Raw genomic sequence first — 115,343 nt, forward strand, 5'->3', positions numbered from 1 at the left:
CGCGGAACTCGAAGAAACGATTTTCGAGGTTTCACGCATCGAGATGCGTTTTGGTGTGGAACCAGCCGATGAATTGAATCTTTCAGCGGCCGCTGCCGCGGAGTTTTGGGCTCGCGGAAATACGTGGTCCTCGCTGGTCAATAAGACACAGGCGGAAGAGGGCGATCTGGTGCGGTTACTTTCTCGCACTGGAGAGGCATTAAGACAGGTAGCACAACTAAAGAACTCAAATGCAACCGCTGCGAAGCTTGCAAGCGAATGTTCTGAGATGATCTTAAGGGCACCGATCAAATAACTCGGGTCTTGCATTTTCCGGCGAAATGATATTCAACGTTTTAGGCGCTTCTCATGCTATTACGGACCTGCATTCGATCAGCATTTGACCGAGCAGATCGGCGCGCTAACATTTACGAGAGTTCAGACAGATTTATTTATGTTGAGCGGTAAAAAGATCGTGGTCGTAATGCCGTCGTTCAATGCTGCCGCAACTCTTGAGCGGACAGTTGTTGAGATCCCGCGCGACATTGTTGATGAGATAATTCTGGTCGATGACGCCAGTTCAGACGCAACGGTAGATGTGGCCCGTCGGCTCGGACTCAAAGTATTCCTTCATGACGGAAATTTCGGTTATGGCCGGAATCAAAAGACCTGTTATCGGGAGGCTCTTAGACTTGGAGCAGACATTGTGGTAATGGTTCATCCCGACTATCAATATTCACCGAAGTTGATAGTGCCTATGGCAGGGATGATCGCATATGGCGAATATGATGTGGTGATCGGATCGCGCATACTCGGTAACGGGGCTTTGAAGGGGGGAATGCCGCTTTACAAATATGTTGCTAATCGCTGCCTAACACTTTTCCAGAATATCTTGATGGGGCAGAAACTCTCTGAGTATCACACAGGTTTTAGAGCTTTTGCCTCGGACGTTTTGAGGGCTCTCCCGATCGATTCTAATTCCGACGATTTTGTTTTTGATAATCAGATACTTGCTCAGACGGTATATTTTGGCTTCCGGATAGGAGAGATCTCAACCCCAACACGCTATTTCGAAGAGGCATCGTCAATTAACTTCCCGAGGTCCATACAATATGGCCTAGGGGTGTTGGCAACGTCCTTGTCATACAGGCTGGGCCGGATGCGGATCAAACGTTCTAAGTTATTCCAAAATGTAACATTCTCGGAATTGCCACCTTATTATCACCCTCTTGATATGTCGGATAAATCACAGAACACCAGATCAAAATACGCAGAGACCGTTGAATGAATCGAGACACATCGAAAGCAGAAACAAATAGTAGGTTTGAACACCAATGGGCGGAGATCACCATATTAGCTCTTTTATGCATTGCCGTCCTAGGCATATATTTTCAAACAACTCGTTTCGATTTCATTAGCCTTGATGACGACCTTTATGTATATGAGAATCAGGCGGTATTGAGCGGACTGTCAATCGAGAACATCAAATGGGCATTCACCGCATTTCACTCTGCGAACTGGCATCCGTTGACGTGGATCTCACACATGATCGATATAGAGCTTTTCGGAACCGCTCCAGGGGCGCATCATGCCGTTAATGTACTTTTCCATCTGCTCAATTCCGTTCTGGTCTATACAGTATTCAAAATACTTACCGGCGAAAGCTTGCCGGCCGCTGCGGCCTCAATGCTTTTTGCCGTACACCCGATGCACGTTGAATCGGTTGCTTGGATCTCTGAACGAAAAGACCTTCTCAGCACGATGTTTTTTCTCCTTGCTCTGCTCGCATATCAAAGATTCGTCTGCTTGGGTGGTAAAGGAGAAAAGCAGACGCCTTTTTATTCGGATCGAAGGTATTGGCTGGTGGTATTCCTTTTTGCTTTAGGGCTTATGGCGAAGCCAATGCTCGTAACGTTCCCATTTGTGCTGTTGCTCTTGGATGTATGGCCGTTGGGAAGGTTTAGAGGCAAGCAGGACCTTCTACCGCTCATATACGAGAAGATCCCGATGTTCGTGTTGTCCGCGGCATCGTCGTGGGTAACATTTGTTGCGCAAAGATCCGGCGGTGCCGTTCAATCGCTCGACGGGTTGCCGCTTTCGATCCGGATAGAGAACGCGGTCGTTTCTTATGTTGCTTATATCGGCAAGATGTTTTATCCGGTAAATCTTCAACTCGGTTATCCATATACTGCGGAGATAGGTATCGCGGAAGTTATCGGATCGGCAGCGGTATTGTTGATCATTACGGTCTTGTCGATATTGTTGGCTAAGCGGCATACATATCTGATCATTGGCTGGCTGTTCTTTCTGGGCACCCTGGTGCCAGTTATCGGTTTGGTCCAGGTTGGTTATCAGTCGATGGCAGACCGATATACGTACATTCCATATCTCGGGTTGTTTTTGATGCTTGTTTGGACACTTCGATCCATACTCGCAAGAGTCAAATTCGGAGTAACTGCTTTTGCAATGTTGGTTTTGACTGCCGCGCCCATATTCGCATTCATCAGCTATCGTCAAGTGGGCCATTGGAAGAACAGCGAAACGATTTACCGACACTCCCTTTCGATAAGTAAAAAACACGTGCTTGCAGCCAACAATCTGTGCTTTCTTCTTGTCGACCAGGATCGTATCGATGAGGCCAAAGGAGTATGCAGTGATTCTATGCAGTATGCTGAAATGTTCCCTTTGCTTTATAACACCATGGGAATCGTCTCGCTAAAAGCCGGTGATATCGATGAGGCGAAATCCAATTTTGAAAAATACCTTCGGTGGGTTCCTTACGATGCCTTCGGTCATTTTAATCTGGCAACGGCCCAGCTTATGAAACAGGACCCGATAGCAGCTGAAAACTCACTTGCTAGGGCAGCAGCGTTGAATCGGGGTGATCTGTCGGCCAATGCTTTTGCTGCTGCGTTGACTCAGCTTGCTAATCAATTCACTTTAATGTCGGATCACGGTAAAGCTGCAGACGCCCTTAGGCGGCTTCTGTATTTGGATCCCGAGAATGCTGATGCAAGATACAAACTTGCTAAAGTGCTGTATGTTTCAGGCGATCTGACGTCCGCAAGAGAAGATGTAAGCATCGCTGAAAAGATCAAGCCAGATGATCCAAATATAAAGATACTGGCCGGAAAGATCCTTGAAGGTCTTGGCGAGAAAACTCTAGCACTTGAAAGATTTGAGACAGCAATGAAGGTTGATCCTACAAATGCTGAGGCAAAAGAGAATATTAGGAAGTTGAGAGGTGGAAAATGAAAGAGATCGATCGTCGTGAGTTTCTGTATGGTATTAGTGCGGTTGGGCTAGGATTTGTCGCAGCCGGTAGAGGTTATTCAGCCGCGACTATGTCTCCCATAGATATTGAAGAAAAGAGCATAGTGGAACTTCAATCGATGATGACCAGCGGCGAAGCCTCGGCAAAGGGTATCGTGGAAGCTTATCTTCGGCGCATCGAGTCTTTAGACAAACAGATCAATTCGATCATTGAATTGAATCCGGACGCTCTCAGTATTGCTGAGCAGATGGACCGTGAAAGAAGGGAAGGAAAGGTTCGCGGTCCTCTACACGGGATACCAGTGGTTATAAAGGATAACGTTGACACTGCCGACAAAATGAAGACGACTGCCGGAAGTCTTGCTTTGCTTAATGCACCAACACCAAAAAAAGATGCATTTATCGTCAGGCGCATTCGCGAAGCTGGCGGCGTCATCCTAGCGAAAACAAATTTGAGCGAATGGGCGAATTTCCGTGATAACGATTCAATAAGCGGCTGGTCAGCTCGCGGCGGGCAGACTCGAAATCCGTACATACTTGACCGCAATCCCTGCGGATCTTCTTCGGGAACGGCGGCAGCGATAGCAGCAGACTTTGCGGCGGTCGGCATTGGAACAGAAACCGATGGTTCGATAGTTTGTCCGTCATCGGTCTGCGGCATTGTCGGCCTGAAGCCTACGATCGGCATGGTATCGCGATTCGGTATCATACCTATCGCCCATTCCCAGGATACTGCCGGGCCAATGACACGATCCGTAGCGGATGCAGCTGTTCTGTTAACAGTGCTCAATGCCGCTGACCCAGATGATAAAGTCACAAGTGAAAAACGGCGTGAGCCTATCGACTATACAAAGCATCTTCTTGCGGACGGGTTAAAGGGAGTCAGATTAGGGGCCGTTCGCAACTATTGGGGACGCCGAAAGGAGGTGGATCGCGTGATGGAGGCATCTCTTGATGTCCTGCGAAAGGCGGGTGCCGAGATAATTGACGTCCGGATAGATTCAATTGGTAAGTTCGGCGCTGCGGAATTTGAGGTCTTGCTTTATGAGTTCAAAACGGACCTTGAGACCTATCTTGCTGAGCGAGGGGGCGACCATCGCACGCTCGAGGATCTGATCCGATTCAACGAAGACAATGCAAACCGGCAGATGCCGTATTTTGGGCAAGGTATTTTTGAGGCCGCTGCCAAAAAAGGACCGCTGACATCAAAGGAATACAAAGATGCCCGTGAACTTTGCATACGGCTAACTCGGTCTGAAGGGATAGACGGCGTGATGAATAAAGAGCGGCTTGATGCCCTGGTTGCTCCTTCCAATGCACCGACCTGGATGATCGACACGGTAAATGGGGATTGCGGAAGCGGTTATGTTTCCAGTTCTTCGCTTGCTGCCGTTGCGGGTTACCCTAATATCACTGTTCCGGCAGGTTTCGCACGCGAACTGCCTATAGGCATATCATTTTTCGGAAAGGCTTGGAGTGAGGCGAAGCTTATCGAGATCGCGTATTCATTTGAACAACAAACTAAAGTGCGGCGGCGTCCAAAAATGTTGCCGACATACGAATGAGCAGCAGTTCGCTATTCTGTCTATCTGCGGCTTTGGTCGTGTTCCGCGATCATTTGTAGTCCATCAAGCACAAGGTTTTCGTAAAAATCCGTAAATATATCTGTATTCTCTGCGATCAGAGGAGCAAAGCCACCAGTTGCCACAACCGGGGCGTGGTGTAAACCGGTCTCGTCCTTGATACGGCGCACCAGTCCTTCAAGCATTGCGATATTTCCATAGAAAATACCTGAGGCGATAGCAGTTTCTGTTGAACTGCCGATCAGGAGAGCGGGCTTTTCGATCCGTACAGCAGGTAGTTTTGCGGTTTTTCTGTTCAGCGAATCAGACATAGTGCCCATCCCCGGCAGGATCATTCCACCTCGAAATGTGCCCTTTTCATCGACAACGTCAATCGTTGTAGCGGTTCCGAGGCTACAGATCACGACAGGTTTTCCGTATCGTTGCCGCGCAGCGAAGGCGCTTACGAATCGGTCCGCACCGAGCGATGTCGGATCCTTATAGGCGACCTTCATCCCAAGATCGAAACCGCCATGAACAAATACCGGGCTTAAACGAAAAAGCCGCAGGCAAAGTTCCGCTATTACCCAGTTGAGCGGCGGCACAACAGAGGCGACATATGCTGAATCGAATTTCAAAAGGATGAATTCGTCGTCGAGTACGTGGAACCGGTCAAATGCCAGTTCGTCGGCAGTATAGTTCAGGTTGGTCGTAATGGTGAAACGATTGACTAGGGACGAACCTTCGTAGATGCCGAATTTTATTAGCGAATTGCCGATGTCTATGGCAAGAAGCATTAGCCCTCAAGCGGGAGGCCGTCGTAAACCACATTCCAACCGTTTACTTTACTTGTTCTCAGACTACGTGTGAACCAGTGCAAGGCCGCATGCGGATCATCATAAAGCTGAACAGCAGGGAGCGGCTCACGCGGATCTACCCGACAGATCGCAGCTCCGACCGGTGCGCTCTTTATACATAGCAGCGCCACCATATTCTCCTTCTGCAGAATTGCCGTGCGAAGCCGCACATTATCGTTTTCAGTGTCGAAGTCTTCAAAGGCGGCAAATTCATCTGCCCATTTGTCTTCGTCGAGATCGAGGTCCGGATCATTATCAAATGGTTCGTTCATATAGCTAAATCATTACGCTACACGGTATTTTAGCAAAGTTCAATCGGCGGGTGTAGGGGCATTGATCGACTAAGAGGCTCGACCAATTTTCCCATACTCATTTGATCTGAGCTGCTCAACATCGCCAGCGTGAATTATCGCGATCTTGCCATCAGCTTTCTTTAATCTCAGTGCACCGATATCTTCTAAGCCATCAGTTATTCCCTCAATAACTTCATTTCCCGAAATGATACGGACATTCTTACCTGAGGCGTAAGTTGAACGCCGGCACCATTCAGAGATCAATTTCGCAGAGTTGCCTCCTTCAAGCAATTCGTAATAATGCACGAGGTAATTCGATAAGACCTGCGCAAGCTGTTCTGGCGTAGGTACCGAAGACGCATTGTTGCCCGATTGCGACGTTTCGTCCTCGATCGAGGTTGCGATAGCTGCTATCTCGGGCGGAAAGTTTGACTTGCGAATGTTTATTCCGATACCGACAATAACCGCAAGCCCTTTGTCAGTTTCCGTTGTCTCTGCCAGGATGCCACTTATTTTCCTTTCATTTATAAGGATGTCGTTGACCCATTTTATATCCGGAGAAAGACGGAAGTCTTTTAGTGTATCGTACACTGCAACACCTGACATCAACGTGATAAGAGGAAGCAGTCTTGGTGCGATCCGGGGACGCAGCACAATGCTGAAATAAAGCCCGGCTCCATTTTCTGATATCCATACGCGCCCATGGCGGCCACGTCCCGCCGTCTGTTGCCGGGCAACTATGCACAGACCTTCCCCTACACCACTGCGAGCCTGCCGAAGAGCCTCAGTATTGGTCGAATCGATCGTGTCGAAGAAAACAAGTTGTATATTCATATAAAAACTGCAGAGCCGGGCTGAAACATTATGATCTGCAAATGGATTATCCGGAAAACAAACAGATCGAATAAATATGACTAACGGAAAAACAATCAGTGTGTAATGTATTCAAGAGCCACTACCAAAAACCATGAGCAGTATATATCAGGTAAAGTGCGATATTGATCAGATGTTGGACACAAATGAGAAGTTGAAAATCAAATGTTCACATAAAAATTTTGCACGCAAAATTGCCTGATACTAAAAATCTCTTCTTGAAAATAGATAAATAAATAGGCTCAGTTCTCGTCTTGCCTTTCTAGGTTTTTTTAGCTCAGTCTATGCGGAGCCAATGAAAATAGACTTCTGCCTAAGGTAGCACTAGAGAGATCTTTATAACATATGACATTCTGGTGGAAAAAACTTCTTGTAATTTATTAAGTAATCCTGTATAAACCATAGAGGACGCTACGTTTCAAAGAAATCCACCTAGAATTTAAGGAGGCTTTATGAGGCTAACCCGAATATCATTAGCTGCCGCGCTCAGTTTTTCTCTTACTTTTATGTCGTTTATTTCGCTTGCTGTTACCGATGCGGCGGGCCAAGATTCGCGGATCGCACTCCAGCGAGGATATCGGACGGGGTATTCCGATGGATATATGGCAGGTTACAGAGATTCTATAGACAATCTCGCAAAGAATGCCTCCCGTCACAAAGAGTTCACGGATGCGGACCGAGCTTATAGCCGTGAATTTGGCTCAATGGAAGACTATCGCGACGGCTACAGACAGGGATTCAGCGTCGGATACTCTACCGGTTTTGAGAAGCTTGCCTTCGATTCGACAGTTCCACAAAATCTTGCAAAAAAAGGGCTTGCGGCCACCGAAGCTAGTAAAGACGCTGAGACGGTGATTGCGGCCATGGCATCAACTGAAGCACCGAATAACGCAGAGGTCGTCAAAGTTGCCGAGACATTTGTAAAATCAGATACAGCGGAAACTAAGCCCGAGCCGGTCATAGCGGACGTAGAGGCTACCGATGAACCTGCCCCGGCCGTAAACAATGCGAAACCTGCGCCGATCTTGATGAAGGCCAGCTATATTCCAAGCGATGATCCGATAATAATCATTCCCCGTGACACAGAGTTAATTATTGAACTGGAAGAGGATATGAGCACCGAATCGAGTCGGGATGGTGATCGTTTCACAGCCAAGGTCGTTTCTCCGATCGAGATAGCAGGTGCGACGATCGAGGGCCGCATCGAGCGGATCCAGAAGCCCGGCAGGCTGAAGAGGCGTTCACAGATAGACTTGGCTTTTGACCGTATTGTCCTAAACCGAGACCGTTGGAGCAATTTTGGCGGGATCCTTACCGAAGTGTTGCCGGTCCGTGGAGACAATGTCCGTAGCGTTGATAATGAGGGCACAGCGATAGGGAAAAGCTCCGTTAAGGACGATAGCGTTCGTATAGGAGCCGCGACAGGTGTCGGGCTAGGGATAGGAGCAATCGCGGGCGGCCCGGTTGGCGCGGCTATAGGTGCCGGGGTTGGGGCGGCTTATGGAGTGGGTGCCTCGATGGTTGAAAGAGGTAAGCACATTCGGCTGAATCGAAACCAACAATTAAAGATCCGAGCAACGTACGAAACCAAGATCCGTTAATTCGCGAAATGATTTTTGAGCGGTTGTGGCCTATCGCACCGTTCTCACCATCGGTCCACGGCGGCCATCGGACGCATTCGTCTCCTTTGCGATCCGAACCGCCGTGGATCTTTTGTCTCGCAGATATTGAATTTTGATTGGCGCATATTGAGTGGGTAAAATTGGAGGAACAAAGACATTAAGGTTTCATCTGATCTCTTGTGTATGTATGCTTCCGTGGTAAAGCGAATTTTCGACATAGTTGCGTCGCTCGTGGGCTTGATCATTCTCGGGCCGTTGATGATCGTCGTTGCCATTCTGATAAAGATCGAGGACGGGGGCAACATTTTGTTTCGGCAGACGCGGATCGGGAAGAACAGCAGTGAGTTCACAGTTTACAAGTTCAGGAGTATGCCGATGGACACGCCAAATCTGCCATCAGCATTTGCATCCGATGTCAAGATCACACAGGTTGGCCGTTTCATACGCCGAACCAACATCGATGAATTGCCCCAACTATTCAATGTTTTGAAAGGGGATATGAGCATCGTTGGGCCGCGGCCTCCGATACCATCGCAAACTGAACTGTGTCTGATGAGGAAGAAAAGCGGGGCAGATCGGTGCCTGCCCGGCATTACAGGTCTCGCGCAGATAAACGGCTATGACCATATGCCTGAAACGGAGAAAGCCGAATACGATACCCATTACGCAGAGAATGTTTCTCTACTAATGGATCTAAAGATAATCCTTCGGACGTTTCCGGTGCTTACGCGTCGACCGCCGGTATATTAGATAAATGCAATTTTTTGAGAGCTGAGGATCAGAGCCCTGCCGTTCGCGTCAACGCTCTGATGAAGTACTCCGCGGCCTCACCTCGCAAGCTGAGCGTTTCGCTTCCGACGCATGTGACTAAAACATCCTCGTCTTCGCCGTGCTTAGTTACCTGAGAGACGTTATCCGTATTAATAGTATACGGACCTGCTTTAATGAACATATTCGAGAGTGTCTCCTTAATTTTTGTGAAACTACCCGCCGAGCACATAGCGAATACGCAGATAATATGGTCGGCGGCCAGTCTTGATCGTACGAACAAGATCGCACCTAAGTTTGCAAACGAACGATTGTTTGTAACTTTTCCGGCCCTTTGGTAATCTAAAACGTTAGACCACATAGAGATAATTTAACAAGGATCATATATGAGCACAGGAACTGAATCGACAGCCGCGGCAGGTTTGAGAGGCGTTGTCGCCGCACAAAGCAAGATCGGAGATGTTGATGGTGAAAAGGGAGTTTTGATTTATCAGGGCTATGATATTCACGACCTCGCCGAACACTCAACTTTTGAAGAGGTGGTTTATCTTCTTTGGAATGGACGGCTGCCGACACAGTCGGAGCTAGATGCCCACACAGAGCAACTGCGCTCGAATTACGGTATCCCCGCGCAGGTGATTGAACTGATGAAGCAGTTTCCCAAGGATGCTGATCCGATGGATGTGCTGAGGACTGCGGTCTCCACACTGGATTTCTTTGATAAGGATGGACATAAGACCGACCGCGAAAGCTCAACACGCACAGCTACGCGTATAACCGGCCAGATCGGAACCATCGCCGCTGCCTGGGATCGCATACGTAATGGCAAGGATGTCGTCAAACCGGACAGTTCCCTCAGCATTGCGGAAAACTTTCTTTATATGCTCCGCGGTGAGCGGCCGGATGCTGAAGAAGCAAGAATGTTCGATATTGCACTGATCCTTCATGCCGATCATGAGTTAAACGCATCAACGTTTACTACCCGAGTAGTTGCTGGAACGCTTGCAGGTGTTTACGGAGCGATCACTGCCGGCATTGCTGCACTAGCGGGTCCGCTTCATGGTGGAGCAAACACTGCCGTGATGAAGACGCTTCTTGAGATCGGCGACCTTAGCGCCGTTGATGCTTTTGTCGATAACGCCCTTGCAAACAAGCAGAAGATAATGGGCATCGGTCACGCAGTCTATCGGACGGAAGACCCCCGAGCGACCTGGCTGCGTAAGTTCTCAAAGACAATGGCTGAAAGAAAAGGCGAATCGAAATGGTTCGAAATGTCTCAGCGTATCGAACAACTGATGTATGAGAAGAAAGGAATGTATCCGAATGTGGATTTCTATTCCGCCTCAACTTACTATTTGATGGATATCCCGCTGGATCTTTACACCCCGATCTTTGCGGTAAGCCGTATATCGGGTTGGACGGGACACGTGCTTGAACAATACGAAAACAATAAACTTATTCGTCCGCGCGCCGAATACATCGGCGAAAGAGGCCTGAAATATAAGCCGATATCGGAACGATAGACTCGCACGACAGGTATCTAAAGTTGCGGTCGAACGGTTGGCGTTCGACCGCTTTCTATTTTTCGGGCAGTCGGGAACGCATTCGTTCCTCAACACTTTTGGGAATAAGCCCATCGACCCGCCCACCAAGCAAAAAGACCTGTTTCATCAAGGTCGAGGATACATAGGAGTAAGCCTCATCCGCCATAAAAAAGACCGTTTCGATCGAAGGCTCCAATTTTCTGTTCATCAACGCCATCCTGAGTTCGTACTCGTAATCGCTGACCGCGCGGATGCCGCGGACGATGGCTGTTGCGTTCATTCGTTTCGCAAATTCAGCAGTCAATCCGGAAAAGCTATCGACGATGAAGCGGCAGCCTTTTCCATCAAGAGTTGGAATTATCTCGCCGATCATTTCGATACGTTCATCAACAGAGAACATCGGGGCTTTGTCCGGATTGTTAAGTACTGCAACGATGATCTCATCAAAAAGCGGGGAACTGCGTCGCAGCACATCAAGGTGTCCGTTCGTAAGCGGGTCAAATGAACCCGGAAAGATAGCTCGTCGCATAACTTACGTGATTCTAGTCTGATACAAGAATTACTCAAAACGGATCTCTGAATATTTGCCCGGTCCAGATCGTGTGGAAGGTTGATTAGGGAGCCAAACCTGGTGTTTATCCAACAAAGGTGTCCCTTTAGTTCTATTCTCTGTGCCTAAAGACATTCAGAGCGGGATGAATACTAGTTTCTGAGAATATTAAGCAGGAAGAACGATAGTTATGGCTGATTCTTCAGTAGGCGTTTTGCTCTTTCAACCGCAGCGTCGTGTTCGAATTTGTATTCCGGGTTTGGCGTCATTTTAAGGAGCTCAGCGATCTGGGTGCGGGCATCGGAGTCTCGCTTTACTGCAAAATATACTTCGGCGAGATTTGCTCGGATGTTTGCATTATCCTTGCTTAATTCGAGTCCTTTCTCAAAGTATTCGACCGCTTTTTCAGCTTTTCCCCCTTTAAGACTGCGGGTTTCCATTTCCAACTGTCCGAGTGCGTCGTATGCACTTGCGGATTGATACGTCGGATCTATTTGGATGACCCTATTTAGAGCTTCCCGGATATCATCAACTGACTTGATTCCGACTGTTATCGGATTCATTCTGGAGAGTTCTCCGAGATTAGCAGCATACCAGAAATGCCCCTCCGGGCGGCCGGGTGAGATCTTAGATGCGATCAGGGCCGCCTTCTTTCCGGACTCGAGTATTTCTTCTGCTTCAGAAGACGCATCGAGTCTTTTCCCTAAAAAATAACTGAACTTGGCAAATTTCCATTCAACCTCAAAACTGCGTTCCGCCGGATCGCGAATGCTGGCCAAGGTTTTGACGGCAGCCTTGAGATTGGCGAGGTCTTCCCGATTAGCAAAAAGTCTTTCAGCCTCTTGTAGAGCTGGTCCGATGGTGGTTTTGTCGATCGAACTTACAGGTATATCGGCTTCTGCCCGGAGTGAGCACGCCGAATGTGTCCACAAAGTAATTACAAATGTAATCAAAAAGTAATTTCTATAGGTGCATACGCGACGATTTCTCTTTAGAATGCTAATATTCATTTCGCTATCGGGTTATATCCTGGCTTTGACGCCAAGAAAGTAGCATAAATCCGCTATGAAAAACAATGGCAGTGCAGCAGCATTCTACGATCTTGAAGGTACGCTGGTCAGCACAAATCTGGTACATACGCTTGCTTTTTATGCAACACGTCAACAGGGCTTGTGGCAGACCGCAAAGAAGAGCGCGGGAACGCTTGTAAAATTGCCCTTTTTCGGCATTACTGATTTGTATTCACGAAACGTTTTCAATGAAGTTTTCTTCCGAAGTTATCAAGGATTTTCGCAAGACAGGCTTCGCTATTTTTCCGAAGAGCTTTTCGAAGAAGTGCTCAAGCCGGCAATTTTTCCGGGCACAATGGAACTTATAGAGCAAGGAAAGAAGATCGGACAGCGGCAGGTAGTATTGACCGGTGCTCTTGATTTTACTATCGATCGGTTGATGGACTATCTGGGTATTGACGACTATGTCGCGAATCGTTTGGAGTTTGTTAATGGCTATGCGACCGGCCGCGTTTTGCCGCCGGTAATGGCGTCTGCGACGAAGGCGAAATGGATACGCGAGTATGCCGAGCGGGAGAACATAAATCTGTCAGAAAGCTACGCATATTCTGACAGCATCTCTGATCTGCCGATGCTTTCCATAGTCGGACATCCAGTCGCGGTTTGCCCAGATTTCAGGCTGAGGCAAACGGCAAGGCAGCACGACTGGGCAGTTTTGGATCTGAGGTAGTTTTCTAAGGCATTTAAAGGTTGAATCGTGGTTAGATATTTACGAACAAAGGGATCGTTGGGATTGATTTTGCTGGCTGTGGTTGCAGTAGTGCCGGCTCAGTTAGTTACAGGTAAACGTGTCGAAACAGTTTGGAAGCCGGCATCGAAGTATTTCGACGCGGTCAAACTGTTAGACGACGTAAGGCAGCTATCTTCAGACGATATGGAAGGTCGTTCAGCAGATCGACCATCAATGCAAAAAGCCCGTGATCTTGTTGAAAGAAGATTCAAAGAATCAGGCGTTCAGCCGATCGGCGGAAGCTACAAGCAGGAATTTCAGATAAACAGGCGAAATGCCGCTCCGCTGAAAGGAATCAATTTCGTTGGTAAGATCGAGGGCAAGGACAGGAAAAAGAGAGGCAAATATATTGTAATAACGGCGCATTATGATCATGTCGGTGTGTCTGACGGCGAGATATATAACGGTGCCGACGACAATGCCTCCGGAACCGCCGCCTTATTTGCGATCGCAGCGTATTTCAAGAAAAACCAGCCGCAGCATTCGTTAATATTTGTTGCCTTAGACGCGGAAGAAAAGGGCTTGCAGGGTGCGAGGTACTTTGTATCGAATTTACCGTTCCCGAAAGAAAGCATTCTTTTGAATGTAAATATGGATATGCTCTCGCGGAATGAAAAGGGCGAGCTTTACGCCGCCGGGACGTATCACTATCCGCAGTTCAAACCGGCATTGGAAAAGGTGCAAAGAAACGCAAAAGTAAAGCTGCTTCTCGGCCATGACGACCCGAAACTTGGCCGCGACGATTGGACGAATCAATCCGACCATGCCGCATTCCACGCCGCAAAGATTCCGTTCATCTACTTCGGCGTCGAAGACCATAAAGACTATCATCGTCCGACGGATACGTTTGAGAATATTCAACCGGAGTTTTATGTGAAGGCGGTGGAGACGATCATTTCCACTATACGGGGTTTGGACACGCATAGGGTTAACAAATAAACATGGCTTTGCAATTACGCAGAAAAACGCACGAATCGATAGTGTACATTGACAAGGACTCAGCCCCACGGATCATGCCGATGGGCGAGGATTTTATCCTTGAGGATATCCCGATCGGGACGCGGGTGATCTATCCGAACCCGCCGATCAAGGGCTTGCCGAACCGCGAGGCGGCGATCCGATATGCGGTGAATCATCCGCTTGAGATGGAGCCGCTTTATGCGCTGCTTGAGCCGGGAATGCGGGTTACGATCGCGATGGACGATATCTCGCTCCCGCTGCCACCGATGGCCTTGCCGGACCTAAGGCAGACGATGCTCGAGGTCGTGCTCGATATGTGTGCGGCGAATGGCGTGGACGATATCCATCTGATCATCGCCAATAGCCTGCACCGTAAGATGACGGCGTGGGAAATGAAGCGTATGGTCGGATCGAAGATCTTCAACGAATTCTATCCCGACCGCTACTATAACCACGACGCCGAGGACGATGACAACCTCGTCACTATCGGACATACGCGGCACAATGAGCCACTGCGGGTAAATAAGCGTGCGATCGAGAGCGACCTGCTCATCTATCTCAACATCAACCTCGTCCCGATGGACGGCGGGCACAAGTCGGTTGCAGTAGGCCTTTGCGATTATGAAAGCCTGCGAGCGCACCACGAGCCGCAGACCATTCGCGACTCGCATTCCTACATGGACCCGCCGGCATCTGAGCTGAACCATAAGGTCGTAAGACTTGGGAAGCTTGTTGATGAGCAATGTAAGGTTTTTCACATTGAGACGGCGCTCAACAACCGGATGTTCCCGGAGGGTTATGACATCCTGACGCGGAACGAGGACGAATTTTCGTTCATGGACAGGATGAAGTGGGAGGCAATGGCGAGAACATTCTCTCCGCTGCCGCGATCGGCCCGGCGAAAGATGCTGCACGCTATTCCGGCGGCGTATGATCTCATTGGGTGCTACGCCGGCAAGACCGAGCCGGTCCACGATAAGATACTTGAGCTGAATTACCGGCAGTATGAGATCCCGGTTAAGGGGCAGTGCGACATCATGATTACGGGAATCCCGGACATCTCGCCGTATAACGTGTATTCGGCTTTGAATCCGCTGCTGGTCCAGGTAATGGCTCTCGGCTATCACTTCAATATGTACCGGAACAAGCCGCTATTGAGAAAAGGCGGAGTTATGGTCATTACCCATCCGTGCTTCGACGAGTTTGACCACAACTTCCACCCGTCGTACATAGAATTTTTCCACCGGCTCTTGCCGGAATCTCGGGACGCTTTTTATCTGCGTGAAAAGTATGAACGGGAGTTTGCGTCGAACCCGGCATACGTCGAAATGTATCGCCGAGGCAACGCGTACCACGGAGCACATCCGTTCTTTATGTGGTACTGGGGCGAGAACGGCCGCCAGCACGTCGGCAAGGTGATCGTCGCAGGGGCGGAGAATGCACACGTGCCCGAAATGCTCGGTTGGGAACGCGCCGACAACCTGACCGAAGCGATCGCAATGGGCCGCTCTTACATGGGCCGCAACGCCGAGATAACGATGCTCCACCAGCCGATGATCGGGCTTTGTAACGTAACGGATTAATCAGCGATGAAGCTATCACCAACTGAAATTTTTAAGGGCAAGACGATTTTGTTTATCGGCGGGACGGGGTTTGTCGGGAAGGTGACGTTGTCGATGCTGCTGCATAATTTCCCCGATGTCGGGAAGGGTTATGCAACTGTTCGAGCCCGCGATGAGAACGAATCTACGACGCGTTTTTGGACGAGCATCGTCACATCGCCTACCTTCGACCCGCTGCGAGAGAAATACGGGGATAAGTTCGAGGATTTCATCCGTGAAAAGGTCGTGCCGGTCAATGGCGACGTCGGGAATGAGTTTCTTGGTATGCTCGAAGAGCAGGCGGCCAAGATAATGAAGGACACCGATATCATCATCAACGGTGCCGGAAACGTAACATTCAACCCGCCGCTTGAATCCGCACTTCGAACGAACGTCGTCGGCTCGAACAACATCATCAAACTGGCGCGGATGATGAAAAAACCGCGTGTCGTTCACGTTTCGACCTGCTTCGTGGCGGGCAAACGGAGCGGAGCGATCTGGGAGAATGAGCCGGTCGTCGGCTATTTCCCACGCAAGAATGAGCTTGTCGGGACGACGTTCGACGTGAATCGTGAGGTCGAGGACTGCGCCCGTCTTAGCGAGCAGGCACGACAGGAAGCCGACGATGCCGTGCAGGCTGCGAAGTTTCGCGAGCAAGCACGCAAGCGTTTTATCGAAGAGGGCCGCGACCCGGACGATGAAGCTGAACTAAAGTCTGCCATCTTCCGCGAACGCAAGATGTGGATCCGCGAGCGGACGACGGAACTCGGCGCCGAGCGAGCCGAGTATTGGGGCTGGACGAACATCTACACCTATTCGAAATCGTTGGCCGAACAGATAATCGCCTCGCAGGACGACATAGTTAAAACGCTGGTTCGGCCGTCGATAGTCGAATCGTCGGTCTCCTATCCGTTTCCAGGATGGAATGAAGGATTTACCACCACTGCTCCACTTATACTTATCGCCTTGAAGGGGCAACCCGTAATTCCTGTCAATGAGAAGCTGATCCTTGATATCATTCCCGTCGATATGGTCGCGGGCGTGATACTTGCGGCCGCGATGAACGTACTGGTTGACGATAACCCTCCGCTAGTGTTTCAGGCATCTTCAGGTGATTCGAATCCGAACGATATGAAGCGGATCGTCGGTCTGGTCGGATTGTATAAACGACAGCATTTTGAAGAAAAAGAAACCGGAAACAAGCTTGTTAACAAACTCGCCGGCATGGTCGAGGCGACGCCGGTAAAGCAACGTGCTTACGAGCTTACCTCTGCTCCGATGTTGAACAAACTGGCGAAACGAGCCGACGATCTGATGGACCGTGCAACGCCTCGCTGGGGCGGAGGCCGGATCGGCAACATCATTTCAGATCTGAAGAAATCGACAGAAGAATTCAAGCGGACGACCAGCGAGACGATGCACGCGTTCGCGATGTTCAAACCGTTCATGGTTGACAATGAATACCTCTATCGGTCGGACAACGTCCGGGCCTTGATGTCGATGGTCAAGGAGAAAGAGAAACACCTGTTGCCCTGGTATCCGGAAAAGCTCGATTGGTATGACTACTGGCTGAAGGTCCATTTTCCGGGAATGAAGAAATGGGTGCTGCCGACGCTTGAAGAAGAGCTGAAGATGCAGGAGCGCCGCTCACATACTTACAGGGATCTGCTCGATCTTTTCGATACCGCGACAAAAAGGTTTGCAACCCGTGTTGCGATGCGTATAGAACGTAACGGGAGAAAGGAGCAATATACATTCGAAGACATACGTGAGCTGACTCTTCGGGCCGGCGGATTCTTTGCCGATAGGGGCATCAAGCCCGGAGATCGTGTCATACTTTTCTCACACAATATGCCCGAATGGGGAATTACCTATTTTGGGGTTCTGAAGGCGGGAGCGACGGTGGTGCCGATCGATCCGGCAAGTTCGATCGATGAGATCGTTAATTTTGCGAATGCGGCCGAGGTCACGGCGATAGTGTTGAGTCCGCGCCTCGCGAATGAGAATCAGGATCTTGCCGACAGGTTGTCGGCGGCCGGGCTTGATATCAAGGTCTGGGAATTCGGGGAGGTTTTCGACATGCCGGATGAACTCGAAGAGGCGAAACGGCTCTCACTGCTTCCGCCGAAGGTGCTGGGCAATGCCGTTGCGTCTCTCATTTTCACTTCCGGAACGACGGGCAAGCCAAAGGCGGTGATGCTATCGCATAAGAATTTTACGAACATGGTCTCGATGCTCTCTTCGGTTCTTGATATGGACATCACTGACGGTGTTCTTTCTGTTCTGCCGATGCATCACACGTTCGAGTTCTCGGCTGGTTTTCTAACGCCGTTTTCTAACGGAACTCAGATCACCTATCTTGATGACCTGACCGCGGAAGAGCTTTCGCGGGCGATCGAAAAAGGTCATGTCACTGGAATGGTCGGTGTGCCGGCATTGTGGGAGATGCTTCATCGCCGCATAAAGACACGCCTTCGAGAACGGGGCGATTGGATCGCAGACGCAGCCGATTCGATGATCGAGTTCAATGCATGGCTTCGTGATAACACACCATTCAATTTTGGCCCGATAGTATTTTTCCCTATTCATAAGGGGATGGGAGGTAAGATGCGTTACCTCATCTCGGGCGGTTCAGCGCTCAGCGAAAAGATTCAGAAAGATCTTCATGGCCTCGGCTTTACCGTGCTTGAGGGATACGGACTTACCGAATCGTCCCCGGTGCTTACCGTTGCGCGCCCAGGTAATAAACTGCTGAAGGGAAGCGTCGGTAAACCGCTACCTGGTGTCGAAGTAAAGATCGACGATCCCGATGACAATGGCGTCGGAGAGGTCCTCGCCCGCGGGCAGAATGTAATGCTCGGCTATTACAATAATGAAGAGGCGACCGAGGCAGTGCTCCATGACCGTTGGCTGAGGACCGGGGATCTTGGCCGGATAGATGAAGACGGAAATCTTTACATAGTTGGACGATCAAAAGACGTGATCATTGATTCGAATGGGAAGAACATATACCCGGACGAGATCGAGGAACTGTACGGCAAATCAGGATTCATCAAAGAACTCAGCGTCGTGGGCCTCCCCGATGAAGATGGGGGCGAAAAGATCTCGGCGCTTGTAGTGCCGGATTATGAGCACGACATAGCTCTTTCGCGAGCCGATGTGAACAAAAAGATCGAAGAGCATTTTCGTGAGGTCGCAGCGGGGCTTCCCTTTTTCAAACGTATCAAGGTCATGCACATAACGCCCTTTGAACTGCCACGCACAGCAACGCGGAAGGTAAAGCGTCCGGAGGTTGTTGGGATGCTGCTGGCACTCGAAGAGCGAGACCGTAAGAAGACGAAGGCAGTGGCAGAATCAAAAGGTGACGACAATATGCTCTGGATCCGGAAGATCGTTGCCACGGTTTCAAGCCGTCCACTTTCTGAGGTCGCGGCTGATGACAAACTGGCCGATCTCGGCTTTGATTCACTGATGTTTGTCGAGTTGCAGGCAGCTATCGAGGATGCAGGTGGACGCGTTCTATCACCCGACACGTTAAATGAAGTGCAAAGCGTCAGGGAATTGCTTACTGCCGTTCAGCGCGTTGACAGGTCAAAGAAACTGGCGGATGAGCCGAAGGTCGAAGAAAAGAAGAACGACGAGGACATCTACATCCCATCACTTGTTCGGCGGATCGGGAATGCGGCCGTTGAGCTGGCGCAGGAGACCCTGTATTCGAAGGTTCTTGATACCACGATCGAAGGCCAAGGCAATGTCCCGGCTCACGTTAACTTTATCGTCGCGCCGAATCATGCTTCACATATTGATACCGGACTAGTAAAGCGCGCTCTCGGCAAAGATGTGGCCGAGCAGACTGTTGCAGTTGCAGCTGCGGACTACTGGTTCGACACGAAATACAAGCGGGCGTATATGAACAATTTTACGACGCTGGTCCCAATTGAGCGGACGGGTAGTTTGCGGCAATCGCTTAGGCACGTAACCCGCATCTTAAATGAAGGCTACAATGCCCTTATCTTTCCGGAGGGCACTCGTAGTCTGACTGGTGAGATCGCTGAATTTAAGCCCGTGATCGGCTATCTTGCACTTAACCAAAAGATAGGGATCTTGCCTATCTACTTGTGGGGAACCTTCGACGCGTATCCGAAGGGAATGACCATTCCGAAACGCAAAAGTATCGGTGCAAAGGTCGGGGCAAAGATCGGGCGTTTTCTCTCGTATGAGGAACTACGGGATATGACCACCGGCGTTCCGAATACTGAAGCATATCGCCTGATCGCAGCCCGTGTACAGCACGAGGTAGAGAACCTGCGCGATGGCAAGCGGAATAAATTCGACGTTGCTACGATACGAAAGGGATGGAAGGCTGAACGTAGAAAAGCGAGAAAACAGGAGCCGGTTATTGACGATTAAAATGGGAGGTCAGAAGACCTCTCCCACGTTATGACCTAGCAAACGTTCTGGATTGCAGGAATAAGAAGTCCGATCAAATCCGACGCTGACGCTGAAACAACGAGAATCTCGATGAGCGTGAAGCCATGATGCCTTTGATTCGCCTAGTAGTATTCTTCATTATTAATTCTCCTTAAGTTAATGATCTCGGATGTCATAATTGCCATCCGAAAGAGAATGCGGATCGGTTGTGGAAAAACTATCATTAGAATTCGGCGTGAATCGCTTTCTTGAAAAACTTTATCCGGTGATCGTGCGTAGAATCTCTTTGTTGCTAGGATTTGGTGCCTTTGAACATATGATTAGAAAATTAATTTCGTTAGTTATTATTTCGACTTGTCTCTGCACGATGGTGAGTTCCCAGCAGGGAACTACCTTCAGGGTTGATTATGAGAAATTCACGCTTCCGAATGGACTTGATGTGATCTTTCATATTGATCGATCCGATCCGGTGGTTGCGGTCTCGCTCACGGCTCATGTAGGTTCGGCGCGCGAAAAACTGGGACGCACAGGTTTTGCTCATATGTTCGAACATCTGCTTTTCCTCGAGTCAGAGAATCTAGGAAAGGGCGGGCTAGACAAGCTGAGTGCCCGGATTGGCGGATCCGGTGCCAACGGTTCGACGAATCGAGACCGCACGAACTATCTTCAGACCGTTCCGAATGACGCCCTAGAGAAGATGCTATGGGCCGAGGCCGATAAGCTGGGGTGGTTCATCAATACGGTTACTGAGGCGGTGCTTGAGAAAGAAAAGCAGGTTGTAAAGAACGAAAAACGGCAAGGTGTCGATAATCAGCCATACGGACACACTCAATACGTAATAGATAAGGCTCTTTATCCGTCGGATCATCCATATAATTGGCAGGTGATCGGGTCGCTCGAGGATCTACAGGCAGCCACTCTTGAGGACGTAAAAGAGTTCTTCCGGCGATGGTATGTCCCGAATAATGTTACACTTACGGTCGTTGGCGATTTCGATCCTGTTCAGGCGAAGAAGTGGGTAGAAAAGTATTTTGCCGAGATACCCCGAGGGGAAGACGTATCACCTCTTCAAAAGCGGCCCGGCGTCGTAAAGGAAACAGTAAAGTTTTATCACGAAGATAATTTTGCTCGCCTTCCGGAATTAACGATCGCTTGGCCGACCGTCGAGCAGTATCATCCTGATTCTTACGCTTTAGCTGTTCTTTCACAATACCTTTCTGATGGAAAGAGAGCCCCGCTTTATCAAGTCCTTGTTGAAGAAAAAAAGCTGACCGGAGATATAGGAATGTATCCATACACTTCAGAGCTAGCCGGTCAAATGCAGCTAGAGGTTAGAGCATTTGCCGACAAGGATCTTGATGACGTGATGGTCGGAATAAACGAAGCATTCGCCCGGTTTGAAAAGAATGGTATTTCACAACGCGACCTTGATAGGATCAAGGCTGGCCAGGAAACGGCATTTTACAATTCGCTTTCGAGTGTTCTTGGCAAAGGCGTTCAATTGACACAGTGCAGCATTTTCGCTAACGACCCCGGGTGTATATCAAAGAATATAAGCAGCATTCTTGCCGTGACCACAGACGACGTGAAGCGCGTTTATGAGAAGTACATCAAAAGCAAAAATTTCGTTGCGACCAGTTTTGTTCCTAAAGGAAAAGTAGATCTCGCGCTCACGGGATCGCAGAGGGCCTCAGTGGTTGAAGAGCCTATAGTTCAGGGAGCGGAAGAAGAAGTAGATGCTTCAGCGGAAGCGGAATATGAACGGACACCTTCTTCGTTCGATAGATCCAAAGAGCCGCCTTATGGTCCCGAGCCGCAAATAAAGATCCCCACGATATGGCAGCAGAGACTTTCTAACGGAATGCGGATCTATGGGATCGAGAATAATGAGGTTCCGCTTATAAATTTTGATATTCAGATAGATGGGGGACAACTGCTTGAAGATCTGAATAAGACAGGCGTTGCTAATATGACGGCACGTCTAATGAATCAGGGGACTGCGAAGAGGACACCGGAAGAATTAGAGGACGCAATAAAACAACTCGGAGCAAATATCAGTATTGGTGCAGGAAAAGAGAGTATATCAATTAGCGGAAATACGCTGGCAAGAAACTATGTTGCGACGATGGCTCTCGTTGAAGAAATGATACTTCACCCGCGGTGGGATACGAAGGAATTCGATCTTATCAAACAGAGCACCATATCGCAGATACGCCAGCAGGAGGCTAACCCGAACGCAATAGCACAGAACCAGTACAACAAGCTCATCTTCGGGGCGGACAATATCTATTCTCGCAATCCGCTTGGAACTGTCGAATCGGTCAATTCGATCACTTTGGATGATCTTAAAACATTTTATGCAAAAAGCTTTTCGCCGTCAGTAGCCAGGATGCATGTCGTTGGTGCTCTTGGCCGTCAATCGGTGATGGCCCCGCTTCGCAACTTGAGTCAGCAATGGAAGGCAAAGCGTGTTGAAGTGCCAGTTTACAGGACGCCACAGCCGCCAGAACAGGCCCGGGTCTATTTCTATGACGTGCCCAACGCCTCGCAATCGGTATTGCGGATAGGCTATCCGGCATTGGCTGTTACGGACAAGGATCATTATCCGGCGGTTGTTGCGAATTATATACTTGGCGGCGGCGGTTTTGCCTCACAGCTGACACAGGAGTTACGTGAGGGGAAAGGTTACACCTATGGAATCGGCTCAAGTTTTTCCGGAACCAGAACGCCGGGACCATTCACTATTTCGAGCGGCGTTCGAAGCAACGTTACACTTGAATCTACTCAGTTGATCAAAGAAATACTTCAAAATTATGCAAAGAATTTTTCTGAAGCAGATCTTGAAACTACCAAGAGTTTTTTGATCAAAAGTAATGCCCGAGCTTTCGAGACAGCCGGAGCAAAACTCGGCCTGCTCGACAACGTCAGTAAATATGGGTGGAGGCCAAATTATATCAAGGAAAGGGAAGCGATCGTACGGTCGATGACAGTAGAGCGAATACGTGAGCTTTCGGGCAAATACTTTAATGTGAACAGAATGTACTGGGTAATTGTCGGCGATGCTAAAACACAGCTTCCGCGGATGAAAGAGCTTGGTTTTGGTGAGCCAATAAGATTGAATTGATCGAATATCTGCAATGGCTAAACAAAAACGATCCGAAACTAAAGTAAAAAAGACCCTAATAACTGGTGGGACCGGATTTCTTGGGGCCGAACTTGTACGACAATTACTCGGTGCCGGTGAGAAGGATCTTCGTGTCTTGGCTTCAAGCGTTCCACAGTGGATGACGGATCAAGGGGTAGAGCCCGTTATTGGTTCGCTATCCCATCGTGAGACGATCTCGGCCGCTGTTAAGGACGTAGCTCTCATTTATCACTTGGCCGGCAAGGTTTCTCGTAACAATAACGATGCGACCGCGATGAACAAAGTTCATATAGAGGGAACCCGGCTACTATGCGAAGCAGCTAAAGAATCGGGCGTTCAAACGATGGTGCTTGCCTCCTCAAGCGGAACAATTGCCGTCAGCGAAGATGAACAGGTATTCGATGAAACCTTTCCACAGCCCGTTGAGATCATTTCTCGCTGGGCATACTATGCCTCGAAATATTATCAAGAGCGCACGGCGCTTGCGGAGTTTGATGGTGACGGAAGGAAGCTTGTGATAATGAATCCAACGCTTCTTCTCGGCCCGGGTGATGACCGGATGAGTTCAACAAAGGTTGTTCTGGATTTTCTCGGGCGAAAGATCCCTTATTGTCCGACCGGCGGTCTGAGCTTTGTTGATACGCGCGACGTTGCCGCAACATTCATGAATGCACCGGATAAAGGCCAGCACCAGGAAAAATACCTTCTCGGCTCGGCAAATATGACGTTCAGTGAGTTTTTTGGACGTCTTGAGCGGCTTTCAGGCGTTTCAGCACCAATGTTGAAAATGCCAAAGCGATTTGCCGTTGCAGGCTCGGCGGTCATTGAATCTTTCTTCACTAACTGGGGGAAATCTTCTCCCGTGGCTTCACAAGAGGTCGAACAGGCAGAGCATTTTTGGTATTTCACATCCGCAAAGGCGGAGGAAGAATTAGGTTTCACATCGCGCGACCCACAGGAAACCTTGAATGATACCCTCAGATATATCCGCGAAAACATTCTTGGCGGCGGCGTGTTCAATTAACTTCGTTTGAACGTCTAATTCTTATCAGGTTTAAAAAAGAAGAAAAAGAAAAGAGCTAGGTATCGGCGATCGACACCGCTAGCATGGCCTAGTGTTTTTCGTGAGCGATCTTCGACCTTTCCGTCAGAACTAACATATCCGAGTGTAGAACGGCTTGCATTCTCGACAGTGCCACTCGATGTTATGTAGCCGAGGGTCGTGCGGCTTGCGTTCTCTACTTTACCGTCACTGTTCAAATACCCTAGCGTCGAACGGCTCGCATTCTCTATTTTCCCGTCGGAACTGATATAGCCAAGTGTACGCCGACTTGCATCTTCAACGGTACCGCTTGAGGAGATGTAACCAATGGTCTTACGGCTGGCATCTTCGATCTTTTGTGCAAAAGCAGAGAACGCGAACAGGGCCGTAAGCAGAATCACAATGATGGTCGATCGCATATCTTTCCAGTGTTTACGATGCATTATCTAGACTGCGGTTGCCGAGAAAACGATTGGCGGCGAATATAACCAACCCAACCAATGCTGCAATGAGTATTGGCAGGCCCTCCTTCGTTAGATCTACTCGCGTGAGCAGCCAGCCGATCAATATAAGTGACAATATAGCAGCTAGTACACCAAGCGGCGTGGAAAACTTTGCTTGCGGAGCGTCGTCACGGCGTCGAAAAATAGGCAGAGCAAGGCAGGTCGTGGCATAGACCAACAAGCGAGTGATGGTGGCGATCGCAACTGCCGTAAGAAACGTTGAATAAACCGTCAGCACGAAGATGACCAGCGACGTCAATAGGATCGCGACCCAAGGTGTTTTGAATCTGCTATGGGTTTTGGCGAGAGCATTAGGAAGCTCTCGATTTTCAGACATGGCGTAAAGCAGACGGGTGCTGCCCAAAAAACCGACGTTCAAGTTGCCGAGGATCGATATCAGAGCGCCGATCGTAATGAAAGAGGCGCCGAATACACCCAAGAAAACGATACTCGCATCGGCGAGAGGACGTTCTGAGCTAGCCAGTCCGGGGAGCGTTCCTATGCTTACGACCTGGATCAGAATATAAAGCGTTGCAACTATCCCAAGCGCAACGAGCAGTGCGAACGGTGTATTTCGCTGCGGATCCTTAGTCTCCCCGCCCATCACTACGCCTACCTCAAAACCCACAAAGGCGTATATAAGCAAAAGTACCGCGCTGGCGAATGCACCATATTCAGGCAGCTCTCCAAATGCAAAATTCTCCGGCTGAATGAAGAAGATCCCTACGGCAACGAAAATGAACAGCGGTATTAGTTTTCCCGCTGTGAATAGGTTCGTTGCCAACGCGGATTGCTTAACGCCGATCAGATTTATGGCGAATATCAAGAAAACGATCATTGATATCGCTACGATCCGAAAGATGCCCGATGAAGCCCCGGGGACAAAGAAGCCCAGGTATGTAACGAATAGATTGCAGTTTGCCGCAAACGTCGTTACCCTTACGATCCAATAGAGCCATCCGACCTCGAAACCCACAACCGATCCAAATGCTTCGCGGGCATATAGGTAAGGACCTCCGGTAGATGTAAAACGGCTCGAGACTTCCGCATAACATAAGACTATGAAGCCGATTATGACCGCGCAGGCAAAGAACGCGATCAGACTGTAAGTTCCTATAAGGGCGTGTACCTTTGCCGGAAGTCCAAAGATGCCGGCACCAATTATTGTGTTAATAAGTATCGCGGTCAGATCCCAACGTCCGATCCCGCGAACAAGTTTTTCATCAGCCATGGTGTGCTAGATCTAGACAGCTTTATGGAGAGTCGCTTTTTGTTTATACTGAAAAAATAAACTCCGGTAAAGAATCAAAGTGAAAAATATGAATTCTAGGCGGATAAGCTTTCTGCTGTGGGTGTGCCTTCTGCTCGTTGCTTCGATCATCGTTCGCCCACAAAACTTGCAAGAAACCGAGATCGTCAAACCAAAAGGTTATCAGCCTCCGGTCATGGTTCGTTCTTCAGAACTCGACATTATTGTAGCTGCGGCTGTGGACAAAACCATATCTGTCTATTCGGCGAAAGGGCTAAAACGTGAAGAGATAGCTGTAACGCTGATCGATCTTCGTGATACTACGGAATGGAAATGGGCAGAAAGTAGGGGTGATTCAGCCGTTTATCCAGCGAGCGTCCCTAAAATGTTCTATATGGTCGCTCTTTATCAGCAGATAGCAGACGGAAAGATCGTGCCGACACCGGAATTGGAAAGAGGACTGCGGGATATGGTCGTTGATTCATCAAATGAGGCAACGCAGTACATCGTGGATGTTCTGACAAACACTTCCAGCGGGGGTGAGTTGCCACAGAAAGAATTCGAGACTTGGTCTTATCGTCGAAATCGAATGAACCGATATTTTTCATCATTAGGTTATAACGGCATAAATATCAATCAAAAAACACACTGTGAAGATGCATATGGGGTCGAGCAGCAATTCCGAAATTATCGTGGCGAGAATCGCAATATGCTTACGACAAATGCAGCTGCTCGGCTGGTCGCAGAGATCGGCATTGGACGCATCGGTGATCCTGAAACTAATCGCAAGATGATGGATCTTCTCAGACGCGACCCTTTTGCGACCGGAAAAAACGCTAATTCACAGGCCACGGATTTCATTGGAAAGGCCCTGATAGATCTGCAAGCACGTGGGGTAAAGCTATATTCGAAAGCCGGCTGGACCAGCCGGGCTCGACACGATGCGGCATACATCGAAATGCCGGACGGCAACCGATTCGCTATAGCTGTTTTCACTGAGAATCATGCGAATGAGAAACAGCTGATACCTGACATTGCAGGTTTGATAATTCAAAAGTTGGGAGAGAAAAATAAATGAGAATAAGAAGTCTGGTCTTTTTTGTAATTGTCCTATTACTACCTATAGCAGCTCTTTCGCAAGGTGGATATAAACAGCCGCCTAAGGCGGTGATGGATGTGCTTAATGCTCCGGCTAATCCCACTACGTCTGTCTCGCCCGCAAGAGACAAGATCGCGCTTTTCGAGCCTTTACGATATCCGCCTATCTCTGAACTCGCAAGACCGATGTTGCGCCTTGCCGGGTCACGCATCGATCCGACCAGAAACTCCCAGCATCGTCAGCCGTATTCGCTTTCGTTGACCCTAAGATCTATTGCTGACGGCACAGAGAAAAGAGTCCCTCTTCCAGCAGGCGCAAAACTTGTGTCACCTCAATGGTCGCCTGATGGAAAATTTATCGCCGTTGGGAATCTGACCGATGACGGCGTAGAACTGTGGCTTATCGACACCGTATTAGCGACTGCCCGTAAGGTTAATGGAGTAAAGATCAACACGGCTTTTGGTGGATTCGATTGGGAAAGCAATACATTGATCTCCGCTCTTATCGTTCCTGCGGGACGCGGTCCAGCACCCGAATATAGGGATGTGGTGCCGACGGAGCCGAACATTCAGGAGACGGCCGGACGTACCGGCGCTGTCGCGACATTCCAGGATCTGCTTCGCAGCCCAAACGACGAACGGCTTTTTGAATATTTCGCAACCTCTCAACTCGTTACGATCAATGTGAATGGCAATGTTGATCGTATCGGACAGCCGGCGATATATGATAATGCCGATCTTTCGCCTGACGGACGATATGTTCTGGTTTCGCGGATCAACCGACCGTATTCATATCAGTTTCCTGCATCTCGGTTTCCCAGAAAGGTCGAGGTCTGGGATGTTTCGGGTCGAAGTATAAAAACAATAGTCGAAATGCCCTTGCAGGACAATCTTCCTGTACAAGGCGTGCCGGTGGGGCCTCGCGGTGTTTCATGGGTCCCGACGGAGCCAGCGATGTTGATGTGGACAGAAGCTCTTGACGGCGGAGATCCGAGGAAGAAAGTGAGTCCGCGGGACAAGGTAATGAAACTTTCGGCTCCGTTTGGCGGCGATGCAGTAGAGGTTGTAAAAACGGAACATCGGTACCAGGGACGTTCGTTCGGTGAGCGCGACGGGATGATGTGGTTTTTCGATTTTGATCGAGATACGCGCAAGCGTCGGGTTTTTATGACGGACTACCGAGATCCCAAGAATGTGAAATTGATCGATGATCGAAATGTAAGTGATAGATATAACGATATCGGCAACCCGGTGATGCGTACCTTGCCATCAGGTGGGAGCGTTATCCGCCAGCATGGCGACGAGATATTTCTCTCCGGCATGGGGGCTTCTCCGCAAGGGGACCGGCCGTTCTTCAGAGCAATGAATCTAAAAACGCTAGAAACGCGTGAGATATTTCGCGCCGGGACTGAGGAATTTGAAACATTTGTTGCGATGCTCGACAACGACGGGATGTCGTTCATTACCAGGAAAGAATCACCTACAGAACCGCCGAATCTTTATCTGAGGCAGGTTTGTCCGCCAGGGAGGGTGTGTACTGCGTTGGCCTATCGAGCCATAACCGAATTCAAAGATCCTACACCGCAGCTCCGCGAGATCAAACGTCAGATAGTTCGTTATAAGCGGTCAGATGGTGTGGACCTTTCCTTCACGCTTTACTTGCCTCCGGGTTACAAAGAAGGAACACGCTTGCCAACGGTTGTTTGGGCATATCCGCTTGAATTTACGGATGCCGCAGTTGCCGGTCAGGTATCTGGTTCTGAGAACCGCTTCACTCAAATGGGTGGAAGTTCACATCTGTTTTTCCTGCTTCAGGGCTATGCTGTGCTTGATGACGCGACCATGCCGATCGTCGGCGATCCCGAAACGGTTAACGACACATTTGTGAAACAGATAGTTGATTCAGCAAAAGCAGCGATCGATAAAGGCGTTGAAATGGGTGTGGTCGATCCCGAACGGGTCGGAGTTGGCGGGCACAGTTATGGGGCCTTTATGACTGCTAATCTCTTAGCCCATTCAGATTTGTTTCGCGCCGGTATAGCCAGAAGTGGGGCTTACAATCGAACGCTCACTCCTTTTGGATTTCAATCCGAGCGAAGAACCTTTTGGGAGGCCCCTGATCTTTATGCAAAGGTCTCCCCGTTCTTCTTCGCCAACAAGATCAACGAACCGATATTACTGATCCATGGTGAGGTTGATAACAATCAGGGCACATTCCCGATGCAGTCTGAGCGGCTTTATGCGGCAATATCCGGAAACGGCGGAATCGCACGCCTTGTTATGCTTCCGCTCGAATCACACGGTTACGCGGCTAAGGAATCTATTGAACACACTCTTTATGAGATGATCGAATGGTTCGATCGTCATGTAAAAAATGTGCGTCCACGTGGTGAAACACGTGTATCAGGCAACTAACCCTGTCAATTTATTACCTATTGGCCGCACGGTGGATCATCACGCGGCCTTTTTTATTGGACCTCTGTTAACTCAAAAATGTGTGAAGATGCCGAGAAAGGTGGCTGCTGTCCAAAGTTGAGTTTCTTGTGAATGGAGTTAGCAAATCGCTTTGCCTGGGAACCCGGAACGGGTTTCGAGAAAAGGTGGCCTTGTCCGAGTTTGCAGCCGAGCTTGCGGAGCATAGTTAGTTGCTTGGTATTCTCAATGCCTTCTGCTACGACCTCTATGCCCAGATTCTCACCGAATAGCATTATAGTTTTTACGATCGCTTCGCTTCGCTCGTTTTCGATCATTTTACCTATGAACGACTGATCGATCTTTAGCCGATCAAATGGAAAAGTCTGTAAGTAGCCGAGGCTTGAATATCCTGTTCCAAAGTCATCTGACGAAAGAGAGATCCCCAATGAACGCAGCTCGTTCATGACTATCAGCGAACGTTCATGGTGTTCCATAACGGTACTCTCGGTCACTTCGATCTTAAGCTGCCCAGCGTCAAGTTTAGTTTTTGTTAGAGTTGATCTGATCCATGAGATCAAAGTTGGATGCAAAAGCTGTTTTGCAGACAGATTTACGCTAACTGAAATTTGTGTCGAGTTTCGATGTGGCCAGCTTTTTATCTGCCTGCACGCCTCCTCTAGAACCCAATTACCCATCTGTACTATTAAGCCGGTTTCCTCTGCGATGTTGATGAATTCGGATGGACAGATGAGGCCAAGCCTCGGATGTCGCCACCTTACAAGAGCTTCGAATTCATTTATTTCTCCAGTCTCCAAGTCGACAATAGGCTGGTACCAAAGTTCAAACTGCTTGTCTTCTACCGCATGTCTGAGATCAGTTTCTAATTGAAGCAGATTCATATTGCGGACGTGCATTTCGCGGTCAAATATCTCGTACCTTGCTTTACCCGACTCCTTTGCACGATACATTGCAGCATCCGCATCGCGAAGAAAATCTTCTGGCTCGCGCATTATTTCGTCCGAAAGGATGATCCCAATACTCGCAGTGGTAAAGACCTCAAATCCGTCGATATTGAACGGCCTTGAAAGATGTTGCTGAAGTCGTTCAGCAACTTGCTTGACCTCTTCGATCCCGCCAGTTCGGTTTAGAAGTATCGTGAACTCATCTCCACCGAGTCTGGCGACGACATCCCCGGGGCGAACGTGGGTTATCAGTCGTTCCGCGATCTCCTTCAAGAGTTTGTCACCAACTACGTGTCCCAAACTGTCATTTACTACTTTAAAGCGGTCCAAGTCTAAGAAAAGCACTGCGAATCTTGCTTCGGGGAAATCTGTCGCCCGGTCGATCGCTGCCTGGAGATGTTCCATGAACTCGACCCGGTTAGGCAGTTCTGTAAGAGTGTCGTGCTTAGCGTAGTAGTTCAACATTGCCTCGCTCTTACGCTGCTCGTCTATATCGGTATTGGTGCCATACCATTTGGATATCTTGCCAAGATCATCACGCCCGGCATTGGCTCGGGCCTGAAACCATCGATATACCCCATCGTGTCTTCTTAGTCGAAACTCTGACTCAAAAAAATCACCAGATGCGATCGAATTCTGCCAACGTCGAATGCATTCCTCAAGATCGTCAGGATGGATGAATCGCTGCCACCCGGTCCCGACCAGCTGATCGCTTGGCTTCTTGAAATACTCAAGCATTTTTGCATTCACATAGTCCAGATTTCCTGATCGATCAGCCGTCCATACCTGATGAGAGATACCTTCACCGAGCTGACGATAGCGTTGTTCACTATCCTTCAAAGCCTCGCTGGCACGTCTTCTCTCGGTAATGTCTCGGCCAATACCTTGAACACCTACCGGAACACCCTTTTCAAAGATAAGCCGAGTACTTAACTCAAGAAGTACTTCGCGGCCGTCACGAGCGATTATCGAAATTTCATACGTTGTCGGGTTATTATCACGCAGCTTTTGGAGGGTCATTTGCCGGGCAGCGTTTATTGAATCCGGTGCAACGACCTGAAAAATATTCATTCTCAGGGCTTCTTCGCGGGTGTAGCCGGTTATCCTCTCGCCGGCTCGATTGAGTGAAGTGAAGTTGCCTTTCAGATCGTGGGTGTAGATAAGATCATTGGCATTTTCAAACAGATCACGGTAGCGATTCTCGCTTTCGCGGATGATCTCCTCGGCATGTTTCCTTTCAGTAATATCACGAGCGATCCCTTGCACCGCGACTGGCTGACCGTCCTTGTAAATCACGGTGCTGTTGATCTCAAGTGTGATCCGGCTTCCGTCCTTTTTAATGCAATCTAACTCGTACGCGGTTTGGGCAGCCTCTCCTTTAAGTTTTGCCGTCATCTTCTCCCTAGCCAATTCAAGGTGTTCAGGAACCACGACCTTAGATATGTCAAGGTTTAGAGCTTCCTCACGCGAATAGCCAAAAACTGTTTCGGCGGCCTTGTTCAAAGAAATGTATTTGCCGGTGAAATCGTGAACATAGATCACATCACTCGCATTCTCGAAAAGGTTTCTAAATCTTTCCTCGCTTTGTTTGACGGCCTCGACTGCATTCTTGCGTTCAGTGATGTCGAGCATTATCCCTTCGCGATAAAGTACCTCACCCATCTCGTCGCGAATGAGACAGCCCCTGTCTCGGACCCAATGAACCTTGCCGTGCGCATCGATCAATCGCCATTCATAATCGACCTCTTCGCCCGAATTGGTAGATGCATCTGTCTGCTCGAAAACCCACTTCTTGTCGTCCGGGTGTATTACACGAAGCCATATCTCCGGATCATTAAGCCAGTCTTCCATTGGGAAACCGAATCGCTTGAACGCTGGACTTACATAAAGCGGGGTGAAGGGCGGCCTTGGCTGAAGCACATAGAAAAGCACCGGGAGATTTTCTATCATGCTCCTAAAATGGCGCTCTTTTAATCCTTCCGGCATCTTTCCGAAGCGATCGGCAAGATTATTATCGCGATGGCTCGTGATTGCTTTATTAGGAGTGTTGGAATTCTTGGAAGGGCGGGATTTTTTGCTCATTATTTTGTTTAGAGAGGATTAGGTGTGACAAAAACTGTCACATTGCAAATAACGGCATTTGACACACGGACAGATAAGAGATCAGCCTCTAGCTCTGTAACTCATTGAAAAATACTCTATTTAGTTGACAAGAAGCGAAAGAGGTTCTGTCAAGTGTAAGCTCAGGGCAATCAACATACCATAAATTACATACCGCTCAAAGATATAAAGATATTATGCATACGCCGATTGAATTTCTGCAACTAATGATCTGTTTCCGCCTAAGGTCAACGTGAAACAATGAGCAAGCAGTAAAATTCTTACTCGTTGACCCAAAACTGGGCGTATGTTAATTTTGGACTTGGGTTTTTGTTAAGCTGGAGGAGATTTTGCAACCTCCAAGGGATTTTTAACGTTCAGTATTCAGTATGTTGTTGACTTTCTCGGATACGGTTAACTGAACTTACGAATTACAAATTTGATGAATAGTTTTTTTGAGAGATGGGCAGCGGTTTTTTTGCTCGCCGTGAGTTTTGGTGTTCACGTAGCAATCGCCCAGACCCCGGAAGTTCTGCAAGCTCGTGTACAGGAGAATAGAATTCTTGAAGAGGCATCAAAGCATTTTCGCGATGGGATGATGGCTCTGACCCAGGACCGGCGAGCCGATTCAGGTAATAAATTCGATCAGGCTGTAGAGGTTTTTCTTTCCTCCGGAATTAACATACAAAGTAATGAAGCACTCCATACCTGTTATACGCAACTAATAGAGACGGTTTATCGGATCGAATTCCCGTCTGATCTGCAAACGCCTCAGATACGTGGACTGTCAGCTGCCTGCCGGTGGAATTTCACAGATGTTGATTTTGTCCTCGCAGATAAGGTCCTTGCTTTAGCTAAGCCTGCACTTAAGACTGCAGACAGGACCCCAAGCTCGCCTTCATCAAGCGGGCAGCCCGGTGAGCCGCCGGCTGACATCATTGCGGGTTTTGATTCACAGGTTTATGAACCATCGCCCCTTGATGAGCTTTCGCGTTTGGAACTGACCAGTGAAGAAATGGACATCGAGAATGATCCGGTGGCACAGCAGCAGTACCAATACATCCAATATGCTGTTGCTAATCGTTCGCTCGGATTTACGTTCCAAGTTCATCCGATGATCCAGCAGTTCATCAATTACTATCGTGGGCGCGGGCGGAAAACTATGGAGGTAGGTCTATATCGGTCGGGTATGTTCATGTCAATGGCTCGGCGGATATTTCGTGAGGAGGGTGTCCCAGAGAATGTTGCTTGGCTTGGGCAGGTGGAAAGCGCGTGGAAGCCAACTGCAATGTCTTGGGCCTCCGCGTCCGGCCTTTGGCAATTCATTCCCGGAACGGGGGCCCGTTACGGACTCAGGAGGACGGCGTTCGTTGATGAGAGAAATAGTTTTGAAGAAGCAACCCGAGCCTCGGCACGTTATCTGAAGTTTCTGTTCAACCGGTACAATAATTGGGAACTGGCGATGGCCGGTTACAATTGCGGTGAAGGGAATGTTGACAGAGCCATACGGCGTGCAGGTGTTGCGAATTTCTGGGCGGCTTATCCGTACCTTCCAAGAGAAACGCGAAATTATGTTCCGAATATATTGGCAACTATACTGATCGCTAACAACCCGGCGCAATATGGTTTTGGACATGTTCGCCCGGCACCTCCCTTGCGGTATGACAGGATACGTGTTCCTGCATCTACGAATCTGAACTTGATAGCTCAAGCTGCGGACACCACAGTTCAATATATTCGTTATCTGAATCCCCATCTGCGCACAAACACGACCCCTCCCGAGCCGTACATAATCAATGTGCCGGCAGGTAAATCAGATGACGTTGTTGCGGTCTTCCGTAGGATCCCGGCAACGAAGGTAGGAAATACCAACTTAGCTAACTCAGTGCAGGGGGAAACTTGGCAAACGCTTTCGAATCGAACGGGTGTAAGCGTGGCAGAGCTGATGGCTGCAAACCCCGGTATGAAACAACCTACCGGAAAGGTTTTTGTTCCTGTGAATCAGGTTCCTGGTAATCGGGTAACTGCAACTTCATATTCGCGTCCTGTTGGAAACTCAGCACCCGTACAGTCTAATGTTAAGGTGGTAAAGGCTCAGGCGGGTGATACAGTAGCAAAAGTGGCATCGCGGCACGGTGCGGATCCGACAGAGGTGGCCAAGTTCAATGGTTTGCTTGTTAACTCTGTTCTTGGTGCCGGACGTGAGATAAAGATCCCGACCAGATAAGAAGTAGAAAACGAAGCTGAAAAGAGGCCGGACTTGATGTTCAAGTTCGGTTTTTTCTTGTTGAAGCTGATGCGTCTTTGCATATCAAACAATTCTGAGATCTCTGTTCGATAGCAGATCATCACTCAGATGAATCTGACCATTTTATGCGAATTTTTAGAGCCATCTCTGAGAGATCTATGCAGCAGCTTGTTGCCGCGCTTGGCAAAACGGTGTCTGCCTGAACCGCTTTAATTTAGATTGCCAGCGATCTTTGCTAGATTAAATATTATGATAGCCTATTCTTTCCTCGCGACAGCGATCTTTTTTCTTGCATCAACCGCAATGGCTCAGTTGAACCAAGAACATTTTCGGGTGTTTACGGGTGCCGGTGATGCCAGCAGCCTTAGTGCGATCATTGATCGATTTGACAATATCGATGTTATCTTCCTGGGCGAGTTTCACGATGATTCAATAGCTCATCAGTTGCAGGCTGAGCTGTTTAGGGCCGCGGTCGAACGATATGACTCAAAACGTAGGGTTACGCTTTCTTTAGAAATGTTTGAGCGTGATGTACAGATAGTCGTCAACGAATATCTTGCCGGACTTATAACTGAAAACCACTTTATGCTCAGCTCAAGGCCTTGGGGGAATTACAAGACCGATTATCGGCCGCTTGTAGAATTGGCTAAGGAGAAGAAGCTCGAAGTCGTTGCGGCAAATGCCCCTAGAAGATACGTCAATATGGTTTCGCGCGGGGGCAGGGAAGCCTTAAGTTCTGACGCGCTCCACACCAGTTTTCGATCTGCCGAATGAACGCATAATCAAAGCCGAAGGCGACCGGCCGCTTGAGATCCCAGCCGGTGCGGTGGTCGTTCAGGGGGCTCGTGCAGTAAGAAAGGGTTTCGGAGCAGAAAACGGACTTTCGATCTATTGTCCAATGATCGTTAAGTATCGTGACGATAAAACCGATGCCTCAACAAAACTGGAAGATTTCCTCCGCTGACTAACGCGGGACGCCTTCCTGGATGTAAACTTTAGACTTATGAATAACAAAAAGATAGAGTCAGGATCCGAGCAGACTGAATATCCGATAGCGGACAAGATCTCAGGTCTGGGCCAAAAGATCATTGGCGAGGTAGAGATGATCGGAGGGATCCTCACGGCAGACCCTAATACGGCAGCCGAAGGAGAATTCAATATCGAAGTCGGCGAACTCCGCGAAGAGGTAGAGGAAGATCTGGAGGCGATCGAAAAAATTCACCACAAGGAAACCGAAGTTCCAAAAGACGAAGTTTAAAGATGATAGCGACAAAAGAGAACCGAGATGTTGTATTGCCGCGGCGAATGCGCGGGCTTCAGCCTACGTTGATCCGTCAATTCTTCGAACGTGCATTGCCTGATTCGATCAATTTCGGTTTGGGAGAACCGGATCTGCCGACTCCGCAGTTTGTGCGCGATGAAGCAGCCCGCATTGCCCGTGATGAGCAAAATGGCTATACCTCGCATCCTGGACTGCCTGCACTTCGCGATAAGATCGCCGAGCAATATCCGCATTTGAATTTACCGCGAACCGGGGTTGTCGTTACTTGTGGCTCTCAGGAGGCGATGACCGATGCGTTTCTGTGCGCCGTGGATGAAGGCGACGAGGTCCTTTTGCCCGATCCAAGTTTTCCGGCGTACGACGCGTGTACGCGTATTGCCGAAGGGATTCCGGTCTATTATAAGATGCCGGCAAATAAGGAATTCGGATTTGACATTGAAGAGTTCCGTTCCAAGATTACCGATAAAACCAAAGCGGCGGTCGTCATCTCACCATCGAATCCGACCGGTAAGATCCTGACGCCTGAAGACCTAAAGCAGATCGCCAAGGCACTTGACGGAACGGGAATATGGCTAATTTCGGACGAGATCTACAGAGATCTCTATTTTGGCGAACGTCCTCGTTCTGCGAGCGAATTTTATGAGCGAACGATCATAGTTAGCGGCCTGTCAAAATCGCTTTCGATGACAGGTTGGCGAATGGGCTGGGCGGCTTGTAAGGATCCGGAAATGATAAACGCGATCCAGGTCTTGCATGGATTTACTACCGTTTGCACTTCTACGATCACCCAGAAAGCATCACTTATAGCTTGGTCGCCCGAGGCCGAGGACGCGAAAGAGGAATTCCGCGACGTTTATCGCAAACGCGGTAAGTTCTTGGTTGACCTGTTCGACAAGGAACTTGGCCTTAAAGCTACTTCTCCCGAAGGTGCGTTCTACACGATGCTCGACGTTCAATCGCTCGGCGATGATCTTGCGATCGCTGAGAAATGTTTACAAAATCGTGTCGTAACCGTTCCGGGAGTCGCGTTCGGTCCAGAGGCAAAAGGCTTTCTGCGAATTTCGTTCTGCAACACAGAAGAAAAAATGGCTGAAGGCGTTCGGCGGATGAAAGAAGCACTTCAATTATAATCAAGTAACAGTGAAGAAATATCGAGTAGGAATATTAGGAGCGACCGGCACGGTCGGACAAAGGTTTGTTCAGCTGCTCCAGGGGCATCCGCAGTTTGAGATAACAGCTCTTGCTGCGTCGGATCGGTCTGCTGGAAAGACGTATGCGGAGGCTTGTGCCTGGAAATTAAATGGTTCGATACCTGAGAATGTTCGCGAGATCGTTGTAACGCCGATCGAACCGCCGCTCGATTGCGATATTGTATTTTCAAGCCTCCCTTCCGGCGTTGCTCGGGAGACTGAAGAGGCATTTGCCCGCGCCGGTTTCCCGGTCATCAGTAATTCCTCTGTTTATCGGATGGATGAAGATGTGCCGCTGCTGATACCTGAAATAAATGCAGATCATTTGGGATTGATCGAGATACAGCAGCAGAAGCGCGGTTTTGGAACCGGATTTATCGTCACGAATCCTAATTGCGCGGTCGCAAGCTTTGCTCCGCCGCTTGCCGCATTGCACCGAAGATATGGGGTCGAATCCGTTGTCGTAACAACGCTTCAGGCTATATCAGGTGCAGGTTATCCAGGTGTTTCTTCAATGGACATTGTAGATAACGTGTTGCCGTACATTGCTGGCGAGGAGCCGAAGGTAGAGACAGAAGCTCAGAAAATACTAGGAACGTTTCGGGACAATTCGATCGATAAAGCCGACTTTACGGTCTCTGCTCAATGTTTCCGGGTGGATGTTATCGATGGACATACCGCTTCTGTACGCGTCGATCTAAAGGAAAAGGCAACACTGGAAGACATTGTTGCTGCGATGAAGGAATTTCCCACCTTGGACCTTTATTCATCACCAGCTAGATTTATCGAGGTATTGGAAGAACCTACGAGACCCCAGCCGCGTCTTGACCGTGATAGCGGCAATGGGATGACCATTACAGTAGGCAGGGTCTTCCCGGATAATGTTTTTGATTATCGTTTCGTTGCTCTCAGTCATAACACTGTGCGTGGCGCGGCAGGATCGACGATACTAAACGCAGAATTGCTGGCGAGCAAGAACCTAATATAGATCAGGTTCTGATGATTTTGCCGCTATTTCGGATCACCTGAAAACCAGGTCAGAAACCTGAGAACTATTGGAATGCGTCTGATCCAGCCGCGACAGATCAGCTTCTGAGAGAGAATATCCTATGCAGAGAGAAGGCCTAACCGAGCTTTCATTTATTCAGAAGACTTTCCTGGCGGTTGGCATTGTTGTTTTTGCGCTCCTTTTGATAGCTTTAGTTTATTACACATTCGATATCTTCTTACTTATATTTTCGGCAGTTCTTATCTCCATATTTCTGCGGGGACTAGCCGTTCCAGTTGCTCAGTGGCTCAGGGTCGGTGAAGGTTGGGCGGTTCTTGGGGTTTCGATTATGCTCATCCTGGTGCTTGCCGGAGCGATCGCACTTTTGGCGCCAAGCGTTGCAGAACAGGTTCAACTTCTTCGTGTAAAGCTGCCGCAATCAGCGCGTCAGGCCGCAGATTTCATCGGCCAGTTTCCATGGGGTCAGGCGATGATACGCCAAATGCCAAGTGCCGATACTGTAATGGAGAAGATCGATACTGGGCAAGTACTGACAGGTGTTGGCGGTGTGTTTTCGTCAACTGTGGGGGCAATCGGTAATTTTTTTATCGTCATTCTTCTCTCTATCTATCTTGCTGCGGAACCGCGACTTTATTCTGAAGGTTTTCTGCGACTTTTTCCTCCCTTAAGCCGCAAGCGAGCCGGTGAGGTGTTAGAGACGGCAGGTGAAACGCTTCGCTGGTGGCTTATCGGAAAGATAGGTTCAATGATATTCATCGGTGTCCTTACGTGGGTCGGGCTATCGATAATTGGTGTGCCACTGGCGCTTACCCTTGGGCTTTTAGCCGGTTTGCTCTCATTTATACCGAATTTTGGCCCCATCATCTCTGCCGTGCCGGCTTTGTTGCTTGCGTTCATTAACAGTCCAATGACTGCTCTTTACGTACTTGGCCTTTATATAGGTGTACAGGTGATAGAAAGCAATCTTGTCACGCCATATATAGAACGCCAGACGGTGGAACTGCCTCCGGCTCTGACGGTAATTTTCCAATTGGCTCTCGCGGTCACGGTGGGTGGACTTGGGCTGGTGCTGGCTACCCCGCTGTTGGCTCTATTGGTGGTGATAGTGCAGATGGTTTACATTTCAGATGTGCTCGGCGATAAGACTCAGCCGGAGATCAGCCCGGCTGCGAGCGGCCCCGAAATCCAACATTCTTGATCTATGATCGAACGATACACTTTGCCGGAGATGGCGGCCATTTGGTCGCTGGAGAATAAATTTCAGAAATGGCTTGATGTGGAGATAGCCGTTTGCGAGGTTCACGCAGAGGACGGCACGATACCTGCCGACGCGGTTGCGGAGATAAAGAGCAATGCGACATTTACCGTCGAACGCATTAATGAGATAGAGAAAACTACCGATCACGACGTAATCGCGTTTACCACTAATCTTGCTGAGAATATCGGCCCGGCATCGAGATTTGTACATTACGGTCTGACCTCAAGCGATGTGGTAGATACTGCGAATGCAATTTTGCTTAAGGAATCATGCGACGTTCTGCTAGCAAAAATAGATGAAATGCTGCCGGTATTGAAACGCCGGGCTTATGAGTTTAAGGACACCCCGCAGATCGGGCGAACTCACGGCATTCACGCTGAGCCTACGTCATTCGGGCTTACATGGGCTTTGTGGTATTCCGAGATGCAGAGGAACCGTGAGCGGCTCGAACGTGCAAAATTTGCAGTTTCGGTGGGAAAGATCAGTGGAGCGGTCGGTGCTTTCGCTCATCTGGCACCTGACGTCGAGGAACGTGTCTGTGCCAGATTAGGGCTTCGCCCGGCTGCGGTGTCAACGCAGGTTATCCAGCGGGATCGTTATGCTGAATATCTATGCACACTGGCGATAATTGCTTCTACCCTTGAAAAGATCGCATTGCAGGTAAGGCATTGGCAGCGAACCGAGGTCCGCGAAGCACAGGAAGCATTCAAGAAGGGACAGAAAGGTTCATCTGCGATGCCTCATAAACGGAATCCGATCCTTTCGGAGCGCATCTGTGGCATGGCGAGAACCGTTCGTGCAAATTCGATCGTCGGCCTTGAGAATGTCGCACTTTGGCATGAGCGTGATATTTCTCATTCGTCAGCTGAGCGCATCGTATTGCCAGATTCGTCCGCAACTCTCGATTATCTTTTGGCGAAAACAACCTCGCTGCTCGATACGCTCGTAGTTTATCCGGAGAATATGTTGAAAAATCTTGAGATAACTCGCGGGCTTGTGTTCAGCGGTCAGCTAATGCTTGCTCTAACGCAGAAGGGCGTTTCACGCGAGGACGCATATCTGTTTACGCAGCGTAACGCAATGAAAGTTTGGGATGAGGGCGGCGAATATAAGGACCTTATAACCAAAGACGCAGACATCTCTTCGCATCTTTCGCCGGAAGAGATAGCCTGCGTCTTTGATCTGAAACATTATCTTCGTAACGTGGATAAGGTGTATTCGAGAGTATTTGACAAGGAAATCGAAAGCTATAGGGGATGATTTTAATACAAGCTGGACAAGTAGAGTGGATAGAAAAAGCCCGGCGCGCTCTCCCCTTCACACCGGGCTTTTTCAAAATGGCCGTAATGAGCTAACCCATTGGCCACACCTGATCTTATTTTCAAACCCCGCAAAACTGCAGAGAATCTTCTCAAACTTCACGGAACGGAAGCGTTACATCACGTTCCAAAATGATCTCAAACTCCTGGCCTGATGCGATGCCGACGTTGTCGCCTTTTATTGCGACTGCCACTCCTGTACCCGCGGCGGCTCCAATACCGGCACCAATCGCCGCACCACGCTCATTTCCGCTTGCAACCCCTAGTATCGTACCTGCCAGCGTACCGCCAATGACCGAAGCTAATTGCCAGCCCGTCTTAGACGCGGACTTCAGCGGCCTCGCAAGTCTAGCATCGATCACACGCGTCTCGCCGTTGGCGAATCTTAAGGTCCCGAAGTCGAGCTCAAGCCGGCCCGCGCGTCCGACTGCCGAATTTTGCTGGACGAAAACGACTCGCCCCTCGAGCTCAACCCCTTCCTGTAGTACCACTCGGTCATCGCGCTCTACCGGCCTCGCAACATGGGCCTTGAAAGTGTCGCCACGCGACGAGAATGCCGAATTTACCGGCGTATCAAGCCTCAGTTTTATCCGCGTTCCTGCTTTTAGGACGTAATACGGATCATCGAGACTACCACTCGCACTCAGAGAAACTAAAAAGATCAAAGAAAGAACAGCGAAGACCTTGGCGATGCCAACGCGAATATTCATCAGCTACCTCCGTCTTCGCGGATCTTCAGACATCCGCGAAGAAACTTAGCAATGACCGTGCCAATTGCCTTTGAACTCGTTATGTAAAAAAAGCACGCCAAATTTCGCCTATTCCGGCGTAGATAAGGCTTACCGCAATTTCGCGTGTCCTACAATATCGGTTATTCGATGCACGAAATCGGACAAAGGTAGCCCAAGGTTGGTCGAATGCAGGGTAAATGAGTCGATAAATATTGGCTTAATTAAGGATCGGATGGCCGCCACCCTTGCTGTGGTCGGCGGTTTCGGCATAACGCCGGCGGTCATTATGGTAAAGGACCAGATGCTCGCCCTCATAACGGACGAGATCGGCAACACGCGATGTGTTGGTGTTGTGGTCGGCTATCACGAAAGCCATCGGATCGAAGGCGATGACCATCCCGGCAGCGTAGATAAAACCGCCCTGATCGTAATCCGTCCCCGCGTATTGGGCCGCTCCGACGGCTATATCAGGTGAATAATTGCCTTCGCTGTCTTTGGTGCGATCGGCCTTTGCGATGAAGATCGAATAATCAGAATAACGCAAACGTCTTGTGTAGCCGTTCTTTCGGGCAACCGAGAAAAGATCGGTAAGGCCTTTGTCTATTGCGTTTAACATAGCAGCGGACGGCCTGTTAAGCGCGTAGATATTTGCTCCTCGCGGGCTCTTGGTCGCGTATGAGAAACGATCGCCAGTTACACGTTCAGCCTCCGCCAAAACAAGTCGGTTTTGCGAACGGACTTCCACAACCGAAAACATAACCACAGTTGCTAGGATGAAAAGCTTGATATGTTTCACGATCGTCATTAACTTTCTGTATGACCACTGACAGGGCCGTGAGACTACTCTCACAATTTTGACGTAAAGCCGGAGCTTCACGATGCACGTAATCGAAATAACTTGTATAGTTACGAGCGATAAGGAGTTGCGATGCTAAATGAAATGGTGCTGAGGGCGGGAGTCGAACCCGCACGCCCCTAAGGACACAGGATTTTAAGTCCTGGGCGTCTACCAATTCCGCCACCCCAGCACGAGTTTGAGATTAGCATACTTGTCATTCCTGATAAAAAGAGCCAGCGAGGCTATTGCGTCGTTATATTACGCGGCAAGCTCGTCGCAGCTGTGATATGATTTCCCCGAGAAAGCGTTTATGGAACAATTTTCGTGGCTCTTCTGGTTGATTATTGGCGTCGGATTGCTGGTCGCGGAGATATTTACGCTTAGCTTTTTCCTGTTCTGGTTCGGGATCGGGGCGCTGGCTGCGTCGCTGGTCGGTTTACTTGGTTTCGGGTATATATGGCAATTTGCAGCATTCGCCGTGGTCTCGATGACTTTGACGGTCCTCTCACGCACTATTTTCTCTAATTACCTTTGGTACCGGGAAGATGTCGCTCCGAAACTTGGGGTCGACTCTTTGCCGGGGCAGATCGGTACGGTTACCGCCGAAAGCAAAGGTGCATTAAACGAAGCCGCAGTTAAGGTTTATGGTTCGGAGTGGACGGCATTTCCGGTTGATGGGGAAAGCCAACTGGTCAAAGGAGAAAAGGTCGAGGTCGTAAGCGTTAAAGGGGCTACTATCTATGTGAGAAAGGTGCAAAGAGAATTGCCGGGCTGGAAACAGGATTAAACTATCTCCGCAGTGTCCTGGTCGGCCGTGTCGTGAATGTTCCCCATATCGATCATCTCCAGTTGTACGTCTTCCCCGTTGGGCTCGGGCAGCGTTTCGCCCGAGAGCTTTGTCAGTACCACCGTTATATTGTCTTCACCGCCGTTCTCATTTGCTTGCTTTACCAATTCGGCACAGGCTTGTTGAAGAGAATCCCTATTTTCAAGGACAGTTTGCTGCATCGCAGCGGCAGATACTTTATTTGAAAGTCCATCGCTGCATATTAATAATACATCGTCGCGGCACGGTGCAAGTCTCGCGGCAACCGGATATATCTCGTTTTGAGCCCCTAAAGCCTGAAGAATTACATTCTTAAGAGTGTGTGTTTCTGCCTCTTCCGGAGATATTTGCTGTGCATCGATCAGTTGCTGGACGAGCGACTGGTCCTTTGTTAGCTGGTAGATCTTATCGTGCCGAATAAGGTACGCGCGACTATCACCTACCTGAATTACGTCAACTCCACGCGGTGTAATGCCGATCCCGGTGAAAGTTGCCCCCATTCCTTGGAATTGGGCATCACTCCTCCCTTGATTATGAACAAGGTAGTTTGCGTAAAGCGTTGCATTGTATAGTTTCGCAATGAGGTGATAGTCGTAAGCCTCAGGAGTAAGGGTCTCTTCAATGTCGTCGCTAAGTAGTTTTTCACAGACGCTCTCTACAGCCATTTTACTCGCAACTTCACCTGCGAGTGCCCCCCCCATTCCATCTGAAACAGCAACGACCACGCCATTATCGTCTATTTCAAAAGTTTGCGATTCTATAACGAACTCGCCAGCGTCCTGATTGCTGGTCCATGCACGAGAGCCCGAAATATTTAGGACAAGATAGTTGTCCTCGTTACCTTTGCGAACGCGGCCAACATGGGAGGTAGCATGTATTTCGACAGAAACCATAAAACGAGATCAGGCATAGGAGCGGTCGTCTACAGGGGACATACCACATTTCATCCTAGCGCCGTTTCAAGATCTTCAATTATATCCTCAATATCCTCAATACCAACAGATACCCTGACTAAACCATCAGTAATGCCAAGCGCTTGCCGTTTCTCGCTCGGTACGGAGGCATGTGTCATAGTTGCAGGGTGCGAGATCAGACTTTCAACACCGCCAAGACTTTCTCCAAGGGTACAAAGTCTGACGGATTCAAGAACCTTTTTTGCATTGTCAAGCGAACCGGTTTCGAATGAGACCATTCCACCAAAACCTTTTTGTTGACGTTTTGCTAATTCATGCTGAGGGTGTGAAACAAGGCCCGGATAATAGACTGCTGAGACCTTTGGATGCTCTGCGAGAAAATTTGCGACCATTCGACCATTGCGATCATGGGCTTCCATCCTGACAGCGAGCGTCTTAGTTCCTCGCAAAACCAAAAACGAATCAAATGGCGAAAGGATCGCACCAACACTATTTTGAATAAAGCCAATTCGTTCTGCTTGAACCGTGTCGTTAAGAGCAACAAATCCGCCGACGCTGTCAGAGTGTCCATTCAAATATTTGGTCGTCGAATGTACAACAATATCCACACCAAAAGTCATTGGCTGCTGTAAGTAAGGCGACATAAATGTATTGTCGCAAACGACTATTGCCCCGTGGGCGTGAGATATTTCTGCAACTGCGGCTAGGTCGGTCACGGTCATAACCGGGTTGGTCGGTGTTTCGACAAAGACCATTTTTGTGTTTGGCCTAAAGGCCGTTTCAAGCGCGGCAATGTCTGCTGTATCAGCGAGGTCAAATTCGATACCATAATCAACCAAGACCTTACTAAAGAGACGATATGTTCCGCCGTAAGTGTTATCGCCGAGAACAACGTGGTCACCCGCACGAACCAATTTAAGTACAGCGTCAATAGCGGCCATTCCTGAGGCAAAGGCAAAGCCAAATTTAGCTCCTTCAAGTGCTGCAATGTTCCTTTCCAGTGCCGCTCGCGTGGGATTCTGCGTGCGTGCGTATTCGTAACCTTTATGTTTTCCAAGTCCTTCTTGTGCGTAAGTCGAGGTTTGATAGATAGGAACGCTGACCGCGCCGGTGGCAATGTCTGGTTCGTTGCCGGCGTGTATTGCGATTGTGGAGAAACCCATAATGAATGAGATTTGTTGCTCTGGTATAAAAAGCGATGCTCGAGAAACGCGGGCTAAACCACTAAATTGCCGCAATTTAACGTTTAATTATGGTAGCTTGCGGTGCCTAAAAATGCAAACAGATGAAACTGCGCCGATATGTATCTCAGATCTGGTGCTTATTGAATTGATCCACACCGCAGCCTTATGCAGAGATCGGAGCATATTTATAGCCAGACAGACGTCGCAAATCTGCGTTTAGAATTTTGAAAAACCTACATACTTATGGGGCTATCATAATCTGGAATTATATAATTTGTAGTGCGATAATTTTTACGATTACTACGATATGGACCTTAATCAACTGGAAGTATTTTTATCGGTTGCCGAAGAGAAGAGCTTTTCAAAAGCGGCAGAGGTTTTGAACAGAACACAACCCGCTGTCAGTCAAGCAATTCGCCGACTTGAGGAAGAAATAGGCGAAACACTTTTTGACCGTTCATCAAAGGATGGCACGCTCACCGTCGCCGGAGAAATACTCATAGACTATGCTCGGCAAATGCTGAATCTGCGGCGCAATGCGCAGTCTGCATTAGGTGAGATGCGTGACCTGCATTCCGGAAAAGTTACTATAAGCGCAAATGAACACACAGTATTTTACTTATTACCAGTCATCGAAAGATTTCGCAGGCTCTATCCTAAGATCAAGATAGAAGTGCGTCGCGGGGTTGCCAGCCGTATCCCGAAAGAGGTCACCGCCCGTGAGGTGGAACTTGGGGTTGTGTCTTTCAAACCTAATGATGAGAGCATCAGATCAATCTCAGTGATGGACGATCAGCTTCTTTTGATCACGGAGCCGGGACACCCATTCAAAGGACGCAGATCTATTTCTGTAAAAGATCTTAAAGATGAGATCTTTATCGCCCATAATGCTCCATCACCCTATAGACGCAGGGTCATCGAGACCTTTGAAAAATATGCAACACCATTGAGAATATCTATTGAACTTCCATCATTGGAGGCGATAAAGAGGCTTGTTGCAACGGGAGTCGGTATTGCTCTGGTCCCAAGGCTTACAGCCCTTGAAGAGGTGGCAAGTGGAAAACTATTGGGATTTTCGGTAAAGGAAATGAAACTTGAGCGGAAACTTAATATCATTTATCGCCGAGGCTCTGTGCTTTCCCACGCCGCCCACGAATTCATCAAAGTAGCCGAAGCAATGGTCAGACACAAAAAGGACATCCAGCCAATGGTTAATGACAAATAAAGTCTGAAAGCCTTTCAGAATTGGCGAAATATACGCTAGAATTTCGACACAGCTATCCACGGCAACTAGACCGTATTTCTTGCAAGGTCTCCGTTGAATCTGTTTCCGTTTTACCCGACATTTTAGACTGGGCAGGTGTAACCTGAATACATTGTATGTTTGATCAATTTACGCTCGGCATCGAAGAAGAGTTTCAGATCGTCGATCCGGAAACGAGAGAGCTTCGTTCGCATGTTTCGGAGATACTGGAAGAAGGGATGCTTCTTCTAGGTGAAAAGGTCAAACCGGAGATGATCCAGTCGATGATCGAGGTCGGCACCGGAGTCTGTGCAAATATACAAGAAGCCAGGGAGGATATAACAACCTTAAGATGTATCATTTCCGGCCTAGCAAAAAAGAAAGGAATGGCAATCGTTGCAGCCTCCACCCATCCGTTCTCAAAATGGTCTGAACAGCAAATATATGACGGTGATCGTTATCGGTTGCTTGTTGATGAACTACAGATGGTGGCTCGAAGCCTCCTTATATTTGGCGTTCATGTTCATGTTGGAGTTTTGGACCCGGAGCGCAGAATTCAAATAATGAACGCTGCCAGGTACTTCCTCCCTCATGTTCTGGCGATGACGACATCTTCCCCTTTTTGGCTCGGCTTCAATACGGGATTGAAGTCGTATCGCTCAGAGGTATTCAAAAAGTTCCCACGTACGGAAATTCCTGATCATTTTGAGTCATTTCAACAGTTTCAGAGCTACATAGATCTTTTAGTGAAAATGAACTGTATTCAGGATGGGTCCAAAATATGGTGGGATATAAGGCCTCATCACAAATTTCCCACTTTGGAGTTCAGGGTATGTGACATACCAACCCGCGTTGATGACACCATAGCGATCGCTGCACTTTTTCAAGCGATAGTAGCGAAGCTTACGGTTCTGATCGATAAGAATCTTGGCTTCCGTATCTATCATCGAAGACTTATCTTGGAGAACAAATGGCGGGCAATAAGATATGGACTGGATGGAATGCTTCTTGATCTTGGTAAGCAAAAAGAAGTACCCGTCCGCGATCTGATCAGAGAATTGCTTGATTTTGTTGATGAGGTGGTGGATCCTCTAGGATCAAGAAAAGAGATCGAACACATACATACCATTCTCGAACGCGGAACATCTGCTGATGAGCAGTTAGAAGTATTTCAGGAAACTGGTGGGGACTTCAATGCGGTTGTTGACCTTTTGATCCAGAACACACTGGAAAATGTGCCTGAGAGATGTTTCTAAGACCAATAGTCTGAATGACCAAATAACCAAATGACTGTAACCGTCTTTACGATGGATCAGATCACTTTACTATTCCCTGACTTCCTTTCCCCGTGAACCATTTCGCATATTAAGAAATTTGGAAAAGATGGTATTTTACACATCTTCTTTTTACGGGGCAGTTATATTTATTGTGTTAAACAAAAAACAACAAAACATAATGATGCTTGACAGTGATTAGCAATGCATGGTAGAACAAAAAAGGTCGTCGCTATTTCTAGTTTCATGCGGCCTTCTTGTAACCTTCGCCCGGCGCACTAAGTCGGCAATCTCAGACTCAAACTTCGTCCGCACATTAAACAACATGAGCAAACCCACTATTTATAATGAGCTTTATTGTCGAAGCAAACACCGGGAAGAAAGCGGGTTTTCGCTGCTGGAAATATTTATAGTTGTTGCAATAGTTGTGGTTCTGGCTGCCATTTCTTTGCCTAATTTGTATAACACAAGGCGACTGTATCAATCAGAAGATCAATCTTTCATGATAATGGACGCGTTGCGGGAAACTTCACAGCTGGCCATGATGCGGAGAAGAACGTTTCGTCTTGAAATAGATCTGACGGATAACGCCGTATTGATCATTGATGAAAACAACGCAGCCCCCGATACTTTAATAAAACGACTTCCTTTACTAAGCACGAATGATATTCGTGTTGATATTCCTCCGGATGGGGTATCTCGTCCAAATCCCCCTGACTACTATGGCATCTACTTTGCCCCAGATTCCTTGGGACATTATAGAAATGGACAGCAGGTGATCGGAAATACAGTGTGGGCAGCTAGATTTCGTAGAGATGGATCTGTGGTAACACCGGGAGGGAGCCCTCTCAGCTCAACCATTTTTATTTGGCCGCCTCAATCACAGGGAAGTGATCAGGCTCGATCATTGTCGGAGGTCAGGGCTATAACAATGTTTGGGGGGAGCGGAGCTGTTCGATATTGGAAGTACAACGGAGCAGAATTCCTTGAGCATTGAGCAAAAGTTGGGGTGATCCGATGAAAAGGTTCTCAGAGCATGGATTCTCATATATTGAGGTAATGATAGCCATCGTTATGTTATCGGTGGGTATTCTTGCATTGTTAGCCGCGATATCAGGCGCGGTGATGCGATCGCGTGGCCAAGAAGAGCAATTGATGGCCAAGCAGATAGCCGCCTCTACATTGGAATCATTGATGTCTGCAAAGGAAACAGCAGATCCAATACGTAACCTAGGGTGGTTATCGATCGGAAATGTCGGATCGAATCCTGATGAGAATAGCGTTCCACGTGGGATTTTCCTGGTAGGAGAACACGATGTCAGGACAGAGGCCGGTCCTGACCAGGTTCTTGGCACTGCGGATGATACAGGCAATGTTATCGTGGGTTTCCGACGTGAGATCGTTATTACAGATATCTGCGATCCAGACCGCCCCTCGTCTGCATGTCCGACGCCCGGTTCCAACCCTGTCAAGATCCGGTCGGTACGAATAACTGTCAGCTATTTTATAGGAACAGGAAGATTCACTGAGCGGATCAACACAATTTTGACTGATTACTGATTAACGAGCTCGTACGTGGTGGAGGCAAATTTGATGTTTAGCTTTGGTATGAGAAGGGAACCTCAGTCTTCGACCGGAGGTTTTACTATGGTTGAATTGCTTGTTTCGATCACAGTTTTCCTGATCGTTACATCAGCGATTTTTGGCCTGATGCAAGTAGCACAGAGCGGCCGGGCAATTGTGAATCAGCAGGCACCGGTAAGTAAGGCCGTTCGTTTTTCGTTAACTATGCTTGGGCGGGATACTTATAATGCCGGGTACGCATATCCATTGCGAAATGCGGTCGTGCTGCCAGATTCAAGATTATATACATTGCTTGAATTGCCTCCTGACCCCGATTCAACCAGAGACAATGTTCCACCGATAATTGCAGGGAACAATGTAAACATCAATAATCTCAATCCTGATCCCAGTGTTAGGACCGATCAGGTCACATTTCTCTCCAAGGACCCGACTTTTAATCTGAGTGGCCCTCCAGGGTCACAGGTGTCGATGCCACTTCGGATCAACGCTGCTACTACAATTGACGGCATTGATGAGATAGTTCCGATAGCAGGTGGCAATGCAGCTTGTCGCATAAATGATCTTTATCTTGTAACTGGAAACACTGGTTCAACGCTGGCCGTTGCTACTGGACTTAGTGGCACGGACAGGGTGCAGTTCTCAAATGGGGATATTCTTGGTTTTAATCTTACAGGGCCGAGCGGGACTTTGGTGAACATTACAACACCGGCCAGTATGCAGCGTGTATTAATGGTCACTTATTTTGTTTCTCCCGATGGGGTATTAACACGACGGGAATACGCAAATTCTCCGCCACCAGCTCCTTCACAACCATTTATTGATGAACCACTGGTTTATGGTGTGGAAGATTTTCAGGTGGAATACGTGATGGATAATGGGACGATATCGAACAATCCTGAGATACTGCGGCTGGAGGCTGTACGACAGATCCGATTTACCGTTACCGCTCGGGGGCCCGACAACTTAATTCGTAATAGTGCGAATGTTTCTGATACCGATCCACATCGAGTGACGATGACCTCTACATTTAGCACACGGAATCTCGGCTACGAGTCTAATTGATCTACTGAGGCGATAAAGTTATGAAAAACCTGGTGAAAACTGTGTCAATCAATTCAGGTAAGGTTAGGAAGAATGAACAAGGATCAGCGGTAGTTATTGCACTGTTTGTCCTTGTATTGGTCAGTCTTTTTGTGGTTCTTGCAACGAGTAGGACTGCGGCGGAGTCCTTCGCTGTGGGAAATGAGGCTTCCGAAGGACGAACCTTCTATGCAGCTCAAGGGAGCTTAGAAATAATGACCCATAATTTTAACAAGGTTTTTGAGCGACGACTCAGTCCGACACAGGCAGACCTTGATATCGTCCTCGATCCCGCCAGGGTCAACAGTGTAGCTGGGTTTGAAAATTTCACATTTCAACAAGAGCTTGATTCCATCCCTTTGTCGGCTGAAGAGAGAACGGTTGTATTGCCCGGGGGGCCATTCGCCGGACTTTATGCAATTAGAGGTAATTGGAGACTGCGCACAACAGTGACAGACCCGCAGGGAACACAAGTGCAGCTCACCAGAAACATTCTCAATAATCAGATACCGATCTTTCAGTTTGGTATCTTTTATGATGATGACCTCGAGCTTTACCGTCCGCCGCTTTTCAGTTTTGGGGGACGTGTCCATTCGAATAGGCATTTCTTCGTTTCTCCGGGGCCTGATGGTGTTTACTTTGACTCCCGGGTAACAGCGGCAGGACACGTAATTACGCAGACGTGGCGGAACGGATACACCGGCGACAATTACAATAATACATATATCAAGGACGCAGCCGGTATTAATCGTCAACTTCATCGCAATAATGGCAGTGTTTTGAATGGCACACCAAACATCTTTTCATCAGAACCGGATCTTCCCGAAAGCAGAGAGAATCCGGGATGGGCAACATCCAGTGCGGTATTTGATGGCAATTTGCAGGCACAAGCGCCAGAACTAAAACTCCCCCTTAAAGTTGGAGATAATGCAGCTCAGGCGGAATTGATCGATATGATCAAGAGAGGCAAGGAGATGGATAACGGAGCGGGTGGCGACCTTACATCGAACGGCACAAGCGCTGTACCTGTAACCGCTACTACTGTTGACAACGATATTCTCCGTGCAGAAAGATTTGCGAATAAACCAGGGATACGCATAAGTTTGGCCGACAGTAAGGCCAAGCTTCCGGGATGTGCTACAAGTATGGGAGCTGCCGTTACAGGTCGTTGTGGTATCCGTCTCGACGGACATATGACCCCAGGAGATGCTGGGATCGAACCTTCTCCATCACCTGCCCCGACGCCGCAAAGATCGCGAGGGTATGACCCATTACCGATGACTGACGGTTACAAGGCAACGCGGCTGAATGGAAGCCGATTCCATCATGGCAATCAATTATGGATAAAGGTTGAGACAGTTCGCATTAACCCAACCGATAATTCGGTCGTTACTGTCGATATAACCGAAGATTTTCTTAGCCTCGGAGTTACTGAAGTGCCGGCTATGGCTTGGGGCGGGAGTGCCACATGTTCCGGAGTGCCTTCCAACAGCATCTGCATAATGGGCTACACAGGAACCATGGCCAATAATGGTTCACCAACTGCTCCGAGTTCGAATTTGACTGCGACCACTCCGCAGTCCCCATCAACCTATCCTGACAGTCGTTCCATCATTAAACTACAGCGTTTGGTAATGGAAGGCCCACAGGTTCGTACTGACAGCACTTTGGTTCGCCATTCGCCTACTCTCAGGGTAAATGCATCTGATCCCGGATCGAGCGTTGTGGTGCGTTTTACCGGAGTTGATACAGCAACAAAAGTCTTAAATGGATGTGCCTCAGGGTGTACAGGTGCATCGTCGGATCCTAACTCAAGCCAAGAGCATATGGGGCATCTGCTGCGTGCAGTGATCCCGGCTACCGTTTCGCCCACTACTGCGGCTAATCCTGCGATAGTGCCATTCCCGATCAAGCTTTTTGATATGCGCGAGGGGAATTACTATGACCGAGCGCTGACCAATCCCGCAACAGCTCCGGCTCTCACATCATTGTACCCCACGGCCAATTTCGGGACGATAGGTAATATCTCCAGTGATCCGGCACTTGCCCAAAGGATGTCTGCAAACGGGGTAATGAGTCTGGTGGATATCGATGTCGCAAATTTGCGGCGATTCTTCCGCGGGGATTTCAATGGAAGATTTCCGAACGGTCTTACAAATACGGCCATTCCGGAAAATGGCGGATGGGTCATCTATGTTTCTGATCGCCGAGGTGATTTCGATTTCGATGGCGAGTTTGATATGGAGGACGTTTACGGACAAGCTGAAGGCATTACACCGGCTCTCAATCTGGGAGAAGATGCGAATAAGAGCAATTCTCTTGAGAATAAAGTTTGCGCCTCTTCGATCTCAATGAACTGTGAGGCCGAATTGTACCGCACGCGCACGGTTTATGGCGATGCCGCTGCAGTAAACGATCATAAATATTTCCGCCGAGGAGTCAGGCTTGTTAATGCGACGGTTGTACCGGGAGTTTATGATCCTGCCAACCCTTCCAATACTCGCGGTGTAACCTTTGCTTCAGAGAATGGTATTTATGTGAAGGGGAATTTCAATGCAACCCACGTAACTAGTGTTCCAGCCACGGGGAATACTCCCTATAATGACTACCGTCCGCTAAATACGGCGACTCATATTCCCGCTTCAATAGTAGCCGACGGCGTCACCATCCTGTCCAATGCCTGGAACGACGGCAAGAGTTTCAGATTTCCGTATGAGCTTGCAAGCAGAAGGGCCGAAGACACGACTATGAGGTTTGCAATGATCGCTGGTGACACGATCGCAACCAAAGAGGCAACGCCTCATCAAGGAGGGATATCACCAAGACTGAACGGAGGTGTCCACAATTTCAAACGCTTCCTTGAGCGATGGACCGATCCGAATGATGCGACATTTCGCAAACTGCTTAACTATTCCGGTTCCTTGATCAATCTGTATAACTCAAGGAACGCGAATGGGTCATTCAAGTGTTGCAATATGGTGTACAATCCGCCGGTTAGAAACTGGGTGTTTGACAGTACTTTTCTAGACCCATCAAGGCTCCCGCCTGGAACACCATATTTCCAATATGTTCAAACTACTGGATTCCTAAGAACAAATGACTAGGGATACGGAAGCATTAACAAAAGCCCGGAGCTTCAATCTCCGGGCTTTTTTAATTAATGGCCTGCAAAGATCATTGGGAAATATTGTGTTCCAGTGCAAGTTTCAAAAAGTTCTCAAAAAGGATCCTGCCGTCGCGAGATTCGTTCGGGTGTTCCCAGCGTGTCGGGTTTTTTGACCAATCCTCGAAGGATTTTTCCAAGTGAAATTGGACACAATATATCAGCTGCCCATCGGAACGTTTCACCATCATCTGATTCTTACACAGGTAAGAGGTTGCCAACAGCTTGAATCCGAAGGGTACGCCGTCAACCTGAACACCATGGTTCTGCCACACACGTAGGATATCGTCCTCTTTGGTATAATCCTGCCAAATACCTGAGCCGCTGTCTTCGATGCCAGCAAAGATCGGATCTGAGGTATCAACGATCTTAACGAATCGATATTGGTATTCGATCAGTCTGTCGGTGCGTTTCTCATGAAGTTCCAGATCATCCAAGGTTTTTAACTTAGCCCCGAATGAGATGCCGACCAACTGGTGGCTGCCGCATATAGCTAAAACCGGTATCTTTGTCTTTCGAAGGAATTGTCCAACGCTTTCTATGTGTTCGGGAAGGTAATAATCAAAATCCGAATATGTGCCGCTCATTACTATTGCATCGGGGCGGTATTCTTCGGTTGCCTCGGCGATCTCGGAAAGATGAACTGTAAGCGTCTTGGGGTTTTGAACAAGCCGTATGACATTCTGCGCTATATTGTCGCAGGCAAGGCCGGAAACCTTGCGTTCGAATTTCAGCTTCGACTCTATCGTGCCGGCCCATTCTTTTCGAGCTAGGTCTGACATGTCGGACTCGTAACGAAGCAGACTATTAACGATCAGAACTCGTGCAGAGGGTATAGATCTTTCTATCGGCTCATAGCGACAAAAGGCGCGATTTGAATAAGGGAACGGCAGTTCCTCGGTGATCTGTCGTTTTTCGGCCGCGTCGAACATCGTCTTTAATAATAAGCGAAAAATTCAGGAAATCGAAACATCGATATCCATCCGTAGGATGAATTTATTACCTTCATCTTTGTCTTGTAGGTTTATTGAAAAGCGGCATAAGCTCGCCAGCTCCAGCTTTTTCGATCTCTGTGCGAACACGTTTTAGGACGGCCGCCCTTATCTGTCCTTTCTGCTGAGGAGAGAATTCAGCGGTCGATCGTTCGATGATCTCATCTATGTCGTCCCAAGATGTTTCCAGCGAATCTACTAAGCGTGGGATCTCTGTAATATCATAGGGAACCGCGATAGATCGGCAGCCGCATCGGGCAAAAACGCTTAGATATCGGGCCATCGTGATGTCAGGGCAAGCTATCCGTCTTCTTCCGACCTTGAGTTCCCAGCCAAGAAGTGTTTTATGAATACTTGTGCCATTTTCACGCTCCGGGATGTCCATTGTGAACGATCGAGTTCGTAGCGGACGTATTTCCCTGATATATATTTCAGGTATCGAGTTAGTCCGGAGTTGTGAGAATATATGATCCACCAATTTCATTCAGGTATAGATGGACGCGGAGACTTCGAAATAGGAGGTCGAAGTCTCCGCTCTGGATAAAATGGTAGCCTACCTTAATTGGGCACCAACAGGAATGGTGGGCGTCGAGAATCTCTCAATGATCGAATTGCCAAAAATACCAAGATAGAAAACGCCTAAGACTGTAATTAACAATACGGCCGCGAATGCTGCAGGAATCTTCGGTTCGACCCAATCGGTAGTTCGTTCCTTAAAAAACATCACGACTATCAAGCGGAGATAGTAATACGCAGAGATCGCTGTGTTTAGAACGGCTGCGACAACAACTACAGTAAGCAAGGTATTGCCCGCTTCGAGTGCTGGGCGGAAAACAAGAACTTTGCCGATGAAGCCTGCGGTAAGCGGCAAACCGAGCAGGCTGAGCATGAAAAGGGAAAGCGTGAACGAAAGTAATGGCGATCTGAAGCCAATACCATTGTAGTCTTCGAATTCAGTACGACGATCGTTCTTCTGGCCAAGCAGCGTGACTATAGCAAAGGCACCTATATTCGTTACTGCATAGGTCAACAGATAAAATGCTACGGCGGCGATCGCGGCTTCTCTTGCCGAGCCTGCGGCAACGCCGGCACCAACAAAACCGACTAGAGCATAACCTGCGTGAGCGATCGACGAATACGCAAGCATACGCTTGACGTTTTCCTGCATTATGGCGGCGACGTTGCCAACGGTCATGGTCAGGATGGCAATAATTGCCAAGATCGAAACCCAGGCGTTGTTAAGAATTCCGGCAGCTTCCGCACCTGCAACTACTGGGAAGCCGATAACGAATATCCTGATGAAAGAAGCGAACGCGGCCGCCTTGGGCCCGGCGGCCATGAAGCCGGTAACCGGAGACGGAGCTCCTTCGTAAACATCAGGTGTCCAAACGTGGAACGGAGCTGCCGCTATCTTGAAACCAAATCCGACTATCAGCATTGCAGCACCTATCAGCAACAGAGCGGGAAAATAGGGGTTTGAAATATTCTCTGCGATCGCTGAAATGTTCGTGGAGCCGGTTGCACCGTAGATCAAAGCCATCCCGTATAGGAGAAAAGCAGATGCCAGCGAACCGAGAATAAAATACTTCATTGCAGATTCGTTGGACTTTAGATCTGCTTTCCGGAGCCCAGCCATCACATACGTAGCAATTGAGAGGGTTTCCAGACCGAGGAAGATCACGACAAGATCGTTCCCAGCGGCCATCAGTAGCATTCCGAATGTGGCGAATAGCAATAGTGCGTGATACTCACCGACCGGTACCTGTTCACGGTCAACCCAGAGTGAAGATGTAAGCACCGTCAAAGCCGAGACCAGCAGAAAAACAAATGAGAAACTCATTCGTAAACTGTCGTGTACGATCATCCCTCCCCAAGCGGTCGCCGGGATATCGCTATTGGAAGACCACATCATCACCAGCAGTATCGCTGCTATCGCGATGGCGATCAATGATACGGCACCTGTAATATATCGCTGCCGGGGAAAGAAGCTGTCATAAAGCATTACTATGATCCCGGCTACCGCAATTATTAGCTCCGGAAGAATAATCGGGATATTTACGTTTGGATTAACCAGATCCATACAAAGTCTTATATCGGGCCGGGAGTTTCCCAAGCACCTGCGAATCTCATCTTTCTGTTACTGCTTGTCGGTGGCTCTCAGCCTTTTCTACTGTTCCACCGGCCTGTTTGCCCACACGTTCCTGTATCTGGACAACGGCCTCGCGAGAACGCTCCAGGAAAGGACGAGGATACACTCCCATGAACACCATCAGAAAAAGAAGCGGCAACATCAGGCCGATCTCACGAGGGGTTAGGTCAGTCAATCCCCTGTTTTTCTCATTCGAGACCTTGCCAAAGAAAACGCGTTGAATCATCCAAAGCAGATAAACGGCTGCGAAAATGACACCAGTCCCGGCAAGCATCGTCGCTATATAATTCCAATTAGCCTGAGCGGTGATCGCAAGTACCGAACTCTTCCACATTCCGAGCATGATCATGAATTCACCGACGAAGCCGTTGAGGAATGGCAGACCTACCGAGGACATCGCCGTAATAACGAAGAATGTAGCATATAGCGGCATTACGTTAGCGAGTCCGCCGAATTCGCTGATCTCGCGTGTGTGCCGGCGTTCATAAATGAAGCCGACCAGGAGGAACAGTGCACCGGTCGAAATGCCATGGTTCAGCATTTGATAAAGAGCTCCTTGCATTCCCCATTCAGTGAACGAGAACATTCCGAGCACTACAAAGCCCATATGAGCGACCGATGAGTAGGCGACAAGCCGTTTCACATCGGGTTGGACCATCGCGACAAGGGCCCCATAGATTATTCCGATTATAGCGAGCACGATGAAGAGCGGAGCTAATTCACGGCTTGCGTCGGGAAAAAGAGGGAAGTTGAAACGCATAAGGCCGTACGTGCCCATTTTCAGCAATACTGCTGCAAGGATCACCGAGCCTGCCGTAGGGGCCTCAGTGTGAGCATCTGGAAGCCAGGTATGGAATGGGAATAAGGGGACCTTGATCGAAAATGCTATCGCAAATGCGAGGAATAAAAGCAATCCGGTCGAGCCCGCGAAAAGAAGCTTACCTGACCGAACAGAATCAAGAAGCGTAACGAAGTCGAATGTGCCAGTTCCGGTCGCATCTTGGTGCATGAAGTAAAGGCTGATGATCGCGACCAGCATCAAAAGACTTCCGACGGCGGTAAAGATAAAAAATTTCACCGCTGCATATATGCGGTTCGTTCCGCCCCATATACCGATTAGGAAAAACATCGGGACGAGCGATGCCTCAAAGAACAAGTAGAAAACAAGCAGATCAAGCGAAACGAAGACGCCGATCATCGCACTCTGTAATAGCAGCAGAAAGACATAAAATGCCAGCGGCCGTTTTTCAACTGCCTGCCATGTTGAAAGAATAGCGATCGGCATTATGAACGTCGTCAGGAGAACAAGCCAGAGGCTTAAGCCATCCACACCAACGTGGTAATTCGTATTTATCGCTTCGATCCACGGAATGTTCTTTTCAAAAAAGAAACCTGCCGACGATGCCGTTCCACTATTCAACAGCAATAGTGAGAACAAGAACACGACGACAGAAATAGCAAAAGTCACCCATTTCAGGTGCTCATCCCGATCCCAGAACATTTGGTGCGCGATCAAACCGATGGCCCCAAACGCTGGCAAAAGGATGAGAAGTGTCAAAAGATTCTCTGAAATAAAGTCCATCTTAAATCTGGCCTCTAGGGCCGATCTTGGGTTCACTACTTAGGAAGATCGCAACAAAGTTCCAGTCTAACCCACTAGTTTTAGCCCGTAATAAACAAAATATCCAAGAACAACCACTGCGCCGGCAATAATGAATGCTGCATAGCTGCGAACAAAGCCGACCTGGATCCGCCGAACACCAGAACCGAACGTAACAACAAAGCTCCCAATTCCATTGACGATGCCGTCAATAAAGCCGAGGTCAAAGCCTTTCCATAATGTGTTGGTCGAGAGCCGCGTCAGCGGATCAACGATATAGCCGTTGTAAAACTCATCGAGCCGCCATTTTTCTTCAAGTATTTTCGGCATCTTCCGGAGTGGGTTGCTGCGGAAACCAAACCAGCCGATCGCGATGCCGACAGCTGCCAAAACGACGGAAAGCAGTGCAAGCCAGCGCTCAGTACTTACGGCCTCAGGCGAATGAGCCTTGGCATTCTCTCGAGCCTTTTCCGCGGCTGGGGTCTGAACTTCGGCGATGATTGGCTCTAGCGTGTGCTCGAAAACGTTAGCGTCTTTTATGCCGACAAGCGAACTCATAGCATACGGAATTCCTACCAAGCCGCCGGCGGTTGAGAGGAAAGCGAGGACAATAAGCGGAACGGTCATCACCCACGGCGATTCGTGAGGCTTAAAATCCGGCGGGAGAGCGTGGTGGTGGTCGTCATCATCATCGGCGTGAGCGTAGGGATTCTCAGCGCCGTGTGCATCTACGTGCTCGTCATCGTGGTGGCCGTGATGTTCTTCGCCCGGCAAAACTTCATGGAAACGCTCTTCTCCCCAAAAGGTCATTACCATCATCCGCGTCATATAGATGGCGGTCAAGATGGCGGTCACGACCGCGATGACCCAGAGGATCTCGTTGCCGGGGAAATAGCCGTTTTGGAAATATTTATCAGCGGCAAAGGTCTTGTAAAGTATCTCGTCTTTAGAGAAAAAGCCTGCCCATATCGGGATGCCCGCGATGGCAAGCCAGCCCGTCACCATTGTAATAAAGGTGATCGGCATATATTTTTTCAGGTTGCCCATCCGGCGCATGTCCTGCTCGTGATGCATTCCGTGGATGACCGAACCGGAACCGAGAAAGAGGAGCGCCTTGAAGAATGCGTGTGTCATCACATGAAAGATCGCGACAACGAACGCCCCGACACCCGCGGCCAGGAACATAAAGCCAAGCTGCGAAACGGTCGAATATGCCAGGACTTTCTTGATGTCGTTCTGGGCGATCGCTATAGTTGCGGCAAAGATCGCGGTCGCGGCTCCGATAACGGCAATGATCCACATCGCGGTCGGCGAAAGCTGATAGATCGCATTTGAGCGGACGACAAGATACACACCCGCAGTAACCATAGTTGCGGCATGGATGAGTGCTGAAACGGGAGTTGGGCCGGCCATCGCGTCCGGAAGCCAGGTCAGCAACGGTATCTGAGCCGATTTACCCGTAGCACCAATGAAGAGAAGAACACCAATAGAGGTGAGGCCGCCGGCGATTATCGCACCCCAAGTGAACGGTTCGGCCTGCATACTGGCAAGCACGTAAGAGAAAACGCTCTGGACCTCGACGCCATCAACGGTCTTATCAAAGAACGAGATGGAACCAGTAAGCGTAAAGATGAGAAAGATGCCCATCAGCACGCCCCAGTCGCCGATCCGGTTCATTACGAATGCTTTTTTGGCGGCTTCACGGGCTTCGTTCTTTTTAATGTAATAGCCGATGAGCAAGTAAGAACACAGCCCGACGCCTTCCCAGCCGACGAACATCAGCAGATAATTATCAGCGAGCACGAGCGTCAGCATCGCGAACATAAAGAGATTCAGGTAGGCAAAGAAGCGGTAGAACCCCTTGTCGCCGTGCATATAGCCGGTGGCAAAAATGTGGATCAAAAGCCCGACGAATGTTACGAAACAGGCGTAGATACCGCTTAAGCGATCCATGCCTAAAGCGAAGTCAGCTCTAAATCCTGCAACATTGATCCAAGTCCATATATGATCAAGGATCGGCTTTTCGATGAACAACGCCCCGCCGCCCGCTACGAACGCAAGATAGAACGCGACGACGGTCGAAATGGCTATGGAGCCGCAGGCGACCACGCCGCTAAACATCTCGTTCTTGAGACGACCGCCGATGAGCCAGTTGATCAACGCACCGGCAAGCGGAGCGAAGATGATTATGCTAAGAAGGTTATTCTCGATCATTCACGAATTCGAGTAGCGTTGAACGGAACATCTGCCATTGAGGCCTTAAGCTCCGACACAAGCGAATCAAAACTTCAAGATACTGGCATCGTCTACGTCCACCGAAAGCCGGTTACGGAAGAACGCGATGATGATGCCGAGCCCGACGGCGGCTTCGGCCGCGGCGACGCTCATTACCATAAATACGAAGAGCTGCCCTGTAACATCAGCGTAATATCGGGAGAATGCGACGAAAGTAAGATTTACAGCATTGAGCATCAACTCGATACACATAAACATCCCGATCGCGTTGCGCTTATAAATAACTCCTACCGCGCCAATGGCAAACAGTATCCCGGACAGTGCTAAATAACTTGCCAACCCTGGTTCCATTTAATTACCGAAGTAGTTCCACGTTCTGGAACTGGCCAAAATAAATCTATTTATCGCTCTCTTTCGAGTCCTTATTTGCGATCAATTCAATCTGAGGTTGATCCATTTTCCTTACTAGGATCACACCGCCGATTATCGCCATTAGAAGCATTATGCCAACTATCTCAACGGGCAATAGATATTCTGTGTACATTGCGGTCCCTATCGACATAGTGTTGCCGACAGTTCTTTCGGCATCAACAGTATGCTGTGGCGTTTTCGTTACCGCGTAAAAGATATAAAAAGCCTGGGCGAACAAAAGTAGTCCCAACCCGCCACCGACCGCGTAAAGATATTTTAGGCGGTCATGCGGTTTGTCCTCTTCAAGATTCAGAAGCATTATCACGAAGATAACGAGTACCATTATCGCACCGGCGTAGATCAGGATCTGTACGATAGCGATGAATGGTGCTGCCAAAGTCAGATACAGGCACGACAACGCTACGAACACGCCTACGAGCGAAATAGCGCTGTAGATGGGGTTGCGGTGATACACCATTGAAACGGCGCAAGCTATCGCAAACCCAGCGAAGAGGAAAAATAGGACACTTGAAGCCATAATCAGCTATTCAAAAGGTACACGACAACTATTGTCAGGATCACATTTCCTAACGCAACCGGAAGCAGGAATTTCCAGCCGAAACTCATAAGCTGGTCAAAGCGAAAACGTGGCAGCGTTCCGCGGACCCATATATACAAAAACAAAAAGAAGAATATCTTCAATAAGAAACCGGCGTGGCTAGCTATCGCATAAGGGATCGAGCCGACCGGGAAAATATAACTCAGGCCCGGTATATACCAGCCACCCAAGAACAATACGACCACCATTACGGAGACCGTGAACATATTCACATACTCAGCCATGAAAAACAGGGCAAATTTCAAGGCTGAGTACTCTGTGTGGAAACCGGCGACAAGTTCCGTTTCTGCCTCCGGAAGGTCGAACGGTACGCGATTGGTCTCGGCAAAAGCCGCGATCAAGAAAACAACAAATCCTATGAACTGCGGGATTATATACCATTTGAACGGCGAGGCAGACTGGGCCTGAATTATCCCGTTAAGGTCGAGTGTGCCAGCAAGCATTACCACACCGAGGATCGAAGCCCCCATGGCAAGTTCATACGAGATCATTTGTGCCGACGAACGAAGACCTCCCATCAACGAATATTTGCTGTTAGACGACCATCCCGCCAATGCGATGCCGTAAACACCGACCGATGTAACAGCCAAGACAAAAAGCACACCGACATCGATCTGGGCTATCGTCAGCGGCATATTCCGAGCCTGTTCTGCGACCCAGGCAATTGCAGGACCGATATATTCCACTCCGTCAACGTAAGGAACCAGCCATCCAAGCGGATCGGAGATCCGAGGGCCAAAGGGGTAGACGACGATCGGGAGTAAGGCACAGGTCAACGCAACGAAGGGAGCGAGAAAATATAAAAACTTCGTTGACTTATCCGGAACCAGATCTTCCTTTAGGATGAACTTGAACAGGTCAGCAAAGGGTTGCAGAATACCCCATGGCCCGACACGATTAGGCCCGACACGTCCCTGCATCCAACCGAGCACTTTGCGTTCCGCAAGCACGGTGTATGCAACGATCATTAGCACACCTTGGAAGGCGAGCAGTATCGCAACGCTATAAACGATAAATGGAAATGCAGTCTTTAAAGCAGATTCCATATAAAAATTCGATCTTCCCGCATCTTTAGCGGGATGAATGATAGCTGGTAAATCCTTTCAATACTCACCGAGGCGAATCGATCATTAATCTTGGACTTCAGGAATACGGTTCGATCCAATCCAATAAAAGATCATCGACCGCCAAGATTTGAGCGATCCTCTACTCCGACCGTCGCAGCTTCGGCTCGCTCACGCGGCGTTCCATCTAGGTTCATCTGTTCCAGCGGAGCTACCAAAATATTCTCCGGTTTTGGATTGCCGTTCGCCAAAAGGTGGAACTGAGGCGTCTTGCTTGTCATCGTTGTTAATCGATGCAGCCTGTGTCCAACTTGCGGCACGTGATAATGTTTTTCGCTATTGGCTGGCATCTGCTCAACACTTCCACGAAGGGCATTGGCCAATTCCGATAAATGTACATCGACCATTTCATACTTGGCCTGGATCGGATTTGATTCGTCCTTCAATACTGGGTAACGCAAGCCTTGATAAGCTGCCACGGAATCCGCTATAAGTCTAAATAAAGCCGAGGCCGATGGCTCGAACCCAAGATCTATGCCCATTGCCGAAGCAACCTCGCGAATTATCATCCAGTCCGGTTTAGATTGATGTACAGGGTCGATCGCCTTTCTTACGCGTTGGACATTTCCCGCGTTGTTCGTGAACGTGCCGTCAACCTCTGCAAATGAAGCTGCGGGGAATACAACGTCCGCATATTTCGTGGTCTCGGTCTCAAAGAGTTCCTGGACTACTACGAATTCTTTACTCTGAAGTAATTCGGCATCTTGGAGACTCCCGACAACATACACCGATGATGCCGATCCGATGACCTCTGCTTCAGTCCTGGTTTCGCCCAAGATATCTACTGCCCCAACAGAATTATTGTATAGAGGCAAAGGATGAAGCAGAACACGCCGTCCTTCTGAGTGATATTTTGATGCGCTTGCAGCGATCACCGCCTGAGCCTCTGGCGAAAGATCAGAGCCGCACATAATGATCACGTCCCCTTCAGTATCGGCAACGATCTTTCTCACGCTATCTATCTCTGATGAGCTGATGCCCATTTTCTCGGAAATGATGGAATCATCATCAGAGCTTGCTAGAGCGAGGGCAAATGCATTGACTGAACCGGCATTTGCATGAATGAATATCTCAGTATTTGCCGTAAGCCGAATCGGACGTTCGTTTACGACGATCAGTCTTGCACCGCCGTTCCTTACCGCTTGGCGGATCTGCTTCGCAGTAAAGGTTTGCTCTTCTTCTGGTTCACCGCCGATCAGCATTATTGTCTTCGCATACCTTATGTCTTTATGAGTAGCGAGCGGAGCGCTGAGATTTTTAAAGAATGCAGATATGCTTTGTCTATCCGAAACAGCTATGTTATCGGTTTTTAAAACGTCGCGAGCAAAAAGTCCGACGGCTGCGATAGATTCGTTTGTGATACGCGGACTAACCACTACCGCCGTACTTGCGATATGTTCACTAAGTTTGCCTGCAACTAACTTTATCGCCGAATCCCAAGTGGCCGGAATTAGCTTTCCGCCTTTTGTGTATCGGATGAGCGGAGTCTTTATTCGGTCCTTGTGGTTGACGAACTCGTGAGCGAAACGGGCTTTGACGTCAAGAAATTCACCATTCAGGCCATTTACGTAACGGTCCCGCGCTACGATCCGGTGGACTTCTCCGCCACGTGAACCAATGCTTAACTGCATTCCATCAGAACCGTAAACATCAGTAGTAATGGTCTGATCGAGCTCCCATGGCCGGGTAGCATGACGATATACGCCGTCAAGCAAGGTGCCGGTCGGGCAAACTTCGATACAATTGCCGCATTGCGAACAGTTAAGCCAGCCGCCATAAGTGCCAATGACGGTATTCGCTCCGCGGTTTCCAGCCTCGATCGCGTCCTCGCCCATCCATTCGCTGCAAACACGCGTACAGCGTTTGCACAATATGCAACGCTGCGGATCATTCGCTACCACTGGCGAAAGATATTTTTCCGGTGCTTTGTTCTTTTCTTCGGTGAATCGTTCTTCGACGTCACCCCAATCGAAGATAACTTCCTGTAATTCACATTCGCCGCCGCGGTCACACACTGGGCAGTCTAGCGGATGATTTGCGAGCAAGAACTCGCCCATCGAGCGCTGAGCCTTTTCGATCTCCGGACTAACGGTCGTGACTACCATTCCGTCCGTGCATTTTATGGTGCACGATGTTTGCAATTTCGGCATCTTGTCTATTCGGACAAGACACATTCTGCACGAGGCCTGCGGTTCAAGGTCCTTGTAATAGCAGAACGATGGAATGTTCTCGCCGTTTTCTCGACAGACGTCGATCAATACCGCACCCTTTTCGGTTTCGATCTCGGCACCGTTGATAACAACTTTTATCTTTTCTTCAGACATTAAACGTCATTGCCGGCAACTTCCCGGCATCTATAGTCTATTCTTCAGCAGCTTTGTCGATATTCTTCTTTTTTCCACCCTTGGGACGGGATTTGCCGTAGCTGCCGGCAAATATCTTTCCACGTCTGGTCCTCTTATCGCCTTTTCCCATTTCAAAACTCCTCGCCGCTTAATTGTTCAAGTGCTCTCCAGAGGCCTTTTTCACAAGCCACTTCTTGAAATCCCCAGGAAATTGCTTAATTGCTGACTGTATTGGCCATGCAGCGGCATCGCCGAGAGGACAGAAGCTTTTCCCTTCAATGTTGTCACAAATATCCAGCAACAATTGAGCATCGCTGGGTCTGCCTCCGCCTATAGAAATACGATTGAAGATCTTTACAAGCCAATCTGTGCCTTCCCTGCAAGGTGTGCACCACCCGCAGGATTCGTGTTTGTAAAATTCAGTAAGATTTTTGGTCGATTCCATTATATCGACAGTCTCGTCCATCACGATCATCCCGCCAGTGCCGAGCATTGACCCTGCCTCGACAAGTCCCTCGTAGTCGAGTGTGACCCCCTTTTCTAAGATCTGGCCAGCATTCATAATGTAAACGCTGGAGCCGCCGGGTATCACAGCTTTCAGTTTTTTGTCCTCACGGAGCATCCCACCGCAGTCTTCCATGATGAACTTTTCCATATCGGCATAGCCCATCGGAAGTTCATAAACCCCCGGTTTTTTTACGTGACCACTGACGGACCATAGCTTCGTGCCGCCAGTTTGAACTTGGAGAAGGGTCAATTCAATATGATCTTTCGACGGCGGCTCATTTCCCTCTTCAGAAACTGCACTTTCCGCCGACCCCTCGCCAAACCAAATACCGGGTTCATATCGGTCCACAGCTTGTGTCCAGGCGGCATCATCGGTGCGTTGAAAGAGGGTCTGAAGCCTGATATCGATCGGATAAGCCGTATCGGTCAATGCAGCCTTTATCTCTTTTTGTTCGTAAAAGAGCGGAGATATCTCAAACATTAGCGACGCAAAGCCTGAAACGTCCTCCGCCTTTTCAAGTCCGAAAAGGCGCGCCTTTTCAACGGCGATCTTTGCCATTGCACGAAGGCGTGCGGGACGAATGCCATCTACCCGGGCGGGATTCATCCTGATCTGAGCCTGTGCGACGAGCAGGGCGACCTCGTCATCATTGCTGGCAATAAAGCTTTGTATCTGTGCGTCGCGAATAACTAACATTCTTGCTCTTTCCTGCGAACCAATAGTTACGAGATGCTTAAATCAAAAAAGCAGTAACGCTTTATCCCCCGATCATAACGGTCGGGCATCCCTGTACGATCACCCCACCGTGTATTGTCGGATCGCCCATTCGTGCGGCAAGCAATCCACCGATCATCACTGTGGTTGAACCCATTAAGATGACATCGGGCGGCCCGACACATGTTGCCATATCAGAAACCCGCGCGGCTGGCATATATCCTATCAATACCGTCGGACAGCAGGGCGGCAAGATAGGCCCGCCAACGTGAGGGACCGGCCCCGGGCTTACCAAGGGGCAGGTATGCATATCACCTAATCTAGCGGCTGGAGGCATATTATCGGTTCTCCTTTAATAGATCTTTCATTTCAAGCTTTCCGTCTTTGATCGTGTATCTGATGAGGCCTTGCCCATCACTAGATTCTGTAAAAAAGGCGTCCACATCTCCAAAAAGCGTTTTTAGCTCCCCACCATTACACGTGGGAAGGAATTTGCTAAGAACGCGAGGGTCATAAAATCTGAACTTCATCGGATTACCCCGTTCGTCATAAGCCTGAAGCAACGCCTGAAAATGTCGTCGCATCTCGGCCATCGAACGCCGTGTTTGCAGGATGATGCCCCAGTGTTTACCAAAGGATTCGGTAAGAACCCGATCAGCAAACTTACTGTCCGGAGATAAATACGCAAGATACGGCGCGGCATTCGCCAATTCCGGCGAAAGTTCTCCTGATAGCAAACAGTGATGCGGGACCTGCGCTTTGAACAATGTTGTGGGAAGCTCGGGTACCATGACGCCGTCCAACACGCAGAACGTGCGTGTGAAATCGTCAAAAATAACCTTTTTTATCTGTTCAGTATCCATAGAACGCGAGCGAATTACATGAACGGAGTCGAGTTAAGTGCGGACTGGGCCGCTTGTCCCGCTTGTTGTGCCTGCTGAGCAGCTTCCTGTGCTGCCTGCTGAGCTTGTTGGCTTGCTTCCTGCGCCGCCTGTTGCGCTTGTTGGGCAGCCTGTTGAGCAGCTTGCTGGGCTTGTTGAGCAGCCTGTTGCGCCTGTTGGCCAGCTTGCTGAGCCGCCTGCTGTGCTTGTTGAGCAGCCTGTTGAGCAGCTTGCTGGGCTTGACTCATTGCCTGCTGGGCTTGTTGCTGTACTTGATCCGCGGCCTGTTGTGCCTGCTGCATTCCTTGCTGCAGGGCCTGCTGAGCTTGTTGGGCAATGCTCTCTGCAGCTGCACGAGCCTCTTGCGCTCGCTGAGCGATCTCATCGGCGTATGCCTGAGCGTTGGCCGCTAAATCGTTAGCGATATCATTCACATCATTGACTCGATCTTGAAGTTGATCTGCCGCTGATGACGCTTCTGCTATCGCCGACTGGACAGCTGCCTGTACCGGCCCGGCTATGTCACCAACACTGGGAAGCGTAGGAAGCGGCGGAACAACTACAGGCAATTGCGGTATCTGCGGATTTGGGGCGTTTGCTGCCGCAGATTGAACAGCCGCGGTCAACGCGCTGAATTGCGGCGGGCTTGCCGGCGGCGGATTCGAAGGGGCCTTGGGCGTTTGACCGGGCTCCGCGTTGTCTGCTTCTGTAGGATCTTGCGGAGCTGTGGGACTTGCTCCAGACCCGGAACCAGCAGCTCCGCCGCTATTGATCAGCACCATCGTACCTTGAATAGCGACTCCTGCCGGACCAATGTTTATGAATCCGCCTGCTCCCTTCAAAGTAAGCGAAGCTCCGGCTTCGATTACCGCATTGACGCCGGCCTTTAAATGGATCTCCATTCCCGCATCGACCGCGTGCTTCTGGCCTATCTTAGCTTGCTGGGAACCTCCGCACTTAAGTGAAACCGAACCATCGACCTTTTCATTAAGGTTCCCTTTAACCGTAAGATGCTTATCGCCGCCGACCTTTTCAAGCTGATCGGAACCGATGATCATATGATCGCTGTTTCCTACGATGCGCTTAGCCTGGTTCTTGACCCTTATGTCAAGATCTTTTTCTGCATGGATGAAGATCTGCTCTTTTCCCTTTTTGTCCTCGAATCTTAGCTCATTGAACCCACCGCTGCCCGGGCTTGAGTTGGTCTTTAAGGTGGACTTCGTCTTCTCCTCAGGCAGCTGATATGGCGGCATCGTATCGGCGTTATAAACACAGCCCACGATAAGCGGCCTGTCCGGGTCGCCTTCGAGAAAATCTACGACCACCTCCATACCAATACGCGGTATGAACATTGTTCCCCATTTTTTACCAGCCCAGCTTTGTGCGACACGAACCCAGCAGGAGCTATTCGCATCGTTCTTGCCTTCTCTGTCCCAATGGAACTGAACCTTCACGCGGCCATACTTATCGGTGAAGATCTCTTCACCCGCCGGTCCGACGACCGTCGCCGTCTGGGCACCATGAACGATCGGGCGCGGCGTTGTGCGCATCGGCCGGAAAGGCAATGAGTTCGGTCCGAGCGGGATGCACATGAACGTATTTGAATAAGGCTGCGGTACCGTAGTGTTCGTAACATAGTCCGGCGACTGTGACCCTGAGTGAGTCATCGAGGTTATGACGTATTGTTTGTTGAATTCATCGACCGGATGATTCTCAAACTTGAATCTATGACCGGCGGTCATTGAGCTGCAAACCCCTTCTCCCTTAACGACCGCATATTGAACATCTATTTCCTGCATCGCCAGGTCAGCTGCACGAACCCTTTCATCGAAGACCTTTTGCAGCTCTGAATCCTGTGAGCCGCCCCCACGATCGACGCCGTCAAAGCGCTGCCCGTAACTTCCGGGATAATCATAGATCTCAAGCTGATCCTTTCCGGGGATCGAGTAACGCGATGGCTTGCTGGCCTCTAGCTTGTTATGGGGCAGTTGGAAATTGTGGTCCCAAAGCGTCACTTTGCCGGAAAGCAGACGGTAATTGGTGATCCATTCGGTAATGATCGGTATGAAATCTTCAGTATCCGGCAGGTCAAGGCCGAATGAAATGGTACTTTTTGACGGGCAATCAACGTGACCCGCTTGAGAGTTACCAAATATGACCTTGTGTGACCCATTCTTGTGTTCGAAATAATAGTAGATCCCTTCTTCTTCCATCAACCGTGAGGCGAAATCGAAATCGCTCTCACGATATTGCACACAATAGTTTCGTTTTGGGAACTGGCCTTCAAAACGAAAGGTTTTTTCGAACTGTTGAAATACTGTATTCAGAATATCCTGAACGGAGGCGTTCTGGAATATCCGGCTCTGCTTTACTTGGGTCAAGAGCCATATTTGAGGAACTATGCTGAGCTCAAAAACCGTGAAACGCTCCAGCCGATTCCGCTGTTCAAGGCGGTTCACAATGCCGTTAAAAAAACGCGACGTTCCGTCGCGCTGTTCGACCTCGATGGTAACATTCTTTCCTAGCAGCGTCGTCGGGCCGACGATGTGCGGTGTTTCACCTCCGACCTCACCTTCGTGCAGAACCTCCGCCACGATCTGGAACATCTGTGACAGGCCTTCCTGAACGCTGAAGTTCCTAAGTAAAAGAACGTCCTTGCCGAGCGGTGTATGGATCTTTATGACCCTTCCGTCTTGTGTTGCCGCCATGATCTATGCCTCATCGCCAAACTTGAAAGCTTTAGGTTATGTCGTAAACGAACTTTTCGCCATCTCCGACACTTACGTGAACCTTGCTTATGCCTTTTCCGCTTGCCATTCTCGAGAGGACCTCGCCGCTCATTTCCGGAAGCAGAGTGCCAGTCAGAATGTTATAAACATTCCGCGCGCCGCTATCTACGTCCGTGCAGCGGCTGGCTACCGTATCTATGACGGAATCATCGTAAGAAAATTGCGCACCATGATTGTCAAATATGCGGTCGCGGATCTTACCTAGCTGCAGCTTGATGATAAGGCGCAATATCTCATCGGAGATCGGGTAATACGGAACGGTGACCATACGTCCGAGAAGAGCCGGCTTGAAAGCCTTGTTCAATTCTGGCTTGACCGCTTCAACTATACCTTCGGGTTCCGGGCGGGTCTCCGGATCAGCACAGAGCTTCATTATCGTGTCCGTTCCCACATTCGATGTGAGCAGGATGATACAGTTCTTGAAATCGATCTCGCGTCCCTCACCATCTTCGAGAACCCCTTTATCAAAGACCTGGAAGAAAAGCTCCATAACGTCCGGATGGGCTTTTTCAACTTCATCCAAGAGCACCACCGAGTAAGGCTTTCGGCGTACCGCCTCGGTCAATACGCCTCCTTCACCGTATCCGACGTATCCGGGAGGTGAGCCTTTCAAACTTGAGACCGTATGAGCCTCCTGATATTCACTCATATTGATCGAGATCAAATTTCTTTCACCGCCATAAAGGGCCTCGGCAAGCGCAAGCGCAGTTTCGGTCTTACCGACGCCGGATGTACCGACAAGAAGGAAAACGCCGATCGGGCGTTTTGGATCGGTAAGTCCCGCCCGCGAGGTTCTTATTCTCTGAGCGATGGCCTCGAGAGCATGATCCTGTCCGAGCACGCGTTCACGCAGCGTTTCATGCAGATTCAGGACTGCATTTATCTCGTCCGCAACCATTTTCCCTATCGGGATCCCCGTCCAACCGGAAATGATCTCCGCAACGCTCTGGCCATTCACCACGGGCTGCATCAAAGGCGTTTCGCCCTGAACCGCCTTCAGCTCCTCATTCAGGCGCTTCAGTTCGCTTTTCAAAAATTCGGTATCGACAGGTTTGGAAGCCTCAGGCGCCGGAGCGGCCGCCGAAGCTTCATCCCCGACAGCAGATCCTTCGGCCTCGGCAGTGGCGGCTGCTGTCGTACTGCCCGATGGAGCCGTATTGGCGGATACTGCATCAGCGAGCTTTCCATCAAGGCGTGACATCTCAAGCTTAGTGCGGATGTTCTTTATCTGTTCGATCAGGCCCTTTTCCTTTTCCCACTGGACATTGAGTTTCTCAAGCTCAGCCTCCGTTTCCGCACGCGCGGTCTTTAGCTCCTCGATCTTCTTATCGTGTTCAGCGCCGGTAACAAGCTCCCGCTCGAGAGCATCGATCTCAGACGAAAGATTCTGTATCCGTCGCGTCGCATCCTCTACAGCGGCCGGCGTAGCACCTTGTCCGATAGCGACCTTTGCGCATGCCGTGTCGAGCACCGACACCGATTTGTCGGGAAGTTGTCGTCCCGTAATGTAGCGGTGGGAAAGTTTAACGCATTCAACGATCGCTTCATCAAGTATCCGTACATTATGGTGGGCTTCCATCTTGTCGGCGATCCCACGCATCATCGCGATAGCTTTTGCTTCATCCGGTTCTTCGACCTTCACAACCTGGAAACGACGGGCGAGCGCCGCATCCTTTTCAAAATACTTCTTGTATTCGGCCCAGGTTGTCGCCGCGATCGTTCGAAGCTCGCCGCGAGCAAGTGCCGGTTTAAGCAGATTTGCTGCATCGTTCTGCCCTGCCTGCCCGCCGGCACCGATCATTGTATGAGCTTCATCGATGAACATAATTATCGGCTGCGGAGAGGCCTTCACCTCGTCGATCACCGACTTCAAACGATTCTCGAATTCCCCCTTTATTCCGGCTCCCGCCTGCAGAAGTCCCAGGTCAAGCGAGCGGACCGCGACATTCTTTAACGGTTCCGGGACATCCCCTTGTGCGATCCTCAGGGCAAAGCCTTCGACCACAGCCGTCTTACCGACACCTGCTTCTCCGGTCAGGATCGGGTTATTCTGTCGCCGACGCGTTAGGATGTCGACGATTTGGCGTATCTCAAAATCGCGGCCGAGAACCGGATCGATCTTGCCCGCCATTGCCTTCGCGGTTAGGTCCTCGGTGAACTGATCTAGTGCTTTAGTCTTTCCGGGAACCCCGCTTGCTACTGACTCACCGGAGGAAACCCCGCCGGTCTCCCCAAGAGCGACCGCATCGCGCGTCTCGGCTGAATCGTTGGTGATCTCGGGCAATTTGGCTTGAAGATCCTCTACTGAGATATGACTAAATTCTTTGGAGATATCTCGTGCGATCCGCGCCATGCCTTCATTCGAGAGCAAAGCAAGCAGAAGATGCCCTGAGCGAACTCTTGCCGCACCATAATCGACCGAAGCAAGAAGCCATGCATCCTGTATCCATTTTGGGATGCGGTCGCTCAAGCCGGGGGTTCGGGAATTGCCGGTCTTCATCCTATCGAGCGACGTTGAAACATCCTTGGTCAGCCTATCGATGTTCACTTCATAGTGCTTTGCGATCTTATGAAGGTCTGTATCATCCTGTTCCAGAAGCTTAGAAAGGATATGCTCAATCTCAACATCGTAGTTCGTTCTTGAGAGGCACAATCCAGCCGCGCCTTCCAAGGCTCTGCGCGTCACATCATTAAGTCTGCCGACAAGGGACTTCAAATTAACGTTCATATTCTTTCTCCTAAAAACGCCATATCAAAACAAACCAAAGGACACATCGCCATCCCGTTCCGTTCCGGTCCAATTCACCCGAAGGTTCATTACACATCTCCGGCAAGGATCACTTGATCGTCAACTCGCTCAAATGGTCTAGTCTTTAAAAAACTTGTCCAACCAAGCATCGGACGTCGTATCGCACGAGTGGTAAGAATAGTACTTGGAACCTGTTTCGCGTGCAACAATAATTGCAGATCAAAATCAAACTCATCGCCCACCATCAATCGAACGATCGACATAATCGTTTTGTTGGCCGAACCATTCTTCAGAAAGGAGCAGAATTGCGTGAACGAAAGGGGGCCAAGGCGGATCCGAAATTTTGACTGCTGATCCCAGATCGAGCTGCCGGCTATTGCGTTCAGGCCAAGTTCGCTATTCCGCTTGCCAAGAAACGAGGTGTCACTTTTATCCAATCTTATCCATTGGCCGCTGAACTGCTTTATTGAAACCTTGGTTGAGAAATAATCAGACAGCATATTCTCCAGAGCTTTTGCAGAATGCGGCCGCTGCGCTATCAATCCGGTAAAGGGCAGAAGTGTCTCATCATCGAGGCCCATCCGCCCGCGAAGTCCTCCTGTGCCAAGCCCTGCGAAACAAAAGAGATATTCAGTAAATCGATCCTCACCGCGCTCATATGCCACCGGAAAACGATATTTCTCCCAAGCTTTGTAAAAAAGCGAAACGGCGCGGTGGGTGAAAATATCGAGGAAAGACCAAAGTGCGGTATCACGATGCCGGATGCGGTCGAATGCCAGCTCGGTGTAATGCGTCGGAAGCACACCGCTAACGCCAATCATTCCCATGAAGTTCACAAGCAGTTCGAGCCGTTCGCGTTCTGTCAGCTCATCCGTTTGCCGCACGATTTCCTGTATCTCACTAGACGGAAAATCGAATGCAACGCGTGAACGAAATCTAATTACCTCTTCCGAAGGAAGAGCGTCACCGCCAACAGGAAGTCTTTCCGGATAAAGCTTTTCGAATAACCGCACCGCCTGAAAGAATTCAAATCGGTACGGTTCGTCGAATAGGATCTCATTCAAGGGCTTCGATGACATAAATACAGATTCGGCGATGATCAGACGAGTTCTTGTTCACCTGCCCGCGGCGGAAATCGCTTTATCTCTTCTTCACGTTGAACAGACCTCAGCACCATTTGATTGAATGAATTCACTGATGCATAAAGACCCAGAAAGCGTTCAAGCACGCAAGCAAAAAGAAACATTCCGCTCCCAACGAACTGCTCCTCATCAAAGGTTACGGTCGTTTCGATCCCGCGAACAAAACCAGTACCTACCCGGCGCCCGATCTGCCTAACGACCTTCTTTGATCCGATCTCTTCGATCCCTAAGATCTGTTTACGCGACACGGCCGAGTCGCCGAAATTATACAAATGCAGTATTTCTTGTAACGCCTCGGGTGTTCCATCCTCCGAACTGACGATCGAGAGATAGTTCAAATTGAGGTGCGAGATCAATCGCCATTGCGCCGCACGTCTTTGCGGCGGACGAACTGTCTCCGTCGGCTTGGTAAGGCAGCGAACTCTTGATAAAAGCGCCGTGCCCTCAACTTCGAAATCACTTTCCTTGCCACCGAAAAGCAGCCTTGCCGGGAGGTCTCGATTCGTACACGTGGTTTTAACATTCAATACCTCCGCCGCAGGCACGCGAGGGTTAAAGGTTGAATCCACTAAAGAAAGAAAAACCTCCGTTCCTTCATCTTCCGCACGCTGCGACGGACGCCGTGACGCATACCAGAAGGACTTTTCCATCTGCTCACCGTAGGCGTGCCGCAAGGAATAAAATGGCGAAAAGGTTCTTACCTCGCCCGTTGTCGGATCGCTTGTTACAACGTCGTCAATCGAATAGATCTCGGTCGTGGTTTGGCGATGGACGTCAGGTATGACCTGATATTCATACTTTTGTTGTGACAGATAGATAGGATCTGCCATCCGTGAGAAAAGATTTATTATCGGGGAACAGTTCAACTTGAACGAATCAGAGGAGATCGGAGCTTTCGGCGGCGTAACATCCTTCATATGGATGAATATGTCGAAATGGCTTCCAAATTTTCGCTCGGCAGCCTGGTCGATTCCCAACACATCGAAGAATAAGAATTTATATGGGAACGTGAAGTACTCAGTTAACAACCGATAGCCGGAAAATGAACGCTTCGTGTAAGGCAGCATCGTCTCGTCGTCCGCAAATCCGACCTGCCTCAGCCCGCGGGATGGTTCAAGGATCACAGGATCAGGCAGCCGAAGCTGAATGTTCGTAATGGTCTTAAGTGTCTTATTGCTTAGCGGCGCATCTTTCGGCCTTAGCTCAACGGCCGTAGCGTTATTGAATATCAGCTCATAAAGCGGAAAAACCAGTTGCGGGTCTCCGTCCAGGTAAAAGCGAAGATGGTCAAGGCCGCGTCCTGTTTCGCTTACTTTCAGTTCCTGGAGGTTTGCATCACCGTGGCAGCGCAGACTTATCTTTATTCGGCAATCCGCGTACTTGCCACGTCCATCGGTTGGAGCATCAGATTCCAAAGCTGCGGATTCGACGCTGATCGGAACAAGTTCCGTATCAAAGGTGGTCCGGAACTGGCATGGCGTTCCGTCAACTGGGCGTGAATTCAGCTTCGCTCCTCGGGGCAACCTCTGAACCGACGTTATTTTATCGTTAGGCGTACCGTACACCATGTTGACGATAGCCATTGAAGGAATGGGGGCAAGATAATGAGGATAAAGAATGTTAAAAAATGATTCGGTGATCTCCGGGAGATCGTCATCGATCTTCAAAGCGATCCGGCCCGAAAGAAAAGCGAATGCCTCGATCATTCGCTCAACGTGCGGGTCCTCGATCTTCTCTTCGTCAAGTAACAGGCGAGCTGCGATCTTCGGATATTTACGGGCGAATTCGGCGCCCATTCTCCGAAGAAAGATCAGCTCGCGTTCGTAATATCCTAAGAGTTCGTCGCGCATTTAGATGATGAGCCGGATCGATCCGAACGGCAGCAAATATTTACTGCTTAACTTTCTTTTAGCACAAATTCGCCGCTGCCGAGTTCGAGAACAGTATCGAACGCTATCGGCTCGGGTGTAGGTTCAACATCAAGCTGTGCCTCGATATGGAACTTCAGTTGGCGGTCAAGATTGCTTATCGGCTGCAGCGAGACTTTAACGTCAAGGAATCTGGGCTCAAAATGCTTTATAGCCGCTTCAACCGCTCCGGCTATACGCTTTTGCTCGCCTGAATTCTTTGCGGCAAGACCAGTAAAGTCCGGAAGACCATAGAACGCAACCGAACTCGGAGCCTCTTCAAGCTGGTCATCGAGAGCTTCAGTATGGCACCTAGTATTCAGAAGCCATTCCAGGTCCCGGCGAACTGCATCGCGTAGATCACGAAGGGAAGCGGAACGAGACTTCGGAGCCTCCACAGAAGATCTGGGGTCAAGGTCGATCAGCCGGTCAAGCACCGAGGGTGTAAGTCGTATCTCTTGATCGATCCGTGCCATAAAAACAGAACCTACGATATGTCAAAGGTTATGCCGACTCGGATTTACCGAACCGGCATAACCACTCTTCAATCAATATCCCGATATCGGGTAGCCTGACTAGATCTTCTTATTTGCCTTCAGATCATAACCGGCCTTCACCGCACCGCCCATTGAACCATCAACCTTTTGTTCTTTGTACTCAAACTCGATCTTTGCGAAGTTGAGCGAGATCTGATCGGTCGGAATGATGTCAGAATGTCCAGATCCACCGGTCTGATAGGAAGAGACGAGAAGGTCCGTCATCTTCATTACCAAAAACTCGTTCTGCTTTCCACCAGCCTTTCGGCAGGTCAAAATGGCACTCTTGATATGTTCGCCGGTCGCACATGCCAAAAGAAGCTTTGGCGAGGCCTTGTTGATCTTCATTACGAAGTGAAAATCCTGCATCACAACCTTTCCGGCACCGCCGCCGCCGCCGCCCGCATGGGCACCTGAATTCGTTTCACCCCACGACCACGATTCGATGTCGATCTGACCTTTATACTTTGAATCCTGGCTTTCGCCATCGATCCCTTCCAACTTCAAGAAATAATCAACTGCTGCCATTTTTTTGCTCCTTTTCGATTTAGAATTCCTTAAACATCCCAGCCATCTCGGCTACAGTCATTAGACGAGAGGCCGCGAATATTTTGCATTCCCCCATGAAAATAAACTGAGGAAGGTACACGTAAGAATCAGTGGACCTTCCCCACATTCAACCGTTGGCCGGCGGCGGAAGATCCGCGACCAATCTGAGAGATACAGAAAGCTCGTCGAGCTGGAAATGGGGCCGCAAAAAGGCAACAGCCCGGTAGCACCCCGGCTTGCCGGGGATCTCGGCAACATCTACCCGCGCCTCGCGAAGCGGATATTGTGCCTTTGTCGCTGCCGAGGCCGTATCGTCCTCGGTTACGTAATTCATGATCCACTGATTGAGGAACATCTGACACTCTTTCTGAGACATAAAGCTGCCGATCTTGTCCCGCATCATTGCTTTCAGGTAATGTGCGAATCGGGAAACGGCAAAAATATACTGCAGCTGAGTGGAAAGCCGGGCATTCGCATTTGCTTCATCTTTATCGTACTTCTTAGCTTTGTTGGCCGATTGTGCCCCAAAGAATGCCGCATAATCGGTTCCCTTGCAATGCACAAGCGGAATGAAGCCATTGTCTGCAAATTCCTTTTCACGACGATCAGTTATAGCAACTTCGGTCGGACACTTCATTGCTACTTCACCCTCATCGGTCTGGAAAGTATGGGTCGGAAGCCCCTGAACCAGACCGCCACCCTCTACGCCGCGTATAGCAACGCACCATCCGTGCATCGAGAATGCCTCGGTTAACCGCGCCCCAAATGCGTATGCAGCGTTTCCCCAGAGGTATTTCTTGTTGTCTGTCCCGTCAACGTCTTCCTCAAATCGGAAGGTCTCCGTCGGCTTGGTCGCAGCCCCGTATGGCTCACGCATCAGCACGTGCGGCAGCGTCAGCCCGACATAACGTGAGTCTTCAGATTCACGAAAACTGCGCCATTTCATATATTCCGTGCGATCGAAGATCTTAGAGATATCCCGCACCTCAGACATTTCACTATACGTGTCCCAGCCAAAGAGACCCGGCGCGGCCGCACTAATAAAGGGAGCGTGAGCAGCGGCGGCAACCTGAGACATATTCTCCAGCAACGCCATATCCTGCGGGTGATTACCGAATTCGAAATCACCGATCAAAGCCCCAAATGGAGCTCCGCCGAACATTCCATATTCGTCTTCATAGATCTTCTTGAACATTGCTGACTGATCGAACTCAAGCGCCCGTTCGAAATCCTTGAGCAGGTCTTTCTTAGTAACGCTCATAACGCGGATCTTAAGCTGAGGCCCGGTCAGGCTGTTCTTTACCAGATAATGCAGCCCACGCCATGAGCCTTCCAGCTTTTGAAAATCCTCGTGGTGCATAATCTCGTTCATTTGGGCAGAGATGAGCCGGTCGATCTCTGCAATTCGCGAATTGATAGCAACGTCCATATTCTTGGACATTGTCAATTCACCACTCATCACCTGGTTGACGAATTCGCCGATCATATCCTTGGCACGTTCCTTTTGGTAATCGTCCCGAGCGAGCCGGCCTTCAGTCAATATTTGGTCGAGTAAGCTTCCACCTTCCTCAACTTCAACGGTTTGGGTCGAAGCCTCTTGTCCTTTCTGTTTAGCCATGACCTATGCATCCTCCTTTCCTTGAATACCCAGCGCATCGCTAAGTTCCTTTTGCTTGTCGGCATTGCTAATGATGTCTTCAAGCATTGTTTCGAGCTTTTCATTACCGTCCATCTTGGACCGGAGATCAGAAAGTTTCTGTCGTGCTTCGACGAGCTTACGCAGAGGTTCGACCTGCTGGACTATATTGTCTGGCTCGAAATCTTCAATGTTATTGAACTTAAGTTCGATGCCCATCTTGCTGCCGTCATCCTGCAGTTTATTATCTACAGTATAAGCAAGTCGCGGAGCCATTCCGGCTAGGACCTGGTTGAAGTTATCCGGGTCGATCTCAACAAACTTACGGTTCTTTAGCGGCGGTAACGGCTCTTCCGATTTTCCGACGAAATCGCCCATCACACCCACAACAAATGGGAGCTCCTTCAGTTCGATCGCTCCCCCAACCTCAACGTCGTATGTTATCTGAACGCGAGGCGGACGCACCCGATCGATCTTGTGCTGTAAACTTTCTTTAGCTGGCATTATTCTTTCTCCTTATCTATGTACTAAAATTTCCCGCCGATCGAATTCGCCTCGGCATCGTCCCCCCATTTCTACCAGGAATCTCCGGAACTATCAGAAGATTCGCTGGAATATTCATCGTATCCTGAATCCGAGCTTGAGCTGGAATCATAATTGTCCCAGCCGCTACCCGTGCCCAGACCTAACGTTTCCTTTATGTTTGAAAGCACGGCCTCATCCTTTACTACCTCTGAGAGCCAAGAATCGAGCGGCATATTACCCCATTTGACCGCACGTTGGACCAAATATGACACGGGGCTATGCGGTTCCGTACGTTGGAAGAAGGCTGCAACTTCACTTAGCTTCCGTAAAGCATCCTGGCGATCGCTGACGGCTCCGCCCGATCTACCTCGCCCGCCAGAGGATACCCCCTCGCCTGTTTCACCGTATTCAACAGCCTCATCGGCGGTCTCAGGATCCGGCTCTTCGGCCCGTTTCACATCAAGTATCTTTTTAACAAGACCGTGAACGTCCTCGAGCGATTTTTTCAGATTGGCGGTCCCCGGTGTCTGATTCCGATCAAATTTTTCCTCGATCACCCTGTTGAGTTCGGCAAAAGTCTCCCAACATTCTTCGATCGCAAAGTTCAGCTCCTCGCAAAACTGACGGCGCGTCAGATTTCGTGCCTGCCGCCATTGGAGTGCGGTGGTCCGATTCTCTTTTTCCGCTCTTTCCTTTAACTCATTCAGTCGTGCCTGCTCATCGGAATCCAGGGAACTAAAATCCTCCGGAAAATCAAAGATCTTTGCATCTTCCTGGTTATAAAAACTAAGCCCTGCGCCTTGAGTTATCTTAAGGTGCTTTATGGATTCTGCCGCTTGCGTCTCGAACCATTCGATCGCGTTTCCGCGGCCTTCCATATCGCCTTCATCGATCTCCGGATGGATAGTATCCCAGAACTCTTCTTGAAGCCTTGTCAGTAGCCGCATACTGTCCCGCAGGCCGGGAAATCCGTGTTCCCTTATAAGCGATTCAGTAAGCCACGCGGCAACCTGCAGGTCTTTCGTCTTATTAATAAGAGCGTTCGTGGCAATCTCAATAACTTTTCTATAGTCTGCCGTCTTCAGAGTTGTCGCCCAGTCGCCAAGTGCAAGTGGATCATCGGCCCGTCGAGCTTCGATTATCTCATCGTACAAACCTGAATAACGTAGATTCTCACCGGAGGGCGCTTCCTCAGAGATCGGCTGCAAAAATGCGTCGAGATCGATCACTGGTGGCTTCTGTAGGTCTTCGTTCATTGAATGGTTGCTCCCGCCATACAATTGACAAAAAAGCTGTTAAAAATAATTCAACGTGAACGGAGTGTTGAACATTCTAAACTAAAATCAAAAAATAAGCACGCTTCAAGCTATACTTCAGCCGCAGTATCAGACGTATGATTAAAGACGATCGTCTCGAGGTCTAAAATGGACCTATCTCGTCCATCCATCCAGAACATACGCATACCCTCACCCAAGAACAACTCATCTCCGAGGTCTCTCCAATCTGTCATTCTTCCAAGCCGGACGAGGTCGTTCTCACTTCGCCATGATCCCGAATAAAGTGCTGGTATGAACATCTCACCTGCTGTTCCACTAAGCATTTCGATCTCAGCGTGTATCCAAAACAGATCCCGCAGTGTTTTGGGTTTGGATATCTTCACCGACCTGATCTGTTCAAAAGGCAGCCAAACATACGAATCTTTGATAAATACCTCAAAAACGCACATTGTCGCATCATTGTAATCCCTGATGTCGCTATAGCCTACACCGTCTATCTCGCAGGGAAATGCAGGCCGCTCTTCTTCTACTTTGTCCAAAAGAAGTCTGGCCTCGGCGATATTCCCTTCTCTGATGCGATTGATAGCCGCCAACATATCGTCAATGTACGCCGGTTTCGCCGTTACGAACTCCGGGCTGAGACCGTCAGAGAACAGCCGCATCCTATTCTTCTCGTTATGGAAATTCTGGCGATAGATCAGGGCTCCGACCATCGCATTAGCGTCCTGGTGCCCGATTACCTCAAGCTGCTTTTCCGCACGTTCCCAGTCGCCTGAGAAACAAGAGAGCTCGAACAAAAAGGTTCGGGCGGCAACGTTTGTTGGGTTCGTTTTTACAATATTGATCGCCGATTCAACGGCCCCTTTCAGATCACCCGCATCCAATTTTAATTTCGCGTCGTTCATACTTGCTGCCTCATTCAGCTCTGATCCTTTAAGTTCATTTAATGAAACTATCAGGCGCTTTTACCTGCCTAAAGATCGACTTATCAAACAGGTCGCCGCCGCTTGGCCGTATTGTCGAAGTTATGGTTTTGCCGGAAACCGTATGCGTCAGAACATATTCGCCCGAGGCCTGCTTTTGAGGTTTTCCGGCATCAACAAACCGGAAGACGCCCCAAACGCCTGCAAACTTCAACTGTTCCGGACCGGAGGATGTGTTCGAATCGGACGATCCGGTAGTCGCACTTGTTGAAGCTAAGTTCAGAAGAACACCCAGCTCAGCCCCGCTTCCGGGGAATGTCCCCTTGAAGGCACCTGTCCCCTCTGAGGTCGCCTTGGTGCCCTCGATCGTGGCTTCGACAAGAGCCCCGCTGATCGGGCGGAGTCTGAATTCGTATTCGAACTTCGGCGTTTCGCTTGAACCAAACAAAACCCGCCGCAAATTCATAGCATTATTCAGATAGGAAATAAACTCATCGGTAAACTTCACCTCTGCATTCTCTTTTAGCCGCAATTGGCCACCAACTTCCTCGAAATAACTAGATAGTCGTTTATCGTAGAATTCTGAGAATTTGCCTTTGTTAGGTGCGAGAAACTCGGTCAGCTTAGTCAGGTCTGCATCGGCTTGGCCGTCCTCGAATGGATAACCCTTTTCGATCTCGCGAGCAGCCGGAAGGATCTGATCGGTCCATGCCTTGGCAAGCTGGCTCTTCGCATCAGCACCAAGCAGAGCCTTCAATCGATCGATCGGCTTCTGAAGGAATATCGCCATCTCCTGGGCACCGGGTGTCTGAGCATCGTTGAAAGAGCTGAGCATTCCGCTGATGTTCTTTTCCCGTGTTCCTATCTTCAGACGGTCGCGCGGCTCCTCACCGGCCATTTCAGTAGCGATCCGCTTCATCTCATCATCGGACTTGCCAGTGAGTTCACGTGCAAGCAAAGCCAATTCACTTCTATACCGCGTGATCGGGGCATTTTCCGTATCACCGCGTTTACCGACAAAATCGAACAACGGACGAAAATCCTTCTCAGGTTGGGAGCTGCCAACCGTTTGGTCGCCAGCCCCAAAGATCAGCCCCTTTATCCACGAAATCCACCCACCATCATCGATAGGTGCCGATAGATTTGTATTTTTTGCGATCTCAACGGCAAGTATCTCTATAGGCGAATTGGCTTGTGAAAATGCCAAAAGCGCTGATTCGGCTTCCCGAGCATTCGCGAATTTGACAACATCCACCCCTTTGACGAATGCCCGCCATTGATCTGCATAATCCCGTAGGTAAATCTCGTTAAGCACTGAAGTATCGCCTTCCTGTGCGATCTGGGAACGGTTTTGGTCACCGATCACCCAGTCTTCCTCGGTCAGCTTCGAAGGTGCTTCCGAAATCGCCTTCTTCATGAGTTCATATCCGGCACGGGTATAAACTCCTTGTACCGGCACTGTTCCCGTAAGAAGGCTGGAATCTGCATTCCTGCGCGAAAGTAATCCAGAGACGGTTGTTTCGCCCTGATCATCGATCTGTTTCGATATCTCCGTTACCATTCGTCGGTAGTACCGCTGAACCGGTGGGAACGCCTGCAATTTTTTGCGGGCATTCTCGACGAGTTCCTTATCAACATCGGTCCGCCTGAAAGCTCCCCTGTCCGGACCGCGATCTACCTGCCTGGCCCAGAATTCAAGGTGCTGAATTGCTGCAAGATGCAATTCCGGCTGAACTTTTGATTCGCTTAGCCAAAAATCTTTAAGAGTCGTAACTAAATGGGTTGATTCGGCTTTATCCGCATGCTGGCTTGTCAACATCAAGTATGCCTTTAGAAGATTATACTGCTGCCCGAGCAGTTTGACCTCTTCTTCCGAAAGCTTGCCAACATTGAACGTCTGCGGGCTTTCGCTGAACTTTTTAAGCTCAGCCTTTACCTTCTCAATAGTCGGAGCAGCAAACCGCGTTTCGACCAAACGAAAATAGATAGGAAGTACCCGTTCATGCAAGACACGATTCCCCGAATACATTCCGAATCGCATCGAGAGCGGAGCACCTTCTCGTTCATACCGATCAAGCCGTGAGGCTAGGTCGCGAAGATCGTCCATCGTATCGAGTTCCGCTCTTACCGCATTCGGTTGCTTTGTCAGAATGTCTTGGCCCGCGTCTGACTGCCTGAGCGTGATAGCCTTTCCAACAACAGACTCTGTCTCACTAAGCATCTGTTTGTTGCTTATAAGCGAGATAGCGGAAAGCGCTAGCAAAGTAACAACTATCAACGCTCCTAGAATGGTCAAGAACCATCCGAGGATCGGCGGTTTCTGACGCTGAGCGATGAAGGTTTTTACGATATCTTTGTCCCGAAGAAACACGTCCCGCATCAGCCGTTCTGTAAAGAACCCGTTCTTAACGGAAGCTCTTCCGCCATCGCCCGCGTTTGCTGGCGATGCAGTGAAATAAAAACCTCGGAGAAACGGATTCTCACTAAAAGGACTCGGCCTAAAAAGTGTGTTTACAAACGCACCAAATCTGCGTCGTGCTGAGCTGAAATGCAATGGGAAATTAAAGATCCTTAATTGACGGAGCGGCGGAAAAGGTGCGGAAAGACGCAGGGAGCGTCGCTTCATTATGGAATTCTGCAGGATCTCATATTCACCATCGAACAACGCTTGGGCATTCTCACTTTTTTCAAGCGGGATCGTTGCCCCCCAGACCAAGGTCTTATCCTCGTTTTTCGAGCTTGAGAACGAATCACGGAATCCTTCAATAGTATCTGAATGTGTAAAGACCAAATAAACGGGAAATCTTACCTTCAATCGCGAAATGGCGTCATCCAGTCGGGTACGCAGGACCTTTGCAAGCTCTTCAACCTCCCGTTCGTCGCCCTTTAATATGGTCTCCGCATTAACAACAAGAATGAATCCATCGATCGGGCGATTGCCTCGGTATTTCTTGATCGTTTCCAGTAAAGCCGACCATTCTTCGCCATCGACACCTTCGGTCTGGTATCTGCCCGCGGTGTCTATGAACACAGCGTCAGTCGATATGCGCCAATCTATATTAGGCGTTGGACGAACGGTTCTTAGTTCTGACTGTCGTTGACTCGGAAGATTCTTGAAATTGAGGTTCGAAGTTATGATAAGCGAACTCTTCCCTGCTTTCGGTGCTCCGGCAACCAGATACCAGGGCAAAGAATAAATAGCATCGCGGCCGCCTTCACCAAGGTCAGAGCTTTTCAGAAACTGGACAACCTCTTCGGCACCCGCATTAAGGTCACCAAAGTTTCCACTAGGCGTGGCGACTCTATGTTGTGCAGGTGCTTCAGACGCCGTTTCCGCAGCGGACGCCGCCGCTGCTTCCCTTCGTTCGCGCTTCTTGCTCTTTCTAGAGGCAACGAACATTATTATCAATGCAAATGGAAGTGTTAGCAGAACAAGTCCGATCGTTACGATCTTGTAATTCCATCCCATCGTGTCTTCCGGCAGCAGGACCACGATCAATCCGACAACCCCGTAGAACGACATAATGCCACCGAGGCCAAGAGCATATTTCAGTTGATCCATGTGCCAGGAAGCCATAAGGAATCTCAGCCGCAGTGATTAACAGGGCCGCTTTAATGATCGTCTTCGATCCAGTAAAACGCCGATCGGACGCAAACCGAACCGCAGTTCCCGATCAGATCTGAAGCTTTGTCATTGTGTCTGTAAGAAACTTGTACGCGAAGATGAACATCACGAAATACACAATGACACTTAAACCTAGACCGGCCAAAGCTCCGATTTTTGCCCAGACAGGCATACCGCGCTTTTCCGGCGGTTTCGGCTGGTCATTAGAAAGCCAATGAGGAGCCAATTCGACCGGCTTCATCTTGCCGACCTTAACCAGTGCATTTGCAGTGGTTTGCATCGTCTCTAGCAGCTTCTCCTGCTCGTATATCGCATACCGGCCCTTGAAACCAAGGAGCATACAGAAGTAATAGACCTCGACCGCATCCGCGGTTACTTCTATCTGCTTGAGCATTGCATCAAGCTTTTCAAAAAACTTATTTCCCGCTACCTGTTCGCCAAAATACTCAAGCTGAAGGGGATTCTTTTCCCATTCATTTCTAAGAGGGAAATTATTCGTAAGAACGGTCTCATCAATGAAAGCCGCAAGCGCGAATTTCGCAACCTGAATGATCTTGTGATTGAACTTATAGCGTTCAGCACGCCGCTCAAAATCCTCCAGCATCCCGGCAAATTTCGGCCTTAGGTCGTTAGAGGGCGCAACAATGCCCGCCTTCAATCGCAGGATCAGATCGAAGATCGGGCCTGCGAATGTAACAAGATCGTTTTTGGTCGCCACTTCAGCCATATACTTGATGCTCGACAGAGCTTGGCATACAACTCAGTCCATAGCTCGAATGCTTTTCAACTCTAGCAAAATATCAGATAAAACTCGATGTATCAATATTTTGCTTAGACTGCGCAAATTTAGCCTCAGGAATATCTTTACACGACTGTGGTCTATGTTTTGACGTCCCCAAATCTAAGACAGTATAAATCAAATTACTTGCATTGAAGTTAAAGGTTATCTGATCTGTAGGGCAAAACTCTTCATATTACCAATCTTTAAGATATGAGCCTGATCTGTTAAGAAAACGATTATGTCGCAAGTAGATCTTGTGTGTGCTAAAAACAATCAAAATGACAAATCTGTAAAACATTTACAAAAATTGTCAAAAAAGATTGACACAATTTTGTACATTGTGATAGCTTTTACTTTGCAGGTCACGCTTGAATTGCCTGCCTGTGAGGGTGTCTAAAGGCAATGTTGACTTAAGTTTACCTCCGGCCGCCCTACCTGTTAGTTCCTGATCGGCACGATATCACTCAACAATGAGCTTCGATAAAACCAAAGCGATGCGCAACGCGGAAAAGTTTCTCTCGCAGGGAAAGATAAGTTCCGCAATAAGCGAGTTTCGCCAGGTTATCAAACACGATCCACGCGATTACAGCACTATGAATATGCTTGGCGACCTATATGCCAAGAATTCAGAATCCAAACCGGCGGTGGAATGTTACCGTGCGGTCGCTGAGCATTATGCCAATCAGGGATTCGCGCATAAAGCTATAGCCGTTTACAACAAGATCGCAAAATTGACCCCGAATACCATTGAAGTTTCTTTGCGGCTCGGTGAGCTTTACAAAGAAAAGGGCTCGATCGCAGACGCACGAAAGCACTTAGAATGGGTTGCGGCGGAATACAGAAAACGGGGTGAGAACACGGCTGCCTTAGATGTAATGAGGCAAGTAGCGGATCTAACAAAGGATAACGCAGATGAACTGTTAAAGATCGGGGAAGGATATGCCTCAGAAAGTTGCCCCGATGAAGCGTTTGCCACATTGAATGAAGCCGGCGAGAAATTCCGTGATAAAGGCGAATACGAAAAGGCCTTTTGGGCATTTGGTCGAGCATTAGATCTAATGCCGCAAAATATTGAGGTTTTCAAGGCATACCTGGATGCCGGATTTGAATCAGGTAACGCCGCGGAAGCACAGGCCAGAGTTATTGATGCTTATGAGAAGGATCCCCAGAATCGGGGACTTCACAAACTTTACTCGGAATGCGGTCTTCGTACCGGTGATACTGAATCAGCGGAGCGGTCGCTCAAAGAGCTCATGGAAGCCGAGCCGGATAATTATCCCATGCTCATTGAGTTAGGAAACATTTATCTGAAGGATAATGATCCATCCGGAGCGTCCAGAGCCCTATCAATGGCGTCCGAATATATGCTGATGAATGGAAAGGCTGATGAGTTGAGCCTACTTGTCAGCAATGTTCTTGCCATCCAACCGGAGAATCTGGAAGCACTGCGAATGATGGCGCGGACCGCATCGTGGTTAAAGGATGAAGCCGGGATGTTGGCATCTCTAAATTCTATCGCAAAGGTGGCGCAGGCAAATGGATCTCTTGAAGATGAGCGTTACGCGCTGGAGCAACTGGTGCTGCTTTGCCCCGAAGATACATCACTTGCCGAAAGACTTAGATATGTGCATTCAGAACTTGGAATAGAAGAACAGGCATCTGAAAGTATTTTCGACCAGAAATTCGGGAGATTGATATCGGCCAATGAATCTGGCTTGGCAGAGTATGAGTCATCCAACGGGAATGGGTTCGTGATCGAAAGTTCGAACGGCCATCACGAAAGCGAATTGTCTGACCTTAATGGATCAGGAACCTTCGAAGATACCGAATTTGACATACCTGAAGATGATCAGGACGAAAGTGTTCTTGATGCTGCCTTGGTCACAGATCATAGCGAGGGACCGCCCGTTGCTGATGACATAATCGCAAAGGAACTTGAAGGGATTCGCTTTTATGTTGAGAGCGGCTTTGACGAGATCGCCGAAAAAGCTATCGAAGATTTCATAAAAGAATTCGGTGAGGTCGAAGGTCTCTTCGAGCTTAGGGCAATATTGTCTGAACGCGCGTCGTCTGTGGCTGAAGATCCGATGCCGGAAACTTTCGAAGATCCGCAGCCGGAAGGATCTCTTGAGTTTGAGGAAAAAACTGAAGCCAATCCTGTGAAAGAGAAAGAGGCGGAGCCTACATTACAAACTCCGGCTGCTGACGTGGCCGCACCGATGGGTTTTGACCTCAGCGATCTCCGCTCAGAATTAGGCCTTGACGAACCAACCGAGAATAGCCGCGACGATGATTTTGAGACGCACTATCACACGGCGGTCGCATATCAGGAAATGTTCTTGCTTGAGGACGCGATCAAGGAATTTCAACAGGCTATTGCCTTGGTCGGACCTAACGATGGTACGCGGCGATTTTTCCAATGTGCGAATCTTCTCGGCCATTGCTTTATGCAACTAGGCAAGCCGAATCTGGCTGTCAAATGGTTTACAAGAACGTTGGAAACGACGAGCACTTCTGACGATGAGCGACTAGGTATATGGTACGAATTGGCAACTGCCTACGAAGCAGATGGCGACCATAAAAATGCGTCAAAATACTATGAACAGGTATATGCCGAGAATATTGATTTCCGGGATGTTGCCGATAAGGTTGGGGCTCTGGCCGCCGCGAACTAACCCTACGGCGGGCTAATTGTTACTTAAAACCAATAGGCGTATAATTTGACGGAGTGGTTGAAAAACTGACCGTCATTTTTTTTATTCTTCTCTGCGTCCTGCTGGGATTCTATCTGATACTGTCTCCATGGGACACGCTCTTCGGCAATTGGAGCGACAATCATCTGCTGGTATTTCTTTCCGATCGTGCTGGGCTTCCATCCGTCCGGGCAGCGGTAACATCGAATTGGGCCAGAGGGGCGGTAACGGGGCTCGGCGTTTTGAACCTTGTGATCGCTATATGGGAAGCGGTTCATTTCAAACAGAGTGTTGCAATGCTTCAAGGGCGCCATTCGAAAAACGGTAATGAATGAACTGAAGCGGCCGATCATTTCGCTCATCACGCCTGGCGACGTAACTGAACAGAATTACGACCAACGCGAATCAGAACTTCAAGAGATCGCCAAAGCTGCATCAAAAGCCGGGGTTGGGATATTTCAGTTGCGTGAGAAGCGGATCCCGGGCCGATTGCTTTTTATCTTGGCGGAAAAGCTTCGCCGGCAATTTATTGAAACCAGAACAAAGCTGATCGTAAATGACCGTTTTGACGTCGCTCTGGCAGTCGGGGCGGACGGAGTACACCTTCCATCAGCGGGCCTGCCGTCAAATGAAGTAAGAAAGCATTCTCCCAAAGGGTTCCTGATCGGCAGATCGACTCATAGTAAAGAGGAGATAGAACAGGCAGTTGCCGAACAGATAGATTATGTTGTCTTCGGCCCGGTGTTCCCAAGTCCGGGAAAAGAAAATTCGGTCGGGCTCAATGAGCTAAAGAAAATCTGCGAGATGTTTCCAAATATTCCGATACTTGGGCTTGGCGGTATCAGCGAAGATAATTTCGGCAAAGTCCTGAAGACAGGAGCGGCCGGTCTTGCGGCGATACGGTTTCTGAATGAAATAAAAGGACTGGAAACTATTGCTCACTATCTGAACGGGGGGTACGAACAATGACGGAAAGATCAAAGCCGCCAGTATGTATGAGTATTGCTGGGGTCGATCCTTCCGGCGGAGCCGGGATCTATGCAGATATAGCTACGTTTGTCGCGTTCGGATGTTATCCGACCGCAGTAATATCGTCCATCACATTTCAGAATACAACGAATGTGTTTGGTGCTGAGGCGCTTTCCGCAACATCGGTAAGAGACCAAGCCGAGCCCGTCTTCGAGGATCTTCCGGTCGCGGCAGTGAAGACAGGAATGCTCCCGACAAAAGAGGTTATTGAAGAGGTCGCCTCAATATTGGCGGAAAATCAGATAAAACGATTGGTCGTAGATCCGGTGGTCAGATCAACCTCCGGATTTGATCTTATTGACAATGCCGCATTACGCTCACTGGTCGAAAGATTGTTTCCGTGTGCTCTTATCGTTACGCCAAACGTACCCGAAACGGAACGCATAACTGGCGTCGCTATCGAGGACTGCGAAGACGTTATTAGAGCAGCCGAGGTGATGCGGGGTTTTGGTGTTAGTAATGTTCTTATCAAAGGCGGGCATCTCAAATATGCGGGAAAAGAAAATGAGATGGCGACGGATTTTCTTTTCATAGAAGATGAAATGACCAAGATCGAGGCCCCGTTCATTCATACGTCTGCCACACACGGAACAGGCTGCGTACTCGCGGCAGCTATCACCGCCGGTCTTGCGCTTGGTAATGAGCTTGAGAACGCGGTGAAAACAGCAAAATCCTTCGTGAATGAAGGGATCCGAACAGCTCCGATGCTTGGGAAGGGGAATTCGCCGATAAATATCAGGCCTATTTCGCAATAGGAATTATGCTGGGAGATTCGTACGTTACGCCGAACGTAACACCGGTACGCGGACTGTTCTTCGTCAATCCGAAGATCGCCGCGGTATCGAATCGCAAACCTGATGCCCGGACCTGAGTTCCGATCCGGAATTGGCCGAGGCTTTCGGTTCCTAACGGAGCCGGGCCGGATCGCGTGTTTACTCTTCCATTCACCTCAGATGCAACGTTGATCCGGTCATTCACCCGAAAGATGCCAGCGAGGCCGTAGAGCAGAACGTCGTTTTGCGTGAATGGGTTCAGCGGCGCGGTCATTATCCCAAGGCCGATGTTTCCATAAACATTGGCCCGAGCCGATCTGCCCGGAACCGCACCGAATTTTTTCTGTACGATAATCTTTGAAAAAATGTTGATCTGGTTGGTTCCGATCCCACGGGCCTGGTCAGTATTCGGCATTTGATAGCCGAACTTCATTCCAAGTGCCGGAAGATTCTTTGTTTCGCTGAACAGCTTGATCTTGGCAGATACGATAAAGTCGTCAAAATCATTGGTTGAATTGCCCGTGATGTTCAGGGGTATGGGCGAAGGAGTCAGCTGTGTGTCAATGGCCAAGTAGTTCTGGATCGTTCCTTCTATCTGTATCTCAACATTAGACGCAAAACCTTGTCTGATGCGGATATCGCCGACTCGGGTAAGGTCGCCTGTTAGCCCTGAAAGAGGAAACTTGGCCTTCTGGAAAAAATCGACCCCGGCCCCAATCTCGATCGCTCCTTGTGGTGTGATGTCTATATCATCTGTTATAAGCGGCCGCTGCTGGGCCCCGATGACAAGCACCAAGGAGGTTAACAAGAAAGTGATAGTGAACAGCCGGAACATCCCGAGTATTTTTGCACCTGTGAGACGGATTGTAAAACTGAACTGAGGGTAGCACCGTATCCACATAATGGTTTTGGACAAACAATGCAAAACTTGGCAGAATCGAACCTGACCTCAAATTGGCGGCAGTTGCGGAAACGATCTTAGAAGAACGAGCAAGGTAGTGGAAAACTTAGGGAAGAAAAAGGCCGAAAATGAACAGGTCGGGCTCCGGCTGGTCGAGGAGCGAACCGATCCGACAGACCTTTCTAAGATCGAAACGCAATTTGTTAGCTTTATATTTTTTCGGATCGATCCTCAGTGGCGCCGGCTTGATCCTGACACCAAATCGGTCCTGAAGAGCGAGTTCCAGGCTGTATATAATTCTTTTCGTGACGAGCTTATTGCATTGAGCTATTCGCTCGTCGGGTTCGATTCAAAGGCGGATCTGATGATATGGCGCGTTGGATGTTCGCTGGATTCTTTCCAGGAAATGACAGCAAAGCTCTATCGGACACGGCTGGGAAGCTACTTGGAGACGGCGGACAACTATATGGCCGTAACGAAGGGTAAGATGTTCATCACCGAGGGAATGGAAGATCGCGATCACGCCAAGCCCGGGCAATTCGACTATCATTTTCTGTATCCGTGTGCAAAGCATAAGGATTGGTACGAAAAGCCTGCGAGCGAGCGCGACGCACTTATAGAAGAGAATTTTATGGTTGGGAAACGCTTTCCCAATATAAGAATCCATTTGACGCACGCTTTCGGCTTTAGTGACCAGGAATACCTGATCTCCTTCGAGACCGATGAGCCAGGCGATTTTTTGGCCTTGACCGAGGAATTGCGCCAAACCCCGGCGAGCAAATTCACGCTCCGCGGAATGCCGATCTATACTTGTCGTCAAAGGACGCTAATGGAATGTCTGGACGCACTCGGATGAGCGAGATGATTGCGCGGAGATTTTTGATAAGCGGCTTGGTGCAGGGTGTGGGCTTTCGCTATTTTGCCCAGCGTGCTGCGGCCACGCATCGCATTACCGGATTCGTTCGGAATTTAGGAGACGGAAGAGTGGAAGCATTGGTGCAGGGAACGGAAAAAAATGTCTCCGCAATGCGCGAGGACCTTTCGACCGGTCCAAGATACGGAAAGGTCGAGCATATCGAAGAGCTCGTGGTCGAACCGGACCGGAGCTATTCGAATTTTCGAATAGAGCGATAATTTTGCATTCATCATACTAGGATCATCTGAATACATGGAAAACCTAAAGAAACTGATTCGCGAAGTCCCCGATTTTCCGAAACCTGGGATCAATTTTTACGACATTACGACGCTTTTGAAAGACCCTTCGGGGTTGGAAGAGACCATCGATGCGATGACCGAATCCTGCCGAGGTATGGATATAGACACGGTGATCGGCATCGAATCTCGTGGCTTTATTTTCGGAACACCGCTGGCATATCAGCTCGGCGTAGGCTTTGTTCCGGTGAGGAAGCCAAAGAAATTGCCGGCTGAAAAGATCTCTGTTTCCTACGACCTCGAATATGGGCAGGACACTTTGGAAATGCACAGAGATGCTGTTGGAGACGGCCATAGTGTTCTGATAGTTGACGATCTTTTGGCCACGGGCGGCACCGCAAAAGCCGTAGTCGATCTGGTGGAACAAGCCGGTGGAAAGGTTGCCGGGCTTCTCTTCGCTGTGGAACTGAACTTCCTCGGCGGCCGTGAAAAACTAAGCGGATATAACGTCAAGTCTTTGATAAACTACGACAGTTAGATGACCAGACCTTGTGGCCTGGATAAAAGACCATGGATCATTTTGGTCCCGTAGCTCAGTTGGATAGAGCGTCCGCCTCCTAAGTGGAAGGCCGCTGGTTCGAATCCAGCCGGGACCACCATAAAATTATGGAAACAGAGGTCGAATATATGTTTGTATTAAAAGAACGGAAATAAAAGGTGACTGAGCACAGTGGCGAACAAATACACGCCATTTACAACGTCATAGTTCTATTCATAGCTCCATAGTTTTACCAAAGGCTGCATCTTGGACCCAGTGCAGCCTTTTGGGTTTCAACTGGCATCTTCGGGCCCGTCTGCAGCTCTTATCAAGAGGACTTTTCACAGAAAGTTTAACCAAAAGATTTGAACTCTTCGGCGTATAGTGGCAACTTAAGCCTGATGCAGAAAGTGCTAACAGCCGCCCAAATACGTGAGGTCGATCGGCTAACGACCGAACGCTACGGCATTCCGTCCATAATCCTGATGGAAAACGCTGCGCACGCCGTCGCCCGTGTCATCACCGAAAAACTCGGCGGTTCGGTGAAAGGCAAAAGCATTCTGATCCTCTGCGGTAAAGGCAACAACGGCGGCGATGGTTTTGCTCTTTCTCGAATTCTTTGGAATCAGGGGGCCGATGTAACGGTTTGCATGATGTTTCCCGATGACGAGGTTAGCGGTGATGCGGCTGAGAATCTGAGCCTACTTCGGAGGCTTCACGAAAGTCAAACTGAGCCATTTAAGCCGATAATCTGTATTGCAGAGGTCGGAACTCATCGATCGTTCTTTGATAGGCCTGATCCATTTCTCGGCCCGGATATAGTGGTCGATGCGGTATTCGGCACGGGATTAACTCGTCCTTTAGAAAATGAACTTGCACTGCTTGCGAAGCAGTATAACAGTATTTTGGAGGATGAAATCCGCCCGATCTTCCTCTCGATAGATATCCCAGGCGGTTTGGATTCTGATTTGCCTGAACCGATAGGAGAGAGCTTTGCCGCTGATGTTACGGTCTCGTTCACTGCTCCAAAACCGTCCAACATTATTCCGCCGGCGTCTCGGTTAAACGGCGAGCTTTACGTTGCAAATATCGGTTCCCCGCAAGTTTTGATCGACGATCAGCCGTCGCAATTGTATTTGGCCGAAAGAGAAGATGCAGAACGTTGGCTTAAGCAAACGGAATTCTCGGCCGATTCCTACAAGAATAGACGCGGGCACTCGCTGATCGTCGCTGGGTCGGCGGACTATTCAGGGGCGGCGGTTTTGGCGGCGAATGCGGCAATGCGTTCGGGTGTCGGATTGGTTACGCTGGTTACGCCGGGGTCGTCAAAGGCTTCGGTAGAATCGCGCGTGTTGCCTGAGGTGATGGTCCGCGGTATCGCGGAGACAGACGACGGAGCTATAGCTGAAGAAGCGTTAGACGAGATCGGCGATCTGTTCGCAAAAGCAGATGCGTGATGGATTTTGTACTGCCATTGATGGTTACGTCTCAAGTTATTCCCCTGATCGTTTTGGCACCGTTTTTTATCATTCTGTTGGGAATCGGAATGACATCAAAGATCGCGATGGCCGCAGTGATCAGCTTTTTCCCGATCTTTGTTAACTTTGCGCACGGATACAAGTCGATAAGTAGTAATATCCACGAACTGATGCACATTTATGATGCCTCGACACGTTTCAAGATCTGGAACGTGTACTTTCCGCTTTCGGCGGGCAGTATCCTGGCCGGACTTAAAGTAAGTGCGACTCTAGCTGCGATCGGAGCTATAGTTGCTGAATTCACTGGGGCTGAAGTAGGTCTTGGGAAGAATCTTTTTATTAGTGCCATTCGTCTCGAACCTGATTTGATGATGACGTCATTGATTCTTTCGACTTTAATTGGACTTACTTTATTCACGAGTATTTTGCTTATTGAACGATCATTTCTGGGGTGGAACAAAGATGTCTGACATTAGTAATAGCAAAATCGTTCCTAACGTTTGGTCGGCTAACGCTAAGAGTTTCATGAGTGTTAGACATACATCGCAGGAGAACGTTCTCCATCCCGCGCTTGCTGCATTGATAAACGATCTGGCTCCGGCACAACTACTTGACTACGGTTGTGGCGACACCCGAATTCTCGACATTATCGATCGGAATATCCTTATCGATGTTCATGATAAGAACGAAGAAATGCTTCAGCTCGCCCGACATCGAAACGCAGGGCGTATTCACAATTACTTTCTCGATCGTAGCGAGATTTTGTCGGATGAGTATGACGCGGTTCTCGTGAGCATGGTCTTGATGACGTTGGATAACGAGGAGGAACACCAAGATGTCTTGGAAACCGTAAACCGTGTAAAGAAGCCCAGTGGCTACGCCTACATCGCAGTTTCTCATCCCTGTTTCCGAGACCGTCAATTCAGCAATTTTCGTACATCGTTCGGCTCTGAACAAACGTATAGCTATCTAACGAAGGGAGTGCCCTTTAACGTATATCTTGAAGACGATACTCCTCCATCTGTTGCCTTCACCGATTTCCATTGGCCCCTTTCTTTCACACTAAACGGAATAATTGAGACTGGCATGTCGATAGTCAAATTAATTGAGACACCGGATGATGCGTCAAGCGAACGGTGTAATCCCGGAGCTTCCCCGTTTGTTGTCATCATCGCAAAGTAAAGGAGAAAATCATGAGAAAAAGTTACATTGGTGTCGGATTGGTGATTCTAGCGGTACTTGTTGGTTTTGTCGTTTGGAGATATAGCCAGCCGACGCAGATTCCGGATTCTACAAGACTATCGGCTAGCGTAAGATTCGGATGGATTCCTTCGGCCTCGTTCTCAGGTGAGATTGTAGGCATCCGAAAATTCGCACAAGGACGAAATTTGGATCTAAAGGCCGAGCCGGGTGGACCGGGAATGAATTCAATTCAGCTTGTTCAGGCGGGACAGAATACCTTTGGAACTCTGGCTGCCGATGAAGTACTTGCGGCAAATGACAAAGGAGCAGATTTCGTGATCGTCGGTGTGATTAACTACTATTCGCCGGGTGGATTTGTTTCACTTGTAGAAAAGAGCATCAAATCACCGAAGGACTTTGAGAATCACAGGGTCGGGCTGTTACCGTTTGGGTCAACGACCTTATTGTATGAAAGTCTTCTCAAGAAGAACGGGGTTGACAAGAAGAAAGTTCAGGAAATAACGGTTTCACCGGATATGAAACCGTTTCTTAGCGGCTCGTATGATGTTCACCCTGTCTTTGTCTATGACGAAACTGTTACACTTGATCAACTGGGAATTAAATACAACTTGATCGAACCGAAGGAATTTGGCGTGAAGTTTAAGGGGCCAGTTTACTTCTGCAAGCGCGAGACATTAGAGAAGAATCCTGAATTAGTCAAGGCATTTGTCGAAACGATGGCAGAAGGTTGGAACTACGCGATCTCGAATCCCGATGAAGCAATCACCTTGCTAAAAGAGTTTGCGCCAGAGGTCGATACTGTGCGCGAACGATTAGTTCTTGAAAAAGCGATCCCGTATTATTCCGGTTACAACAAGCAGCCGATTAATTCAGATGTGGAAAGCTGGAACGAAATGGTCGCTGAACTTAAGGAACTGAATGTGATCCGCAATGATGTTGATCTATCAAGGGTTCTTTTCTTGACATATATAAATGCCTATTATAAAAGCGAGTAGTGCCATTTACCGAGCAGCTTTTGCGGGATGAGTTTGTCCGGCTACTTGACGATATTCGAGTCGAAATCTCGAATAAAGAAGTAGCCGTTCGCTCTATTCAGTTATTGCTTCCAGACACGCATGCTCTTGCGAATATTCAGAGATTTCTTTTCTGTGCAGCCGATGATCGAGTGCCGTACACAGAAATTGCCGATCGTTTTGTTTTTGAACGTGAGAACCCGCTTCCAGACTCCAGACCTAAACGCTCTCTTTACTTTCAACGATTTCGCCGACCATTCATGTACAAGCCATACGGACGTGGTCGATCTTCTGTCGACGAGAAGATTCTTGTGTTCGATTGCGGCGAATTAGATCAATCTAGGAACCCGATCGTTGAAGTAAGTGAAGAAGATGAGAGAGAGCTTTCTAAGGATAACCGACTAGACGAGTTCTGGGAAGCCTGGTGTGGAGAATTGGCAGAAAGGAGTTTTGGGGATTCAACCTTATGGACTTACATTATGATCCGTGAGGACTCCGGTTTACCTGCAATTTCCTCGGCCTTTGTTGTCTTCGATGGTGTCATAAGGCACGGCTGTTGCTCTGATGATACGAACTTCGAACGACTTTCGGTAATCTCGAAACGCCTTCAAGACACTCTAATCCGTTTAGTCGGAAAGCTTTACCTTTTAGCTCTCGAGCGACAGGCTACGCGTGCGGCGATTTCGCAGGTGATGGCGAGGAATATGAGTCATAACATAGGCTCTCATGTTCTGAGTAAATTTAAGGCACCAGAACATATCTTTACGAACTCCTCTGACTTTAAGTATGCTGCGGAGCCAGCAGGATGCAAGGGGCCGGAAAAGACTGCCAGCAAATCGGGTAAGGAGGGTTCGACGGGCGACGGAGAGGCCGAGAAAAAAGATGAGCCAACGATGTCGAATCAATACTGTGGGTTAGTGTTCGGGAAGGATAAGAACCAGTATCTCTCAATACCCACGGACGAAAAGGATAATGAAAGCCAGATCGCCTATTTCAACGATTACCTAAAAACCCGAATGGATTTTTTGGCGGACATTGCCACGGCCGATCCGGTGATCGAAAGTCCGATGTTCTTTGTTTCTGAGATCATGAAGGGCTTTGACAAGAACCGCATCTTGTTGAACCGGATCTCCGGTGTTTCGGACTCTCAACTAAGATTTCGGATAGAGGTCTTGAGGGACGGTGGGGCTTTTAAGTCGGATCTTTCCAATGACATTCAGCTTTCAATGACCAATGATGTCCTCGGTGCACAGGCATTTTATATCATCATCGAGAACATCATCCGCAATATTTGCAAGCATTCAAACCCCTCGCTCGAGGATAAAGGCAGTATCAGACTTACGATAAACGTCTCAGACAGCAAAGATCATCCTGCATTTTACGAGGTGTCGATATACGACAACTTGCCGAAGGTGTACGACCCGTCCAAACCGGACGGCGACGAAATGGGCAAGCTTCTAAGAGATCGGAATCAGGCTTTTACCGGATCGATCTTGGACAAAAGGGACAACACCGTCCGCCCGACAAACCTAGGCACCATCGAAATGGACGTGTGTGCCGCATATCTCAGATGTCTGCCGATCGATACGGTTGAAAACGACGACTATGAACTGGAGTTTTGCGGGAAGAAAGACGAAGCAGGAAAGGAATCGCATACACATGGCGATAATGACGAACAACTCCACGCTCCCGGCGAAGTAAAGACCATAGAGAGGGCAACAAAGAAACCGGATAGTCCTTTCCTAATGTATGCGTTTAAGCACCCGATAAATCAAGAAGCGAATAAATACTCCTTAGGATACAAGTTTTACATCCCGAAACCCAAAGAGGTTCTTGTGATCGACGATAAAGGCCATTTTACTATCGAGGGGACGAGTTCGGAAGATTTTTCATCCCACGGCTTGCTGAGAATCAGCTCACAAGACCTTAAACGCGAACTCGAGGCCGGCACGATCTATAAGCACCAGTTTATTTACCTGCATAACGTCGATAATCAGGTCGTGATCGATGGGTTGCTGAAACTCTATTTTGCGAGCCTTCCGAAACGCGTGATAAGTCGAATTGAGGACCCAGATAAATTGGACTTGAAGTCGTTCATGGATCGTTTGTGGGAGAGCCACCTCTTCGGAGGACTCTTGCCAGACGGCAAATCCGTGATGTTGATCCGGGACAGCGAGGATGAGAACTTGGTTCTTATGAGCGAGGGGGGGGCGCATACGCTTCAGTAACCAAGTTACTTCTAATGCTTCAAAGTTCTTTATCGATGACCATAATACTCTTTGGTGTAACTATTGCTTTGAAAGTGGCAAGCCGAATCGGCGTTGTCAGTGCTCATGCGAGAAGTATTTAGTTCCCACAGGATTACGTTATTACGACATGATGTGCGGACATACAAGACTTCGAAAACACATCGGCCGGATCATCAATCCAAATAATTTGAAAGCCAAACTAGAGTATCTGGAGGTGGCTTTATCAAAGATCCTGATTATTGATGAGAGGATCCAGGAAAATATAGTTGGAAAGGAGCGTAAGAAATACAGGGCCAATGAGCACGAGACTGATTTCTATCATTATTTCAGGCAGCAGGGCATTATGATTCCGCTAATACCAGTCTGCGATGTTGAAGATCACAGAAATTGTGACGATGCTGCGCATATTGATTGTGCTGACTTAAATAATACAAGTTTTGGAAAAATGGAGACTAAGGGAACACCGGCATTTGATCTGGCAAGGTTCATAGAAATGCACCTCGATGATTCACGTTTCTGTGTAATTCATCTAGGACTGTTAGAGAAAATGCTGGGAGAGAATGAGACCAAGAATAGTGTCGCGATTCACGGCTTGATCGAGAAGCTGTTTAATGGCCGTAAGGGTTTTGAAGAGAAGCTGATCATCACATCCGGGAGGGGGACACCGGACAACTTACCGGAAAAGGTGAGATACCCCTTCGTCCCATTGGCCCCGATCCAAAATGCTGTCGAAACGGTTTTTGACAAGTATGTTCTTGCGAAATTGCTATATAACTCTAGAAGGACGACTTAGCTATGAAACAGATAATCGCATTTATAGCACCAGATAAATTTGCCAGACTGCTACGTCACGAAAAGGCCAAAGCAATCGGGTTCTTGGAGTACACCGATGACGATACAGACTATCTAAACGGCGGCGACCATGTTTTTTATGTAAACGGTCCGGGTAAATATGAATCTGCTTGTTTTGATCAAGATAAAGCTGAAAAAGCCTTTTATATCCTAGTCCCGGATGCCCTCAACGATTTTGACGAGTACGAGCCAAAACACGAATTTGCGATTCTGTATCACCACGAGACCGAAATACATCGTAACGTTGCAGAATGGACTCAGAATAGGAGTTTTTTTCGGGGTAACAGGAGGGAGCACGAAGAAGCGGGTACCATCTATGCAAAGATAGGTAGCCAAATCACGAGCAGCAAAGAGTGGAACTTCGAGATTATTTGGTCAGATCTTACATCAGAATTTTACTCACAGAGTGTAGATCAACTTCTGCAGACAATTAAAGAGGCTGAGAGCGTCAGCGACACCATGTTGCCCCCTGTACTCTCCGCCTACGAACGGCAATTCAAGGATTTTATTTCCGAAATCCAAGGAAGGTTTGAGTCTGACAATCCAAGTCATCAAACGGCACTTAATAGATTTCAAGAGGCCTTATTTGCTTAACTGGTTAACAATACCAAGCAGTTCCCTCGCGGTATTATTTGTGGCAATCGACCGTCCGATCAAGCGTTTCAACTCTTCAACTGTAATTTCAGTCGGAAAAGCAGATTTTTGAAGTATCAATGCTGGATGCTCACCCTCTCTATCAATAAAGTTGAACGACTTTCCTGTTTTCGAAAGTTTCACGTCCCTAACTTCAAATGACCTGACCGGAGCTGGTTTGTTCAGCTTGTGATTGGAACCGCCACTGCTGCTAGGCCGCTTTGAAGCTACAGTCACACGCGGAACATTGAATTGGATTTTTGCGTTGGGGGATGCGGCAAGAATCTCCCGTCTGAGAGTATTGTCTTTTGTAAAGAGTAGCCTCTGTCCAACATTTTCGAGCATGATCGTCTTTATCTGGCCATCCGCAAAATGCGGCGGGTGGTGCTGATTTGTCGCGATCACATTTCTTTGGTTGTCGGACATCCCTTCTTCGGTTATTTCTATCTGCAGTTCATCGATCCGGTCGATAAAAAAACTGGCCAGCACGTCATTAGAGCCATAAGTCTGACTCTTGTCATCGGCTATTTTCTGTAGTTCATAAAGTACAGTTCTAGGTACTCGCAACCTGGAGCTTGAGTTTTTCAAAAGATGTACTAAAGATTCCGATTCGTCTTCGGCTAGAAAAACGTTTGTATCGAGGCAAATATCCTGATGCCACCTCAAGCTACCATGCTCCCTACTCTTCTTCACTCCGTTCCATTGGCCACTTAGCTTAGTGACCAATTCCCGTCGATGTTGCTCAATGTCCGGATGGAGTAACTCTCCGTCGTTAATCAAAGACGTGGCAGACATTTTGTAAATTATTTCGCGCAGCATCTTCAACATATCGCAATACAGGGAAAGCGACTTGTGAGCTGATAGCTGCGATTCGATTCCCTCTTTGATAAAAATGCCGTGCGGGGCATAGGTCCGATCTTTTTTGAGTGCGCTAAGCTTAGAAGCGTCTTTTGAGGCCGTTGAAAACATCACTCTCAATCGAAGATCGTCATTTTTCCTGAGGTTAAGAGCTTGAAGCGTCTTAAAACTGAGTAGTTCCTTATAGTCGTCCATCGGCCGCTCGAGATTCTCGTTTTCCTCGTCAGAGAGGAGGCGCAAATCCAAAATCAGCAAGTGGGGCTCCTTAATATCGAGACCTTTCGACCTAATAATCGTCGCAAGAGCCTGCGGGGATGAGTTATTACTTATATCCTGCTTGCCGATAGAATGGAAATCACAACCGGGTCCTAGAATGCCGTGGAAGATATGGCTCCACCCCATTTCTGCCATATCGTCAACCATAATAATCTTCGGCCTTTTATCCTCGACTACCGTTCGCAACCGCTGCAAAAGTTTTGGCGCATCACCTAAGTTGTTTAGGCTTGAAATTGGGTCAATACTATATGCTTGCTTAAAAGCTTCATACTCTACATCCGGAGCAAACTTTTGTAAGGGTGTGTAACTCCGATCATTATTGCGATGAAGCTGTTGAAGTCGCTCGAGACCGAATCGGTTTGCAGATGTATGCTTTATATTCGTCAGATCAACAAAACCCTTGAAATATTCTTTGAGTTCCATAGGATCGGCTCTTTCGCTCAAATCGAGCGCCGTCGATTTGCCATTCATCTGGACTGTGCTGCCTTTGCACTGAATAATTGAATTCCTTCGGCGATTCAATCGAAGAATGGAACCAAGATCGGCGTTTGTCACCAAGAGAACATGGTTTAGCATGCCAAGTACTCGAATCCAAAGTAAGAGCTCGACGCCCTGCCAAGAATCAGCAATTTTCGCGGAGTAAGTCCGGCTTAATTCAATCTTGAAAACAGCGTGTTCTTTACCAGTAAGTTTTTCCGCTATTTCTTTTAGGGATGTCGCATTATGATCCTCGGGAATTTCATATATTTCTGGTTGAGTTGTGTACATAACCTCAGTAGACCTCCTGAAGATGGGAGACGCGTACGCAATGATTGATTTGCCCTAGATTATATGGCAACTTTTATTCAGTTCGCAATGGAAATACATCAAATTTTTGGCTTAGTCGAAGGCCGCAGAGAATTGGAGGGTAGGAAACACCGAAGGCTGGCGATTCAGTTGGGTGCCAAATATTACAATGAGTAGAGTCAACAAGATTAGAATTGTCTCAGATAGCGAGAGGTTGAATGCATTAATAAGCTTCATCGCCCATTCTCCAAAAGGACTCAAATTTGTCTGTGCGGACGGATGGGCGGATCCGATGGAATTGCGAAAATTCTCTTTGGAGTGCGATCACGATGGTGCGGCCATAATAATTGATGCCCATATAGCGTATCCTGGTGATCCTTTGATCGTGAATGCCGGCTTTGATCTCGCATGCGAACTACGTAGAAATCATTTAGGAAGGTTCCCGATTATACTCGCTAGTCAATCGCCACGAGCGGCATACGATAATTTGTCATCGATCGATAAAAAATATGACATTTTGAATGCGGTAGGCACCGGATTCCTGCAACTTCCAATCACCCACGGTGACCTTCTAGCTCAATTTGAAGAAATTTCACCCCTTAGTGACACGGAACTAAAAAACGTGATTCTCGAGAGTTGCAACCTGAGGAGTGCATGGGCGGTAACGATCCATATTGTGGAGAGATTGTTAAAACAGGGAGAAACTGAGAACTACACTATTTCGGGAGAGCTAGAGCGGTGGGAACGTACGATTTCCTTCTTAAGGCCCGAACTGAAAGAGGACTTTTCTAATTTGAAGAATCTTTTGAGCGAGCCAAGTATATTGATGGCCAGGTCATCCTTTCAATTGGCGTTGCAGGGGTTTGATCGTCTTTTCGTTGAAGATGCTCAGAATGCTGAACCGGATGCAATTTTAGCTGTAAATGACCTGCCCCCCAGCAGTCCTCCAAGGGGTTTTTCGAAGGTGTTGATCGCCGATGACAATCCGCAACAATACCTCAAAACAATGTTGCGGAGTGAATATGGTTACGATGTGGTCGAAAAGCAGGCGACGAAGCTTCGTGAGGCGATCTCGTTGTTTGAACAAGAAAGGCCTGATGTAGTTCTTGCAGACTTGTATTTCAAGCGGTCAGGCCGAGCCTCGGAGCGAGCCAACAAGGCTGTCGGTGAGGAGTTCATAAGGCATATTTTGGCGAACCAACGGAAAGACGAATACGGCGTAGACCGGCCGATGGTACTCGTGACATCGAAGGCAACGGTGCGTGCTGACGAGATACTCTTTGGAGCAATTAATTGCTCGGGACCCCATAAAGCTTCTGACCCGGCGAGCGTGCATCAGTGTATTTGGGCTGGAGCCCGAGAACAAGGAATAACTGAACCCGCAGCCGTAAATGGAACGAATTGGCGGCCAGAAATGGAATGGCGAAGTAGGCTGGATACGTGCAAGCAGATGGTTCCGGACCTGCGGCGGCAATGGAGTGAATTTTCTACAGTTGTTCAGCAAACACACACTCTTTCAAAGCTTTTGTTAAGAACCGCCACCAAAACTGAAACCCGCCTCGTGTCGGAATTGATCAAACTCCTATCCGATTTTGGAGCCGAGTCTTCTTTTTCACTGAAAGACGTTCAATCGATCTTTGAGAGGACAGGTGAGATCCATAAGAGGGCAAAAGTTCCACCGTTCACAGAAACGAATAATAGTCTTCGCAACATTCTGCACGGCAAAATTGAGCAGTTTTCATCGGTCGTAGCGGCAGTAAATGCAGTTGTCAGGACGATCGCAGAGGTTTCAGAGGAACTCATAACTTCTAAGAAGTTCAACAGTCTTGGTACTGATCTGCAGGAGATCCTTGCAGAGTTTTCATCTGACGGCGATATGCTGAATTTTCTCGATCATCTTGAGCTCGGCCTCAAATCGACAGTTCAGCATTTGCCCAAACGACCTGATTCAGGCCTTGAACAAGGCGTCGGCCACAACGACACTAAAGAGTTTACTATCGTCATTGTTGAAGATAACGATTATTGGGCTGAGCAAGTGCTGGAAGCAGTTTGGCTGGCAGAGGGTCGATTAGGCGAGGGCGTTTTTCTTAACGCTACCCGATTCAACAATGCGGCAGAGGCTCTCGCCTTCGTTGCACCAGTTCCCAAAACCCATGCCATATTAAATGCCGGCGAATCTATCCCGACCCTCGCAATTGTTGATATTTGTATGCCCAAAGATAGAGACCATGCAATGTCGATCGTAGAAGCGGAGAGCGGCAAGGGGGCGAAGTTTGTATCTCCGGGAAGTGAACATGGATTGGATCTAATCAAGGCGTTTTCAGGTTACGACCGGAACCTTCCGCTCATCGTTTTTAGTACAATTGACGATCTCGAAGATCGAAAGAAGGTCTGCGCATGGGGTATTCCTGAGCGAAGCTTTGTCTCGAAAAGCTCAAAAGCGCCTGAGCAAATTGCACGCAACATTATTCGATTTGTCGAGAACTCTGACAGATATGTCATCAGGCGATTATTCGTCGAGGAAGGAGAAGATTATTTTAATCGCTTCTGGATCAACGGACTTGAAATTAAGCTTTCTCCCGCATTGAACCGAACCTTCACAGCCTTGTTTGAGCTTAGTCAAATAGGGGAAAGGAACGAGTTTTCAATTGAGGAAATTAATGAGGCCCGAAATTCTACTGATACCGATGAGCAAGACGGATTAGTCCAAGATCACATTCACAAGATAAGAAAAATTGTATTTGATACATTCAGGCGAAACAGGTCATACATAAACGCTCGGCACTTTATCAAGACGCGAAAACGTTCCGAAAATGGCCCTACTTTATACCAACTGAATGCGGAGATTGTTCCACTAGTTGACGAATCGTGGTACGACGACGACCTAGATACGTTTTCGGAAAAGAACCGAATCCTGCTAGTCGAAAGTAATTCAGAAGTAGCTGCGGAAATTGAATTCGAACTTCGGAATCAAGGCTACGAGGTAATACAGGCTTCTGACCCCTCGGAAGCCGTAAGGAAGTCAAAAGAATTTGAGCCGCATCTGGTCTCGATCGGGCTCGCGAACGGAACATTCGAGCGGGCGAGGTGGGACGACTTACTTGAGTCCTCGACCCGCAGAGATTTTGGCGTCGTCTTTCGAAGCGGAGAGCCATTGGAAGCAGATGCGTTGAACTTGATGACCCAAATGGGAATTCCGCTGGAAAACCTGGCAACGACGGAAACATCTTCATGGCTGCCTGCTTATCTAGGTGTCATTGAAAATGAACGTCGCCGTATATTCCTTGGCGAGGCGACAGATCTGGGGGATTCGGTGGTGATGCCAGTTGTTAAGGTGTTGAACGACTGTGATTTCGATACCGGGCGATTGAATCTTAATGTGAATGGCCGCAACTATAGTTGTAGGGCTAGCCAGCTTGCCCGTATCATTGGATTCCTCCTTCAGAATCCACGTGAATTAGTTAGTTATGAACTCGTCAAGAGGTCGATCGTTGGAAATGATCCCGTCACGCAAGATGATAGGCGAAACTGGCCTCAGAGGATCAGAAAAATCATTGAAACGTCGTGGCTAGACGCCGCCGTATATGCACGAGTCGAAGACACCGCGAAGCGGATATTGGAGTCTTCCGCCGAAGGGCTAAAGCTAAACGTGCATGTTGTTGATGGGCGAAAACATCATCAACTTGATCATCTTCGAGAATCCGATGTCGACTGAGATACCCGACGCTTGATAGAGCGTTTTTATTTAGTGGCTAGATCCCGTTTGTGGAGTAGCTTTTTGGTTGCGGTTAACTTGGTGCGGAACGGAGATTTGGAAGTTTCAATTTGAGGTGCCTCAAAATGTTAAATTTCGTACTGGATATTGAATTGACGCTGGATCTTTTGTTGGAATTAGATAGCTTTAGTGAACGAAGCCGTTTGAGCAAAGAGCAAATCAGAGACTTTATAATGATACGAGATCTAGCAAGAGAAATAAGGTTGGAGAACAAGTCAGAGGCAGAAGTTCGACAGACGGTGCAGAAAATTCGTTCAGATATTTTGGCGATGGATAATATTCATCAGGAGTTTCAGAGCGCCCTGCACCCTCTAGTCGTTAGAGCTCAACAATATTTGGAGGTCGCGGTGAAACATGCTAACTAATGCAATAGGTGCTGTTACTGGTTCCCACACCACCGTCGTGCATAGGAGCCCGTAGACCGAAAGCAAGGCTTCATACCATTGCGCCTAAGACGCGTCTTCAACAGAAGTTCAAGGAATTATTTTCTCCCTCGCGGAAGACTGCTCAACGTTAAGTACTTACGGGGTTCTTGGCGAATTCATTAGAAAGTGCTTGGAACATTAGGTGTTTGTTGTTCGGCCTTAGAGATTAAACTGAAAAGATCTTGAGCCTGCCATTAATTTCGATGGCAGGCTTTTTCGCGCAAGCATTTAGAAAGACTGATCGTCGACTGCATGGAAATTTTGGCCCCCGAATGCGATTGATTCATAAAATAGTTCTGTCAGTTTATATGTCCGATCTATAGAGATCTTTGGAACAGGGTGAAGTTACCATCAGAAGTGAAACTGACACCAACGAGCAAATGATAATTGGCAAATTCAGATCAAATCTTATGAAAGGAGGTGACGTTATGGGCTATTAGAAAACACGGGCGGGGAAACCCGCCCACCCCAACTCTGTATGCCCGAAGTCGCGATGGCTGATTCGAAACTGACACTGACGAGCAAATGGCTGTTGGTATAGTTCAGATCAAATCTTATGAAAGGAGGTGACGTTATGGGCTATTAGAAAACACGGGCGGGGAAACCCGCCCCCATATTAAGATTCGCTGTCGCGGACCCGAGCTGAGGGAACGCTTGACGGCTGCCGAACCGGACACCGGTGTATTCGCGGGGCGGCAGCCATTTTTTTGCGGCAACACCTAAATGACGAGCATGCAAGAAAGACAACATCTTAGCCGAGCGGGAAGGAGGCGTTTCAACCGTCAGATCTCTGAACTTCAGAAACTGTTCAGTATCGACCCCATACGTTTCAGGTCGAGCTGGAACAAGCTCGTTCTTGGATGGCTCAACGAGATTCACCGACGGGCAAAAAACTGGGCTTCGGGCGATGAGTTCCGTAATACGGAATCTGCCGAGCGACTCGCCGAACGTGGGAGGACCGAGGTCTTCGGTGTTGTAGAGATCGCCGAATCCGTTATGCACGCCTGTGGTTTAGAGATCGAAGGGGCCGTCAGCGACTCCGCCCGAAGCATTCTACAAGCAGAGTGCGTCAAGGCAGTCGCGAGGGTCGTGGATAACCGACTGAACTACATGATCGATCATAAGAATTATCGACGAGCCAAAAACTGACACAGCATCGCGGACAGCTTAGACCATCCTGAACAAACGGAGCAACAGAACTATGACAAACGATATGCAAAACACAAACTACCAACCTTCTTCGATCCAACGATTCTTTTGGTGGCTCGCCGGTGCCGACATTGAGCTTTTGAGCCAATGCCGGAGCGACTGGCATAAGTTCACAGCGATGGGTTGTTTCGTGGCCGTCATTGCGTGTCTTGCGGTCGTTTCAGGGACGTTCTTTCTGAACATAGCATTGGGCGTTTCGGTTTATGCCGCTATTCCGGGGGGTATATTTTGGGCGATCCTGATCGTATCTCTTGACAGGCTTCTTCTAACTCATTTTCAAAAGGGCCGCGGGATGCTTTTGCGGGCATTTCCTCGGCTTCTTCTTGCAATTGCGATCGCCGTCGTGATCAGCCATCCGCTGCTGCTCAAGATTTATGAAGGCGAGATCAATGCCCGCCTTTTAGATGACAAGCGAAGCAAGATCCACAGCGTCCTAGACAGTTCGGAGAAGCAGGCTGCGAGAAAGCGCGTCCAAGGGCAGATCGAATCGCTGGAAGGACGTCTTGAGAGTTTCCAAAAGGCCAAGGACGATGCGGAAGCAGAACTGAACAAAGAACGCGGAGGCATCAAGTCGGTCAACACCACCGGCCACGCAGGCGATGGACCGATAGCAGCGATCAAGCGGTCGATCTATGAGTCTGCTGCCAGAAAATTTGACAATGAAAGCCCTGCTATTCTGAGCGAGATAAGTATCAAGAAAGGCGAACTGGAAGCTTTAGCCGGCGAGATCAACAAGGAGTTGGGGGTTGTTGAGGAAAAGGAGGCCCAAGCAGCCGGCATTCTAAATCGGCATAAGGTGCTTGTTCGATTGCTCGAAGAAGATCGTTCTTCAGCTCTTTTCGCATATATATTGATGATCCTAATGATGTCTATCGAGGTGCTGCCGATCATGCAAAAGATCTTTTCCCCTAAAAGCAAATACGATTTTATGAAAGACGAGGAGGCGAAATATGAAAAGATCGAGGCTGCGAAGATATTTAAGGTTAAATCTTCAGTGGCGAAATACGAAGCGGCGGCCCATCGGGCTACTTTCTTGAGGGTTTATAACAAGGTACGAAAGGGTGATTTCGATAACGGCAATACCCCCGAAAATGACCTTGCAAAAACGATCCATATGTCGATCCTGAAGAACGGAGGAAAGGGGGCCGGTTCTTCTGTTGATGCTCCAGCCTCCGAGACCTCAGGAATACTGGTTCACATCGAAGTCGCCGAGCACCCAGAATTAACTGCGAAACTTACGATTCCGGCCGGCAAGGAGCAGTCGCTAACTTTGGAGGATCTGAAGCAGCAGATCGATCAACTGGTAGGCGAAGTTTCAGCCGACCTGGGTAAAGCCGTTGAGCTTGCAGAGGCAACGAACTCCGGGGGGGACGATATTGACCGACATTTCCTTCCGCTGACCCCTCAGTTAAAAGCGGATCGTCGGCTGATCCTTCGTTTTGAACCGGCGTCTGCTCAAAATGACACTCGGTTGTGATCGCGCGATGAGACTATTTCGCTTAACGGAGGATTCATCGAAAAACGTTTGAAAGAAAAAATGCAATACGCGAAAAATCAAGTAGCCGCCTACCCTGTGCAACCTTTCGCCCAGGGTACTTCTGTTGCTCGATGGCTTGACGTGTGGGCCCTCATGAGCGTCATAGGTCGTATTGCTCTTCCAGTGATGGCTATTTTGCCAGCTTTTGCTGTATTCGGAATCATTCAGGTCGCGGCCCTCGAGATTGGGGGCCGATTCGGTCTCTATCCCTTTCATATTCTGATTGCGGTTAACGGTACCGCGATTGCACTCTTGACAACTACCGGCGTATTAATCCGTTCGGCCGGAATGCCGGACCTCCGAATGCTGAAAATGCGAGTTCCCTCGATCGGGAGTTTAGCAAGGTCTATTTGGGCAAAGCGGTCAACGATTGTCGGCCGACGACAGAAGCAGGTCGCCGAACCCGGCGAGGCGATTATGCTAATTGTTATACGCAAACGTTTAGAGTCGGCCAAACAAAAATCAGTCGGAGCCTAGATGGAAATGGTCAAGAAAAAGGATCAAATGTTGCAACGGATACGAAGAATCTTTATGCGTATGAACTGGCGAAGAGTAATAAGTTTGTTCTGCTTTGTAGCGTCGATAGCGCTCGCTTTTCAGACCCTTGTCATTTGGAGGATGTTCGATCTGTCAAGTACTCACCTGGACCTGAATGACCCACGCAACCTTCAGAACCGCTCGGAAATGGTGTTGTACTTTGCGCCATTTCGGTTCGCAAAAGGAGATTCCATTTCATTAGATGAGGTCGTCGAATACTTGGTCGAGCTTGGTTACTTTGAAACAACTGACTCGCAGCCGGGCAGCTTCTCAAGAACGGCATCACAAATTGACGCGTATCCACGTAATTCACTCAAGTTCCCGAAAATCCACATTTCTTTCTCGTCAGGGAAGATTGCATCAATCGAAGCGAACGGAAGTTCTGTCGAGTCGTCAATGCTGGAGCCGATGCCACTTCAGAATGTAGTGGATTATGTCGCCCCCGAAGAACGAAGAAAGAATCTTAGGACGAGAAGGATAGTAATCGAGCCCGGAACTATTCCTGAGCTTGTTTCTGACGCGGTAATCTCGACCGAGGATCGCACTTTTTATAACAATCCGGGTGTCGACTGGTTGGCTGTTGCGACCCGACCCATCAGGTCGCTTGGCAAGGCCGGAGGTTCGTCCATTTCCCAACAACTGATCAAGAACAATATAGTTGACGGGGCAAGCGGCGAGTTTTGGCACTCCGGACTAGGAAGGCTCCACCGTAAATTCAGAACCATCGAGAGAAAGGCGGTTGAGATACCGATGGCGATCGAACTAAACAGAAAGATGACTAAGGATGAGATCCTAGCGTCCTACCTTTCAATGAACTATATGGGTTCACCAAAGAAACTTGGTATTAATCTGTACGGTTTTGAAGCGGCAAGTCTTGAGTATTTTGATAAGCACTTATATGAGATCAACGACGTTAACGACCCCAGGTCTGTTGCCTATGCTGCAACACTCGCGGGAATGATCGCCGCTCCGGGAAAATATTTGAAATTCATCGAGAGTGGTGAAAGGTGTGAAGCCGTTGAGAAGAGGTGTGCAAGCCTATTGGTGCGTCGTAATGTAGTTCTAAACTCAATGCGGGAAACTAAGCCCGAGAGATATTCTGACGTGGTGATTGAAAACGCCAAGAACACACCCCTAGGTTTTGTGTTTTCGAGCGCACGAAGAACGAATCGACCAGTTCAAATTGAAAGCATAAATTTTGCGAAGTTTGCAGCATCGAACTCCGAACTTCCGAAGGAAATAAGTGGACTTCGTACTGAGTCCGGTCAAGTTGAGCTGGTCACCTCTTTGGATGTCCGTTTACAAAAAGTCGCAGCCGAAATTGTTTCCAAGGCTAAGAAGGACCTTGAGAAGAAAGTCGAGCGAATCTACGGAGAGCAGCGTTCGACAAATGAGGAGAAATTCAACGCTATCGAACGTCAATGTCTAGCTGCTGAAGTTGCAAATCCATCCAAGTGCGACTCGATCTTTAAGATTCAGGCCTCCTTGGTCGCGATAGATGCACGAACCGGTCAAATTCTGGCGATGAGCACAGGCATCGGTCCCTGGGATAAACGCAATCCAGGGAGCCTGACTAAGCCGTTCTTTTATCTTAAGGCTCTTGAGGAAGGAACGTTCAAGGGGGAGCCTTTTACTGCGGCGACCATTATTAATCCCAAGACAGATAAGAGTCTACTCAATGACTATTGCTCGAATGATGAAAACCTCGGAGGGATAGGGACGGCAAAATCCCATCTTGCAATGAGTTGGAATATTGGAGCGTGTTTCGCGGCTCAATCTACCGGCATACCAACCGAATTTGTCGGTCGGCTTACCGGCTCAAGTCCGGAGAAGAAAGTACTTGCTTCGATCGGCGGCACTAAAGGCTCAGAGGTAAGTTTACTCGACATTGTCCAAGCATATACGATCTTCCCGAATAACGGGCGAATGATGAAACTAACGCCTTATGAAGAGGCCTATCAGACAGAGCGTGATAAAGTCACGCCGATCCGCTTTTCGACCCATAGCTTCGAAGCTGTAGCCGACCCGGTCTCTACGTTTATTACAGCCCAAATGTTGCGATCAGTGATCACAGAAGGTACCGGGAGGAGATTTCGCGAGTTAACCGGATCAGTAACCACCAACGAGCTCGCTGGAAAAACTGGTTCGGGAATGGTGGCGGACCTCTGGTGGGTACATTTCACACCCCGCATGGTGGTCGGCGTATGGGTCGGTATGCCATATAATCTGCCTGAATTACACACTAAGGATGGCTTCTCCGGCGGAGCAACGGCAGGACCAATCGCAGCTGAATTCACGAACGCGGTAAACAAACTAAGGCCGGATCTACTGAGAGGGCATTTCATACAACCTCAAGGTGTCGTACGACTTCCGGTCGATGCGGGTCGGGGCTGCATCGGGCCTGTCGGCGGTGAAAGCCTTTACTTCAATGCATTGCGACGGCCGAAAACCTGTAGCTAGGAACCCGATGCACGACTTTTATGACAGACGAGAACAATATGCTGTCGTCACCGAAGAATTTGGCAGTTGCCAGTAGAGAAATAAAAAAGGCGAAAGGCCGTGCAACGGATTTCACGCATTGTGGAGTTTTTTAATGGTCGGACTTGGGTGGAAAAATGAGAAATGCGGATTCATCGACGAGGCCGGCACAGGTATTGTTTAGCGTTCTTTCGAACTGGTCGACTTATGGAAGGATATTGGAGAGTTCGCTTAAGTCAGTTGGAAATTTGTAACAAGGAACAACCAGAAAACACGTGATCCAGTCCATACTGAAAATTGCTGTCCTGATATTGTGTCCGCTTGCGGCGTGCGGTTTTGGATTAGCTGCTTTATCGAGTATTAGATCTGATTGGTTTTCGCCTGGAATGAAATGGTTTTTAGCCGGAATGCTCATATTCCTCATTGTGTGGAAGTACTTTCATCGTCGTCTGGAGCTATTTGCGACGTTTGAGCATGAAATGACTCATGTCTTGTTCGGGATGTTTTTTCTCAAGATCCCTTGATCATTCAGCGTTTCGCACAACGGGGGCGAGGTGTCTATGATCGGGGAGAATTTCGTCATCTCACTCGCTCCGTATTTTTTCCCGACCATTTCGTACCTTATGCTCCTAGTTTTCCCGTTTGTCCATTCGGCCATTAGCGGGGTCTACTTTCTTGTGCTCGGTGCGACCGTGACTTATCACCTAGCCTCAACCTGGGGCGAGTTGCATTGGCAACAAACTGATTTGTACAAAGCCGGGCTTGGGTTCAGCCTGGTAGTTTTGCCGGTTGCCAATCTTATATTTTACAGTGCAATAATTGTGTTTGCTGCTTCTGGCGGAACTGAATTTAGTAGTTACTGGTTTAACGCTATTTTTCGATCGGTGGATTTAGTTATATGGCTCCTGAGATAAGATCATTCGGTAGGGTTCGCGAATGCAGAAACGAAGTACCGGGTATCAAAGCCGCGTCGAATGTAACAGTCGAGATCCCCTTCCTTCTCAGCGATTGTCTCAGAGATCGGGAGCTGGCAAGACCAAGATATTGGTAAAAGTCTAAAACATTAACGGCAACTAAACTGTGGTGCAAAGTTCGTTGCAGGCCTTTGGCAATAAGGAAAGAATTGGAATCAAAGGCAAGTTGGCAATTGTGGCAACGCAGATACAGCGGTGGCCGAAAACGTTTGATCATCACCTCAAGCAAGGAAAAATGTGATGGAAATTCTATCAATTGATATCGGCGGATCGGGAATCAAAGTGGCAACACTAGTTCTGGACGGGAGAACATCAAAGATCAGAGCCCGCCACCGCTTCGATTTGCCGGAAAACGTCGACAACCTTGAAAGATATATCTTTCGGCGACTGGCTTCTTTGTATTCAGATCAGGTGCTTAGAGCTTTCCCGATTGCTGTATCCGCGGTGGGTTTCATCGACTCGGACTCGGGAATCTGCCGCTTTTCCACCAGAAACAAATGGAAGAAAAGGCCGATGAGAGCGAATCTACAAAAGTGTTTTTCTAACGAATCGGTTTTTTTGATGAATGATGTCGAGTCGCACCTGTTTGCGCACGCGGATAGCCACGAGCATTCGATACTCACGATCGCGATCGGCACATCGGCAGGGCTAGCTTTCACGGATTATCAAGGGGGGATCGTGCAGCTTCGAAAAGGATGGCAAACCGAATTTGGGGCCATCCGGATGAAGCCAACGGAGCCTCCGGAACACGGTGAAGTGTGGTGGAGATTGGGAAGTTATGGTCATGCGGAATTACTCAAAAGGTACGGAACAAGGGAGGAAGCCGGAAAACACTTCGGTTACCGATTAGGGTTTTTCTAGCACAGTACGCAGGTGTATTGTTGCCCAAAACTATTATTCTTAGCGGCGGGATCATCGAGCACAATTGGGCATATATCAAAGACTCGCTCGAATGGGAGTTCCGCCAAGACCTGAACCAGTGGATTAAGGACGATCCGCCAATATTGGTTCGATCACCTTATGGCCGCGATGCGGCTTTGGTTGGCGTAGCTAAATTCGCATATTCGAAACTGAACGGTACGCAGGGTTCAACACTTGACTCGATCCAGTGAAACGCGCTAACGCGCATTGAAACGTGAAATGCCGACGGCATCCCGACGATCGCCACATCCGCTGGAAAGAATTAGCGCGCTTTGACGCGATGAAATTTAGACGGAGCAGTCAAGTCCGGTATATGGGCTTGAAAGACTTAGAGTGCCAGAGCTCATAGAAACTTTCTACCGTGTTGGTCGCAACTCGTTCTCGTTCCGTAGATGCATTGTAGCGTGCCGGAGCGCAATGAAACCCATGGCTAGCCAACTTGACGAACAAGAATAGTGTCGATCCTTTGAACCGTGCCAGAGCGCATTGAAACTTATAGGGGGCATATTAAAGTGAAGACTAAGACCTTACAGGTGAGTGAGCACGCAAGACAGCTGCGTGCATTATCTAAACGACTAAAAGCACGGTACCGCGACTCAGTTATCATAGATCAAGATATTTTGAATCAACTCGAAGCTGCCTGCGACGGCCTTGATAGGACCTTTAACAGTGCCGTAAGCTACCCATAAAAGTGCACAGGATAAAACTGGACGTTTTCTGACATGATAGGAGATGGAGGAAACGGATGAAAAGGTCAAGATTTAGTGAGACGCAGGTGGTAGGGATATTGAAGGAAGGCGAAGCTGGGAGGCCGGTAGGGGAGATCTGCCGGGAGCATGGGATCAGCAACGGGACGTATTACGCGTGGAAGTCGAAGTACGGAGGGATGGAGGCATCGGAGCTGAAGCGGATGCGCGAGCTTGAGGAGGAGAACGGCCGTTTGAAGAAGATGTATGCGGACCTGGCGCTTGAGAACATGGCGATCAAGGATCTGCTGGGGAAGCTCTGACGCCGGAGATGCGGCGATGGGCGGTCGGTTTTTTGATAAACATCTGGAGCCTGTCGATCGTTAAGGCATGCTCGGTAGCGGGGCTTTCCCGGAGGGCCTGGTACCGGGGTGACCCGGCGGAAAGGGGAGATAAGAAAGATGCTCCGGTGATAGAGGCTCTGAATGGGCTTATCGAGAAGCACAACCGGTGGGGATTCTGGATGTGCTTTCACCGGCTCAGGAATCTTGGGCACAAGTGGAACCATAAACGTGTATGG

The 115,343-nt window shown here is 48.9% G+C and carries 91 protein-coding genes, 2 tRNA genes and 2 pseudogenes (1 of these 95 running past the window's edge); 53 read left to right on the forward strand and 42 right to left on the reverse strand.

The features are described 5' to 3' along the window. Nucleotides 1-43 precede the first annotated feature (43 nt). The 4 genes from JVX88_RS00005 (at nucleotide 44) to JVX88_RS00020 (ending at nucleotide 4,817) form a co-directional block, all read left to right on the forward strand. A complete protein-coding gene (locus JVX88_RS00005; protein ID WP_225931860.1) occupies nucleotides 44-295 on the forward strand; it encodes a hypothetical protein in 252 nt (83 codons plus the stop codon). 138 nt (nucleotides 296-433) lie between these two features. Then, nucleotides 434-1,267, forward strand: a complete 834-nt coding sequence (locus JVX88_RS00010) for a glycosyltransferase family 2 protein (protein ID WP_211624552.1) — start codon at nucleotides 434-436, stop codon at nucleotides 1,265-1,267. Next, entirely contained in the window at nucleotides 1,264-3,234 is a 1,971-nt protein-coding gene (locus JVX88_RS00015) for a tetratricopeptide repeat protein (RefSeq protein WP_211624554.1), read from the forward strand. The genes JVX88_RS00010 and JVX88_RS00015 overlap by 4 nt, the downstream gene beginning before the upstream one ends. Continuing rightward, nucleotides 3,231-4,817, forward strand: coding sequence for an amidase (locus tag JVX88_RS00020; protein ID WP_211624555.1), 1,587 nt, complete (start codon nucleotides 3,231-3,233; stop codon nucleotides 4,815-4,817). Before JVX88_RS00015 ends, JVX88_RS00020 begins: the two co-directional genes overlap by 4 nt. Nucleotides 4,818-4,837: 20 nt before the next feature. On the opposite strand, the gene JVX88_RS00025 is transcribed toward JVX88_RS00020, so the two are convergent. From JVX88_RS00025 to JVX88_RS00035, 3 genes are all read right to left on the reverse strand, one after another. After that, nucleotides 4,838-5,611: a type III pantothenate kinase gene (locus JVX88_RS00025; RefSeq protein WP_211624557.1), complete on the reverse strand. Its 774-nt coding sequence runs from the start codon at nucleotides 5,609-5,611 to the stop codon at nucleotides 4,838-4,840. Further along, complete coding sequence (locus JVX88_RS00030) at nucleotides 5,611-5,943, reverse strand: hypothetical protein (protein ID WP_211624559.1); 333 nt, start codon at nucleotides 5,941-5,943, stop codon at nucleotides 5,611-5,613. The genes JVX88_RS00025 and JVX88_RS00030 overlap by 1 nt, the downstream gene beginning before the upstream one ends. A 69-nt stretch (nucleotides 5,944-6,012) precedes the next feature. Next, the gene (locus JVX88_RS00035) at nucleotides 6,013-6,798 is read right to left on the reverse strand and encodes a biotin--[acetyl-CoA-carboxylase] ligase (protein WP_211624560.1); all 786 of its coding nucleotides are present in this window, start codon (nucleotides 6,796-6,798) and stop codon (nucleotides 6,013-6,015) included. A 545-nt stretch (nucleotides 6,799-7,343) separates the two neighbouring features. Between JVX88_RS00035 and JVX88_RS00040 the strand changes: the two genes are divergently transcribed. After that, a complete protein-coding gene (locus JVX88_RS00040; protein ID WP_211624562.1) occupies nucleotides 7,344-8,438 on the forward strand; it encodes a hypothetical protein in 1,095 nt (364 codons plus the stop codon). 204 nt (nucleotides 8,439-8,642) lie between these two features. After that, nucleotides 8,643-9,209: a sugar transferase gene (locus JVX88_RS00045; protein ID WP_211624563.1), complete on the forward strand. Its 567-nt coding sequence runs from the start codon at nucleotides 8,643-8,645 to the stop codon at nucleotides 9,207-9,209. A gap of 28 nt (nucleotides 9,210-9,237) precedes the next feature. On the opposite strand, the gene JVX88_RS00050 is transcribed toward JVX88_RS00045, so the two are convergent. After that, entirely contained in the window at nucleotides 9,238-9,411 is a 174-nt protein-coding gene (locus JVX88_RS00050) for a hypothetical protein (protein WP_211624565.1), read from the reverse strand. A 202-nt stretch (nucleotides 9,412-9,613) separates the two neighbouring features. Here JVX88_RS00050 and JVX88_RS00055 point away from each other — a divergent pair, with 202 nt between their 5' ends. Next, nucleotides 9,614-10,750 (forward strand): citrate synthase, encoded by a 1,137-nt coding sequence (locus JVX88_RS00055; protein ID WP_211624567.1) that lies wholly within the window; start codon nucleotides 9,614-9,616, stop codon nucleotides 10,748-10,750. Between the two features lie 55 nt (nucleotides 10,751-10,805). On the opposite strand, the gene coaD is transcribed toward JVX88_RS00055, so the two are convergent. Together coaD and JVX88_RS00065 are read right to left on the reverse strand one after the other, a co-directional pair. Continuing rightward, entirely contained in the window at nucleotides 10,806-11,300 is a 495-nt protein-coding gene (gene coaD / locus JVX88_RS00060; RefSeq protein ID WP_211624569.1) for a pantetheine-phosphate adenylyltransferase, read from the reverse strand. Nucleotides 11,301-11,509: 209 nt separating this feature from the next. Then, nucleotides 11,510-12,331: a tetratricopeptide repeat protein gene (locus JVX88_RS00065; protein WP_211624571.1), complete on the reverse strand. Its 822-nt coding sequence runs from the start codon at nucleotides 12,329-12,331 to the stop codon at nucleotides 11,510-11,512. Between the two features lie 55 nt (nucleotides 12,332-12,386). Here JVX88_RS00065 and JVX88_RS00070 point away from each other — a divergent pair, with 55 nt between their 5' ends. From JVX88_RS00070 to JVX88_RS00085, 4 genes are all read left to right on the forward strand, one after another. After that, on the forward strand, nucleotides 12,387-13,061 hold the full coding sequence (locus JVX88_RS00070) for an HAD family hydrolase (RefSeq protein ID WP_211624573.1): 675 nt from the start codon (nucleotides 12,387-12,389) through the stop codon (nucleotides 13,059-13,061). 27 nt (nucleotides 13,062-13,088) lie between these two features. Beyond that, nucleotides 13,089-14,060: a M28 family peptidase gene (locus JVX88_RS00075; RefSeq protein ID WP_211624575.1), complete on the forward strand. Its 972-nt coding sequence runs from the start codon at nucleotides 13,089-13,091 to the stop codon at nucleotides 14,058-14,060. A gap of 80 nt (nucleotides 14,061-14,140) precedes the next feature. Next, complete coding sequence (locus tag JVX88_RS00080) at nucleotides 14,141-15,664, forward strand: lactate racemase domain-containing protein (protein WP_211624576.1); 1,524 nt, start codon at nucleotides 14,141-14,143, stop codon at nucleotides 15,662-15,664. A gap of 6 nt (nucleotides 15,665-15,670) precedes the next feature. Further along, entirely contained in the window at nucleotides 15,671-20,092 is a 4,422-nt protein-coding gene (locus JVX88_RS00085; protein WP_211624578.1) for an AMP-binding protein, read from the forward strand. Between the two features lie 35 nt (nucleotides 20,093-20,127). Here JVX88_RS00085 and JVX88_RS43810 read toward each other — a convergent pair. Further along, nucleotides 20,128-20,229 (reverse strand): annotated as a pseudogene (locus tag JVX88_RS43810) (type II secretion system protein); the annotation flags it as partial. A gap of 92 nt (nucleotides 20,230-20,321) precedes the next feature. Between JVX88_RS43810 and JVX88_RS00095 the strand changes: the two are divergent. Together JVX88_RS00095 and JVX88_RS00100 are read left to right on the forward strand one after the other, a co-directional pair. Next, nucleotides 20,322-23,237 carry a M16 family metallopeptidase gene (locus tag JVX88_RS00095; protein ID WP_211624581.1) on the forward strand — a complete coding sequence of 972 codons (2,916 nt, stop codon included), beginning with the start codon at nucleotides 20,322-20,324 and terminating at the stop codon, nucleotides 23,235-23,237. A gap of 13 nt (nucleotides 23,238-23,250) precedes the next feature. Further along, a complete protein-coding gene (locus JVX88_RS00100) occupies nucleotides 23,251-24,282 on the forward strand; it encodes an NAD-dependent epimerase/dehydratase family protein (protein WP_211624583.1) in 1,032 nt (343 codons plus the stop codon). 14 nt (nucleotides 24,283-24,296) lie between these two features. On the opposite strand, the gene JVX88_RS00105 is transcribed toward JVX88_RS00100, so the two are convergent. Both JVX88_RS00105 and JVX88_RS00110 read right to left on the reverse strand, forming a co-directional pair. Next, nucleotides 24,297-24,719, reverse strand: a complete 423-nt coding sequence (locus tag JVX88_RS00105; protein ID WP_211624585.1) for a 5-fold beta-flower protein — start codon at nucleotides 24,717-24,719, stop codon at nucleotides 24,297-24,299. A 13-nt stretch (nucleotides 24,720-24,732) separates the two neighbouring features. After that, nucleotides 24,733-26,034, reverse strand: a complete 1,302-nt coding sequence (locus JVX88_RS00110) for an APC family permease (protein ID WP_211624587.1) — start codon at nucleotides 26,032-26,034, stop codon at nucleotides 24,733-24,735. A gap of 88 nt (nucleotides 26,035-26,122) precedes the next feature. On the opposite strand from JVX88_RS00110, the gene JVX88_RS00115 reads away from it, so the two are divergent. Together JVX88_RS00115 and JVX88_RS00120 are read left to right on the forward strand one after the other, a co-directional pair. After that, nucleotides 26,123-27,130: a serine hydrolase gene (locus JVX88_RS00115; RefSeq protein WP_211624589.1), complete on the forward strand. Its 1,008-nt coding sequence runs from the start codon at nucleotides 26,123-26,125 to the stop codon at nucleotides 27,128-27,130. Beyond that, complete coding sequence (locus tag JVX88_RS00120) at nucleotides 27,127-29,565, forward strand: prolyl oligopeptidase family serine peptidase (protein WP_211624591.1); 2,439 nt, start codon at nucleotides 27,127-27,129, stop codon at nucleotides 29,563-29,565. Before JVX88_RS00115 ends, JVX88_RS00120 begins: the two co-directional genes overlap by 4 nt. Before the next feature lie 53 nt (nucleotides 29,566-29,618). Here JVX88_RS00120 and JVX88_RS00125 read toward each other — a convergent pair whose 3' ends face one another. After that, entirely contained in the window at nucleotides 29,619-32,609 is a 2,991-nt protein-coding gene (locus JVX88_RS00125; RefSeq protein WP_211624593.1) for a PAS domain S-box protein, read from the reverse strand. Between the two features lie 460 nt (nucleotides 32,610-33,069). Here JVX88_RS00125 and JVX88_RS00130 point away from each other — a divergent pair, with 460 nt between their 5' ends. The 7 genes from JVX88_RS00130 (at nucleotide 33,070) to purB (ending at nucleotide 40,874) form a co-directional block, all read left to right on the forward strand. After that, nucleotides 33,070-34,854, forward strand: coding sequence for a lytic transglycosylase domain-containing protein (locus JVX88_RS00130; protein WP_211624595.1), 1,785 nt, complete (start codon nucleotides 33,070-33,072; stop codon nucleotides 34,852-34,854). A gap of 270 nt (nucleotides 34,855-35,124) precedes the next feature. Then, nucleotides 35,125-35,649, forward strand: a complete 525-nt coding sequence (locus JVX88_RS00135; protein WP_211624597.1) for a ChaN family lipoprotein — start codon at nucleotides 35,125-35,127, stop codon at nucleotides 35,647-35,649. A gap of 229 nt (nucleotides 35,650-35,878) precedes the next feature. Further along, nucleotides 35,879-36,133 (forward strand): hypothetical protein, encoded by a 255-nt coding sequence (locus JVX88_RS00140; protein WP_211624599.1) that lies wholly within the window; start codon nucleotides 35,879-35,881, stop codon nucleotides 36,131-36,133. Between the two features lie 2 nt (nucleotides 36,134-36,135). After that, nucleotides 36,136-37,287 (forward strand): pyridoxal phosphate-dependent aminotransferase, encoded by a 1,152-nt coding sequence (locus tag JVX88_RS00145; RefSeq protein ID WP_211624601.1) that lies wholly within the window; start codon nucleotides 36,136-36,138, stop codon nucleotides 37,285-37,287. Between the two features lie 10 nt (nucleotides 37,288-37,297). Next, the gene (gene asd / locus JVX88_RS00150) at nucleotides 37,298-38,335 is read left to right on the forward strand and encodes an aspartate-semialdehyde dehydrogenase (RefSeq protein WP_211624603.1); all 1,038 of its coding nucleotides are present in this window, start codon (nucleotides 37,298-37,300) and stop codon (nucleotides 38,333-38,335) included. A 121-nt stretch (nucleotides 38,336-38,456) separates the two neighbouring features. After that, on the forward strand, nucleotides 38,457-39,554 hold the full coding sequence (locus tag JVX88_RS00155; protein ID WP_211624605.1) for an AI-2E family transporter: 1,098 nt from the start codon (nucleotides 38,457-38,459) through the stop codon (nucleotides 39,552-39,554). A gap of 3 nt (nucleotides 39,555-39,557) precedes the next feature. Then, nucleotides 39,558-40,874: an adenylosuccinate lyase gene (gene purB / locus JVX88_RS00160; RefSeq protein WP_211624607.1), complete on the forward strand. Its 1,317-nt coding sequence runs from the start codon at nucleotides 39,558-39,560 to the stop codon at nucleotides 40,872-40,874. Nucleotides 40,875-41,025: 151 nt separating this feature from the next. On the opposite strand, the gene JVX88_RS00165 is transcribed toward purB, so the two are convergent. The 3 genes from JVX88_RS00165 to JVX88_RS00175 all read right to left on the reverse strand — a co-directional run bounded on the left by JVX88_RS00165 (nucleotide 41,026) and on the right by JVX88_RS00175 (nucleotide 42,692). After that, nucleotides 41,026-41,643, reverse strand: a complete 618-nt coding sequence (locus JVX88_RS00165) for a hypothetical protein (protein WP_211624609.1) — start codon at nucleotides 41,641-41,643, stop codon at nucleotides 41,026-41,028. A 238-nt stretch (nucleotides 41,644-41,881) separates the two neighbouring features. After that, nucleotides 41,882-42,469, reverse strand: a complete 588-nt coding sequence (locus JVX88_RS00170; protein ID WP_211624611.1) for a hypothetical protein — start codon at nucleotides 42,467-42,469, stop codon at nucleotides 41,882-41,884. A 136-nt stretch (nucleotides 42,470-42,605) separates the two neighbouring features. After that, nucleotides 42,606-42,692, reverse strand: a tRNA-Leu gene (locus JVX88_RS00175). 120 nt (nucleotides 42,693-42,812) lie between these two features. Here JVX88_RS00175 and JVX88_RS00180 point away from each other — a divergent pair. Then, complete coding sequence (locus JVX88_RS00180; protein ID WP_211624613.1) at nucleotides 42,813-43,289, forward strand: NfeD family protein; 477 nt, start codon at nucleotides 42,813-42,815, stop codon at nucleotides 43,287-43,289. On the opposite strand, the gene JVX88_RS00185 is transcribed toward JVX88_RS00180, so the two are convergent. Together JVX88_RS00185 and JVX88_RS00190 are read right to left on the reverse strand one after the other, a co-directional pair. Then, complete coding sequence (locus JVX88_RS00185) at nucleotides 43,286-44,221, reverse strand: PP2C family protein-serine/threonine phosphatase (protein ID WP_211624615.1); 936 nt, start codon at nucleotides 44,219-44,221, stop codon at nucleotides 43,286-43,288. The genes JVX88_RS00180 and JVX88_RS00185 overlap by 4 nt on opposite strands. Nucleotides 44,222-44,271: 50 nt before the next feature. Then, nucleotides 44,272-45,405: a cystathionine gamma-synthase gene (locus JVX88_RS00190; RefSeq protein WP_211624616.1), complete on the reverse strand. Its 1,134-nt coding sequence runs from the start codon at nucleotides 45,403-45,405 to the stop codon at nucleotides 44,272-44,274. Between the two features lie 328 nt (nucleotides 45,406-45,733). Between JVX88_RS00190 and JVX88_RS00195 the strand changes: the two genes are divergently transcribed. The 6 genes from JVX88_RS00195 (at nucleotide 45,734) to JVX88_RS00220 (ending at nucleotide 53,711) form a co-directional block, all read left to right on the forward strand. Next, nucleotides 45,734-46,651 carry a LysR family transcriptional regulator gene (locus tag JVX88_RS00195; protein ID WP_211624618.1) on the forward strand — a complete coding sequence of 306 codons (918 nt, stop codon included), beginning with the start codon at nucleotides 45,734-45,736 and terminating at the stop codon, nucleotides 46,649-46,651. Between the two features lie 155 nt (nucleotides 46,652-46,806). Next, a complete protein-coding gene (locus JVX88_RS00200) occupies nucleotides 46,807-47,925 on the forward strand; it encodes a carboxylate-amine ligase (protein ID WP_211624620.1) in 1,119 nt (372 codons plus the stop codon). Between the two features lie 226 nt (nucleotides 47,926-48,151). After that, a complete protein-coding gene (locus JVX88_RS00205; RefSeq protein ID WP_211624622.1) occupies nucleotides 48,152-48,940 on the forward strand; it encodes a hypothetical protein in 789 nt (262 codons plus the stop codon). Between the two features lie 20 nt (nucleotides 48,941-48,960). Continuing rightward, nucleotides 48,961-49,503 (forward strand): hypothetical protein, encoded by a 543-nt coding sequence (locus JVX88_RS00210; protein WP_211624624.1) that lies wholly within the window; start codon nucleotides 48,961-48,963, stop codon nucleotides 49,501-49,503. An 87-nt stretch (nucleotides 49,504-49,590) separates the two neighbouring features. Further along, nucleotides 49,591-50,589, forward strand: a complete 999-nt coding sequence (locus JVX88_RS00215; RefSeq protein WP_211624626.1) for a PilW family protein — start codon at nucleotides 49,591-49,593, stop codon at nucleotides 50,587-50,589. A gap of 41 nt (nucleotides 50,590-50,630) precedes the next feature. After that, the gene (locus tag JVX88_RS00220) at nucleotides 50,631-53,711 is read left to right on the forward strand and encodes a hypothetical protein (protein ID WP_211624628.1); all 3,081 of its coding nucleotides are present in this window, start codon (nucleotides 50,631-50,633) and stop codon (nucleotides 53,709-53,711) included. A 70-nt stretch (nucleotides 53,712-53,781) separates the two neighbouring features. Here JVX88_RS00220 and JVX88_RS00225 read toward each other — a convergent pair whose 3' ends face one another. The 25 genes from JVX88_RS00225 to icmH all read right to left on the reverse strand — a co-directional run bounded on the left by JVX88_RS00225 (nucleotide 53,782) and on the right by icmH (nucleotide 85,733). Then, nucleotides 53,782-54,702, reverse strand: coding sequence for a type 1 glutamine amidotransferase (locus tag JVX88_RS00225; protein ID WP_211624631.1), 921 nt, complete (start codon nucleotides 54,700-54,702; stop codon nucleotides 53,782-53,784). 73 nt (nucleotides 54,703-54,775) lie between these two features. Continuing rightward, entirely contained in the window at nucleotides 54,776-55,147 is a 372-nt protein-coding gene (locus JVX88_RS00230) for a hypothetical protein (protein WP_211624633.1), read from the reverse strand. 168 nt (nucleotides 55,148-55,315) lie between these two features. Beyond that, complete coding sequence (locus tag JVX88_RS00235; RefSeq protein WP_211624635.1) at nucleotides 55,316-56,842, reverse strand: NADH-quinone oxidoreductase subunit N; 1,527 nt, start codon at nucleotides 56,840-56,842, stop codon at nucleotides 55,316-55,318. Between the two features lie 46 nt (nucleotides 56,843-56,888). After that, nucleotides 56,889-58,493 carry a NuoM family protein gene (locus JVX88_RS00240; protein WP_211624637.1) on the reverse strand — a complete coding sequence of 535 codons (1,605 nt, stop codon included), beginning with the start codon at nucleotides 58,491-58,493 and terminating at the stop codon, nucleotides 56,889-56,891. Between the two features lie 66 nt (nucleotides 58,494-58,559). Then, nucleotides 58,560-60,725, reverse strand: a complete 2,166-nt coding sequence (gene nuoL / locus JVX88_RS00245; RefSeq protein ID WP_211624639.1) for an NADH-quinone oxidoreductase subunit L — start codon at nucleotides 60,723-60,725, stop codon at nucleotides 58,560-58,562. Nucleotides 60,726-60,791: 66 nt separating this feature from the next. Continuing rightward, nucleotides 60,792-61,097 carry an NADH-quinone oxidoreductase subunit NuoK gene (gene nuoK / locus JVX88_RS00250; protein ID WP_211624641.1) on the reverse strand — a complete coding sequence of 102 codons (306 nt, stop codon included), beginning with the start codon at nucleotides 61,095-61,097 and terminating at the stop codon, nucleotides 60,792-60,794. A gap of 46 nt (nucleotides 61,098-61,143) precedes the next feature. Beyond that, nucleotides 61,144-61,695 carry an NADH-quinone oxidoreductase subunit J gene (locus JVX88_RS00255; protein ID WP_211624643.1) on the reverse strand — a complete coding sequence of 184 codons (552 nt, stop codon included), beginning with the start codon at nucleotides 61,693-61,695 and terminating at the stop codon, nucleotides 61,144-61,146. Between the two features lie 2 nt (nucleotides 61,696-61,697). Beyond that, entirely contained in the window at nucleotides 61,698-62,822 is a 1,125-nt protein-coding gene (nuoH, locus tag JVX88_RS00260) for an NADH-quinone oxidoreductase subunit NuoH (protein ID WP_211624645.1), read from the reverse strand. 131 nt (nucleotides 62,823-62,953) lie between these two features. Then, a complete protein-coding gene (locus JVX88_RS00265; RefSeq protein WP_211624648.1) occupies nucleotides 62,954-65,224 on the reverse strand; it encodes a molybdopterin-dependent oxidoreductase in 2,271 nt (756 codons plus the stop codon). Nucleotides 65,225-65,261: 37 nt separating this feature from the next. Then, a complete protein-coding gene (locus JVX88_RS00270) occupies nucleotides 65,262-65,375 on the reverse strand; it encodes a 30S ribosomal protein THX (RefSeq protein WP_211624649.1) in 114 nt (37 codons plus the stop codon). Nucleotides 65,376-65,393: 18 nt separating this feature from the next. Continuing rightward, nucleotides 65,394-66,449 carry an NADH-ubiquinone oxidoreductase-F iron-sulfur binding region domain-containing protein gene (locus tag JVX88_RS00275; RefSeq protein WP_211624651.1) on the reverse strand — a complete coding sequence of 352 codons (1,056 nt, stop codon included), beginning with the start codon at nucleotides 66,447-66,449 and terminating at the stop codon, nucleotides 65,394-65,396. A 61-nt stretch (nucleotides 66,450-66,510) separates the two neighbouring features. After that, entirely contained in the window at nucleotides 66,511-66,804 is a 294-nt protein-coding gene (locus JVX88_RS00280) for a PAAR domain-containing protein (RefSeq protein ID WP_211624653.1), read from the reverse strand. Nucleotide 66,805: 1 nt separating this feature from the next. Beyond that, the gene (locus JVX88_RS00285) at nucleotides 66,806-67,330 is read right to left on the reverse strand and encodes a DUF4123 domain-containing protein (RefSeq protein ID WP_211624655.1); all 525 of its coding nucleotides are present in this window, start codon (nucleotides 67,328-67,330) and stop codon (nucleotides 66,806-66,808) included. 14 nt (nucleotides 67,331-67,344) lie between these two features. Further along, nucleotides 67,345-70,056 carry a type VI secretion system Vgr family protein gene (locus tag JVX88_RS00290; RefSeq protein ID WP_211624657.1) on the reverse strand — a complete coding sequence of 904 codons (2,712 nt, stop codon included), beginning with the start codon at nucleotides 70,054-70,056 and terminating at the stop codon, nucleotides 67,345-67,347. Between the two features lie 31 nt (nucleotides 70,057-70,087). Further along, nucleotides 70,088-72,865, reverse strand: coding sequence for a type VI secretion system ATPase TssH (tssH, locus tag JVX88_RS00295; RefSeq protein ID WP_211624659.1), 2,778 nt, complete (start codon nucleotides 72,863-72,865; stop codon nucleotides 70,088-70,090). A gap of 89 nt (nucleotides 72,866-72,954) precedes the next feature. Continuing rightward, nucleotides 72,955-73,965: a type VI secretion system baseplate subunit TssG gene (gene tssG / locus JVX88_RS00300; protein ID WP_211624661.1), complete on the reverse strand. Its 1,011-nt coding sequence runs from the start codon at nucleotides 73,963-73,965 to the stop codon at nucleotides 72,955-72,957. A gap of 20 nt (nucleotides 73,966-73,985) precedes the next feature. Then, on the reverse strand, nucleotides 73,986-75,878 hold the full coding sequence (gene tssF / locus JVX88_RS00305; RefSeq protein ID WP_211624663.1) for a type VI secretion system baseplate subunit TssF: 1,893 nt from the start codon (nucleotides 75,876-75,878) through the stop codon (nucleotides 73,986-73,988). Between the two features lie 47 nt (nucleotides 75,879-75,925). Then, nucleotides 75,926-76,411 (reverse strand): type VI secretion system baseplate subunit TssE, encoded by a 486-nt coding sequence (gene tssE / locus JVX88_RS00310; protein ID WP_211624665.1) that lies wholly within the window; start codon nucleotides 76,409-76,411, stop codon nucleotides 75,926-75,928. Nucleotides 76,412-76,510: 99 nt separating this feature from the next. Then, on the reverse strand, nucleotides 76,511-76,999 hold the full coding sequence (locus JVX88_RS00315) for an Hcp family type VI secretion system effector (RefSeq protein WP_211624667.1): 489 nt from the start codon (nucleotides 76,997-76,999) through the stop codon (nucleotides 76,511-76,513). A 148-nt stretch (nucleotides 77,000-77,147) separates the two neighbouring features. Beyond that, nucleotides 77,148-78,638: a type VI secretion system contractile sheath large subunit gene (gene tssC, locus JVX88_RS00320; RefSeq protein WP_211624669.1), complete on the reverse strand. Its 1,491-nt coding sequence runs from the start codon at nucleotides 78,636-78,638 to the stop codon at nucleotides 77,148-77,150. 3 nt (nucleotides 78,639-78,641) lie between these two features. After that, entirely contained in the window at nucleotides 78,642-79,160 is a 519-nt protein-coding gene (gene tssB, locus JVX88_RS00325) for a type VI secretion system contractile sheath small subunit (RefSeq protein WP_211624671.1), read from the reverse strand. A gap of 71 nt (nucleotides 79,161-79,231) precedes the next feature. Continuing rightward, the gene (tssA, locus tag JVX88_RS00330; protein WP_211624673.1) at nucleotides 79,232-80,437 is read right to left on the reverse strand and encodes a type VI secretion system protein TssA; all 1,206 of its coding nucleotides are present in this window, start codon (nucleotides 80,435-80,437) and stop codon (nucleotides 79,232-79,234) included. A gap of 110 nt (nucleotides 80,438-80,547) precedes the next feature. Next, nucleotides 80,548-81,363, reverse strand: a complete 816-nt coding sequence (locus tag JVX88_RS00335) for a type VI secretion system accessory protein TagJ (protein ID WP_211624675.1) — start codon at nucleotides 81,361-81,363, stop codon at nucleotides 80,548-80,550. A 34-nt stretch (nucleotides 81,364-81,397) separates the two neighbouring features. Further along, nucleotides 81,398-84,958 (reverse strand): type VI secretion system membrane subunit TssM, encoded by a 3,561-nt coding sequence (gene tssM / locus JVX88_RS00340; protein ID WP_211624677.1) that lies wholly within the window; start codon nucleotides 84,956-84,958, stop codon nucleotides 81,398-81,400. 97 nt (nucleotides 84,959-85,055) lie between these two features. Further along, nucleotides 85,056-85,733, reverse strand: a complete 678-nt coding sequence (gene icmH / locus JVX88_RS00345; RefSeq protein WP_211624679.1) for a type IVB secretion system protein IcmH/DotU — start codon at nucleotides 85,731-85,733, stop codon at nucleotides 85,056-85,058. Between the two features lie 524 nt (nucleotides 85,734-86,257). Here icmH and JVX88_RS00350 point away from each other — a divergent pair. From JVX88_RS00350 to thiD, 4 genes are read left to right on the forward strand one after another with little or no spacing between them, the layout of a single operon-like run. Further along, complete coding sequence (locus tag JVX88_RS00350; protein WP_211624681.1) at nucleotides 86,258-88,462, forward strand: tetratricopeptide repeat protein; 2,205 nt, start codon at nucleotides 86,258-86,260, stop codon at nucleotides 88,460-88,462. A gap of 53 nt (nucleotides 88,463-88,515) precedes the next feature. Next, complete coding sequence (locus tag JVX88_RS00355) at nucleotides 88,516-88,815, forward strand: hypothetical protein (RefSeq protein WP_211624683.1); 300 nt, start codon at nucleotides 88,516-88,518, stop codon at nucleotides 88,813-88,815. Beyond that, nucleotides 88,808-89,449: a thiamine phosphate synthase gene (locus JVX88_RS00360; RefSeq protein ID WP_211624685.1), complete on the forward strand. Its 642-nt coding sequence runs from the start codon at nucleotides 88,808-88,810 to the stop codon at nucleotides 89,447-89,449. The genes JVX88_RS00355 and JVX88_RS00360 overlap by 8 nt, the downstream gene beginning before the upstream one ends. Next, entirely contained in the window at nucleotides 89,446-90,264 is an 819-nt protein-coding gene (gene thiD / locus JVX88_RS00365) for a bifunctional hydroxymethylpyrimidine kinase/phosphomethylpyrimidine kinase (protein ID WP_211624686.1), read from the forward strand. The genes JVX88_RS00360 and thiD overlap by 4 nt, the downstream gene beginning before the upstream one ends. Here thiD and JVX88_RS00370 read toward each other — a convergent pair. Next, nucleotides 90,251-91,117, reverse strand: coding sequence for a hypothetical protein (locus JVX88_RS00370; RefSeq protein ID WP_211624688.1), 867 nt, complete (start codon nucleotides 91,115-91,117; stop codon nucleotides 90,251-90,253). The genes thiD and JVX88_RS00370 overlap by 14 nt on opposite strands. A gap of 163 nt (nucleotides 91,118-91,280) precedes the next feature. On the opposite strand from JVX88_RS00370, the gene JVX88_RS00375 reads away from it, so the two are divergent. From JVX88_RS00375 to JVX88_RS00425, 11 genes are all read left to right on the forward strand, one after another. Further along, the gene (locus JVX88_RS00375) at nucleotides 91,281-92,039 is read left to right on the forward strand and encodes a chlorite dismutase family protein (RefSeq protein WP_211624690.1); all 759 of its coding nucleotides are present in this window, start codon (nucleotides 91,281-91,283) and stop codon (nucleotides 92,037-92,039) included. Further along, on the forward strand, nucleotides 92,018-92,317 hold the full coding sequence (locus tag JVX88_RS00380) for an acylphosphatase (protein ID WP_211624692.1): 300 nt from the start codon (nucleotides 92,018-92,020) through the stop codon (nucleotides 92,315-92,317). Before JVX88_RS00375 ends, JVX88_RS00380 begins: the two co-directional genes overlap by 22 nt. Nucleotides 92,318-92,351: 34 nt before the next feature. Next, on the forward strand, nucleotides 92,352-92,873 hold the full coding sequence (locus JVX88_RS00385; RefSeq protein ID WP_211624694.1) for an adenine phosphoribosyltransferase: 522 nt from the start codon (nucleotides 92,352-92,354) through the stop codon (nucleotides 92,871-92,873). Nucleotides 92,874-92,917: 44 nt separating this feature from the next. Next, nucleotides 92,918-92,994, forward strand: a tRNA-Arg gene (locus JVX88_RS00390). A gap of 280 nt (nucleotides 92,995-93,274) precedes the next feature. Beyond that, the gene (locus JVX88_RS00395) at nucleotides 93,275-94,330 is read left to right on the forward strand and encodes an NAD(P)H-hydrate epimerase (RefSeq protein ID WP_211624696.1); all 1,056 of its coding nucleotides are present in this window, start codon (nucleotides 93,275-93,277) and stop codon (nucleotides 94,328-94,330) included. Then, nucleotides 94,330-94,821: an ABC transporter permease gene (locus JVX88_RS00400; protein WP_211624698.1), complete on the forward strand. Its 492-nt coding sequence runs from the start codon at nucleotides 94,330-94,332 to the stop codon at nucleotides 94,819-94,821. The genes JVX88_RS00395 and JVX88_RS00400 overlap by 1 nt, the downstream gene beginning before the upstream one ends. A gap of 55 nt (nucleotides 94,822-94,876) precedes the next feature. Beyond that, nucleotides 94,877-95,533 carry a class I SAM-dependent methyltransferase gene (locus JVX88_RS00405; protein WP_211624700.1) on the forward strand — a complete coding sequence of 219 codons (657 nt, stop codon included), beginning with the start codon at nucleotides 94,877-94,879 and terminating at the stop codon, nucleotides 95,531-95,533. An 11-nt stretch (nucleotides 95,534-95,544) separates the two neighbouring features. Next, nucleotides 95,545-96,549: an ABC transporter substrate-binding protein gene (locus JVX88_RS00410; RefSeq protein WP_211624702.1), complete on the forward strand. Its 1,005-nt coding sequence runs from the start codon at nucleotides 95,545-95,547 to the stop codon at nucleotides 96,547-96,549. Next, a complete protein-coding gene (locus JVX88_RS00415) occupies nucleotides 96,549-98,795 on the forward strand; it encodes a hypothetical protein (protein WP_211624704.1) in 2,247 nt (748 codons plus the stop codon). Before JVX88_RS00410 ends, JVX88_RS00415 begins: the two co-directional genes overlap by 1 nt. Before the next feature lie 208 nt (nucleotides 98,796-99,003). Next, on the forward strand, nucleotides 99,004-99,609 hold the full coding sequence (locus JVX88_RS00420; protein ID WP_211624706.1) for a hypothetical protein: 606 nt from the start codon (nucleotides 99,004-99,006) through the stop codon (nucleotides 99,607-99,609). A gap of 2 nt (nucleotides 99,610-99,611) precedes the next feature. Further along, nucleotides 99,612-100,262, forward strand: a complete 651-nt coding sequence (locus JVX88_RS00425) for a hypothetical protein (protein ID WP_211624708.1) — start codon at nucleotides 99,612-99,614, stop codon at nucleotides 100,260-100,262. On the opposite strand, the gene JVX88_RS00430 is transcribed toward JVX88_RS00425, so the two are convergent. After that, complete coding sequence (locus tag JVX88_RS00430; RefSeq protein ID WP_211624710.1) at nucleotides 100,251-102,203, reverse strand: hypothetical protein; 1,953 nt, start codon at nucleotides 102,201-102,203, stop codon at nucleotides 100,251-100,253. The genes JVX88_RS00425 and JVX88_RS00430 overlap by 12 nt on opposite strands. A gap of 310 nt (nucleotides 102,204-102,513) precedes the next feature. Between JVX88_RS00430 and JVX88_RS00435 the strand changes: the two genes are divergently transcribed. The 9 genes and pseudogenes from JVX88_RS00435 to JVX88_RS00475 form a co-directional block, all read left to right on the forward strand. Continuing rightward, entirely contained in the window at nucleotides 102,514-105,936 is a 3,423-nt protein-coding gene (locus JVX88_RS00435) for a hypothetical protein (protein WP_211624712.1), read from the forward strand. A gap of 125 nt (nucleotides 105,937-106,061) precedes the next feature. Beyond that, nucleotides 106,062-106,361 (forward strand): hypothetical protein, encoded by a 300-nt coding sequence (locus tag JVX88_RS00440; RefSeq protein ID WP_211624714.1) that lies wholly within the window; start codon nucleotides 106,062-106,064, stop codon nucleotides 106,359-106,361. Nucleotides 106,362-107,153: 792 nt separating this feature from the next. Beyond that, complete coding sequence (locus JVX88_RS00445; protein ID WP_211624716.1) at nucleotides 107,154-107,570, forward strand: hypothetical protein; 417 nt, start codon at nucleotides 107,154-107,156, stop codon at nucleotides 107,568-107,570. Between the two features lie 52 nt (nucleotides 107,571-107,622). Further along, entirely contained in the window at nucleotides 107,623-109,107 is a 1,485-nt protein-coding gene (locus tag JVX88_RS00450; RefSeq protein WP_211624718.1) for a DUF4407 domain-containing protein, read from the forward strand. 186 nt (nucleotides 109,108-109,293) lie between these two features. After that, a complete protein-coding gene (locus JVX88_RS00455; protein ID WP_211624720.1) occupies nucleotides 109,294-109,644 on the forward strand; it encodes a hypothetical protein in 351 nt (116 codons plus the stop codon). 141 nt (nucleotides 109,645-109,785) lie between these two features. Beyond that, nucleotides 109,786-112,164, forward strand: coding sequence for a transglycosylase domain-containing protein (locus JVX88_RS00460; RefSeq protein ID WP_211624722.1), 2,379 nt, complete (start codon nucleotides 109,786-109,788; stop codon nucleotides 112,162-112,164). A 1,232-nt stretch (nucleotides 112,165-113,396) separates the two neighbouring features. Next, nucleotides 113,397-114,017 carry an ROK family protein gene (locus JVX88_RS00465; protein WP_211624724.1) on the forward strand — a complete coding sequence of 207 codons (621 nt, stop codon included), beginning with the start codon at nucleotides 113,397-113,399 and terminating at the stop codon, nucleotides 114,015-114,017. Nucleotides 114,018-114,037: 20 nt separating this feature from the next. Continuing rightward, nucleotides 114,038-114,268 carry a hypothetical protein gene (locus JVX88_RS00470; protein WP_211624726.1) on the forward strand — a complete coding sequence of 77 codons (231 nt, stop codon included), beginning with the start codon at nucleotides 114,038-114,040 and terminating at the stop codon, nucleotides 114,266-114,268. Between the two features lie 554 nt (nucleotides 114,269-114,822). Further along, nucleotides 114,823-115,343 (forward strand): annotated as a pseudogene (locus JVX88_RS00475) (IS3 family transposase) (it continues 594 nt past the right edge of the window).

Source organism: Leptolyngbya sp. 7M, from assembly GCF_018128485.1.

Coding starts and splice junctions, on each gene's coding strand:
- JVX88_RS00215 (WP_211624626.1), top strand. CDS start 49,591: ATGGTTGAATTGCTTGTTTCGATCACAGTTTTCCTGATCGTTACATCA.
- JVX88_RS00460 (WP_211624722.1), top strand. CDS start 109,786: ATGTTCGATCTGTCAAGTACTCACCTGGACCTGAATGACCCACGCAAC.
- JVX88_RS00050 (WP_211624565.1), bottom strand. CDS start 9,411: ATGTTCATTAAAGCAGGTCCGTATACTATTAATACGGATAACGTCTCT.
- JVX88_RS00045 (WP_211624563.1), top strand. CDS start 8,643: ATGTATGCTTCCGTGGTAAAGCGAATTTTCGACATAGTTGCGTCGCTC.
- JVX88_RS00350 (WP_211624681.1), top strand. CDS start 86,258: ATGAGCTTCGATAAAACCAAAGCGATGCGCAACGCGGAAAAGTTTCTC.
- JVX88_RS00005 (WP_225931860.1), top strand. CDS start 44: ATGCGTTTTGGTGTGGAACCAGCCGATGAATTGAATCTTTCAGCGGCC.
- JVX88_RS00235 (WP_211624635.1), bottom strand. CDS start 56,842: ATGGATCTGGTTAATCCAAACGTAAATATCCCGATTATTCTTCCGGAG.
- JVX88_RS00285 (WP_211624655.1), bottom strand. CDS start 67,330: ATGGATACTGAACAGATAAAAAAGGTTATTTTTGACGATTTCACACGC.
- JVX88_RS00270 (WP_211624649.1), bottom strand. CDS start 65,375: ATGGGAAAAGGCGATAAGAGGACCAGACGTGGAAAGATATTTGCCGGC.
- JVX88_RS00205 (WP_211624622.1), top strand. CDS start 48,152: ATGGTAGAACAAAAAAGGTCGTCGCTATTTCTAGTTTCATGCGGCCTT.
- JVX88_RS00210 (WP_211624624.1), top strand. CDS start 48,961: ATGAAAAGGTTCTCAGAGCATGGATTCTCATATATTGAGGTAATGATA.
- JVX88_RS00430 (WP_211624710.1), bottom strand. CDS start 102,203: ATGTACACAACTCAACCAGAAATATATGAAATTCCCGAGGATCATAAT.
- JVX88_RS00335 (WP_211624675.1), bottom strand. CDS start 81,363: ATGAACGACGCGAAATTAAAATTGGATGCGGGTGATCTGAAAGGGGCC.
- JVX88_RS00195 (WP_211624618.1), top strand. CDS start 45,734: ATGGACCTTAATCAACTGGAAGTATTTTTATCGGTTGCCGAAGAGAAG.
- JVX88_RS00025 (WP_211624557.1), bottom strand. CDS start 5,611: ATGCTTCTTGCCATAGACATCGGCAATTCGCTAATAAAATTCGGCATC.
- JVX88_RS00180 (WP_211624613.1), top strand. CDS start 42,813: ATGGAACAATTTTCGTGGCTCTTCTGGTTGATTATTGGCGTCGGATTG.
- nuoK (WP_211624641.1), bottom strand. CDS start 61,097: ATGGAACCAGGGTTGGCAAGTTATTTAGCACTGTCCGGGATACTGTTT.
- JVX88_RS00125 (WP_211624593.1), bottom strand. CDS start 32,609: ATGAGCAAAAAATCCCGCCCTTCCAAGAATTCCAACACTCCTAATAAA.
- JVX88_RS00140 (WP_211624599.1), top strand. CDS start 35,879: ATGAATAACAAAAAGATAGAGTCAGGATCCGAGCAGACTGAATATCCG.
- JVX88_RS00055 (WP_211624567.1), top strand. CDS start 9,614: ATGAGCACAGGAACTGAATCGACAGCCGCGGCAGGTTTGAGAGGCGTT.
- JVX88_RS00360 (WP_211624685.1), top strand. CDS start 88,808: ATGAATGAACTGAAGCGGCCGATCATTTCGCTCATCACGCCTGGCGAC.
- JVX88_RS00130 (WP_211624595.1), top strand. CDS start 33,070: ATGAATAGTTTTTTTGAGAGATGGGCAGCGGTTTTTTTGCTCGCCGTG.
- JVX88_RS00110 (WP_211624587.1), bottom strand. CDS start 26,034: ATGGCTGATGAAAAACTTGTTCGCGGGATCGGACGTTGGGATCTGACC.
- JVX88_RS00040 (WP_211624562.1), top strand. CDS start 7,344: ATGTCGTTTATTTCGCTTGCTGTTACCGATGCGGCGGGCCAAGATTCG.
- tssE (WP_211624665.1), bottom strand. CDS start 76,411: ATGGCACGGATCGATCAAGAGATACGACTTACACCCTCGGTGCTTGAC.
- JVX88_RS00465 (WP_211624724.1), top strand. CDS start 113,397: ATGGAAATTCTATCAATTGATATCGGCGGATCGGGAATCAAAGTGGCA.
- JVX88_RS00240 (WP_211624637.1), bottom strand. CDS start 58,493: ATGGACTTTATTTCAGAGAATCTTTTGACACTTCTCATCCTTTTGCCA.
- JVX88_RS00015 (WP_211624554.1), top strand. CDS start 1,264: ATGAATCGAGACACATCGAAAGCAGAAACAAATAGTAGGTTTGAACAC.
- icmH (WP_211624679.1), bottom strand. CDS start 85,733: ATGGCTGAAGTGGCGACCAAAAACGATCTTGTTACATTCGCAGGCCCG.
- JVX88_RS00275 (WP_211624651.1), bottom strand. CDS start 66,449: ATGTTAGTTATTCGCGACGCACAGATACAAAGCTTTATTGCCAGCAAT.
- JVX88_RS00455 (WP_211624720.1), top strand. CDS start 109,294: ATGGCTATTTTGCCAGCTTTTGCTGTATTCGGAATCATTCAGGTCGCG.
- JVX88_RS00280 (WP_211624653.1), bottom strand. CDS start 66,804: ATGCCTCCAGCCGCTAGATTAGGTGATATGCATACCTGCCCCTTGGTA.
- JVX88_RS00405 (WP_211624700.1), top strand. CDS start 94,877: ATGAGTGTTAGACATACATCGCAGGAGAACGTTCTCCATCCCGCGCTT.
- JVX88_RS00385 (WP_211624694.1), top strand. CDS start 92,352: ATGGAAAACCTAAAGAAACTGATTCGCGAAGTCCCCGATTTTCCGAAA.
- JVX88_RS00185 (WP_211624615.1), bottom strand. CDS start 44,221: ATGGTTTCTGTCGAAATACATGCTACCTCCCATGTTGGCCGCGTTCGC.
- JVX88_RS00070 (WP_211624573.1), top strand. CDS start 12,387: ATGAAAAACAATGGCAGTGCAGCAGCATTCTACGATCTTGAAGGTACG.
- JVX88_RS00085 (WP_211624578.1), top strand. CDS start 15,671: ATGAAGCTATCACCAACTGAAATTTTTAAGGGCAAGACGATTTTGTTT.
- JVX88_RS00135 (WP_211624597.1), top strand. CDS start 35,125: ATGATAGCCTATTCTTTCCTCGCGACAGCGATCTTTTTTCTTGCATCA.
- nuoL (WP_211624639.1), bottom strand. CDS start 60,725: ATGATCGAGAATAACCTTCTTAGCATAATCATCTTCGCTCCGCTTGCC.
- JVX88_RS00190 (WP_211624616.1), bottom strand. CDS start 45,405: ATGGGTTTCTCCACAATCGCAATACACGCCGGCAACGAACCAGACATT.
- JVX88_RS00315 (WP_211624667.1), bottom strand. CDS start 76,999: ATGGCAGCAGTTGATTATTTCTTGAAGTTGGAAGGGATCGATGGCGAA.
- JVX88_RS00155 (WP_211624605.1), top strand. CDS start 38,457: ATGCAGAGAGAAGGCCTAACCGAGCTTTCATTTATTCAGAAGACTTTC.
- tssF (WP_211624663.1), bottom strand. CDS start 75,878: ATGCGCGACGAACTCTTAGGATATTACGAACGCGAGCTGATCTTTCTT.
- thiD (WP_211624686.1), top strand. CDS start 89,446: ATGACGGAAAGATCAAAGCCGCCAGTATGTATGAGTATTGCTGGGGTC.
- JVX88_RS00115 (WP_211624589.1), top strand. CDS start 26,123: ATGAATTCTAGGCGGATAAGCTTTCTGCTGTGGGTGTGCCTTCTGCTC.
- tssA (WP_211624673.1), bottom strand. CDS start 80,437: ATGAACGAAGACCTACAGAAGCCACCAGTGATCGATCTCGACGCATTT.
- JVX88_RS00255 (WP_211624643.1), bottom strand. CDS start 61,695: ATGGCTTCAAGTGTCCTATTTTTCCTCTTCGCTGGGTTTGCGATAGCT.
- coaD (WP_211624569.1), bottom strand. CDS start 11,300: ATGCGACGAGCTATCTTTCCGGGTTCATTTGACCCGCTTACGAACGGA.
- JVX88_RS00030 (WP_211624559.1), bottom strand. CDS start 5,943: ATGAACGAACCATTTGATAATGATCCGGACCTCGATCTCGACGAAGAC.
- JVX88_RS00380 (WP_211624692.1), top strand. CDS start 92,018: ATGTCTGGACGCACTCGGATGAGCGAGATGATTGCGCGGAGATTTTTG.
- JVX88_RS00225 (WP_211624631.1), bottom strand. CDS start 54,702: ATGTTCGACGCGGCCGAAAAACGACAGATCACCGAGGAACTGCCGTTC.
- JVX88_RS00425 (WP_211624708.1), top strand. CDS start 99,612: ATGAAACAGATAATCGCATTTATAGCACCAGATAAATTTGCCAGACTG.
- JVX88_RS00020 (WP_211624555.1), top strand. CDS start 3,231: ATGAAAGAGATCGATCGTCGTGAGTTTCTGTATGGTATTAGTGCGGTT.
- JVX88_RS00400 (WP_211624698.1), top strand. CDS start 94,330: ATGGATTTTGTACTGCCATTGATGGTTACGTCTCAAGTTATTCCCCTG.
- JVX88_RS00265 (WP_211624648.1), bottom strand. CDS start 65,224: ATGTCTGAAGAAAAGATAAAAGTTGTTATCAACGGTGCCGAGATCGAA.
- JVX88_RS00120 (WP_211624591.1), top strand. CDS start 27,127: ATGAGAATAAGAAGTCTGGTCTTTTTTGTAATTGTCCTATTACTACCT.
- JVX88_RS00435 (WP_211624712.1), top strand. CDS start 102,514: ATGGAATTGCGAAAATTCTCTTTGGAGTGCGATCACGATGGTGCGGCC.
- tssB (WP_211624671.1), bottom strand. CDS start 79,160: ATGCCAGCTAAAGAAAGTTTACAGCACAAGATCGATCGGGTGCGTCCG.
- JVX88_RS00100 (WP_211624583.1), top strand. CDS start 23,251: ATGGCTAAACAAAAACGATCCGAAACTAAAGTAAAAAAGACCCTAATA.
- JVX88_RS00395 (WP_211624696.1), top strand. CDS start 93,275: ATGCAGAAAGTGCTAACAGCCGCCCAAATACGTGAGGTCGATCGGCTA.
- JVX88_RS00440 (WP_211624714.1), top strand. CDS start 106,062: ATGTTAAATTTCGTACTGGATATTGAATTGACGCTGGATCTTTTGTTG.
- JVX88_RS00170 (WP_211624611.1), bottom strand. CDS start 42,469: ATGACGATCGTGAAACATATCAAGCTTTTCATCCTAGCAACTGTGGTT.
- JVX88_RS00410 (WP_211624702.1), top strand. CDS start 95,545: ATGAGAAAAAGTTACATTGGTGTCGGATTGGTGATTCTAGCGGTACTT.
- JVX88_RS00370 (WP_211624688.1), bottom strand. CDS start 91,117: ATGTTCCGGCTGTTCACTATCACTTTCTTGTTAACCTCCTTGGTGCTT.
- JVX88_RS00290 (WP_211624657.1), bottom strand. CDS start 70,056: ATGGCGGCAACACAAGACGGAAGGGTCATAAAGATCCATACACCGCTC.
- JVX88_RS00230 (WP_211624633.1), bottom strand. CDS start 55,147: ATGGACATCCCGGAGCGTGAAAATGGCACAAGTATTCATAAAACACTT.
- tssH (WP_211624659.1), bottom strand. CDS start 72,865: ATGAACGTTAATTTGAAGTCCCTTGTCGGCAGACTTAATGATGTGACG.
- JVX88_RS00080 (WP_211624576.1), top strand. CDS start 14,141: ATGGGCGAGGATTTTATCCTTGAGGATATCCCGATCGGGACGCGGGTG.
- tssC (WP_211624669.1), bottom strand. CDS start 78,638: ATGGCTAAACAGAAAGGACAAGAGGCTTCGACCCAAACCGTTGAAGTT.
- purB (WP_211624607.1), top strand. CDS start 39,558: ATGATCGAACGATACACTTTGCCGGAGATGGCGGCCATTTGGTCGCTG.
- JVX88_RS00200 (WP_211624620.1), top strand. CDS start 46,807: ATGTTTGATCAATTTACGCTCGGCATCGAAGAAGAGTTTCAGATCGTC.
- JVX88_RS00145 (WP_211624601.1), top strand. CDS start 36,136: ATGATAGCGACAAAAGAGAACCGAGATGTTGTATTGCCGCGGCGAATG.
- tssG (WP_211624661.1), bottom strand. CDS start 73,965: ATGTCATCGAAGCCCTTGAATGAGATCCTATTCGACGAACCGTACCGA.
- JVX88_RS00035 (WP_211624560.1), bottom strand. CDS start 6,798: ATGAATATACAACTTGTTTTCTTCGACACGATCGATTCGACCAATACT.
- JVX88_RS00445 (WP_211624716.1), top strand. CDS start 107,154: ATGCAAGAAAGACAACATCTTAGCCGAGCGGGAAGGAGGCGTTTCAAC.
- JVX88_RS00065 (WP_211624571.1), bottom strand. CDS start 12,331: ATGAATATTAGCATTCTAAAGAGAAATCGTCGCGTATGCACCTATAGA.
- JVX88_RS00105 (WP_211624585.1), bottom strand. CDS start 24,719: ATGCGATCGACCATCATTGTGATTCTGCTTACGGCCCTGTTCGCGTTC.
- JVX88_RS00165 (WP_211624609.1), bottom strand. CDS start 41,643: ATGAATATTCGCGTTGGCATCGCCAAGGTCTTCGCTGTTCTTTCTTTG.
- nuoH (WP_211624645.1), bottom strand. CDS start 62,822: ATGGAATCTGCTTTAAAGACTGCATTTCCATTTATCGTTTATAGCGTT.
- JVX88_RS00010 (WP_211624552.1), top strand. CDS start 434: ATGTTGAGCGGTAAAAAGATCGTGGTCGTAATGCCGTCGTTCAATGCT.
- tssM (WP_211624677.1), bottom strand. CDS start 84,958: ATGGCTTCCTGGCACATGGATCAACTGAAATATGCTCTTGGCCTCGGT.
- JVX88_RS00450 (WP_211624718.1), top strand. CDS start 107,623: ATGACAAACGATATGCAAAACACAAACTACCAACCTTCTTCGATCCAA.